The 106,975-nt window shown below is 32.2% G+C and carries 87 protein-coding genes and 1 pseudogene; 28 read left to right on the plus strand and 60 right to left on the minus strand.

The annotated features are described in order from the left end of the window. Positions 1-161: 161 nt before the first annotated feature. From ABJF52_RS00575 to gmd, 6 genes are all read right to left on the minus strand, one after another. The gene (locus ABJF52_RS00575; RefSeq protein WP_348144759.1) at positions 162-818 is read right to left on the minus strand and encodes an HAD family hydrolase; all 657 of its coding nucleotides are present in this window, start codon (positions 816-818) and stop codon (positions 162-164) included. Further along, the gene (locus ABJF52_RS00580; protein WP_348144762.1) at positions 802-1,770 is read right to left on the minus strand and encodes an ATP-grasp domain-containing protein; all 969 of its coding nucleotides are present in this window, start codon (positions 1,768-1,770) and stop codon (positions 802-804) included. Before ABJF52_RS00580 ends, ABJF52_RS00575 begins: the two co-directional genes overlap by 17 nt. Continuing rightward, positions 1,767-2,789: a glycosyltransferase gene (locus ABJF52_RS00585; protein ID WP_348144764.1), complete on the minus strand. Its 1,023-nt coding sequence runs from the start codon at positions 2,787-2,789 to the stop codon at positions 1,767-1,769. The genes ABJF52_RS00580 and ABJF52_RS00585 overlap by 4 nt, the downstream gene beginning before the upstream one ends. A gap of 83 nt (positions 2,790-2,872) precedes the next feature. Continuing rightward, on the minus strand, positions 2,873-3,475 hold the full coding sequence (locus ABJF52_RS00590) for a sugar transferase (RefSeq protein ID WP_348144766.1): 603 nt from the start codon (positions 3,473-3,475) through the stop codon (positions 2,873-2,875). A gap of 28 nt (positions 3,476-3,503) precedes the next feature. Continuing rightward, a complete protein-coding gene (locus ABJF52_RS00595) occupies positions 3,504-4,595 on the minus strand; it encodes a GDP-L-fucose synthase (RefSeq protein ID WP_348144769.1) in 1,092 nt (363 codons plus the stop codon). A gap of 2 nt (positions 4,596-4,597) precedes the next feature. Further along, complete coding sequence (gene gmd, locus ABJF52_RS00600; protein WP_348144771.1) at positions 4,598-5,713, minus strand: GDP-mannose 4,6-dehydratase; 1,116 nt, start codon at positions 5,711-5,713, stop codon at positions 4,598-4,600. A gap of 553 nt (positions 5,714-6,266) precedes the next feature. Here gmd and ABJF52_RS00605 point away from each other — a divergent pair. The 3 genes from ABJF52_RS00605 (at position 6,267) to ABJF52_RS00615 (ending at position 9,677) form a co-directional block, all read left to right on the plus strand. After that, entirely contained in the window at positions 6,267-7,379 is a 1,113-nt protein-coding gene (locus tag ABJF52_RS00605) for a sugar-transfer associated ATP-grasp domain-containing protein (protein WP_348144773.1), read from the plus strand. 11 nt (positions 7,380-7,390) lie between these two features. After that, positions 7,391-8,308 carry an ATP-grasp fold amidoligase family protein gene (locus tag ABJF52_RS00610; RefSeq protein ID WP_348144775.1) on the plus strand — a complete coding sequence of 306 codons (918 nt, stop codon included), beginning with the start codon at positions 7,391-7,393 and terminating at the stop codon, positions 8,306-8,308. Positions 8,309-8,582: 274 nt separating this feature from the next. Next, positions 8,583-9,677: a glycosyltransferase gene (locus ABJF52_RS00615; protein WP_348144777.1), complete on the plus strand. Its 1,095-nt coding sequence runs from the start codon at positions 8,583-8,585 to the stop codon at positions 9,675-9,677. 100 nt (positions 9,678-9,777) lie between these two features. On the opposite strand, the gene ABJF52_RS00620 is transcribed toward ABJF52_RS00615, so the two are convergent. Continuing rightward, positions 9,778-11,511, minus strand: coding sequence for a hypothetical protein (locus tag ABJF52_RS00620; RefSeq protein ID WP_348144779.1), 1,734 nt, complete (start codon positions 11,509-11,511; stop codon positions 9,778-9,780). A gap of 426 nt (positions 11,512-11,937) precedes the next feature. Here ABJF52_RS00620 and ABJF52_RS00625 point away from each other — a divergent pair, with 426 nt between their 5' ends. Beyond that, positions 11,938-13,074, plus strand: coding sequence for a glycosyltransferase family 4 protein (locus tag ABJF52_RS00625; RefSeq protein WP_348144781.1), 1,137 nt, complete (start codon positions 11,938-11,940; stop codon positions 13,072-13,074). Positions 13,075-13,145: 71 nt separating this feature from the next. On the opposite strand, the gene ABJF52_RS00630 is transcribed toward ABJF52_RS00625, so the two are convergent. The 7 genes from ABJF52_RS00630 to ABJF52_RS00660 form a co-directional block, all read right to left on the minus strand. Then, entirely contained in the window at positions 13,146-14,228 is a 1,083-nt protein-coding gene (locus ABJF52_RS00630; RefSeq protein ID WP_348144783.1) for a glycosyltransferase family 4 protein, read from the minus strand. 187 nt (positions 14,229-14,415) lie between these two features. After that, positions 14,416-15,600: a hypothetical protein gene (locus ABJF52_RS00635; RefSeq protein ID WP_348144785.1), complete on the minus strand. Its 1,185-nt coding sequence runs from the start codon at positions 15,598-15,600 to the stop codon at positions 14,416-14,418. Next, positions 15,597-16,682, minus strand: a complete 1,086-nt coding sequence (locus ABJF52_RS00640) for a glycosyltransferase family 4 protein (protein ID WP_348144787.1) — start codon at positions 16,680-16,682, stop codon at positions 15,597-15,599. The genes ABJF52_RS00635 and ABJF52_RS00640 overlap by 4 nt, the downstream gene beginning before the upstream one ends. Beyond that, on the minus strand, positions 16,679-18,016 hold the full coding sequence (locus tag ABJF52_RS00645) for a lipid II flippase MurJ (RefSeq protein WP_348144789.1): 1,338 nt from the start codon (positions 18,014-18,016) through the stop codon (positions 16,679-16,681). Before ABJF52_RS00645 ends, ABJF52_RS00640 begins: the two co-directional genes overlap by 4 nt. Before the next feature lie 236 nt (positions 18,017-18,252). Continuing rightward, positions 18,253-19,722 (minus strand): sialate O-acetylesterase, encoded by a 1,470-nt coding sequence (locus tag ABJF52_RS00650; RefSeq protein ID WP_348144791.1) that lies wholly within the window; start codon positions 19,720-19,722, stop codon positions 18,253-18,255. Between the two features lie 29 nt (positions 19,723-19,751). Continuing rightward, complete coding sequence (locus ABJF52_RS00655; RefSeq protein ID WP_348144793.1) at positions 19,752-20,291, minus strand: serine acetyltransferase; 540 nt, start codon at positions 20,289-20,291, stop codon at positions 19,752-19,754. Positions 20,292-20,377: 86 nt separating this feature from the next. Continuing rightward, positions 20,378-22,069 carry an Ig-like domain-containing protein gene (locus ABJF52_RS00660; RefSeq protein WP_348144796.1) on the minus strand — a complete coding sequence of 564 codons (1,692 nt, stop codon included), beginning with the start codon at positions 22,067-22,069 and terminating at the stop codon, positions 20,378-20,380. A 435-nt stretch (positions 22,070-22,504) separates the two neighbouring features. Here ABJF52_RS00660 and ABJF52_RS00665 point away from each other — a divergent pair, with 435 nt between their 5' ends. Continuing rightward, positions 22,505-23,755 (plus strand): right-handed parallel beta-helix repeat-containing protein, encoded by a 1,251-nt coding sequence (locus tag ABJF52_RS00665; RefSeq protein WP_348144799.1) that lies wholly within the window; start codon positions 22,505-22,507, stop codon positions 23,753-23,755. A gap of 12 nt (positions 23,756-23,767) precedes the next feature. Here the strand turns inward: ABJF52_RS00665 and ABJF52_RS00670 are convergent, their stop codons facing one another. From ABJF52_RS00670 to ABJF52_RS00740, 15 genes are all read right to left on the minus strand, one after another. Next, on the minus strand, positions 23,768-26,866 hold the full coding sequence (locus tag ABJF52_RS00670; RefSeq protein ID WP_348144802.1) for a PKD domain-containing protein: 3,099 nt from the start codon (positions 26,864-26,866) through the stop codon (positions 23,768-23,770). Between the two features lie 310 nt (positions 26,867-27,176). Then, a complete protein-coding gene (locus ABJF52_RS00675) occupies positions 27,177-28,082 on the minus strand; it encodes a hypothetical protein (protein WP_348144805.1) in 906 nt (301 codons plus the stop codon). Positions 28,083-28,085: 3 nt separating this feature from the next. Continuing rightward, positions 28,086-29,528 (minus strand): MBOAT family O-acyltransferase, encoded by a 1,443-nt coding sequence (locus tag ABJF52_RS00680; protein ID WP_348144806.1) that lies wholly within the window; start codon positions 29,526-29,528, stop codon positions 28,086-28,088. A 225-nt stretch (positions 29,529-29,753) separates the two neighbouring features. Continuing rightward, entirely contained in the window at positions 29,754-31,034 is a 1,281-nt protein-coding gene (locus tag ABJF52_RS00685; protein ID WP_348144809.1) for a nucleotide sugar dehydrogenase, read from the minus strand. Between the two features lie 126 nt (positions 31,035-31,160). Next, entirely contained in the window at positions 31,161-32,177 is a 1,017-nt protein-coding gene (locus ABJF52_RS00690) for a sulfotransferase (RefSeq protein ID WP_348144812.1), read from the minus strand. Next, positions 32,152-32,460, minus strand: coding sequence for a hypothetical protein (locus ABJF52_RS00695; protein ID WP_348144813.1), 309 nt, complete (start codon positions 32,458-32,460; stop codon positions 32,152-32,154). The genes ABJF52_RS00690 and ABJF52_RS00695 overlap by 26 nt, the downstream gene beginning before the upstream one ends. A 78-nt stretch (positions 32,461-32,538) precedes the next feature. Then, entirely contained in the window at positions 32,539-32,691 is a 153-nt protein-coding gene (locus tag ABJF52_RS00700; protein WP_348144815.1) for a hypothetical protein, read from the minus strand. An 11-nt stretch (positions 32,692-32,702) separates the two neighbouring features. After that, positions 32,703-34,034: an arylsulfotransferase family protein gene (locus ABJF52_RS00705; RefSeq protein WP_348144818.1), complete on the minus strand. Its 1,332-nt coding sequence runs from the start codon at positions 34,032-34,034 to the stop codon at positions 32,703-32,705. Between the two features lie 120 nt (positions 34,035-34,154). Then, on the minus strand, positions 34,155-35,411 hold the full coding sequence (locus ABJF52_RS00710) for a GTP-binding protein (protein ID WP_348144994.1): 1,257 nt from the start codon (positions 35,409-35,411) through the stop codon (positions 34,155-34,157). A 10-nt stretch (positions 35,412-35,421) separates the two neighbouring features. Continuing rightward, positions 35,422-36,327: a sulfate adenylyltransferase subunit CysD gene (gene cysD, locus ABJF52_RS00715; RefSeq protein ID WP_348144821.1), complete on the minus strand. Its 906-nt coding sequence runs from the start codon at positions 36,325-36,327 to the stop codon at positions 35,422-35,424. After that, positions 36,324-36,920: an adenylyl-sulfate kinase gene (cysC, locus tag ABJF52_RS00720; protein WP_348144824.1), complete on the minus strand. Its 597-nt coding sequence runs from the start codon at positions 36,918-36,920 to the stop codon at positions 36,324-36,326. The genes cysD and cysC overlap by 4 nt, the downstream gene beginning before the upstream one ends. Then, a complete protein-coding gene (locus ABJF52_RS00725) occupies positions 36,905-37,333 on the minus strand; it encodes a DUF2061 domain-containing protein (protein WP_348144827.1) in 429 nt (142 codons plus the stop codon). The genes cysC and ABJF52_RS00725 overlap by 16 nt, the downstream gene beginning before the upstream one ends. 2 nt (positions 37,334-37,335) lie before the next feature. Then, complete coding sequence (gene cysQ, locus ABJF52_RS00730; protein WP_348144830.1) at positions 37,336-38,139, minus strand: 3'(2'),5'-bisphosphate nucleotidase CysQ; 804 nt, start codon at positions 38,137-38,139, stop codon at positions 37,336-37,338. A gap of 33 nt (positions 38,140-38,172) precedes the next feature. After that, a complete protein-coding gene (locus tag ABJF52_RS00735; protein ID WP_348144833.1) occupies positions 38,173-39,189 on the minus strand; it encodes an NAD-dependent epimerase in 1,017 nt (338 codons plus the stop codon). Continuing rightward, positions 39,186-40,583, minus strand: a complete 1,398-nt coding sequence (locus tag ABJF52_RS00740; RefSeq protein WP_348144836.1) for a nucleotide sugar dehydrogenase — start codon at positions 40,581-40,583, stop codon at positions 39,186-39,188. The genes ABJF52_RS00735 and ABJF52_RS00740 overlap by 4 nt, the downstream gene beginning before the upstream one ends. Before the next feature lie 424 nt (positions 40,584-41,007). Between ABJF52_RS00740 and ABJF52_RS00745 the strand changes: the two genes are divergently transcribed. The 6 genes from ABJF52_RS00745 to ABJF52_RS00770 all read left to right on the plus strand — a co-directional run bounded on the left by ABJF52_RS00745 (position 41,008) and on the right by ABJF52_RS00770 (position 61,988). Next, positions 41,008-42,144 carry a DegT/DnrJ/EryC1/StrS family aminotransferase gene (locus ABJF52_RS00745; RefSeq protein ID WP_348144839.1) on the plus strand — a complete coding sequence of 379 codons (1,137 nt, stop codon included), beginning with the start codon at positions 41,008-41,010 and terminating at the stop codon, positions 42,142-42,144. Beyond that, positions 42,141-44,078 carry a nucleoside-diphosphate sugar epimerase/dehydratase gene (locus tag ABJF52_RS00750; protein WP_348144842.1) on the plus strand — a complete coding sequence of 646 codons (1,938 nt, stop codon included), beginning with the start codon at positions 42,141-42,143 and terminating at the stop codon, positions 44,076-44,078. Before ABJF52_RS00745 ends, ABJF52_RS00750 begins: the two co-directional genes overlap by 4 nt. Before the next feature lie 43 nt (positions 44,079-44,121). Continuing rightward, positions 44,122-44,913 (plus strand): polysaccharide biosynthesis/export family protein, encoded by a 792-nt coding sequence (locus tag ABJF52_RS00755; RefSeq protein ID WP_348144845.1) that lies wholly within the window; start codon positions 44,122-44,124, stop codon positions 44,911-44,913. A 41-nt stretch (positions 44,914-44,954) separates the two neighbouring features. Further along, the gene (locus ABJF52_RS00760) at positions 44,955-47,330 is read left to right on the plus strand and encodes a polysaccharide biosynthesis tyrosine autokinase (RefSeq protein WP_348144848.1); all 2,376 of its coding nucleotides are present in this window, start codon (positions 44,955-44,957) and stop codon (positions 47,328-47,330) included. Positions 47,331-47,662: 332 nt separating this feature from the next. Beyond that, positions 47,663-54,331 (plus strand): malectin domain-containing carbohydrate-binding protein, encoded by a 6,669-nt coding sequence (locus ABJF52_RS00765; RefSeq protein ID WP_348144850.1) that lies wholly within the window; start codon positions 47,663-47,665, stop codon positions 54,329-54,331. A gap of 286 nt (positions 54,332-54,617) precedes the next feature. After that, a complete protein-coding gene (locus ABJF52_RS00770) occupies positions 54,618-61,988 on the plus strand; it encodes a malectin domain-containing carbohydrate-binding protein (RefSeq protein ID WP_348144853.1) in 7,371 nt (2,456 codons plus the stop codon). Between the two features lie 26 nt (positions 61,989-62,014). Here the strand turns inward: ABJF52_RS00770 and ABJF52_RS00775 are convergent, their stop codons facing one another. The 6 genes from ABJF52_RS00775 to ABJF52_RS00800 all read right to left on the minus strand — a co-directional run bounded on the left by ABJF52_RS00775 (position 62,015) and on the right by ABJF52_RS00800 (position 67,233). Continuing rightward, positions 62,015-62,755, minus strand: a complete 741-nt coding sequence (locus ABJF52_RS00775) for a CpsB/CapC family capsule biosynthesis tyrosine phosphatase (protein ID WP_348144856.1) — start codon at positions 62,753-62,755, stop codon at positions 62,015-62,017. Positions 62,756-62,848: 93 nt separating this feature from the next. Beyond that, positions 62,849-64,033 carry an acetate kinase gene (locus ABJF52_RS00780; RefSeq protein ID WP_348144859.1) on the minus strand — a complete coding sequence of 395 codons (1,185 nt, stop codon included), beginning with the start codon at positions 64,031-64,033 and terminating at the stop codon, positions 62,849-62,851. A gap of 34 nt (positions 64,034-64,067) precedes the next feature. After that, positions 64,068-66,161, minus strand: a complete 2,094-nt coding sequence (pta, locus tag ABJF52_RS00785) for a phosphate acetyltransferase (RefSeq protein ID WP_348144862.1) — start codon at positions 66,159-66,161, stop codon at positions 64,068-64,070. 54 nt (positions 66,162-66,215) lie between these two features. Next, the gene (locus ABJF52_RS00790) at positions 66,216-66,581 is read right to left on the minus strand and encodes a hypothetical protein (RefSeq protein WP_348144865.1); all 366 of its coding nucleotides are present in this window, start codon (positions 66,579-66,581) and stop codon (positions 66,216-66,218) included. Between the two features lie 19 nt (positions 66,582-66,600). After that, positions 66,601-66,855 (minus strand): hypothetical protein, encoded by a 255-nt coding sequence (locus tag ABJF52_RS00795; protein ID WP_348144868.1) that lies wholly within the window; start codon positions 66,853-66,855, stop codon positions 66,601-66,603. Positions 66,856-67,098: 243 nt separating this feature from the next. After that, on the minus strand, positions 67,099-67,233 hold the full coding sequence (locus ABJF52_RS00800) for a hypothetical protein (RefSeq protein WP_348144871.1): 135 nt from the start codon (positions 67,231-67,233) through the stop codon (positions 67,099-67,101). A gap of 219 nt (positions 67,234-67,452) precedes the next feature. Between ABJF52_RS00800 and ABJF52_RS00805 the strand changes: the two genes are divergently transcribed. Then, the gene (locus ABJF52_RS00805) at positions 67,453-67,809 is read left to right on the plus strand and encodes a pyruvate kinase (RefSeq protein WP_348144874.1); all 357 of its coding nucleotides are present in this window, start codon (positions 67,453-67,455) and stop codon (positions 67,807-67,809) included. On the opposite strand, the gene ABJF52_RS00810 is transcribed toward ABJF52_RS00805, so the two are convergent. Then, positions 67,784-68,659, minus strand: a complete 876-nt coding sequence (locus ABJF52_RS00810; RefSeq protein WP_348144877.1) for an aminotransferase class IV — start codon at positions 68,657-68,659, stop codon at positions 67,784-67,786. The two genes, ABJF52_RS00805 and ABJF52_RS00810, sit on opposite strands and share 26 nt — an antisense overlap. A gap of 152 nt (positions 68,660-68,811) precedes the next feature. Here ABJF52_RS00810 and ABJF52_RS00815 point away from each other — a divergent pair, with 152 nt between their 5' ends. The 4 genes from ABJF52_RS00815 (at position 68,812) to ABJF52_RS00830 (ending at position 75,061) form a co-directional block, all read left to right on the plus strand. After that, the gene (locus ABJF52_RS00815) at positions 68,812-71,955 is read left to right on the plus strand and encodes a two-component regulator propeller domain-containing protein (RefSeq protein WP_348144880.1); all 3,144 of its coding nucleotides are present in this window, start codon (positions 68,812-68,814) and stop codon (positions 71,953-71,955) included. A 98-nt stretch (positions 71,956-72,053) separates the two neighbouring features. Beyond that, positions 72,054-72,737 carry a response regulator gene (locus ABJF52_RS00820; RefSeq protein ID WP_348144883.1) on the plus strand — a complete coding sequence of 228 codons (684 nt, stop codon included), beginning with the start codon at positions 72,054-72,056 and terminating at the stop codon, positions 72,735-72,737. A 178-nt stretch (positions 72,738-72,915) separates the two neighbouring features. Continuing rightward, entirely contained in the window at positions 72,916-74,205 is a 1,290-nt protein-coding gene (locus ABJF52_RS00825) for a Gfo/Idh/MocA family oxidoreductase (RefSeq protein ID WP_348144886.1), read from the plus strand. A gap of 58 nt (positions 74,206-74,263) precedes the next feature. Further along, positions 74,264-75,061 (plus strand): DUF4886 domain-containing protein, encoded by a 798-nt coding sequence (locus ABJF52_RS00830; RefSeq protein ID WP_348144888.1) that lies wholly within the window; start codon positions 74,264-74,266, stop codon positions 75,059-75,061. Between the two features lie 262 nt (positions 75,062-75,323). On the opposite strand, the gene ABJF52_RS00835 is transcribed toward ABJF52_RS00830, so the two are convergent. From ABJF52_RS00835 to ABJF52_RS00845, 3 genes are all read right to left on the minus strand, one after another. Beyond that, complete coding sequence (locus ABJF52_RS00835) at positions 75,324-76,325, minus strand: DNA topoisomerase IB (protein WP_348144891.1); 1,002 nt, start codon at positions 76,323-76,325, stop codon at positions 75,324-75,326. A 92-nt stretch (positions 76,326-76,417) separates the two neighbouring features. Continuing rightward, a complete protein-coding gene (gene raiA / locus ABJF52_RS00840) occupies positions 76,418-76,720 on the minus strand; it encodes a ribosome-associated translation inhibitor RaiA (protein WP_348144894.1) in 303 nt (100 codons plus the stop codon). 10 nt (positions 76,721-76,730) lie between these two features. Continuing rightward, the gene (locus ABJF52_RS00845; RefSeq protein WP_348144897.1) at positions 76,731-77,129 is read right to left on the minus strand and encodes a VOC family protein; all 399 of its coding nucleotides are present in this window, start codon (positions 77,127-77,129) and stop codon (positions 76,731-76,733) included. A 302-nt stretch (positions 77,130-77,431) separates the two neighbouring features. Here ABJF52_RS00845 and ABJF52_RS00850 point away from each other — a divergent pair, with 302 nt between their 5' ends. From ABJF52_RS00850 to ABJF52_RS00865, 4 genes are all read left to right on the plus strand, one after another. Continuing rightward, entirely contained in the window at positions 77,432-78,994 is a 1,563-nt protein-coding gene (locus ABJF52_RS00850) for a hypothetical protein (protein WP_348144900.1), read from the plus strand. Positions 78,995-79,010: 16 nt separating this feature from the next. Next, positions 79,011-80,102 (plus strand): DUF748 domain-containing protein, encoded by a 1,092-nt coding sequence (locus ABJF52_RS00855; protein ID WP_348144903.1) that lies wholly within the window; start codon positions 79,011-79,013, stop codon positions 80,100-80,102. Positions 80,103-80,226: 124 nt separating this feature from the next. Next, positions 80,227-80,601, plus strand: coding sequence for a hypothetical protein (locus ABJF52_RS00860; protein ID WP_348144906.1), 375 nt, complete (start codon positions 80,227-80,229; stop codon positions 80,599-80,601). Positions 80,602-80,638: 37 nt separating this feature from the next. Next, entirely contained in the window at positions 80,639-81,073 is a 435-nt protein-coding gene (locus ABJF52_RS00865; protein WP_348144909.1) for a response regulator, read from the plus strand. On the opposite strand, the gene ABJF52_RS00870 is transcribed toward ABJF52_RS00865, so the two are convergent. Beyond that, positions 81,074-81,439: a hypothetical protein gene (locus ABJF52_RS00870; RefSeq protein ID WP_348144912.1), complete on the minus strand. Its 366-nt coding sequence runs from the start codon at positions 81,437-81,439 to the stop codon at positions 81,074-81,076. A gap of 352 nt (positions 81,440-81,791) precedes the next feature. Here ABJF52_RS00870 and ABJF52_RS00875 point away from each other — a divergent pair, with 352 nt between their 5' ends. The 4 genes from ABJF52_RS00875 (at position 81,792) to ABJF52_RS00890 (ending at position 90,204) form a co-directional block, all read left to right on the plus strand. Further along, a complete protein-coding gene (locus tag ABJF52_RS00875; protein WP_348144915.1) occupies positions 81,792-81,932 on the plus strand; it encodes a hypothetical protein in 141 nt (46 codons plus the stop codon). 253 nt (positions 81,933-82,185) lie between these two features. Continuing rightward, entirely contained in the window at positions 82,186-82,689 is a 504-nt protein-coding gene (locus ABJF52_RS00880) for a pyridoxamine 5'-phosphate oxidase family protein (RefSeq protein WP_348144918.1), read from the plus strand. A gap of 136 nt (positions 82,690-82,825) precedes the next feature. Continuing rightward, complete coding sequence (locus ABJF52_RS00885; protein WP_348144921.1) at positions 82,826-87,823, plus strand: translocation/assembly module TamB domain-containing protein; 4,998 nt, start codon at positions 82,826-82,828, stop codon at positions 87,821-87,823. After that, positions 87,823-90,204, plus strand: coding sequence for a BamA/TamA family outer membrane protein (locus ABJF52_RS00890; RefSeq protein ID WP_348144923.1), 2,382 nt, complete (start codon positions 87,823-87,825; stop codon positions 90,202-90,204). The genes ABJF52_RS00885 and ABJF52_RS00890 overlap by 1 nt, the downstream gene beginning before the upstream one ends. A gap of 71 nt (positions 90,205-90,275) precedes the next feature. On the opposite strand, the gene ABJF52_RS00895 is transcribed toward ABJF52_RS00890, so the two are convergent. Next, complete coding sequence (locus ABJF52_RS00895; protein ID WP_348144926.1) at positions 90,276-90,713, minus strand: BLUF domain-containing protein; 438 nt, start codon at positions 90,711-90,713, stop codon at positions 90,276-90,278. 195 nt (positions 90,714-90,908) lie between these two features. Here ABJF52_RS00895 and ABJF52_RS00900 point away from each other — a divergent pair, with 195 nt between their 5' ends. Both ABJF52_RS00900 and ABJF52_RS00905 read left to right on the plus strand, forming a co-directional pair. Further along, on the plus strand, positions 90,909-91,400 hold the full coding sequence (locus ABJF52_RS00900) for a ferritin-like domain-containing protein (protein ID WP_348144928.1): 492 nt from the start codon (positions 90,909-90,911) through the stop codon (positions 91,398-91,400). Positions 91,401-91,456: 56 nt separating this feature from the next. Continuing rightward, the gene (locus ABJF52_RS00905; RefSeq protein WP_348144931.1) at positions 91,457-92,038 is read left to right on the plus strand and encodes a superoxide dismutase family protein; all 582 of its coding nucleotides are present in this window, start codon (positions 91,457-91,459) and stop codon (positions 92,036-92,038) included. Between the two features lie 455 nt (positions 92,039-92,493). Here the strand turns inward: ABJF52_RS00905 and ABJF52_RS00910 are convergent, their stop codons facing one another. Next, on the minus strand, positions 92,494-92,997 hold the full coding sequence (locus ABJF52_RS00910) for a DUF2867 domain-containing protein (protein ID WP_348144934.1): 504 nt from the start codon (positions 92,995-92,997) through the stop codon (positions 92,494-92,496). A 79-nt stretch (positions 92,998-93,076) separates the two neighbouring features. Between ABJF52_RS00910 and ABJF52_RS00915 the strand changes: the two genes are divergently transcribed. Next, entirely contained in the window at positions 93,077-93,730 is a 654-nt protein-coding gene (locus ABJF52_RS00915; RefSeq protein ID WP_348144937.1) for a TetR/AcrR family transcriptional regulator, read from the plus strand. Positions 93,731-93,829: 99 nt separating this feature from the next. Here the strand turns inward: ABJF52_RS00915 and ABJF52_RS00920 are convergent, their stop codons facing one another. From ABJF52_RS00920 to ABJF52_RS00930, 3 genes are all read right to left on the minus strand, one after another. After that, positions 93,830-94,489, minus strand: a complete 660-nt coding sequence (locus tag ABJF52_RS00920) for a hypothetical protein (protein WP_348144940.1) — start codon at positions 94,487-94,489, stop codon at positions 93,830-93,832. A gap of 4 nt (positions 94,490-94,493) precedes the next feature. Continuing rightward, entirely contained in the window at positions 94,494-95,003 is a 510-nt protein-coding gene (locus ABJF52_RS00925; protein WP_348144943.1) for an RNA polymerase sigma factor, read from the minus strand. A gap of 848 nt (positions 95,004-95,851) precedes the next feature. Next, the gene (locus ABJF52_RS00930; protein ID WP_348144946.1) at positions 95,852-96,232 is read right to left on the minus strand and encodes a DoxX family protein; all 381 of its coding nucleotides are present in this window, start codon (positions 96,230-96,232) and stop codon (positions 95,852-95,854) included. A 95-nt stretch (positions 96,233-96,327) separates the two neighbouring features. Here ABJF52_RS00930 and ABJF52_RS00935 point away from each other — a divergent pair, with 95 nt between their 5' ends. Beyond that, entirely contained in the window at positions 96,328-96,690 is a 363-nt protein-coding gene (locus ABJF52_RS00935) for a helix-turn-helix domain-containing protein (protein ID WP_348144949.1), read from the plus strand. A gap of 118 nt (positions 96,691-96,808) precedes the next feature. Here ABJF52_RS00935 and ABJF52_RS00940 read toward each other — a convergent pair whose 3' ends face one another. The 15 genes and pseudogenes from ABJF52_RS00940 to ABJF52_RS01010 all read right to left on the minus strand — a co-directional run bounded on the left by ABJF52_RS00940 (position 96,809) and on the right by ABJF52_RS01010 (position 106,645). Continuing rightward, entirely contained in the window at positions 96,809-97,696 is an 888-nt protein-coding gene (locus ABJF52_RS00940) for a PhzF family phenazine biosynthesis protein (RefSeq protein ID WP_348144952.1), read from the minus strand. 56 nt (positions 97,697-97,752) lie between these two features. Beyond that, positions 97,753-98,289 (minus strand): sigma-70 family RNA polymerase sigma factor, encoded by a 537-nt coding sequence (locus tag ABJF52_RS00945; RefSeq protein WP_348144955.1) that lies wholly within the window; start codon positions 98,287-98,289, stop codon positions 97,753-97,755. A gap of 150 nt (positions 98,290-98,439) precedes the next feature. Continuing rightward, on the minus strand, positions 98,440-99,267 hold the full coding sequence (locus ABJF52_RS00950) for an oxidoreductase (protein ID WP_348144958.1): 828 nt from the start codon (positions 99,265-99,267) through the stop codon (positions 98,440-98,442). A 5-nt stretch (positions 99,268-99,272) separates the two neighbouring features. Then, a complete protein-coding gene (locus tag ABJF52_RS00955; RefSeq protein WP_348144961.1) occupies positions 99,273-99,662 on the minus strand; it encodes a hypothetical protein in 390 nt (129 codons plus the stop codon). Between the two features lie 66 nt (positions 99,663-99,728). Further along, entirely contained in the window at positions 99,729-100,328 is a 600-nt protein-coding gene (locus ABJF52_RS00960; protein WP_348144964.1) for a Crp/Fnr family transcriptional regulator, read from the minus strand. Between the two features lie 240 nt (positions 100,329-100,568). Further along, the gene (locus ABJF52_RS00965) at positions 100,569-100,997 is read right to left on the minus strand and encodes a hypothetical protein (protein ID WP_348144967.1); all 429 of its coding nucleotides are present in this window, start codon (positions 100,995-100,997) and stop codon (positions 100,569-100,571) included. Between the two features lie 311 nt (positions 100,998-101,308). Then, positions 101,309-101,377 (minus strand): annotated as a pseudogene (locus ABJF52_RS00970) (DUF4269 domain-containing protein); the annotation flags it as partial. Between the two features lie 48 nt (positions 101,378-101,425). Next, a complete protein-coding gene (locus ABJF52_RS00975) occupies positions 101,426-102,160 on the minus strand; it encodes an SDR family oxidoreductase (protein WP_348144970.1) in 735 nt (244 codons plus the stop codon). Positions 102,161-102,171: 11 nt separating this feature from the next. After that, the gene (locus ABJF52_RS00980) at positions 102,172-102,567 is read right to left on the minus strand and encodes a DoxX family protein (RefSeq protein ID WP_348144973.1); all 396 of its coding nucleotides are present in this window, start codon (positions 102,565-102,567) and stop codon (positions 102,172-102,174) included. A gap of 16 nt (positions 102,568-102,583) precedes the next feature. Continuing rightward, positions 102,584-103,384, minus strand: coding sequence for a haloacid dehalogenase type II (locus ABJF52_RS00985; protein WP_348144976.1), 801 nt, complete (start codon positions 103,382-103,384; stop codon positions 102,584-102,586). Positions 103,385-103,432: 48 nt separating this feature from the next. Beyond that, the gene (locus ABJF52_RS00990) at positions 103,433-104,035 is read right to left on the minus strand and encodes a TetR/AcrR family transcriptional regulator (RefSeq protein WP_348144979.1); all 603 of its coding nucleotides are present in this window, start codon (positions 104,033-104,035) and stop codon (positions 103,433-103,435) included. 275 nt (positions 104,036-104,310) lie between these two features. After that, positions 104,311-104,433 (minus strand): hypothetical protein, encoded by a 123-nt coding sequence (locus tag ABJF52_RS00995; RefSeq protein ID WP_348144982.1) that lies wholly within the window; start codon positions 104,431-104,433, stop codon positions 104,311-104,313. A 106-nt stretch (positions 104,434-104,539) separates the two neighbouring features. Next, entirely contained in the window at positions 104,540-105,103 is a 564-nt protein-coding gene (locus tag ABJF52_RS01000; RefSeq protein WP_348144985.1) for a hypothetical protein, read from the minus strand. Between the two features lie 17 nt (positions 105,104-105,120). After that, on the minus strand, positions 105,121-106,020 hold the full coding sequence (locus tag ABJF52_RS01005; RefSeq protein ID WP_348144988.1) for a sterol desaturase family protein: 900 nt from the start codon (positions 106,018-106,020) through the stop codon (positions 105,121-105,123). Positions 106,021-106,069: 49 nt separating this feature from the next. Beyond that, positions 106,070-106,645, minus strand: coding sequence for a sigma-70 family RNA polymerase sigma factor (locus tag ABJF52_RS01010; protein WP_348144991.1), 576 nt, complete (start codon positions 106,643-106,645; stop codon positions 106,070-106,072). Positions 106,646-106,975 lie beyond the last annotated feature (330 nt).

Here is a 106,975-nt window from a genome sequence, read left to right on the forward strand (position 1 = left end):
AATTATTAAATAATTGTGATGATGAAGTACATTGTTCTGAAAAAGAGCATTTGGTAAATAGGAGGTCAGATTTTATGGTAAGTAAGTTTTAATTCTATATTCCTGATTTTCCTCAGAAACGAATGCGATTTCCAAATAGAATTATAATACTGTCGTTCTAGTTAGACAACATTTATTTCATTAAAATCAAAAATAAATTGTTCTGGCTTATGTTCATTAACCATAAAATTAGCAGCATTATAATGAATATTTAGACCAGTATCTACTAGTCCAATTGAATGCCAACCAAGTTTAATTGGGCTAACAAAGTCTTTTTTAAGGTTATCTGCGATATAGTAATACGTACAATTGGGAAATTCATTCTCGACACGTTTGAAATTCTGCTGCGCGGGTTTTTCACTACCAATTGCTTCGGAAATTACAGTGACATCAATAAATTCAGTTATTCCAAGCGCATCAATTTTTGATTTTTGAGTAGTTTCTCGTCCATCGGTAATAATGCCTATTTTACCATTATTTTTTTTAATTGCATTCATAAAATTTAGAATACCAGAAAATAATTTAATGTTTGGGTAGTGGTTTCTATACCAATTGATAAGTTGTTCTTTGGAAACCTCGTAATTTTCGGTAAGGAAATTAAATACGTTTTCTTTATTTCTATATAATGAAAACATACGAACATACAATTCTCGCCAATTGTCAGAATCAAGCTTTTTAGCGATTGCTAAATATGCAGATTTAAGGTAGTCTATTTCATTATATAGCGTATCGTCTAAATCAAAGACAATTACCGTGTTTTCATCAACCTTTATAGCCATGTACTAAAATTTCATCATCATAACGTATCATTAGTAAATCATCTTCCCAACAATCAAAATCGGCCTCAATTTCTTTATCGGACACATATTCTTCCAAAATCCATTTCGGATAATTTGCTCCAGCTAGGTAGGATAGGGGGTAACCGCCACCAAATCTTGGGTTTATTTCAATCCCATAAATTTTAGGTTCTGTATGATGCTTAAAAAATTGAGCTGTTAAGCAACCTGTTGCACCTTCTATTGTACTAAGATGTTCTTTAATGTAATCTACTAACTCATTTCTAGCAGTTACGCCTGTGTTAACTTCACCGTCGCGTACGACAATTCTTTTTCTAGGGACAACGCATTTTAAGTCACCTTTTTTGTCGTAATACAAATCGCAGGTAAACTCATCAAATTTATCATGATCGATATATTCTAAAAACATAAGTTTATCATTTTGAAAATGATAATCTGTAAGTTCTTCTTTAGAACGAATTAAATAAGTGTCTACACTTCTGCTTCCATCTGAGGGTTTAATAAACATTGGCAATTCAAAATTATCTTTTGAATATTCTTTGGCAATTGCAATTCCTTTCGATTCAAAAAAATCGTGAATTACACGTTTATCTCTGCATTTACCAATAAAATCAGTTGAAGCAATTACGGCCTGAATGTTATTTGCGGCAAGTAATTCTTTATTCTTTGCTAAAATGGCTAGTTCCGTATCAATAGTTGGAATAATTAGTCCAATTCCATTTTTCTTACATAAATCAATTAATACATCAATGTAAGTAGGGTCGCTTAAGCGTGGCACTTCAAAATATGCATCAGCTGTTTGACAAGCTGCAGATAAACTAGGATTCATATCTGAAGCAAATACTTGACTTTTGGGGTTTATTTTTTTAAGCTCTTTTTGAAAAGCTCTTAATAAGGAAACACGCCTACCGGCAGAAGTAATTAAAATATTCATTTAATAATTCTATAAAGGGGTCTAAACACTTTTATAAACGGTTTAATTGCACTTTTATGATTAAATATCCACACCATAAACGAATATTCTAAGCCGTGATAATCTTCACCAATGAAATTATCTAAAGGATAAGCATTTATTTTTTCAAAATCAACTAACATTTCCGGAATCTTATCAATAGAAATATCCGATTTCATTAAGCGGACCATTAGGAAAAAAACGAAAGACTGTTGTCGTGTTCTAAGTCTATTTATACACTGTTTCGATTCTTCGTGACTTGTAGGGATTGTCTTTATAAGGTCGTTATAAACGTGTGCAGCATTGGCATTGTCGAAAATTACTTTGTTGTAATGTTCTCGACTTTTATTACGCATTGCTGAGTTTGGTAATATTCTATATCGGTGCACATCTAAATCGAAATGCGCCATTTTCTTTGCTTTACAGAAAAGTTCTGCTGCCAGAATAGCATCCTCCATCCATCTACCTTCAATAAAACGTATGCCACTTTCAATTAAAAATTCTCGATTTGTTAAAAACCACCAAATTTCATTTTTAAATTTACGTTCAGCTATATAGGTAATACCATCAGTAATATTCAATTCATTAGCATCAATATCATTTAAATTTCTGGAGGTTTTTGGTCCATCGAATTTAAAATCGTGACTATGAAATGTAAGTATATCAAGGTCATTTGCTTCAATAACAGCCAATAATTTACCTACAACATTTTGCGCTAAAAAATCATCAGGATCAAGAAAGAATATGTATTTTCCGATAGCTTGATCTAATCCAGAGTTTCTTGCAGCACCAACACCGCCGTTTTTTTTGTCCAACACTTTGATACAAGGGTGCTTATTAGCATAGTCGTTGGCTATGTTTAAGGTATTATCTTTAGACTCATCATTAACTACAATTACCTCAAATTCATCTGTATTCAGATTTTGGTCTAAAAGACTATCTAAACATTCAGGTAAATACTTTTCCATGTTGTAACATGGTATGACAAAACTGAGTTTCATGCGGATAACAATTGGTTGTGGTAAAATCTTCTCATTGTAACGGAAATCAATTTAATATATTTGAAACTTTATATAGGTTTAAATTAATTTCCTTCAAAGGCCTCCATGGTTGCACTAGTTGCCGAAGAAATATCATCACTTTTGATGACTTTCATAACTGTGAGCCAGAGAATTTTAATGTCGAGAATAAAAGAACAATTATCAACGTACCACACGTCTAAATCGAACTTTTTTTCCCATGAAATGGCATTTCTACCATTTACTTGAGCCCAACCTGTAATTCCAGGTCGAACTAAATGCCTTCTTTTTTGTTTTTCGTTATAAAGTGGTAAATACTGAACAAGTAAAGGTCTCGGGCCAATTAAGCTCATATCCCCTTTTAATACATTTAATAACTGAGGTATTTCGTCCAAAGAAGTTTTTCTTATGATACTACCTACTCTTGTAAGTCTTTCAGCATCACTTAAAAGCTCTCCATTCGCATCTTTTTCATCCGTCATGGTTTTAAACTTGATTATTTTGAAGACCTTTTCATTTTTGCCAGGTCTAGCTTGAACAAAAAATGCTTTGCCTTTATTGGCAATAGTCAATAATAGAAAGGCTAAAATAAATACCGGACTCGCTATTATTAAAATGGAGAGTGCAGTAAAGAAATCAAGTAATCTTTTAAAAAACGCTTTATACATTTTAATGATTTAGTATTACAAGTTTAAATTAAACTCGTTTTTTATACCATTCGTATACGGTTGCAATACCTTCTTGTAAATTGATTTTATGTTTCCAACCTAATTTGTTGAGTTTACTAACATCCGTCAATTTTTTCATAGTACCATCTGGCTTGTCTGAATTGAAAATAAAATTTCCGTTAAACCCAATTACAGACTTTATATTTCCGGCTAAATCGGCAATTGAAATATCTGAACCTGTCCCAATATTTAAATGTGTATTTCTAACTTCATTTGTTTTATTGGTGATAGTATCTTTAAAATCAATGTTTTCCATTAAGAAAACACATGCATCCGCCATATCTTCTGACCATAAAAACTCGCGCATTGGTTTACCTGTACCCCATATTTCAACGGTAACCGTGCCATCATCAGCAATGTTAATTCCGTATTTTGACAGTATGTTAAGTATATCCTTCTTCGAACTACTCCCAGAAATACCTTCAATTGGCATTTTATTTAAGTCTTCGGAAATACCATTCCAATCATCAATTTCTAAGGCCTTACCCAAATGAACTTTTCGTATTAGTGCAGGAAGAACGTGTGATTTTTCTAAATCAAAATTATCATTAGGTCCATATAAATTAGTGGGCATTACCGAAATATAATTGGTATTGTATTGTAAGTTGTAACTCTCACACATTTTAATCCCAGCTATTTTTGCTATCGCATACGGTTCATTGGTATACTCCAGAACATCTGTAAGAAGGTAATCTTCTTTCATCGGTTGCGGACAATTTTTTGGGTAGATACAGGTGCTACCTAGAAAAAGTAGCTTTTTTACATTGTGTACAAAACTTTGATGAATTACATTGTTTTGAATCATTAAGTTATCATATAGAAAATCGGCTCTATAGGTGTTATTTGCAACTATACCACCAACTTTAGCTGCAGCCAAAAGAACATATTCCGGCTGTTCTTCTTTAAAGAAAAGTCGAACTTGCTCGGAATTTGTTAAATCTAACTCTGAATGCGTTCTTGTAATAAAGTTAGAATAGCCCTTTGACTTAAGGTTTTTTAGTATTGCACTACCTACTAACCCTCGGTGTCCCGCAATATAAATTTTAGAATCCTTATTCATTCCTATTCAAAGTAATTTAAAGTACGGTAACCGCCTTGTTGCAGGTATCTGTCTTTTTTCATCAGTTTAATATCACTTTCCATCATATCACTGACGAGGTCTTTCAATTCATATTCTGGTGTCCATCCTAATTTGTTGTTTGCCTTTGAAGCGTCACCAATTAGTAGTTCAACTTCGGTTGGTCTGAAATATGCTGGATCTACGGCCAAAATTTCCTTTCCTATTTCTATTTGAAATTCTGGATTGTTACAAGCCTTTACAAATGCTTTTTCATCAACGCCTTCACCTTTGAATTCTAATTCAATTCCTACTTCGTCAAAACTCATTCTTACGAAATCGCGAACCGGTGTTGTTTTTCCAGTAGCAATTACCCAATCTTCGGCCTCGTCAGCTTGTAATATCATCCACATCATGCGAACGTAATCTTTTGCATGACCCCAGTCTCTTTGTGCATCTAAATTTCCCAAGTAAAATTTATCTTGAAGGCCAAGTGCAATTCGTGATGTAGCTCTTGTAATTTTACGAGTGACAAAAGTTTCGCCTCGAATTGGTGATTCATGATTAAAAAGAATACCATTACATGCGTACATGTTGTATGCTTCGCGGTAATTTACAGTAATCCAATATGCATACATTTTAGCTACAGCGTAAGGACTTCTAGGGTAGAAGGGGGTAGTTTCACTTTGTGGAACCTCCTGTACCTTACCATAGAGTTCTGATGTTGAAGCTTGGTATATTCTTGTTTTCGCGGTAAGTCCTAATAAACGTACTGCATCTAAAATCCTAAGAGTACCCAAACCATCGGCATTTCCTGTATACTCGGGAATTTCGAATGAAACATGCACGTGGCTCATTGCTGCCAGGTTATATATTTCATCAGGTTGAATTTCCTTAATTAAGCGTATTAGATTGGTACTATCGGTCATATCACCGTAGTGTAATATGAAATTTCGATTTTCTATGTGAGGATCTTGATACAAATGATCAATACGATCCGTATTGAATAAAGAAGATCTTCTTTTTAGACCATGAACTTGGTAGCCTTTTTTTAATAAAAATTCGCTTAAATAAGCTCCATCTTGACCCGTTACGCCCGTTATTAGTGCAACCTTTTCCATTTATTTTACTTAAGGGGGTTAATTTGATATTTTAAATAGCCAATTGGCTAGAACTATTTGAATGTAGATTTGAGACCGCAAATATCGTGTTTAAGATGGCAACCTTAAAATATATTGGAATAATTGTAGGAAATGGTGGATGAAGTGCTTATTTAAATATCGTGGAATTTATGTATCAGAATTATTTTTTAGAAAACAACTATCAAATTTTAGGTGAAAGATTGATACTCAGATAGCATAGCAGACAATAATATTTTGGATTTTATTTTAATAGTTTGATAATTGCATTCAGTAAGGTAGAAGTATTAATGACCAGGCATTTGAACAATAATAATAGCGATTTAGACGTTTTTTGATAATTAGTTTATAACATTATTATTAATTTTATATACTGTAATTAACCAAATTCGTATTTATTAATGCGATTTAACTTAAAATTGATAATTAAAATTGTTTGTGTTAACCTTAAACATTTTTAGTTATTAATAAATTATATGTTTTCCTCCAACATATAGAATTAACTAGTATTAACTGGTATTAATTTATATATAGAATGAGGAGATTATTTAGAAAAATTAAAAATTGGTTTGATAGCACAAAATATAAGTTTGTTATCCTAGCAAACTACCTTAAGCATGGTGCTTTTATCAAAAAAGAACTGCGATTAAATCCCCAGCCAAAGCTTTCAAAAGAACATAAAAGAGAAATTAAAGACTATTTTAAATCGTATGGATTTGGAGGAATAAGGCTTTTTTGGCATCAATTCTATGGTGGATATAAGAACAATTACTCAAAGAATTATATACCCCAAGATTTGTTTTTTTCACATATAGAGGTAGCCTTAAATAGATATGATTATTCTAAACTACAGGATAAGAATATTTTGGATAAAATATTTGAAGGTGTTAGCCAACCAAATACTATCATTAAAAATATTAATGGTTTTTATCAAAAAAACAATATAATAATTTCTCGACAGCAAGCAGTAGAAATAATTGCTCAATACGATTCAATCATAATAAAACCTACAATAGATACCAGCGGTGGAAAGAATGTTCAAAAACTTGATTTTAGTTCTTCTGAATTAATAAATATCAGAAAAAATAAGATTGAGAAAGTATTAAATATTTATAATAAAGAATTTGTTATACAAGAGATTGTAAATCAGAGTGAAGAAATGAGAAGTCTAAATCCGACTTCTCTCAATACTATTAGAATTTGTACTTATTTAAATAATTCTGGTGTGAATGTTTTGTTTTCCATAGTTCGTTTTGGAGGTAAGGGTGTTAGTATAGATAATGTTTCGCAAGGCGGATATTATTGTGTTATAGATGAAAATGGCTCATTAGATGAGAGGGCATATGACACTTGGAAGAAGACTATTAAAATTACACCAGGTGGTGCTGTGCTCAAAAATTTTGAAATCCCTAATTATATAAAAGTCATAGAAACTGTTAACAAATTACATCAACAGGTCCCATACTTTAGAATGATTTCTTGGGATATAGCCCTTGATGCCTCTAACACCCCAATTTTAATAGAGAGCAATATATTTAGTCAATCTATAGATTTTCAATCTGTAACAGGACCTTTGTTTAAAGAATTTACAGACGAAGTATTGTTAATTACGCAAAATTTTAAACAGCAGTTAAATTATACTAATTAAAGACTTTTGATATGAGAAATTTTTTAAAAGATGCCTATTTAAAGTATTCTTGGATTCGTTCTTTAATAAATCCTATGTTAAAATTTAGAAATTTAATCCTACCTGAGAAATTTCGTTTAAAGAAAAGATTTAAACGTAGGCTTGGATATTCCTTAAACCTTAAAAATCCAACTACGTTTAATGAGAAAATACAATGGTTAAAAATTAATAATCGTACTACATTACATCCAATATGTGCTGATAAGTATACGGTTAGGAACTATATTAAAGAAGTAATTGGTGAAGAATATTTGATTCCACTTGTATTTAGTTCTGAAAACTTAAATGATGTGCAGCCAGAAGTACTCCCAAATTTCCCTTTTATTTTAAAAACTAATCATGATAGTTCTGGAGGTGAATTTGTTTGGGATAAATCAAAGGTTGATTGGGATAAATTGAGAAATTCTTTATCCAATAGATTAAATCTAAATTATTCAATTTTTGGCAAAGGAGAATGGCAATATGCCTCAATAAAACCAATGATTTTAGGAGAAAGATTGCTAATTACCGAGGAAGGTGATATCCCCGCTGATTTTAAAATGCATTGTTTCAATGGAAAGCTTAAATTTACGCAAGTTGATTCAGATCGCCAAACCAATCATACCAGAAATTTGTATGACAAAGATTGGAATTTAATGCCCGTTAGATGGTTATATAAAAATGGAGGTTTAACTGAAAAACCGATTGTATATGAAAAAATGATTTCGATTGCTGAGACTATTGCCCAAAAATTTGTTTATATCAGAGTTGATTTATATGTCGTTCGTAGTAAAATATATTTCGGAGAATTAACATTTCATTCTGATTCAGGTAATGGTAAATTCATTCCAAAAGAATGGGATGCCAAGTTTGGGCAAATGCTTGAGTTAACTGAATTAGGATTGAATTAATATTTGAAAATAGCAATTTTATCAACACTTAAGAATTTATACATTGATTCTTTAATACTTTGTGAATTATAATTAGTTAAATTCTATATGTTCTGTATTTGGTTCCAAAAAATGTAATGATTTGCAATTTGCAATATAACTTTAATTATAAAAGTAATTAATCACTCTTTATATTGTTCTTAGATTATTTAATTACTGGTTTTTAAGCTATATCTCATAGATAAAATTTACTTTAGCGGTTTTAATTTTTTCATATAATTAATAATCCTCACCAATGGGTACTGGTTCTAAGAAATGGCTTTTTGTTTTACCAACGGATAGTGTTCAAGGCTCTGAACATATTGTAAAAAGTGTAGCTACCTATTTATATGAAAAACAAAATGATTGCACAGTCATTATTTTGACTCGCAAGGAAAGTTTAGGTTGGGCATCTTTAGAAAATAAAATGAATGTAATTTATTTGCCTTTCAATTCATATGTTGTTGGAGTGCTAATTCTTCCATTTTATTTAATGTTTAATAAGATTCACATCGATTATACATTCTCATCTCAAACGATTATAAATGGTATGTTAGGATTTTCTAAGCGCTTAGGGATAATTGAATCTGGTAAAGTTATCCTCAGAGAATCTAATTCTATTTTTGATTTACTAAGTGGTTATAAATTAAAATTTTATTCCCTTTTTTATAAATTGGGCTATAAAGGGTCTTCAATGGTTATTTGTCAGACACGCTATATGAAAGCACAATTAGAAAAATCATTGCCTAAACTTAGTCAAAAGCTCAATTTAAAAACTATTCCCAATCCTTTCAATTTTGATGATATATGTAAAAAGTCTGGAGAATTAAGTGAAGAACTACAAAAAAAATCTTTTATTGTTGCAGCAGGTAGACTTGCTCCTGCCAAAGGATTTGATTTATTATTAGAGGCTTTTAAATTGGTTAGAATCGATTTCCCTGAGCTTCACCTTGTAATTTTAGGTGAGGGTGCCGATAGGGAGATGTTGACTAAAAAAGCAAAAGATTTAGGAATGGAAAATTCTGTTATAATGCCTGGGTACGTAAATAATGTTTATAGTTATTTTAAAGAAGCAAAAGCCTGTGTGCTTTCGTCACGTATTGAAGGGTTTCCTAATGTGTTATTGCAAATGATGTCTCAAAATAATTCGGTTGTTTCAACTTTAAGTGCAGGAGGCATTGATGAGATACCCGGCATTTATACATGTGCACCTAAGGATGTGGGTGGGCTGAGAAATACAATCACCAAAGCACTTAATGCGGACAACGATAAGAATAAAATTCTATTTAAGCAATACTTGGAAGTTCGGACTTTAAACTCTTTTATAAATCAAATACTTATTTCTATATAAGTTATTTGCTGACCTTTAATATTTTATTATTATAAAAATGTGAATTGATGATAGTTGTGTTAAACAATAATTTTTCAAAAAAATAGTATTATAATAGCTTTTAAGCTAGACTTTGTACATTTTCAACACTTGACAATACACGAGCATTTGAATTATACATTTCATTAATCTTAATTGCCATTAACGATCTTGTAGCCAACCAATGAACACTCATTGGATCGATACCAATATTAGCTCTAACAAAATTTTCAAGACTTTTAGGTAAATAGGCCTTCACTAGTCTTCTTACTCTTCTTCTTAAATCTTCCTTTGTCTCATTTTTAGTATAATTTTCGACTAAAAATTCAATATATTCGGGAGGAAAGATTTCATTCTCTTTCATTGATTCTAAACTTTTACATATATACTTTGTAACATCATCAAGCATAAGTATTTGATGAACTTCTTGAACTGCTTCGCGATTTGCAAAGGGAACTCCTGGAAAAGTTTCATTAACTATATTAAACCAAACTTTTTTGTTATTTCGTAATTCCAATGGCAAGTTTTGCACCGTTCGAACAACTTGTTCCGACAATAATGGATTAATAACCTCCACATAAGCTAATTTAATATCTTCCAGTGAAGCTGTAGTAACCGGAGTTCTATGTTGTAACCACAACCTATCTCTCCAATCCCCTAAATTTTCACCTTCTTTTTGACGTAGACGTTCAGGAATATCGTCTCTTGTAATGTAATATTTCTGAGGTAAACCTTCTACATCGTCAAAATTAGATATGGAAAGATTACAAGTACGTCGTACTTGGTATTCATTTGTAACAGGCGGCTTCCGTCCGAAAGCATCATAACCTCTAATTACACCTCTTCCTGAAGCAGATAAATCTCCCCATAGATTTAAAGCATCAAAATAAGCTGCTAAGTGATCTATTCTACCTTCACTAGCTTTTAGAAATCTATCAATTAAAATTGGGAAACTATCTTCTTGATAATCCATTTCAGCATAATGATGATCCATTGAACAAATTGCCGCCAACTTTTTACCAATAGTTGCATCACTATCACTATAATTCATTGACTTTTTTAAACCCCATGTAACGGCTTTTAATTTTTCATCTTTTAAATGATGAAGAATTCCTCTACTGTCCATCCCACCTGATAGCGCTAATGTCCATTCAGAAGGATCTATATTTAATTCTTCAACTGCAGATGTTACATCATTCTCTAACTGAATTTTATATTCTTCAGCAGTTTTAATATTACTAGTTCCATCTTCAAAGTTATAATTATCATTATGCTTTAAAGATACCTTCCAAGCTTTTCTATCTACACTAATAGCAGTTCTAGGTAAAACCATTTTAAGCCGCTTATCCCATGAATGACCTGGCCCTAAAGTTCCTGAACTTAAAAACCAACCACATGCTTTTTCATTAAATTGAAAATCACCTAATAAAGAAATAATTAACCTTTGCGAAGTTGAAGCCATAAATACATTTTCATCTTCATAATACCACATCGTTCTTGACGAGGCATAATCAGTGGCAATTTCAACTTCATCCGGCGTTACTCTAAAAAGTGCAAAACTACCTTTTGGCAGCGCTGTACCTGGCACAAATAAATCATCCTTGTCTTTACACAAACCAAGTCGAAAACTATGACCTTCGGTTTTTAAAGTTGATGAAGGATTATAAATAAGTGTAAATGTCTTATCATCATAACTTATATAAGGATCTGAAACTGCTGCGTTGTCCGGTGCAAGTTCTTTTGACACCATTAGTCCAAATTTTTCAAAATCAATAAATTGTGATTTTTTGTAACATGCAAAAATTGCTTTAGCCATATTGTATTCGCTTTTTTAGTAAAAATGATATTTTAATGTAATTCTATTATTATTAAAATTCATTTAAATAACCAGAAATGCTTGCAACAGCTAAACATAATTGCTACTTACAAGCCTTCTTTAAATAACTAGGGGAAGTAAAAAATATAATTAAAAATATTAATTATTTAGAATCTATGGTATGAAATTCGTTTATTAACGCATACATTAGTTGAAAAGTACATGCAAGTATAATTACTTACATATAATATAATGTTCTTTCATTAATCATAGCTTTGTATAATTCTTTAAATAAAATACTTTATTTATAACTGAATATTGAAATAATCTTTAAAAGATAGAGTTTCACATATATAGGATTATACCTAGTCAATCATATATTACTTAATTGATTCGAAACTAAAAAGGTTAACATTAATACAAAGAATGAATCAGCCAAAAAAAATACTACTCTTATGTTCCGCTTCACATTCTCTAAAAAATTTTAGAGGCGACCTTATTAAACATTTTATTGCAAATAATTATGAGGTGTATTGTGGAGGCCCTGATTTCGATGAAATTAGCCTACAAGATGTGAAGGACTTAGGAGGCACGCCTGTTTCTTTTAACTTACAAAGAACAGGGGTTAACCCACTTAAAGATTATAGAAGTATTGACGAACTTAAAAATATACTTGAAAAACACAAAATTGATTTACTATTCCCTTACACCATTAAACCCGTCATCTATGGTTCTTTTGCTGCAAAAAAAATAAATATTCCTGTCGTTTCATTAATAACAGGTTTAGGGTTTACCTTTAGTAAAGTTACTTTCAAGGCGCAATTATTGCAATTGATAACGCAGATTCTATATAGAAGAGCACTTAAAAAGAATAAAGCAATAGTTTTTCAAAATAAAGATGATCTTCAACTATTTCTTGATAATAAAATAGTTACTAACAATCAATCATTACATGTAGTAAATGGTTCGGGAATTAATCTTGATCGTTTTTCATTTACGCCAAAGACAAAAAGTAATCAAGATGGTGTTAAATTTGTTATTGTTGGCAGACTATTGAAAGAAAAGGGATTTCAATACTTTATGAATGCCGCTAAACAATTAAAATCCGCATACCCTAAGGCAGAATTTCACATTATAGGAGGTGTACCTGGGAACAATAGTTCAGCAATATCTAAAAGTGAATTAAATGATTTGAATACACAAGGAATAATAATATATCATGGTGTAACACATAATGTGCCTGAATTAATATCGCAAATGGACGTTTTTGTACTTCCTACATATTATCGTGAAGGGGTGCCTAGATCTATTTTAGAAGCTTTATCAACAGGATTGCCAGTAATTACAACGAACACTCCTGGTTGTAAAGAAACGGTAATTGAAAATGTAAACGGATTTTTAATCCCGCCAAAAGACGAAGAGAATCTTGTAAAAGCTTTAAAGAAATTTTTAGATAATCCAAAAGTAATAAATAAGATGTCTATTGAAAGTAGAAAATTGGCGGAAGTAAAGTTTGACGTCAATATTATTAATAGGGAGTTACTTAAGATTATTGAAACGTAAATAAAGTATATTTAATTTCTATAGAATTATTGACCTTTCAATTTAAGTGGAATATATATAATCATATATATCTAATCGTTCTTCACTATTTCATTAAAAAGTGAAATCCATTTATTACCGACATTTTCTATAGAAAATTTATTTAATGCTTCAGGTGCATTCTGCTTAAATTTTTGTCGTAATTCAGGGTTGTTAATTAATCGATTTAAACCATTTGCCATTGCTTCTAAATTTTGATCTTCAATTAGTAAGCCATTTAATTCATTGGTAATCACATCTGAAGGCCCTGAAACACAGTTAAACGCAATACAGCAAGAACCTTGTGACATTGCTTCTAATAAAGTCATAGGCAAGCCTTCAAACCTTGATGATAAGACATAAATTTCACTATCTATAAGTAATTCTTTTATATCTTTTCTGAATCCAGTAAATATTATTTGGTCCTTAACAGTTGTGTTATTAGCAAGGTTTTTCAAATGAGCAATTCCAGTATCACCACCCCCAACAATTTTCAAAGTCCATTCCGGGTTCTTAGTCAATACTTTTTCAGCAATAGTTATAAGGTTATCAAATCCTTTATGATGGTATCTATTTAAATCTCCAATTGTTATAATTTCTTTTTTGGTGTCTACGCTAGTATCTGTATTACTTCTAGTCTCGAATGAACAAGGGTTAGGCATAAGGATTACATTAAGTCCTTTGCTTTTAAAAAAATCAATATCATATTCAGTTAAAACGGTAACTGCATTAGCAAATGGATATATCAAATTCCATAATATTTTTCTGGAGAGATCATTTCTTGTACTATGATTCATATGTTCAGAAACAATAATTTTTATTCCAAGTAGTTTGGCTACGGGAATAGTCATATATCCTAGTAAATCTATATGTGAACTTATAATATCAGGTCTATTTTCTTTTTTTTTGTAAAATGATATTAATTTAAAAAAGCCATGAAAAACTACGGAGTGGAATAGGGGATGTTCATGTAATTTAACTCGTTCAATAGCCTTGTTGAGTTCATAACTATCACTACCTGTAAAAGTGATAATACGAATGTTGTGACCTTTATTTACGAGATAATCAGAAATAATACTAACCACCCGTTCAGCACCACCACCGCTCATTTTATTAATTAAAATATCAACTTTCATTAGTAAATTATAAATTTAATTTAATGTTACCCTTAATAAATAATACCAAACCTTAATATTCTTTCTTTTCTATAAATTAAATATCGATAATTGTTATTAATAACCGTTGAACTGCAATTATATTGTTGAAAGATTATTTAAAATAAATTGTCTTTTGAAGAAGTTCACTATAAAAAATGTACAATCATTATTTATTGTTAACAAAAGGCTTTTTTTGATACAAAAGGTAACCAAGCATTACGAATACAACCATTAAATAACCTTGATTTCTAACTGTTTGTAAAGTCATCATGAAAATGAATAAAGTGGTTAGAATTGAAAGTGCAAAAAATCGCATCTCATATTTTGAATCAAATGACTTTTTGAAATATACTATCAAGATATAAAGGAACAGTAAAAATACTAGTATTCCTGCATCTGCCCAAACGCCAAAAATTGTATTATGCCCTCGTATTAAATTCGAAAAATCAATTCCATTTCCTAAAATTGGCCTTTCATAAACATGCAACATCATATTTTGAAATAAAACATCTCGATCAGACAATCCAACTTCCTTAGTATTTAGCGTAAATATATTGGCAATTGTTTTTACTCTTTCTTTTTGTGGTTCAGATAAACTATCTGTGGACTCTGCCCAGCTGAATGCAGTATAAATTAATATGGGAACAAAAATTAATGCAAGCAGTAATTTTTTAGGAGCAAATAATTTATGAAATATAAGGCCTAAAACTAATAAAAAAATAACTAAGCCAGTTTTTGAAAAAGTTATAAAAACTGCATATGCTGAGATTACAAGTGCAAACAACTTTAATAACTTTTCTAAGTTACTGTTAGCTTTCAAACAATAATATACAAATATAAAAGACATAACAGCAGCCAAGGAGGCGTTATTAGCATCTCCATAAACTCCACCTGCCCGTTCCAAGGTGTACTCATATACTCCATCATGGTCAAGAGAGAAGTTATAATACTTTAATACTAATAAAAGAATACAACTAGCAAAAAAGGATACCGCTAGTACTTTCGAAGTTATGACAATTTCTTTTGAATCACTTAATAAGAAGGCAAAAGCTAAGAAATATACAACTGAAACGAGTGTGTTTAAAAATGATATTGATGTCCCTAAACCTATATTAGCAAATACAGCGAACATGTAATATAGAATATAAAAGGCTATCCATAACTTTATAATAGGTGTGAATTTTTGAGATTTTTTAATTAAAACAGCTATTCCAACTAAAAGCAGTGCCATATTGGTGTACGCAAAAAGTTGTGCTATTGCTGGAGAAATAAATTTAGAAATAAATGCTTGGACATTAAGTAGGTTGGCAACTAATGGGTAATAAAATAATAAATTAACAATAAATCTCATGAATGTACATTATTGAGTAATATCTTCCATTTATTAGATATGGTTTCTAAAGAAAATCTTTCTAATGAATTAATAGCATTGTTTGATAATGTCTTTCTCAATTCTTGATTTTCAATAAGAATTTTCAATTCTTTTTGCATTTGTTTTGAATTTTGATCCTCAACCAGGACTCCGTTTATTCTATTATGTATAATATCAGAAGGTCCAGTTTTACAATCATATGATATACATGCCATTCCTTGAGACATTGCTTCCAAAAGTACCATTGGTAATCCCTCAAACCGCGATGGTAAAATAAAGATAGATGCATCTAACATATGTTCACTCACATTTGACTGAAAACCGGCTAAAATTATTTGATTGGTTAAACCTTCTTTAACAATAAGTTCATTTAAATAAGCTTCTCCTTTATCACCACCTCCTAAAATTTTCAACTTCCAGTCTGGATTTCCTTTTAGAAGAGGAGCAATTAAAGGAATTAAATTATCAAAACCTTTATGATGATAACGGTTTAAATTTCCGACAGCTAAAATTACATTTGATTTTTCAACAATTAATGCATTCCTGTTTGGTGTAAATGTACAAGGGTTGGGCATTATCATTACATTGGCCTTATATTTTTCATAAAATTCAACATCAAAAGCGGTTAAAACAGTAATCTGAGTTGCTTTTCTATAAATATATTTCCAAGTAAAATTAGTTAAAAATTTAGGTTCTGTGGCTTGTAAATGATTATTATGTTCTGATGCAATTATTTTAATATTATAAATTTTAGCCGAAATTATGGCTACCATATTTATTAATGAAAGAAAAGAAATAATTACATCAGGTCTATTCTTTGTTTTCATAAAATGTTTTATGAGATTTGATAACCATCTTAATTTGTGATTTTTAATATTACCACCATGTAGTCTAATTCTTTTTATAGACTTGTTTAAATTGTAGGCATCTCCACCTTCTATCTCATTTAATGTAATTATAGATATATCATGGCCCTTCTTAGCAAATTCATTTGCTAAAATAACCATAACACGTTGTGCACCACCTCCACTTAATTCACCAATAATAAAATTTATAGTCAAAGTTTAATAGATTTAAGATTATTAAAATGTTTTTTAGTGAATTTAAAGTAGATTAAACTACTTATAACATATACAACAGTTGTACTTAATACTAGGCCATAAACGCCATATTTTTGAATTAAAAAGTAATTTAAAATAAGATTTGCAATAAAGTTCCATAAAGAAACATAAGCCATAAACCTAATTTTATTTATACTAGTCAAAAAATTAACCATGACCATTGTGCACAAAAAAAATGGAACATATACTAGAACAATTTGTTGAATTTTTGAAACGATTACGGTATCGTCATGAGTAAATTCATTTCTTTCAAAAAGAAGACTTATAATATTCTCTGATAAAAGGGAAACTATTATAGCCAAGATTGCACTACTAACAAATATCAGCTTTAAAATTTTAAATAATTGTTGGTAAGCTTTATTTATGTCTTCTACAACTAGTTTTGAGAAATGTGGTAAAAAAACATTGCCTATGGCTAACATTAAAATCCCAATAACAAATTGTGGAACCTTTACACCATAATTGATTGATGCAATCGATCCTACCACTAATTGGGCAGCGAAAAATTGATCAACGAATGGGTTTATTCCCGTAAGAAGCCCCGAGGTGATTTTTGGAGGTAACTGATTAATCATATTTTTAATATTATTATTAATCTTTGGTTTTTTTAATAATAATAATTTATTCTTTAAAGTGAAATATAATAAGAAAACGAAGCTAATTATTGATCCGAAGAGTATGCCAAAAGCCAAGACTCTTTCTTGTAAGAAATCATTAAGAAAGAACAGACAAAATATTGTAGATAAGGCCATAAAGATAGGACTAATAGAACTAATTAAAAATTTATTTCCAATTTCTAATAAGCCACTAATTATTGACCCCATACTCCAAAAAATTAGTGCAGGTAAAATTACGTAAAACTGAATTTTTATAAGATTGTAATATGCTTCAGAATGATTTGGAAAGACATATTCTAAAAAGTAATTGACAAAGATAAAACTCAATAAAGATAGGCCAAGTACGATTGCTATAATTATTAAAAAGCTAATTGATTGAAACTCCCCAGTATTTTCGCCTTTTTTTAATTCAATGATATAATTAGGAATGAAAAGTTGTTTCAAAGCACCAACGAAAACATTTTGCACAAAGCTGGGAATTAAAAAAGCAATAAAAAATGTATCCAATTGCTCAGAAAGACCAAAGGTTGAGACTACAAGTGTTTCTTTATAAAATGATAAACCTTTAACCAATAATGTAATCCCAGCAACTAAAACCATATTGGCAAATAATGGTTTCGCAAGGATACTTTTTATACCCGAACTTAATTTTCTCATAAGTTCCAAGTGTATTTTAATTTAATTTTATTTATCAAAATTTAAAGATATGAAAGGTGAATACATTTAGTGAGCACTATTTTCAAATTATAAACGAACATCAATTAAAAATAGTGTTTTAATTCACTATAGTATTTCCAAGCAAAGTATAGGCTTTATAGAATTAATACAAGGTAAAATCTAAAATAATAGAAAAAAATTCTCGAAATTTTGAAAAAAAGAAGTAAGACTTAAAATCAATTTATTATTTGAAGATAATTTTCAAAATATCTTTTTCCCATTTCTCTTTGTCCTTCTGCATCAAAATGTATTTCATCATCAGTATTGACAGCTTTGTTTATAACGGTAGGTAAAGAAGGGTCTGCATATCCGGTATTTGAAATTCTATTAGGAGTATTTTGAATTATTTGTTGTTGTTCAATTCTTGTTTGATCTTGTTCTACCCAATATGGAACCATACCTCCTAAAATAAAGGGAACACTTGGTGAGTTTAAATCTTGACGAATATTATTTATAAATATATCAATATCTTTTTGGTAGTTATCATTATAAACATCATTTTCACCTTGATGCCATAAGATTGTTTTTAAACTACTACCTGGATAATTATTAATAATATATTTTACCCGCTCAACTGCATCTTCATACAATTCATCACCTTTGTTCCAATTATTATCTTTAAAACTGGTGCTATTCTTACCACAAGGAATAATTAATATTTTTTTTGCAATATCTTGTTGAGACTTATATAATTTAGCAAATGTTAGTCCAAATCCTATTTTACCAGTACTTTTAGTGTAATGATCTAAAGGTTCTACTCCATCTATAATATTATAATTTTCAGAGTTACTACGTCCTAATTGTTTTATACTCTCGTCTGATGCATCCAAGATGGAATTATACCCTCTCCCACCATGGGTATTGGATTGACCAGCTATTAAAATTATATCGTATCCATTATTATTTTCATTCTCAACAATTTCATTTTCAGATGAGGTAGTTTCTTCTTCCTCTACTACAACTTCTTCCTCTTCTTCTACAACTTCTTCTTCTTTTATATCTGTCAGTTCTCCTTGATAATATACTATTAAGGAGGCACCAATTTCATTTTTATGTTCTTTAGAAGAAATAACTTGTGTGTTGTCTTTTTCTGTTGAAAGAATAAGTGAATTTTTTCCTATGAGTAAATTTGAGGCTGTAATGTTTAATGATTTTATGAGCTCGGAATTATCATTCCAATATACTTTACCCAAAATAGTATCAATTTCCGGTGCGTTACTAGAGGTAAGTGTTTCTTCAGTCCAATTGTTAGCATTACTCTTAGATACTGTAATTTCAGCCTCATCGATATTATTTGATAATTTTAATTCAATATACGCCTTCTCTATAAGACCATCTATCCTACTTAAATCAAACATTAAATACCCTCTTCCATTTATAGGTTCAATACGTATAAGTGTGTCGTTTATTACCTTTCCATTATCAATATATGCATCATCTATTGGTGAGAATTTAAACATATTAATTTCTAATTGATCCGTTTCAGAAACTATCAGTTCATTATTTGAATTAGTGAGAATAGCATTTTCTAAGACGTCATAATCTCTTGAGCACGAACTGATAAGGGATAACATAAAAATACCAACAAAAAGACTTATAATGTTAATAGGTCTAATTGGTTGTAATGATTTAAAGATTGAAATCATATGTTAATGGCATTTTAAGTTAAGATTATTTAATCTATAAAGAAATTTATATAATCTTCTGTTGCATTTTCTCGTGGTATTACTACAAATGGGTTTCCTGTAACAATTGAATTATCAGGAATATTTGAATTTATATATGTGTTAGGAGCTATTAAAACATTTGATCCAATACTTATATTCCCTACGATTACTGAACCGGTACCAATCCATACTTTATTGCCAATTGTCGGACAACCTTTGCGCTTTCCTCTATTTGTTTGACCAATAGTTACAGAATGTGCAATGTTACAGTTTTTACCAATTTTAGCTCTTTCATTAATAACAATCATACCAAAATGTCCAATAAATAACCCTTCTCCGATATCTGTTTTTATCGGAATTTGAATACTATACTTATACCTCAATTTTTTTAAAATGAATCTATAATAAGCACCTTTAAAAGAGATTCGTTTAGAAGCAGACGACATTCTTAAATAGTAAGTATATTTAAATCCATCTATTTTCAATCCCTTTCTAATAGAAGTTTGGCCATTATATCTGAATAAATCTTTTTTTATAGTCCTTTTCATATATTTATAGGTTTATCATCCAAAAATTGTATAGAGTCCTACAATATAAGTAAACATTCAATTTAGCTATTAAATTGCATTAAAGTTTAATTTTCACTTTGTGTTAAATATTCCAAGAAAGCGTCTAAGTTAGAATAACCATCGCTATTGTGGTCTAGTTTAGCATCTGAAGAGTTTGTCGGGTTCAAGCCAACAGCAAGCTCCCAAGCATCGTCTATTCCATCTTTATCTTCATCTTCATACGCTTCTCCATTAGATATATTTGGATAACCACCAACATTAGAAACGTTAGATATTAAATTACCACTACCAGTCTTAACATCGTTAATTATTCGATTGTCTACGGCATCTCTTAGTGGTAAACTTGTACCTACTTTATTTAAGACAAAATCTTCAATTTCATTTACATCCATAACTGAAGAGCCTGAGCTAGTTGTTGGGGAATTCTTTAGATATGATTTTAATGTCGATCCAATTGGTGCGTCATTACCGTTATAAATATTGTCATTTACAAATGCTTTTGTATAGTTAATAATCCCATTTGGGCAATTATTTAATGAAGCGACAACATCAATTATATTTTCAGGTGTAAGACTATTACTCGATTTATAAGTGTTTCCAATAATGTCGAATTGATTTTCATAAGTTGCTAGAGTACCCGCTCTAAATCCGTACACGACATTATTAATCATTTCAAAAGTTGATGTACAAGTTGACGATCTAATATTTCTTTCTTTATTATGTGCAAACAAATTTTTAATTATTGATATATTGGTCGCTCTATTCCATAGAATTAATCCGTACTGTTTTCCAATATTTTCACTAATTATACTATTTTGAATAGTTACATTTTCAACACGACTTCCATCGCTAATTCCGCCAATTTCAACATTCTCGTCTTTACCCCAAGAAATACTACAATGATCAATTATTACATCACTAGTTTTTGTGCCACTATATGCTATTATTCGTAATCCATCTTCATTAGTTCCCGTCGTTTCGTTACCTGCTCGAATTCTTACATATCTAACTATTACATTTGAAGCCTGTATACGCAATTCAGCTCCCTTTATAGTAATACCACCTCCTGGAGCTGTTTGTCCAGCTATGGTTACATTACCATTACCATTTAATATAGATAAATAAGACTTACATTCAATTGTACCTCCTACCTTGAAGATAATAATCCTTTTGCCTTCAGCTTCTAAGGCATTTCTAAGACTACCACTTCCACTATCGTTTAGATTGGTAACTTCAATGATTCGTCCACCGCGACCACCAGTTGTGTTTTTTCCGAAACCCTCGGCTGTCGGGAAAGCTTTCAATTGTCCATAATCGTAATCAACGGAAATAATCACTTTTCCTTCTTCATTTTTTACAATTCCATCTTCCTCAACTTCTACCGTGTAATTAAAAGTTTCTTCTTCATTCGTATCATCTATTTGAGAATCAGAATTATTTTCATTCGGCGTGTAGGTTAAAGTGTTGTTTTCATTTATTGTTACTATGCCATTTTCTGGTTGCGTAGTTTCAATAATTTTCACTTCGTCTATACTATTAATTAAATCGTTGTTAAGTACATCTAAAATAATAGGTTCATTGTTGTTGGTTAATAAATAATTATCACTTACTAAAAGATTCGATAATGCGTAATCAGATTCAATGTTAGATACGACATAATCTGTAAGTATATCAGAATCTTTATTACAGGAAGTGAGAAAAATTATGGATAGTACGGAAATTAATGGACTTTTAAATCCTGACAATTGAAATTTCATAAGTAGGTAGGCTTAATTTTAATACTATAAATTTGGGTCTCGATTTTGGGCTCGTAATTAAAAAAAATCATAGGTTAAATCATGATTGTATCAGATACTTTGTTTTTACGCGAAAATACGTGGTGTAGACGTTTAACGGTTCAATTATTCGACGAACTACACATTTTATTAACATTTTTAACAATGATTAGCATTTCTATACTTAATCTTTAAACAGTCTTTATCTTGTTTTGTTGTGAGGTGTATCATTTAATAGATGAACAGTAATCTTATCTACAAAAAACATCGATAAAATGTTGTTTTATCCGTTTAACGAATTTTACCATTCGACAAAAGACATCTTTATTTTAATTTTTAGTAAGTTTTAATTTTTGAGTTAAAATAAACGCCAACTTTGCATAAGTTGGTATAACCTTTTTTAAACATAAGTACAAAATGAACAAAGTCAGATTTTTATTTTTCGCTTTTTTTATTGTAGTAGCATCAAATCTTTTTAGTCAATCTGTCGTAGTATCATCTCTAAATAACCGTAATCCAGAAAGTGATATTAGGGAAGCCTTATTATCAATTAATGATACTATAATTGTCGATAAGTTAGGAAGCCCATGGATATTGCCGCCTATGAAGTTTAACAAACTAAAAAATAAAGTAATTGTTTTTGAAGAGGGGGTAGAAATACTTGCAAAGTCTTCTGTGTTTTTAAAAACGTCAGATGCGCTCTTTAGTTTTGTTGATAGCCAAAACATTCAAATTTTTGGGAACGCTGCTAAAATATGTATGAATAAAGAGGAATATACAACAGGAGAGTGGAGGCATGTCATTAGCTTACGCGGTTGTGTGAATTTCAAAATAAAGGATTTAACGCTACGAGATAGTGGGGGGGATGGAATTTATATTGCAGGAAGCAAGTCTAGAATTTTCTGTGAAGATATAATTATAGATAATATAAAATCTCTTAATAATAAACGTCAGGGCTTAAGTATTATTAGTGGTAAAAACATTCAAATAAATAATTCTATTTTTTCAGAAACAATTGGTACACTTCCTGGTGCCGGTTTAGACATTGAACCAAATAGGCCAGAAGATATTATTGATAATATTAAAATAAGTAATTCTCGTTTTATAAATAATTATGGCCCAGGAATTAAACTTGCACTTCATAAATTAACAGCGAAATCTGAAGATATTTCAATATTTGTTGATAATTGTGTGTTAGTCAATAATCAATCGGCTGATAATCCAAGAGTACCGGCTGAGTTAGTCATTGATGCGAACAAATCTAGTCCGGTAAAAGGTGCGGTAAAATTTAAAGATTGTATGATTCAAAATTCCAAATGGGGGCTACTGTATAGTAGAAAGAGGGCTGATGCATTTTCCGTTGAATTAGTTGATTGTACAGCAAATAATATGAGTCAAAATGAATCGATGCCAATAATTTATTTGGAGGTTACTGATTATTATAAGAATCAAGGACCGTTGGGCGGGTTTATATTTAAAAAGCTAAATGTTTCAAGTCAAAATAAGGTACCCTTAATATCTGTACGAGGTTCAAGATTGGGTACACTTACACTAAAGGATATCTATGCAGATATAACATATAAAGGGGATTTGAATCAGCTTGAATATATAAAATATGACCCGAAAATAAATGAAAATGTCATATTAAAACTAAATAAAATAGATTGATATAATTTCTATTTAATTTATATGTTTAGCGCTAATATTGACATTCACATTTTTAGAAGCATTATAGCCGTTGGTGTATCTTATCGAATTATCATAAGGTTCCTTTATTGTAAAGCTACCACTAATGTTTTTTACAGTAAAACCAGAGCTAGGTGCTAAAATTTCCAAAAAGGGCTCATTTTTATTATATTCCAAATAGAAATTACTAAACTCATAATTTCCTACTGTATTAGATCCTGATTGCCTCTGCAATTCTATTGGAGCATTACCACCACTCTTGATAACATCGTAGGCAGAACAATTTCTAAATACTACCTTGTATTCATTAGATCTTTTCTTACTAAATAGTACTCTATGCTGACTACCATTAAATTTAACATTTTCAAAAGTAACTGTTCCTTGTACTGGATTAGTTTGGTCTCCGGGATTTAAATAAATTTCGGTATTTGGTTTACCATTGGTGGATTTCGAATTATAACTAAAACTACTATTACTAACTTTTACACTCATCGATGGTGAAGAGCCATTAAGTTTATGAGGTGAAATTTGAAATCCAGCACTGTCATTGCTTGAGAATTTGCATCCATTAAAATTGATATTCACCAATTCTTCATTATTTGTATTAGGCTCAAGGTCAACACCTGTCTCAGGATTGGTACCGTTACTTTGGGAAAAATCTGAATTATTAACCCATACATTACGAGCACTTATAATACTCATACCATTTCTGCGGTTATTTAAGCAGGATACATTGTTAATTGTAATGTTTTTTGAATAGTTCAAACTATTACCACCAGCAATGTATAAACCGTCGCCACCACTATCCCGTAGAGTTAAATTATTTACTTTTACGTTATCACCTTGTCGAATCGAAAGTGCGTGGCGTGATTCACCACTATTATATTCCGATTTATTCATCCTAAAAATAGCTCCGTTACCTTCTATGGTAACATTTTTGGATCTAAACATTTCAAATAATACCGCATCTGATGCAGAAAACGCGCCTGATTTAGCTCTTAATGTTACTCCAGATTCAAATACGATCGTCATATTTGATAAGTCAAAAATTCGCGTTGGTCTAATTACCCAATCACTACTTTGTTTATCTATAACTACATAAGATTTACCAGAAGTTAAAGCTGCTTCAAAAGCTGAGGTTGCATCACCAGATTTAAAACCATAATTTGATGCAAATACTGCATGCGATGGATAATTACCATTGCTGCCACCATTATCTCCTCCACTGCTAATTTCATTTGCGGTAATAGTAATGGTTTTTGTACTAGTTAAACCTTCAGCATCTTTTACGGTAAGTTTCACACTATAAGAACCCGCATTGTTAAATGTATGCGACGGATTGGAACTTGTAGAAGATGAACCATCTTTAAAATCCCAATGATAACTGGTTATTTTAGTGTCATCCGTAGAATTACTTCCTTTAAATTGGACTTCTAACGGAGCATCACCTGAAGTTGGAGTAGCTGAAGCTACCGCATTAGGAGCTTCGTTCTCAGCTGGTTCAGAAACTTTAATAGTTACTGTTTTATTACTTGAGAGCCCCTCTTCATCTTTAATGGTTAATAATACATTGTATTCACCAGCTTTTATAAAGGTATGTGATGGATTAGAACTAGTAGCTGTTGAACCATCTTTAAAGTCCCATTTAAAACTAGTAATTTTATTATCATCTGTAGAATTACTTCCTTTAAATTGCACTTCTAATGGGGCTAAGCCAGAAGTTGGTGTTGCACTCGCTACTGCTTTTGGAGCTTCATTCTCCTCAGGTTTGGATACCTTTATGGTAACTGTTTTAGTACTAGAAAGGCCATTTTCATCGGTAACTGTAAGTGATACTTTATAGTCACCTACTTCATCAAAAGTATGCTCTGGATTCGCGTTCGTCGCTTTTTTACCATCATTAAAGTCCCATGCATAACTTTTTACACCATTATCATCTGTAGAATTACTTCCTTTAAATTGCACTTTCAAGGGAGCTACGCCGGAATTAGGAGTTGCAGAAGCAACAGCCTTTGGTGCTTCATTATCTTCATCATTCACTGTGATTGTTACTGTATCTGTATTGGAATTTCCTTCATTATCGGTGACAGTCAATTCAACTTCGTACTCACCAGCTTTTTCAAAAGTATGCTCGGGATTTACATCAGTTGAAGATGTACCGTCATTAAAAATCCATTTGTAGGTTTCAATTTTTGTGTTGTCTGTAGAGTTACTTCCCTTGAAAGTAACCTTTAAAGGAGCAGTACCTGTAGAAGGATTGCCATCTGCAATAGCAATAGGACTCTCATTATCATCTGTAGAGATTTCTTCATTAATTTCTTCTTCAACAATATTCTCTTCTTCCGTTGAGAGTATTTCACTAACCACAATTTGTTCTGAATCTATTGGTGCGTCATAAGTCACAATTAATTTTGGGCCGTCTACAGTCGGGTGCTCTTTTGATGCAAAAGCCAAATCGTTACCATCTTCATGATCTAATATTAAAGTTGATAATTTGGGTTCTAATTGTTCAGCTTCTAATTCAATTTCCTCAGTAGCTCCAATTTTATATTGTTTTATAATACTACCAATTTCAATTTCAGCTTCCGGAATTGATGTTAGATTATGTTCTGTCCAATCCTCAGTATTACCTTTGTGAACATTTATAGTTCCATCACCATCATCACTATTTATAGTAAATTGAAGTTTTGCCGCAGTAATTTGGCCTCCAATTGAATCTATTTGACTCAAATCAAACATTAAATAACTTGTTCTATTGCCTTCTTCTAAGCGAACTATATGTTGATTGTAACTTTTACCAGTTTGATAATGCGCATCATATTTTGCTGGAAAAGTTGTTGTTCTACTTTCTAAATCTATTTCAATATCATTAATTCCTTCTTCAATTACCAATTCTTCTTCTTCAATTATTGGTTCTTCTTCTACAGGAGTTTCTTCGGTTACAGTTTGGCGATCTTCAATAGACTGAGAAGCGTTGTTGAACAATGCATCATCAATTAAATCACTGTCTTTACTGCAAGAAATTACAAGTCCTAATGAAAGTAAAAATGAAACAATAAGTTGCCTATTAAGGCGTGTGGGATGGAAATTCATTTAGTGTGTTAAACTTTATTTAGTTGGCAATTTTGCAATGCTAAGCAAATAGCTTAAATAATCGATGAAAAACTTCATTTTTTCGATGAAATACACGATTCGAACACAATAAACGTGAAATGTTAAATATTATTGTTACCAGAATCTTGATTATATACCTAATTTATAGGATGAACGGATGCTAATATTTTTTTATTTAACATTTTATTTAGAAAATTTTCGATGAAACGCAGCTTGGGTATTATATTTCTTACGATTACAAGAGAAGACTACTGTTTTTTGTAAGGAAGATTAATATATAAGGATTGAATTAGTCGATAAATATATTAGAATCTGCAATCTGTTGGGCCACTTTTTCATGTCCATAACAGGTCCAATGAGCATCAAAATCAAAACTCCAAGAAGAATCATTTGATGAATCTAATACCAAATAATTATAATTTAATTGTTGTAATAGACTTGTAATATACTTAGGTGTCTTAGGTTTAATAATATATATAACCTTTGTTGTATTATAATTTCTTTTGATATAGTCCAATAATTTATGATACAACTTTATGTCGTTTTTAGGTATATCTTTTTTAGGTATAGCTATGGCCTTTGAGTGAGTATTTTTCGCTGATATTTTATTGAAAAGATAGTAGGCAAATTTAAAATTATAAAGTATTTTTTTGAGAAAAGATCCTTTTATTAATCCTTTAATAACTTTTTCCTTTTTTATATCCAATTGGGTTATATCAGAGTGCTTTTTTATTTGTAATATACTTTGTTTAAAATCTGATTCACCTAAATAAATTAATTGTTGAATTGGATTTAAGGAATCTAGTTCTCTGGTTATTTCCATTGCTTCAATTAGAGAAACACCCGAGCGACTGGCTTCAAAGAAATTGTATTCAGGCAGTTTGTCTTTTAATAATACCCCTTGATGGCAACTATCCGGATTCATAAAATTTTCAATATATGAATCTCCTACTATGGTTATTAGATTTTTATATTCTTTAGGTAATGGACCTGGCCAACCTGTTTTATTAATTTGCCAACTATGTTCCCCACCGATCCATTGACCATTTTGATTAGGAATATACTTTTGTATTCCATTTTGATCTATATACCGTTCTGGAATATCAGATGTTAAAACAAAAATCCGAGTAATTAATTCTCCAATAAGAATTCCAATACTAATGAAGAATAATATTTTTTTTATAAACTTCGTCATTTTTTAAAATTGAAAATATATAAATTCTTGTTGGGAACCTCCTAAAGAAAAGATTGATATAATTATCGCAAAATATATTCCCCAACGAACTGGTTGAATTAAAAATTCATCTGATTTAAAAAGTTCTAATGCATGTTCCCTTTCTCTTTGAATCCACTCTATCATAGTGAAAACTATAATTGTAATTAGAATAGTTTTAGGTAGTACCTCTGGAACATTAAATAATTTATATGTAAAAATATCGGCAATATAATTAAAGGCGTGTGCAATGTTTTCGGCTCTAAAGAAAATCCAAGCTAAAATAGTTAAAAGAAAAGTTGATATAATATTTATTAAGTCAGTTAAGCGAGGAAATATTTTTCCTTGGGCTACAATACCTATGTTTTGTCTATTTTTATTTAATAATAGAAGTGGAAGAAAATAAATTGCATTTAAAGCTCCCCACACAATGAATGTCCAATTAGCACCGTGCCAAAATCCACTGACTATAAAAATAATAAACGTATTTCTAATTTTCATCAAAGTACCGCCTCTACTTCCTCCAAGTGGTATATATAAATAATCTCTGAACCAAGTAGATAATGACATATGCCAGCGCCGCCAAAATTCTGCAATATCTCTGGAGAAATAGGGGAAAGCAAAATTTCGTTTTAAATTAAAGCCAAAAAGACGAGAAGTACCGATAGCTATGTCAGAATAACCAGAAAAATCACCATATATTTGAAAAGTAAAAAATAGTGCACCTAGTAATAAGGTACTACCAGAATAGTTATCTGAGTTGTTAAATATTATATTAGCAAATTCAGCACAATTATCGGCAATCACAATTTTTTTAAAAAGTCCCCAAAGAATTTGTCGCATTCCATCTACTGCTTTCGCATAATCGAATTTTCTTTTCTCATAAAATTGAGGTAGTAAGTTAGTCGCTCTTTCTATTGGTCCAGCAACCAATTGCGGGAAAAAGCTAACAAATGCTGCAAAAGCAATAAAATCCTTAGTAGGTTCTAGTTGTTTACGATAAACATCTATGGTATAGCTTAAAGTTTGAAATGTATAAAAGCTAATCCCGACAGGTAAAATAATATTTAATGAATTGGCATTTATTTCTTTACCAAAAAATGCGAAAGCCTCTAAAAAATTATCTAAAAAGAAATTGTAATATTTAAAAAAACCTAGAAACCCCAAGTTTACTAATATACTAATCCATAATAGAGTCTTCCTAATTCTAATATTTTCATTTCTTCTTAATGCAACCCCAATAGAATAATCTACTAATGTGCTAAATAAAATTAGAGATAAAAACCTCCAATCCCACCAGCCATAAAAAAAATAGCTCGCTGCGGCAATTAAGAAATTCTGAAGTTTTAAATTTTTTTGAGTAGCGAACCAGTATAGCAAAAATACTACTGGTAAGAAAATGGCAAAATCCAAAGAATTAAATAACATATATTATAATTTGGAGAATATGTTTTTATATATAAAGAATTAATTATAATTAAATCTTTGTATGTTATTTTAGATATAAAATAATAAGGTATTAGCACCTAATGTAATAATGCTATAGAAGAACGCATTTATAATAATAATATTATTCAAAATGAAAGTGAAATATTTGATTATCAACTTTAATAATTAAGAGTCAACAAATTTTTTTTTTGAAAATTGTATTTCCTACAGTCCGCCTTCAACTTCACAATCGAGTACACCTTTAACATCATAAAGTATTCCATTTGGAGAAAGCATAGCTCTTATATCAATGGCTAAAAATTCTTTATGCGCTACTGCCAAAATAATTGAATCATAAGTCCCATTTGGGCACATATTAGTGGTATGTAGGTTGTACTCTTCAAATACTTCTGCCGGAGAAGCCCAAGGATCATATATTGTAATTTCACTATTATAGCTTGAGAGGCTATTAATTAAATCAACTGCTTTAGTATTCCTAACATCAGGACAATTTTCTTTAAAAGTTATTCCTAATACCAATATTTTACATCCTTTTATAATTATATCGCGCTCTAACATCAACTTTACTACTTCTGATGCCACATATTTGCCCATGCCGTCGTTCATACGTCGTCCAGCCAAAATAATTTCTGGGTGATAACCATATTCTTGAGCTTTTTGGGCAAGATAATAGGGGTCAACACCAATACAATGTCCACCTACTAGACCTGGTTTAAAAGGTAAAAAATTCCATTTAGTACCCGCAGCTTTTAAAACCTCATTAGTATCGATATTCATTAGGTTGAAAATCTTTGCAAGCTCATTGACAAACGCAATATTTATATCACGTTGAGAGTTTTCAATAACCTTTGCCGCCTCTGCAACTTTTATACTAGGAGCTAAATGTGTGCCAGCAGTAATTACTGAAGCATATAAACTATCTATTTTTTTTGCAGATTCTTTAGTGGACCCTGAAGTAACTTTAAGAATCTTATCGATAGTATGTTTTTTATCTCCAGGATTTACTCTTTCTGGTGAATATCCTACAAAAAAATCTTCATTAAAAACTAAACCACTACAACGTTCTAATATTGGGACGCACATTTCTTCAGTAGCACCTGGGAAGACTGTAGACTCAAATATAATTATATCGTTTTTCTTGATGTATTTACCAACAGTTTCACTTGCAGTTAAAAGTGATGTTAGGTCGGGTTTGTTTGAACTATCAACAGGTGTTGGTACAGTAATAATAAAATAATTACAATCTTGTAAATCTTGCGGATTATAAGTTGGATAAAACCCTTTGGTTTTTTGTCTATCAATTATAAGCAGACTAAGCAAAGTTGTATGTTCTATTTCAAGGGTGTCATCAATACCCGATTTTAGATTATTTACGCGATTTTGATTAATGTCGAAACCAATTACTTTATATTTTGTTGATAATAAGGTTGCTAAAGGAAGTCCTACATAACCAAGCCCAATAATTGCTATTTTAGGATTATTCATTGTTGTTTTTAATTACCCTATTTATTTATTATCAAGTGCTATATTATTTGAACACTTTAATGCGCATAAGCTAAAAAGAAGTAATTTTTTTACGACAATTATGCACAACACAAAACTAGTTTAAATTTACTGTTCAGTGTGCATTTTTAAAGAATTATAAACGTTCATACATTCTTCCAATAATTCTTTATCGCATAGTGGTTCCGGATATACTGAAGGTGTATGTTTTTTGTTATTGCCTAAAGAATCAATTTTTAACTTTTCAGCCAATTTTGTGAATACAATATCCGGTTCAGAAATTAAATCTTCAAAGCATATGAAAATATCATTAGGTTGATGATTTTCTTTAAGATAACTATAATAATTTAACCAAATTGCCAACCAATAATTGAGATCTTCTTTATCAAATTTATTTCTATAGGTTTCGAACTCTTTTGTTAATAAAAAAGGTTTATGATTTAAGCCAAATTCGTGATGACCCAAATAATTAAAGTAATCTAAGGCAAATGAATCATCTTCTTGATCTTTTGAAAAACTTTTATGAAGTTTCATTAACGAAGCTGCATGAGATAATGGATTTCGAAAAAGCAAAATTATTTTTGCATTATCAATTTTTCTCAAGGTATCCAACCTTAAAACATTATTATTGTTTTTTGAAACATAATTTGTCTTTCCTTTTGCAAGACAAATTAAATTTATATACGATTTATACTTCTCTTGGATATTATTATCAATCACATTAATACTTAAGCCATTCTCTTGGATATAAGCATCTTTTAGAAAAGCTTTCCAGAAATATTCATCAAATTCTTCTGGGGAATTTCCATCTATAATAATTCCGTCTTTATGGGCTCTTTCATGTGCTTCAATCTTCGATTTTTTGTTCCATAGATTTGGACTTAAAAGAAAAGGCATATTAGAATATTGCAGTGAGGCATAATTGCCAGTTTGGAAAATTTTGCGCATTACAGCTGTAGTTCCCGACCTTGCCAGACCAGTAACAAAAACATACTGATTTACTTCCAGTTTTTTAGCATTAGTGCCATGAAGTATTTCTTCCATTTCTAAAGTTGCCTTAGAAATGCTGTAATTGTCTAAATAAAATTTATGTAAGAATTTATCGGTTGCTGAATAGCCTGCCATAATTTTTTTTAATAAAAAGATAGATGATTACGGTAATGATAGGTATTAAAAGTCCCCACCAAGTAATTAGAATATCTGGATTTAATCTTGCGCTTATTTTTTGAAGAAAGAATAAGCTTAAAAATGGGGCCACAAACAATAGTATGCCAAATATTAGTTTACCAAGCAATTTTATTTGTTCAGATACTAGTTGCATTAATTGTTTTTGTTTCTCTTCGTCACTAAGGGTTTTATCACTCATCAATTTGAATTGTCCCTTATAAGAAGCTATAAGAGTTTTCATTGTCGCAGTTAACCCAGAATATTCGAAAAGAATACATGAGACTATTGTTAATAGTACTAGTACGGCATATTCCACAATTTATCCTTTTTTAAATTTATTTTTGATAAATCCGAAAAAACGCTTAATCGGAAGCCAAAACACTGCAACTAAAAATGCAAAAAATGTTAGAAAAATTCCTGTAATTACTGCTACAATTCCGCCACCCAATCCGGGTCCTAAATATAAAAACATAATAATTTATTTTAATTAATAATGCGACTCCAAAACAAACTTGAAATATGTCCTTCATCCAAGCGCTTAACATATTCTACTTTTTTGTTTATTGAATCACCAATAATAATTCTACCATTATTAGTCTCTTCAATAATAACATCACCATTCTCAAGAATGTCACAACGACCTGATGTGTAGGTAGTTATTTTTTCTTTGCTCATTAATCTTGAATATGGTGTTGATGTAGAGTCATTCACGAAGTTATAAACATAAATTTCGTTATGTTGTTTCTCTTTTGTAAAAGATAAGTTTGAATGTGTTAGTCTTTCATCAACAATACTCTCTTCGCGAATAACATCATTTCCGAAAACTACTATTTTATCATTCTCATAAAAATCGGCATCATGTTGATTTGTCCATGGGCCATGTTGTAACCATAATATTTTATTGGTACTTGGTCTATAAAGAAAAACGGCACTTAAATTTCTACATGAAATTAATAAGTCATCTTTTTTCCAAAATTCAGAATCAGTTAAAGCAGGTTGAATATCATTTAAGTGAATTTGATCGCTAATAATTTGACCTTTATAAAGCAACAACTTTTTGTAGCCATTTTCTACTAATATTTCAATTACGGACTTTGAAAAAATCTCGTCTCCAGTATTTTCTTCAATAATTGAAATTGTGTCATCTAATAATGTATGCTTATATTCATCATATTCACCAGGAAGAAAATCATACTTGCCAGAAATAAATGGTCTAGTGCAAGTGTAAATTTTACCGTTATTATTACTCTCAAGTGTATGGTGATATGTTTTGTCATTTTTAAGCCATAGCAATTCGCCTTTTTTATCAATCTTAGCAAGCAAACTAGTAAGTTGTGAGGTGAACATTAAAGAACTGTCTGAACTCATTAAAGGGTGCATAAAATATAGGTCACTACCTTTACTTGGTTTTCTAGGATTGTCTTCGTTAAATGCTTGTTCATATAACGAGGCATTATCGGGACTCCACTTTTTTATTGACTTACCGTTTTTTAAATCAAGCAATTCAAATTCTTGACCAAATTCCTTCTGCTTATAGGATACTAACAATTTAGGATATGATTTAGTATCAACACCATTAGAATAATCTAAACCACCTTTTGCTTCTGAATTTGTAACAATAAATTCAGGAGCGGATAAAATAGTCTTAATAATCGATGGAGTTTCTGCCATAAATTTAATGGGTTGAGCTAGAAAACCTAACCTAGATTTGCCATTATCACCAGCCATATATATATTACGAACACTTGAGGCTAATAAAATAGAAAAGAAAAATAATCCAACAATCCCAATAAATGCAATACGCAATTTTTTCATGATACAAAGTAAATGAGATATTTTATAAAATTTATACCCTCAGATTAAAAATTGGTTAAATAAGATATTTTTTCGTCATAATACCTTTCTAAAAAACATAACGTACTTTTTACCTGTAAATTACATAATCATGCCGGCAGCGACAGTCTCGTTCGTTGTGTCATCAACTAAAATCAAACTACCGGTTTCTCTATTTTCTCGATAGGAATCAATCATAAGAGGTTTAGTTGTTCGAATTCTAACTTTACATATGTCGTTCATGGTCATTTCTTTATCATCAAAATTACGACCTAGAGTTTCAATGTTAATTTTGTAAATAACCTCTTTAATTAATGCAGTTTGTACATTACTTGTATGTCTAACAGAATATTTTGCACGAGGTTTGGCGGGAGAATTGTTCATCCAGCAGAGCATCACTTCCAAATCTTGAGTAGCTTCAGGTTTATTGTTTGACCTTACAATCATATCCCCACGACCAATATCGATATCGTCTTCTAAAGTCATAGAAATAGACATCGGTGCATAAGCCTCATCAAGTTCACCATTTGGACCTTCAACAGTTTTGATTCTGGAGGTAAAACCTGAAGGCATTACTGTGATTTCATCACCCGGTCTAAAAATACCACTTGAAATTCTTCCAGCATAGCCGCGATAATCAATAAAACCATCTCGTTGTGGTCTTAATACAGTTTGAACGGGAAACCTAGAATCAATACTATTAAAGTCACTACTAATGTGTATTGTTTCTAAAGTATGTAAAAGGGGAGCTCCATTATACCAATTCATGTTTTCAGATCGGTTAACTACATTATCTCCCAATAAGGCACTTATAGGAATAAATCGAACATCTTTAACTAACAATTTAGAAGAAAAGTCTTGAAATTGTTTAACAATATTATCGTAAACATCTTCCTTGAAGTCTACTAAATCCATTTTATTAATACAAACAACAAGATGTGGAATTTGTAAAAGGGAAGCGATAAAAGAGTGTCGCTTCGTTTGTTCTATTACGCCATGTCTAGCATCTATTAAGATAATGGCCGCATTTGCAGTAGAGGCACCGGTTACCATATTTCGTGTATATTGAATATGACCTGGGGTATCTGCTATAATGAATTTTCTTTTTGGCGTAGTGAAATAACGATAGGCAACATCGATAGTAATACCTTGTTCACGTTCATCTTTTAATCCATCGGTAAAAAGAGCAAGATCTACACCCTTATGACCTTTTTTTTGACTTGTATTTTCTATGGCCTCTAGTTGGTCTTCGAAAATTGATTTTGAATCATACAAGAGCCTTCCAATTAATGTGCTTTTGCCATCATCCACACTGCCAGCAGTTGTAAATCTTAATAGTTGATTATTATTTAATTCCATTATATTTTCTTTAAAAGTAACCTTGTCTTTTTCTGTCTTCCATTGCGCTCTCAGAACGTTTGTCATCCGTTCTATTTCCTCTTTCCGTTTGTCGCATTCCAGAGACTTCTTCAGCGATTTTTTCAAGGGTATCAGCGTCGGATTCAATACCTCCCGTAATTGTTATGTCACCTAAGGTGCGGAATCTAACTTTTTTAATTACAATTTCCTCACCTTCTTCTAATTTCAAAAATTCAGAATTAGGAATCCAGGAATCACTTCGCCAAACAACTTCTCTTTCATGTGCAAAATATAAAGATGGAATAGCTATTTTTTCTCTACAGATGTAATTCCAAACATCCATTTCCGTCCAGTTACTTATTGGGAAAGCACGAAAGTGTTCACCTTCAAAATGTTTTCCATTGAAAAGATTCCATAGTTCAGGACGTTGATTTTTAGGATCCCATTGACCGAAATCATCGCGATGTGAAAAAAAGCGTTCTTTTGCTCTTGCTTTTTCTTCATCTCGTCTTCCACCACCAATTGCGCAATCCACTTTGTTTAACTCAATAGCATCAAGTAATGTGGTAATTTGTAAAGAATTTCTAGTGGCATTTTTTCCTTTTTCCTCGGCAACTCTACCTTGGTCAATTGATTCTTGGACGGAACCAAGAATTAAATTTACACCTAATTCTTTTAGTGTATCATCTCTAAACTGAATGGTTTCAGGAAAATTATGACCTGTATCTACATGCATCAAAGGAAATGGAATTTTCGCAGGATAAAATGCTTTTTTCGCCAAATGTGCAACTAAAATAGAATCTTTACCGCCTGAGAAAAGTATAACTGGGTTTTGGAATTGTGCCCAAACTTCTCTTAGAATGTAAATAGCTTCCGATTCTAATTCATCAAGGTAATTTAAATAGTATTTACTCATTTTTTGAGTCTTAATTGGTTTCTAATTTTACTATAAATAATTTCGACAGATTCTTCAATGGAGTTTTCTTCGGTCACCTCAACATCAGGTGATTTTGGGGATTCGTACGGAGCGGAAATACCTGTCATATTAGAGATTTCCCCCTTTCTAGCTTTTGCGTAAAGTCCTTTAACATCTCGTTCTTCGCATACTTCTAAACTAGTGTTTACAAAAACCTCAACATAATTTTCAGCACTTACTGTCTGTTTAATTCTATTCCGATCTTCTTCGTAAGGGGCGACAAATGCAGCCAAAACTACAATACCCGCATCTATAAATAATTTAGATATTTCACCGATTCTACGAATATTTTCGGAACGATCATCGGGACTAAAAGAAAGGTCACTGTTAATACCTTTTCTCATATTATCTCCATCTAAAACATATGTTTTTATTTTATTTGCATGCAATTTTTCTTCCAGTATATTGGCAATGGTAGATTTTCCGGACCCTGAGAGTCCCGTGAGAAAAATAAGAAAAGAATTATGTCCATTTCCGGCTCTTCTTTCAACAGCACTAAGTTTGTAATTGTGGGAAATTATATTTTTTTCCATTTTTTCTTTTTATGACGATTGTCCAATCCAAAATTGATCTTATACCATGCCCTTTCATGTACATAATACAAAATCATCTTAGTAACAACTTCTACACCTCCAATTTTTAAACCTGTCGTTGGACTTCCTGTAATAAACCATGAAAGTAAAATAGTATCTAAAGTACCAATAATTCGCCAAGTAATTGTCTTAATTAAATGCCGTTTTTTACTGTCGTCAATATTCATTTTTAACCAAGCACGTTCATGTAAATAGTACAAAACCATTTTGGTTAAAACTTCAGACAAGCCTATTTTAAGTCCAGTAAATGGATTTCCGGTAATAAGCCAAGACAGTAAAATAGTGTCTAAAGTTCCTACTAACCTCCATGTTACTGTTTTTGCAATATGTCTTTTATGAGATATTTTACCCATTTTTATCGTACTTCGAAATATGGATTTAATAAGTTCTTTTTATTATAAGAAAGATTCTCACCCGTTTCTTTAGAAATAACATTGAACCCCGCTGCCATACATATTGCTTGTCCAGCAGCTGTATCCCATTCCATAGTTGGTGCAAATCTAGGGTATATATCTGCTTTACCCTCAGCAACCAAGCAAAATTTTAAAGAACTACCCTTAGAAACAATTTCAATTGTCTCAAAATCTTCCTTCTTTTTTTCTATGAAATCTAGAGTATCTTGATTCATATGTGATCGGCTACCAACAATACGAAGCTTATTTTTAACTTTTTGGTTTGGATTGATTCTGTCACTTGCATTAAACAAATTTCCATTAATATTATGAAGTGGATCTAGTTGAGTTTTATAAGCTTTTTTATTTGTTACAGATGCATAATAAAGTTCTCGTGTAACGGGTACATAAATAACGCCTATTTCTGGAATTCCATTTATTACAAGAGCTATATTTACAGTAAACTCACCATTTTTCTTAATAAACTCCTTTGTTCCATCTAAAGGGTCAACAATCCAACAATATTCCCAATTTTTTCTTATGGTAAAATCTTCATTTTTGTTTTCTTCACTGATAATAGGATAGATTGTTTTTTCTAGAAAGGAGTTGATGATAGAATTAGCGGTCAAATCTGCTTCTGTAAGTGGAGATTTATCCTCCTTAAGTTCTTTGTTAAAATCAGGCCGATTATATACATCCAAGATAGCTATTCCGGCATCTATTGACGCTTCTATTGCAATGCGTAAATTTTCGGATAAATCGAACATGTAGAGGGCTAATATATTAATTTGGTAGGAGTATTATACATTGTAGTAGTTCTTGTACCAATCTACAAATTCTTTTACTCCATTTTTTATTTTAGTATCTGGGTGATAATTATAATCACGAATAAGACTTTCAACATCTGCCCATGTGCGCTTAACATCTCCGGGTTGCATTGGTAACATTTCTTTTTCTGCATTTTTACCAACTTGTTCTTCTATGGCCTCAATAAAGTCATTTAACTTAACACAATTATTGTTACCTATGTTATAAACCTTGTAAAGGTCTCTATCATTAGTTGATTTAGTTAAGATTCTAACTACACCTTCTACGATATCATCAACATATGTAAAATCACGTTCCATTTTACCATGATTAAATACTTTTATAGGTCGATTATTTAAAATTGCATCGGTGAATAGAAAAAGCGCCATGTCGGGTCGACCCCATGGGCCATAAACGGTAAAAAAGCGTAAACCAGTTGTTGCCATACCGAACAAATGACTATAGGTATGTGCCATTAGTTCGTTGCTTTTTTTACTAGCGGCATATATACTTATTGGGTTATCAACACTATCCTCAGTAGAGAAAGGTATTTTTTCATTTAATCCATAAACGCTCGAACTACTAGCGTAGACTAAATGTTCAACTTTGTTATGCCTACAGCATTCTAGTAAATTTAGAAATCCTACTATATTGCTGTCAATATAACTTTCAGGATTCTCTAGACTATATCGAACTCCAGCCTGAGCTGCTAAGTTGCATACAGCAACTATATTGGTGTTTTTAAAAATATTAGGTAATTCCTCTCTATCTTCAAGTTTAAGGCGGACAAAAGTGAATTTATTACCATGAATATCACTAATAGATTTTTTATTCCATTTTTCTGCTGATTCACGGTCAATGCCAAGCTCATTTAATCTAGCATATTTTAAGTTGACATCATAATAATCATTTATATTATCTAAACCAATGACTTCTATGTTTCTTCTTAAAAGTGCTTCGCATAAATGATAGCCTATAAAACCAGCTGCGCCAGTTACTAATATTTTCATGATTGACCTATTTTGTAGTATTGAAATCCTTTTGACTCCATAGTATCTTTATCTAAGATTCTACGGCCATCAAAAAGGAAAGCAGGTTTTAGCATTTTGGTGAAAATTGTGTCCCAATTATACGACTTAAACTCATCCCATTCCGTTAATATACCAATTGCATGTGCATCTTCGGCAGCCTCCATTGGCTCAGTAACAACTGTGAGTAATTTTCTATTCTCTTCTGGAGATCTTGTACCTAAGTAGTCCAAGTCAGCATAAATTTGTTCTTTAGATACTTTTGGGTCATAAACAACAATTTGGGCTTGTTCATCTAATAATGCATCGGCAACATATATTGCGGCTGATTCTCGCGTGTCATTAGTATCTTTTTTAAATGCCCATCCATAAAATGCGATTTTCTTGCCTGAAACTGTATTGTAAAGCGTAGAAATAATATGTTCTGCAAATCGTCTCTTTTGGTAATCATTCATAATAATTACTTGTTCCCAATAATCAGCAACTTCTTGCAATCCGTAACTTCTAGCAATATAAACAAGATTTAATATGTCTTTTTGAAAACAAGATCCACCAAAACCAACTGATGCATTTAAGAATTTCGGACCAATTCGACTGTCAGTGCCAATGGCACGAGAAACTTCAGCGACATTAGCATCTGTTTTCTCACACAATGCGGAAATTGCATTAATTGATGAAACACGTTGAGCTAAAAATGCATTTGCAACCAATTTTGAAAGTTCTGACGACCAAACATTTGTCTGTAAAATTCTTTCTTTAGGTAGCCAATGTTCATAAACTGAACTTAAAATGTTTTTAGCATCTTTTCCTGATTCAGTATCATCACCTCCAATAAGAATCCGATCTGCATTTAAAAGATCCTCAATTGCAGTCCCTTCTGCTAAAAATTCGGGATTTGACAAAATTTCAAATCTGACATCATTGCCAGTATTGTCAAGTATGCTTTTAATTGCGCTTGCCGTACGTACTGGTAAAGTGGATTTTTCAACTATAATTTTATCATCTTTCGCAACCTTAGCTATATTTCTAGCACAAAGTTCTACAAATTTTAAATCTGCGGCTTGCCCTTTTCCTTTTCCATATGTCTTAGTAGGAGTATTTACTGAGATGAAAATCATTTCAGCTTCGTCAATAGCTTTGTCCACTTGGGTAGAAAAGAAAAGGTTTTTGCCACGGCTTTTTGAAACAATTTCTTTAAGGCCTGGTTCATATACCGGTAAATTGTCTAAATTGTCAGAATTCCAATCATCTATTCGCTTTTGATTAATATCTACGACAGTGACTTTAATATCCGGGCATTGACTTGCAATAACTGACATTGTAGGACCGCCTACATAACCAGCACCGATACAACATATTTTTGTAACTTTTTTCATTCAGATTTTATTTAAAAGGGATGCAAAGATTGTAAATAATTTTAGAAAAATTCTTCTAATCTGACAAACGAGTATATTTTAACGGTATTGTGATAAATCTTAATAATTATAATTATTCTATAGTCATTTCATGTATTTTAACGAAAAAACCAATATTATTTACGAACTAATTTAATCTAGGTTAAATTGCTATAATTAAAGATATCCAGCGCATCTATGTAGTAGTTAACAATAAATTATAACTTTTAATCGAATTAAGGACATGAGGTAACTAAGGATTGTGAGTAATTCATAATTTTGCTTGATATAAAAGTTTTAGTGTACGTTTTTTAATTATGAACCGTTTGTAGTTTTAAATCGTATTTAATATAGTTTGTACGATAATTATAAAAAACTTAGGTAAATTTATTCTTTATATAATACTATGAGTATAATTACATCAAGTAAAATATGGCTTTCTTCACCTCATATGGGTGACAAAGAACAAATTTATGTAAAAGAAGCATTTGACACGAATTGGGTAGCCCCACTTGGGCCCAATGTCAATTTGTTTGAAAAGTCTATTGAAAATTATATTAATAGTGGAGTTAATGTTGCTGCTCTGAGTACGGGCACGGCAGCTATACATTTAGCCCTAGAGCTTCTTGGAGTTACCGATGGAGATGAAGTGATTTGTCAAAGTTTTACATTTTCAGCATCAGCAAACCCTATATTGTATCTTGGAGCAAACCCAGTATTTGTGGATAGTGAAAAAGATACTTGGAATATTTCTCCTACACTTTTAGAAGAGGCAATTTTAGATAGAATTGCGAATGGTAAAAAGCCCAAGGCAATTGTAGCTGTTCATTTATACGGTATGCCATATAATGTTTCAGAATTAAAGCGTATTTCAGATAAATATGAGGTGCCTGTAGTTGAAGATAGTGCGGAAGCCTTAGGCAGTTCAGTAAATGATATTAAATGTGGTAGTTTTGGAGATATTGGTATTTTATCATTTAACGGAAATAAAATAATAACAACATCTGGTGGTGGTGCCTTAGTAGCTAAAAACAAAAAATATAAAGAAAAAGCTATTTTTCTTGCAACACAAGCAAGAGACGACGCTCCACATTACCAGCATTCCAATATTGGATACAATTACAGGATGAGTAATGTTTTGGCGGGAATAGGACGTGGTCAAATGGAAGTTTTAGATGAGCGAGTAGCTGCACGTAGAAGTAATTTTGAGTATTATAAGACCAAACTGAATCATTTAGATGAAATTGAATTTTTAGATGAGCCAGAGGGTTATTTTTCCAATAGATGGTTAACTTGCATATTAACGTCTTCATTTGAGATTCGAGAAAAAATTCGTTTGGCTCTTTTAGAAGAGGACATAGAATCGCGCCCACTATGGAAGCCAATGCATTTACAACCAATTTTTGAAAAGTATCCTAGTTATTCTGACGGAACATCTTCAGATTTATTTGAAAGAGGATTATGTTTACCGAGTGGTTCAAATCTTACCGAGAATGATTTAGGCAGAATTACCGACTTAATTATAAAGAATTTTAAATCATGATTCAAAATTATTTATCTAATAACGTGAATCGTTATGCATCAAAATGGTTAGTCCTATTAATTGATGTAATCACGGTAAGTTTTTCTTTCTTTTTAGCGTATTGCATTCGATTCGATTTGTCATTAGATTTTGATGTTAATCAACTATATACACAGTTGCCGTTTGTTGCATTGGTGTCATTAGTGTCATTTTTGATAGTTGGGTCTTATAAGGGAGTTGTTAGACATACTGGAGTTCGAGATGTATATAATCTTTTTAATGCGATTTGTACCTGTAGCATATTAATGATTGTAATGATTCTCATTAACACTAAATTAGATTTTATTGAAAACTTTACAATTCCTAGAAGTATAATTATATTTCATAGTCTTTTAAGTTTTATTGGGTTAACCGCTTCTAGGTATGTTTTTAAATCGCTTTATAATAATTATCTAGCGAAGGACATGAAGGTTAATAAAAATGTATTAATCTATGGTGCTGGAGAATCTGGTATTTTAACACATAATGCACTTACAAATCATTCCAAAAGTAGAGCTAGAGTAGTCGGTTATATTGATAATGATAATCAAAAAGTCGGTAAACAGATTAATGGTGTCAATGTTTTTGATAAAAAAGTTTTGACTGAAGATTTCTTAACTAAAAAGGATATATCAGAGGTTATTTTTTCTATCCAGAATATTGATCCTAAAAAACTAAGAAAATTAGTTGAGAGTTTGGTCGAATATCCTGTACAGGTGAAAATTGTTCCTCCGGTTGAAGATTGGATAAATGGAGAGTTACGTGCTTCTCAAATAAAGCAAGTACAAATAGAGGATTTATTGGATAGGGCACCTATTAGTATTAAAAATCAAAAGATTGACAATCAATTGAACGGAAAAGTGATTCTTGTAACAGGAGGAGCTGGTTCAATTGGTAGTGAAATTGTTCGTCAAATATGTGATTATAATTACAAATCATTAATTATTATAGATCAGGCAGAATCCGCTTTGTATGACCTACAACAAGATTTAAAGCAAAATGGGTTTCATAATTTTATACCAATAGTAGGAGATATACGAGATAAAAATAGAATGAATGCTATTTTCCAAGAGTATAAGCCAAATATGGTTTTTCATGCGGCAGCATATAAACATGTTCCCTTAATGGAATATAATTCCTATGAAGCCATTAAAATTAATGTAGCCGGAACAAAAACTGTTGCAGATTTATCTCTAAATCATAAAGTTGAAAAATTTGTTTTTGTTTCTACAGATAAAGCAGTAAACCCAACCAATGTAATGGGAGCCTGTAAAAGAATTGCTGAAATGTATATTAGTTGTATGGAGCAGGAAAAGAAAACCAAATTTATTACAACAAGGTTTGGTAATGTTTTAGGTTCTAATGGTTCTGTTATTCCTTTATTTAGAAAACAAATAGAAAAAGGTGGTCCTTTGACTCTGACACATAAAGATGTTACTCGTTATTTTATGACCATTCCAGAAGCCTCTCAATTAGTGTTAGAAGCGGGGTCTATGGGTGAAGGTGGTGAGATTTTTATATTTGATATGGGCGAATCTGTTAAAATATTTGATTTGGCTAAAAATATGATAAAACTATCAGGTTTAAATTATCCTGAGGATATTGATATTAAAATTACAGGTTTGAGACCAGGTGAAAAGTTATATGAAGAGCTATTAGCAAATGGAGAAAATACTTTACCAACTTATCACAAGAAAATCAAAATAAGCAAAGTGCGAGATTTGGATTATGCTGAAGTTCGGTCAAAAATAGATGAGTTGTGCATTACTAATATGTTCTTTAGTGGTAATACGGTAAGATTGATGAAAAATATTGTGCCAGAATATGTTTCGAATAATTCTGAATTATGTGATTTAGATGATGAGAAGAAAAAGTCAGATTCTGATAAACCAACATTAAAGGTAGTACAATCTTAATTTTTTCACTAATCTTGTATTTGAAAACCCTAATAAAATCATAATGTTTGAAAAATTGAATTCACAAGGCTTTAAATTTTTAACTTTTAGTTTAATAGCGTTAATTTTAGGTTCTTGCGCCTCTAAAAAAGATATTGTTTACTTTCAAAATGCAGGTGATTATGAGACAATCGTAAGTGATAATTCACATACTAACAAATTTAAAGTCGATGATGTTTTAAGTATATATGTTTCAACATTTGATCCGCAAGCAAGTATACCGTTTAATCTTTTTAAAGGTGTAGCTTCGGAAGAGGGTGGTATGCGAGCAACTGAGCAAGTAGATTATATAATTGATAAAAATGGTGAAATTGATTTCCCGGTACTAGGAGCTATTAAATTAGTTGGTCTTTCACCTGAAGAAGCCAAAAATCATTTAAAGGAGAAGTTGAGCCCATATCTTAAAGATGCAATTATTAATATCAGATTAAAGAATTTTACTGTAACAGTTTTAGGAGAAGTTAACAGACCAGGGACATATGCAGTTGGTGGTGAGCAAATTACTGTTTTGGAGGCAATAGGATTAGCAAATGATTTAACCATTAAGGGGTTAAGAGAAAATGTTATGGTGATAAGGGATTTTAACGGTACAAAGGTTTATACGCGTATTGATTTAACACGCAAGGAATCGTTGAATTCCCCAGTTTATTATCTAACACAGAACGACGTTGTTTATGTTGAACCCAATGATTCTGCGGTGAATGCATCGGCATTTGATAGTAGAGTTTCTGTTTGGGTATCAGTAGCGTCATTACTAATTACATCTACAGTATTGATAATAACACGGACGAATTAAATATAATTCTTCTTTGATAATAAATAATTTAAAGTACTTTAATGGCCATTGATTCAGAAAAATTTTCTAACGATAATGTTGATTTAAAGGAGATTTTAAACTCCTATTTAAAACATTGGAAATGGTTTGTCTTATCAGCTATTGTCACCTTAATTATGGCTTCGCTTTATATAAGATATGCTACTCCAGAATATTCAGCAAAAGCTAAAATTCAGATTATTGAGGATAAAAATTCTTCATCCGAATTATCTGCATTTCAAGATTTGGATCTTTTAGGTGGAGGTAAAAATAAAGTTGAGGATGAAATTGAAATTTTAAATTCAAGATCGAACTTTATTGAGGTTGTCCAGTCTTTAAATCTGAACTTAAAAATGCATTCATTGGGGAATGTAAAAGACTCTGAGATATATAAAGACCGACCTTTCAATGTAAATTTTATTGAAAATGATTCTATAATTGATAACTCTGAATTTGTCTTTTTTATAGAGTTATCATCTGATACAGATTTTGGATATAGTTTGGAACGAGATAGTCCTGTAAAAATGTTTTCGTTTGGTAAAACTATTCCGTCCGAGATTGGGGGCATAGTTATAACACCAAACATTCCATATTTTAAAAAATTTAAAGGTAGCAAAATAAAAGTTTCATTAAGTCCAATATATAGTGTTGCGGAAGGATACCAAAAAAAGATAGTAGTTGCTGTTGCTGATGAAATGTCTAATATTATTAATATTAACTTAAACAATCCAGTAAAACAGAAAGCAATAGATGTTATTAATAATTTAATTTATAATTATAATAGAAATGCTATTGAAGACAAACAAGCAGTTGCTAATAAAACAGAACAGTTTATTAATGATCGAATTACAAATATTTCATCGAGTTTAACAGCAGTTGATAAGGATGCTGAAGAGTTGTTGACTGAAAAGGGAATTACAGGAAGTGGTTTAGAAGTTGGTGCAGCTGTACAAGTAAGTACAGCGAGTAGACAACAACTAGATGATGCACGTAATCAATTACAGATGGTTTCTAGTCTTAAAAATTATGTAGCTGGTGAAGAAGGTTATGAGGCTATGCCTGCTTTTGATGTGGGAAGTGGTGCAATTTCTGGGACACAAGCGAAATATAATGAATTGGTTGCTGAAAGAAAGCGATTATTAAAAAGTGCAGACGAAAAAAACCCAATCATTGTTAACTTAAATGAACAACTAGATCAATTAAAGTCAACAATGCAATCTAGTTTAGCTTCTATGGAACGAAATGTGGGAATGACAGTGGGTACTCTTCAAAATCAGGTTGGTAGAATACAAAGTACGATATATTCAGCTCCTAAAAATCAGCGTGAATTAACTAATATAACTAGACAACAGCAAACAACGGCTAATTTATATCTGTATTTATTACAAAAAAGAGAAGAGTCTCAAATTGCTGCAGCATCCAGTCCGGAGAAATCAAAAATAATTGATCATGCTCATTTAACAAGTGGCTTACCAGTATCACCTAAGATTCCTGTTATTTATTTGGCCTCTCTTATTTTAGGGCTTTTAATTCCATTTTCGGTTATATATGCCAACGGATTGCTCGATAATAAGATTCATAGTAAAACAGGTTTGGAGAAATTAGCAGCCAATATACCTGTACTTGCTGAATTACCACGTTTATCTAAGAAAGATGAAATTTTAGTAAAAAAAGAGGATAGGTCTGTTTTAGGGGAATCTTTGAGAATTTTAAGAACCAATTTAGATTATATAATTAATTCAAAGAAGGTTGGAAAAAACAATCTTATTTTTGTTACATCAAGTGTGCCGGGAGAAGGTAAAACCTTTTTATCTTCCAATCTTTCAATGATATTTGCCAATACTAATAAGAAAGTTTTATTAATCGGTGCCGACATTCGAAATCCAAAATTATATACTTTTTTTACAAGTAAAGATGTTGATAAGTTGGGAATGAAGCCAACACGTAATAAAGATGCAGGTTTAACTGAATTTCTATACGATGAGTCGTTAACTTCCAGAGATATAATAAATCCGATGTTAGTCCATAATAACACTATTGATGTAATATATTCTGGTAAAATACCACCAAATCCATCTGAGTTATTGATGAGTGACAGATTAAAAGAATTATTTGAAGAAGTGTCAGAAAAGTACGATTATGTGATAGTTGATACCGCACCTTTAATGGTGGTGACTGATACACTACTTATCAGTAAGTATGCAAATCACATTATTTATGTTACAAGGGCTGGGGTTACAGAAAACAGAGTGATTGAATTTCCGTTGAAATTGCAATCTGAAGGTAAATTACCTGGTTTGGCCTTCGTGGTAAATGATGTAAAAGATTCGAATTTAGGCTATGGTGGAAAATATGGTTATGGTTATGGCAAAACCACCAAAAAATGGTGGAAATTCTAATAGAATAGTATTCTTCAAGCATAACAAATCCTAAACAAATAGTTTAGGATTTTTATTTAAATATAGATTATATCCAAAAGTTAGATAAAGTATGGTCGTATAGAAATAATCAGTATCAGAAGTCGCTTAATAATTAAACATAAATTACTAAGGTAAATATGATTAATTACTAATTTTACAGGTGTTTGTACTTAGACGGCAAATGCCTGATTTTAAACGAAAATCAGGTAGGGTTTTTCGCTATTCAGTTGTTATTAAGTTATCTTTGTAAGTCGTTGGTATTACATGTTTTGCTTGCAATGTTATCGAACACAGCTAACATTAATTTGATTATGGAAAAATTTTACTCTTGCTATATGCGTACTTTTAATTTCATTTCACTAAGAAAAAATCAGCAATTTAATTTAATTAAAACAATTCTACTTGTTTTAATATTTGCTAGTTCAGGGGTTTTAAAAGCCCAATTGCCGACGGATTTTCAGAAAATAGATTTAGTAACTAATTTGGTAAATGCTACTTCTTTTAAATTTGCACCTGATGGTCGAATTTTCATCGCTGATAGATTTGGTGAATTAATAATTTATAATCCGACGACTCAAACTACAAGTTCTGCTGGTACGATTCCAGTTTTTCATGACTACGAAGAGGGGTTTCTTGCTTTTGCGTTCGATCCTAATTATGCAAACAATGAGGTGATTTATGTTTTATATTCTCGTTTAGGAGAATCTAAAAACCGTTTATCTCAGTTTACAATGAACGGTAATACATTGGATTTAAATTCTGAAATAAAACTATTAGACTATGATACCCAAAGAGTTGATTTACAAACCTTCCATGCAGGGGCTGATATGGACTGGGATTCTCAAGGAAATCTTTACATAGCGATAGGCGATAATACGAATCATAGCAATTATGGAGCCATGGATGAATCCGATTCAGCTAATAGTGCTGAAAAAAGTTCTTCAAACACTAATGATTATAGAGGTAAAATATTAAGAATTAAACCACTGGCTAACGGCACCTATACAATACCATCTGGCAACTTATTTCCGGTTGGTACGGCAAATACGTTGCCAGAAATATATGTTATGGGGGCAAGAAACCCATATAGAATATTTGTAGATAAGGATAATACAGATTGGCTTTTATGGGGTGAAGTTGGACCAGATGCGCAGGCAGCTAGTTCTTTAGGACCATTTGGATATGATGAAATTAATTTAACAAAATCAGCAGGGAACTACGGCTGGCCATATTTTACAGGGAATAATGAAGCACATGACGTAACTTATAGAATTCCAGGACCAGAATCAAGTACTCCTTTTTATAATGTCGCATCAGCTCCTGAAAATATTTCTTCATTAAATACAGGTCTAACTACTTTGCCAGCTGCGCAACCTGCATTAATAACTTCAACTGAAAATTATAAGTGTTATATGTCTGGCCCAAGATATTATTATACTGCCGGACTACCTGATTTACAAAGACTTCCTGTAGAATATGATGGCATTTATCTATATTATGATTTTAATAGAAGTACTGTAAATGCTGTAGATTTTGATAATCAAGGTAATATTGTTAGCAATACACCTTTCGCTTCAAATGTTTTTCGTGAAACTAGTGAGGATGGATTTTTGGATATGAAAATTGGTCCAGATGATCATTTATATGTCTTAATATATGGAAAAGGATGTTGTGATACATTTGGTAATGGGTCGGGAAAATTAATGCGCTATGATTATACAGGCATTTCAACAAATAGATTGCCGGATGTAGTGGTTAATGTAGATACCAATAACGGGTCTTTACCACTTACTGTAAACTTTTCTAGTGCGGGAACTTCTGATCCTGATGGTGATTCACCTTTGAGTTATGAATGGGATTTCCAAAGTGATGGAACTCCAGATTCAATTGCTGAAAACCCAAGTTTTACTTATACAACTGCCGGTACCTTTAATGCACAATTGAAGGTTGATGATGGTAATGGTGGTATTGGAGTAGCTAATGTTACAATTTATGCTGGAAATAATATAGCGGACATAACTTATAATTCACCAATAGATGGTGGTCTTTTTGAGTGGGGTGATGATGTTACTATAGAAGTGACAGCTACGGACGTTGAAGATGGAGTAATTGATTGTAGTGATATAGTTTTAACACCTAGTCTTGGTCATGGTACACACAACCATGATTTGGCAACTAGAAATGGTTGTACTCAAACTTTTACCATTGAAGATGATGATAGTCATGATCCAGAGGGTGGCATGCACATTTGGTCAATTCTTCTTTCAAGCTATGAGGATCAAGGTGGTTTAAGTTCTTTTAAAAGAATTGATTTACATCCAAAACGAAAAGAAGCTGAATTTTTTGATACGGAAAGTGGCACTGAAGTAGTTACTAATACCGATAACCTTGAAGGGGGAAATAGTTCGTTACGCGTAGATGATAATGCCTATTTTTCCTTTACAGGAAGAAATCTTCAAGGTATTGATGCCGTAAAGTATAAAGTGGCATCTACTGTAGCTGGCGGTACTATAGAGTTAAGATTAGGAAGTTCAACGGGAACGTTAGTTTCTACGACAAATGTTCCAAATACGGGAAGTTTAGATACGTGGGCCTCGGTGGAAACACCAATTACTAATCCAGGAGGAAAAAATGATTTATTTTTTGTTTTTAATGGAGCAAATGGAGCGCAAGATATTTTTGATATAAATTATGTTGAGTTTCTAGGTGCTGGTGTCTCTATCGATAATTCACCACCGTATGTATACACAGTGGAATCCATTGGTTCAACCCAAGTAGAAGTAAGTTTTTCAGAGTATATAACAGAGGCTACTGCTGAGCAAATATCGAATTATAGCATAGATAATGGAATCGCAGTTTCTGCTGCAGAACTACAATCAGATAATTCAACGGTAATTCTTACTGTATCTCAATTACAAGCTGATACAACTTATAATCTGACGGTAAGTAATGTTCAGAATCTAGCAGGTTTACCAATGGTTACTGAATCTGTTCAATTTGCAATCATCAATGCAGTACGTATCAATGTTGGTGGGGAGCAAATTACATATGGAACTGATGCTTATAGTGCTGACCAGTATTTTATGAGTGGTAGTCTTTACGATACCACTTCACCAATTGCAGGTACAACAAGTGATGAAATTTATCAAACAGAACGGTTTGGTAATTTTTCTTATGAAATTCCAATACCAGTAGCAGGAGAATATGATATTCGACTACATTTTGCAGAACTTTATTTTGGAGCTGGTAGTCAAGGTGGCGGAGAAGGTTCGAGAGTGTTTAATGTAACTATTGAGGGAAATCCTGTTCTAACCAATTTTGACATATCCTCAGAAGTTTCGGCACTTACGGCACTACAAAAAGAATTTGACGATATAAATATTACTGATGGCTTTGCATCTATTCAATTCTCATCGGTTACGCAGAGTCCAAAACTTTCTGCCATAGAAATTTTAGCGCCAGATGCATTTGCAGTTGCTCCGGATATAATGATTACTTCACCTGGAAATAATTGGGATGTTAATCAACCTTTTGATGTTGCCTTTTTAGTAGAAAATTGGACTATTCAAGTTGGCGACACACACATGCATTACTTTGTTGATGGAGATATGATTAGTATGCACTACAGTCATGAACCTATTACATTTGATGATTTAAGTTTAGGTAGCCATACAATTAGATTAGAATTGTATAATGCGGATCATTCCCCAACTGGAATTTTTGATGAAGTTACTGTTAATGTTACAGACCAATTGTCTTGTAATGAAACCGAATTTCCAAGTTCATGGGAAGTTCATGAATTGGATGAAAATCCCTATACAGCTGTATATACTTTCGCTGCAAATGATTTAGATGGTGATGGTTTAAAGGATATTGTCACTGGTGGTTGGTGGTATAAGAATCCAGGTTCAGCTTCTGGTAATTGGCAAAAATCAGATATTGGAGGAAATTTTGGAAACGTAGCACATGTATACGATTTTGACGGTGATGGTTTTATGGATTTACTGGGTACTACTGTAGGTGTTTCTCCAGATAATGAATATGAAAGTATTCAATTAGTTTGGGCAAAAAATGATGGTACTGGTAATTTCACTATTTATAATAATATACCTGCAGGAGATTCAACCTATTACGAGCCATTTTTGGCTGGAATTGCAGGTGGAGATTTTGGTACAGGAACTTCTTATCAAATGGCTATAAATTGGAATGGTGCAGAATCAACAGGTTCACCTGTTCAATTGTTGACTCCATCCACTGATCCAACAACTGGAAATTGGACTTTAGTCGATATTAGCAATGATTCTTCAGGCGAAGATATACAACCAGGAGATATAGATGGTGATGGTGATTTAGATTTATTTCAAGGTATAAATTGGTTGGAAAACGATGGTTCAGGTAATTTTACGACTCATGCTACAGGCATTACTTACGATACTACTGTAGATAGAGGTCAATTAGCAGATTTCGACCGAGATGGCGACTTGGATGCAATTGTTGGACAGCTTGGAGTGGGTGGTAGTGGAACAAATAAATATGAATTTGCATGGTTTGCTGCTCCTGCAGATCCAACACAACCTTGGGTAAGAAATGTTTTAGCTACAGACATTCAAGGTAGTTTAAGTGTATTTGCAATTGATTTTGATTTTGATGGAGATAAGGATGTTGTAGTAGGTGAGTGGCTTGGTAATAGAAGACTAATTGCTTTTGAAAATGATTTGTGTAATACTGGAACTTGGGTAACTCAGGTTATTGATGATGGAGCACTTGATTTAGAACATCATGATGGTGCTCGAGTCGTAGATATTGATAATGATGGAGATTTAGATGTAATTTCGAATGGATGGCTGAATCATCTCATTCCTAGAATTTATGAAAATACAACACCACTTCCAATAGATGGAGATCCAATAGTTGAAGCTGGAGGCAATCAAACTGTGCTTCCTTCCTCTACAAGTATAACTTTGACTGGAACGGCCTCGGATCCTGATGGTGGAACAATTGCCACAACTCAATGGACTCAAGTAAGTGGTCCTAATACGGCAACTCTGTCAGGTGATACAACTTTAGAATTAATTGTTACTGATTTTGTACTTGGTGAATATGTCTTTAGACTTACAGCAACAGATGATGAAGGTGATACTGGATTTGATGAGGTTACTATTAGTGTATCTAATGACTCTCCATCGATACGTATTAATTCAGGAGGACCTGCTTTTACATTTAACGATTTAGATTGGTCAGAAGACCAATACAATTTGGGTGGTGGAGATGACAGTAACCCCATTGCAATAGCTAATACTACTAATGATGAACTATATCAGACTGAAAGATATCATACTTCAGGGACATTAGTTTACGAAATACCGGTTACCGCCGGCAACTATGATGTAAACCTTCACTTTGCTGAAATTTATTATGGAGTTGCGGGAGCAGGATCAAGTGGTGGAGTTGGATCTCGTGTATTTAATATAGATGTTGAGGGTCAGGAACAAATAGCTAATTACGATATTATAGAACAAGCTGGTGGTAGTGCTACAGCTGTAATAGAAAGCTTATCGGGAATTGTTGTAAACGACGGTTCTTTAACAATAACGTTAACATCGGTAGTTGAGAATCCAAAGATATCTGGAATTGAAGTTCTAATTGAAGGTGCTAATTCAGATTTACCTGTTGCCGATGCCGGGGAAGACAAGACTATTACCATTCCGAGTGATAGTGTAGAATTGGATGGCTCGGGAACAGATCCTGATGGTGGCACAATATCCGAATATCTTTGGACACAAGTAAGTGGCCCAAATACTGCCACATTAGATGGAGTTAATACCGATGATTTAAGTGCCAGCGGCTTAGCTGAAGGTGAATATGTTTTTAGATTAACAGTTACTGATGATGATGGTCAAACTGGAACTGATGAAGTTTCTGTATTTGTTTTAGGTGAACCTGAAACATTCAGAATTAATTCAGGTGGTCCAGAATTAGATTTCGACGGAGTGATTTGGGATGCTGACCAACATTTTGTTGGTGGGAACGAATTTACAAACGCCATTGAAATTGCAAATACTGAAAATGATGCCTTATATCAAACCGAGCGTTTCCGCTCAGGTAACCAACCTTTGATTTATGAAATACCTGTTACTAATGGTAATCATAATGTTAATCTTCATTTTGCTGAAATATACTATGGAGTTTCTTCTGGAGGAGCTGCAGGTGGTGCAGGTTCTAGAGTTTTTAATATTGATGTTGAGGGGCAGGAACAAATAGACAATTATGACATTGTAGTGGCTGCTGGAGGCAGTGCCACAGCAGTTGTTGAGAATTTTACTGCTATAAATGTAACAGATGGCAATTTGACCATTACGCTTACAGCTGTGACTGATTCACCTAAAATATCTGGAATTGAAGTATTGGAGACGAGACCGCCAAGTGTTAATGCTGGTGAAGATATAAGTATTGAGCTTCCAATTAATAATGCAACTTTAACTGGTACAGCTATTGATCCAGATGGAGGAGAGGTAACATATCTTTGGACACAAGAAGATGGACCAAGTTCTGCATCTATTGTTGGTGAAACTACTTTGGAATTAGCAATATCAGAATTAATAGAAGGAGATTACATTTTTAGATTAACAGTTATTGATGATGAAAATGAAACTTCATTTGATGAAATTACAGTTAGTGTATATCCTGAAGGAGGAATACCTGATTCTGATGAAATGAAAGTTATTTTAACTGAAAACCCTGCTAAAGACGGATTGGCTAAAATAAGTGTACTGAATGCACCTGAAGATATGGAGGTTCTCAATATATATTTACACGATGTAGGAGGGAGATATATTGAGGGTTATATTGCGGATGATGTTCTTTCGACTGATGGAACTTACAATATTCCTATTGAAACATTAAGAGATGGGCTATATTTTATTGGCGTAGGTATGAATCAAGGTAAACCGCGATTAATAAAATTACTGGTAGACAATTAATCAAATAAAGTATTAATACTTTAAAAAGCTCTGAATCTTTTCAGAGCTTTTTGCTTTATTATATAATAGTATTACAACGAAATTCATTGTAATTAATCGTAAATTCCAAGGTAAATTGTTTTCTGCACAGAAAACCTCTTATTTTTATAGTAACTCCCCTCATTACGTTTATTGACATCACTAAAGGAACTCCTTGTTTTTGGAGCACATACTTTAGTAATTATTCTATTTGAGTAATTCACGATATCATTAAACTGAAAATACTAAGTCTTAATGATTATTATCCATGGGAGAAAATTACAAATCTATCTTAAAGTTTCTTTATCTAGTGGTATTACTTTTATGTAGTATTCCAGTTAGCGCTCAATTACCAACCTCATTTCAGCAAGTAGAATTGTTAACTGGTTTGTCCAATACAACAACAATGCGTTTTGCTCCTGATGGGCGAATATTTATATTAGACAGATATGGTGAAGTACTAATTTACAAACCAAATTCGCAACTATCTGTATCTGCTGGAACAATTCCGGTTTTTCATGAATTTGAAGATGGACTTTTAGGAATTGCCTTTGATCCAAATTTCAATTCAAATAGTTATATCTATTTACATTACTCTGTAATGTCAGTATCAAAAAATAGAGTTTCAAGATTTACTATGAATGGAGATCAAATTGATATCAATTCAGAAATTACCCTTTTGGAATGGGATACGCAACGAACAATCAGTTTTCATTCCGGGGGGGACATGCAATTTGATTCTCAAGGAAATCTTTACATTGCCACTGGTGATAATACTGACCATGGCAATTACGCAGCCCTTCATGAATCTGATTTAACTAAAAGTGCTGAAAAAAGTTCTTCTAACACCAATGATTTAAGAGGAAAAATTTTAAGGATTAAACCATTGGCCAATGGCAGCTATACTATTCCAAATGGTAATCTTTTTCCTGTAGGTACAGCAAATACTAGACCTGAAATTTATGTGATGGGTGTTAGAAATGCATATCGAATATTTGTTGACAATAGTAATACTGACTGGTTGTTTTGGGGAGAAGTAGGACCTGATGCAAATGTTCAATCTTCTCTAGGTCCAGAAGGTTTGGATGAAATGAATTTGGTTAAATCCGCAGGAAATTTTGGTTGGCCTTATTTTTCTGGTGCTGATAACGATCCATATTTGATGTCTTATGCAAATCCAACTTATTATAATAATCCAGCAGCTCCACAAAATAATTCAACTTGGAATACAGGTCTTGTCAATTTGCCTCCTGCGCAACCCGCATGGATAGAGTTTTTTCATAAAAGTTATTTTGCAGGAACGCGATATTACCATGATGGCACACTTTCAGACCAACAAAGACTACCTGTAGAATTTAATGAAGCATTTTTTTACTATGATTTTAATACGAGTAAGATTTGGGTTATAAAAATGGATGTTAATGGGGCCATCATAAGTAATGAACAGTTAGCACCAACAGTATTTCCAAGCTCATCTAACGGATTTATAGATATGGAAATTGGTCCTGATGGACATATGTATTTACTTGCTTATGGAACTGGTTGTTGTCCGTCGAATGTTGGTACAGGTAAACTTATACGTGTAGATTATACAGGTGTAGTTTCAAATACACCTCCAATAGTCACAATTGATAGTGATGTTACCAGTGGATCATTGCCATTAACGGTTAATTTTTCGAGTGTAGGAACTTATGACCAAGACGGAGATTCGTCTTTAATATATTCATGGGATTTTCAATCAGATGGTACGGTTGATACTACAAGTGAAAATCCAAGTTTCACTTTTACCTCGGCAGGAACATATATAACACAATTAAAAGTAAACGATGGAAATGGAGGAGTTGGTGTTCAAAATATCAGTATTCATGCCGGCAATAATTCAGCTACATTTAGTTTCAATTCTCCAGTGGATGGAGGGTTTATGAATTGGGATGATAATGTTATTTTAGATTTGAATGTAACTGATATTGAAGACGGAAGTACTTCCAATGGAATTGATTGCAATACTATAAATGTAATACCATCTTTAGGGCATTTAAATCATTTTCATGATGGGGCAACAATGAATACTTGTGTGGAGGTTTTGTCACTAGATCCCGGAGCGCATGATATAGATGGAGAAATGGATATATTTTATGTGTTGAATGCTAATTACACTGATCAAGGTGGATTAACTGCATTTGATCAAATAATATTACATCCTAAACGGAAGGAAGCTGAATTTTATACAATTAGTACAGGAGTTGATAAAATCGCTAATACAGACCTTGCTGGTGGTGGAAGTGAAGCTATACGTGTGGATAATGATGATTTTATATCTTTTGAAGGAAGAAACCTTCTAAATATAAATTCAGTTAAATATAGGGTCGCTTCAACTCTTCAAGGTGGAACTATTGAATTCAGAATTGATAGTCCAACAGGTCAACTTTTAGCAACAACCAATATTCCTGATACTGGAAGTAATAGTACCTGGCTAGATATAGTGTCAACCTTTACGGACCCTGGAGGCAAACACGATTTGTATTTTGTTTTTAAGAGTTCTTCGGGGCAACAAGATATTTTTGACCTTAATTATATTGAGTTTATAGGCACTGGTGTTTCAACTGATAATTCGCCACCAGAAGTAAACGAATTAACGTCTATCAATAGCACTTCAACCAGTATTAAATTCTCGGAATATGTAAGTGAATCAACAGCAGAGCAAACCGCAAATTACAGTATAAATAATAGTATATCAGTATCTTCAGCAGATTTGCTGCCAGACAATAGAACAGTTGTTTTAACGCATTCCATAATTAATACAGATGCAAGTTATGAAGTAAGTATTAGTAATGTAAAAAACTTGGCAGGGCTTTCAGTGGTACAAAATAGTTATCAGCTATCAGTATTTACTCCTATAAGAATTAATGTTGGTGGTGGTGAAGTAACAGCAAACAGTACAACTTACGCAGCAGATTCATATACTACTGGGGGCAGCTTATATAATAGGAGTATAGCTATTGGAAATACAAGTGATGACCTACTATATCAAACAGAACGATATGGTAATTTTACCTATGAAATTCCTATTCCAATTGCGGGTGAATATGATATTCGTTTGCATTTCGCAGAATTATATTTCGGAGTTGGTAATACAGCAGGTGGTGAAGGATCAAGAATATTTAATGTGAGCATAGAAGGTAATCCGGTTTTAATTGATTTCGATATTTCAACTGAGGTTGCTCCGGCAACAGCTTTAATTAAAGATTTTGATAATGTTTCGGTAACAGATGGTTTTGCTACAGTACAATTCTCATCAGTAGTTGAAAATCCGAAGGTCTCGGCAATTGAGATATTGTCTGTAGATGCATATAATGTAGCACCTACGATAGCTGTTAATTCACCTGTAAATGGAGCAGATGTCAATTTACCTTTTAATGTGTCTTTTACAACTCAAAATTGGGAAATTCAAGAAGGTAGTACCCACATGCATTATTATATTGATGGCGTTATGGTTGGCCCTCATTATAGCTATAACCCTATAATTTTTGATGATTTAAGTTTAGGTACACATTCCATACGCTTAGAACTATATGAAGCAGGGCATGTACCTACTGGTATTTACGATGAAGTTTCGGTAAATGTTACATCACAAAGTGTCTGTAATTCTGGAATATTTCCAGAAAATTGGCAAGTCCATGAAATTGATAACGAAGAACTTCCATATCGGCATGTATATATTATACCAAATGAGGATATTGATGGAGATGGTTTAAAAGATATTATTACGGGAGCTTGGTGGTATAAAAATCCTGGTTCTGCATCAGGCGATTGGGTTAAAAAAACAGTGGGAGCCCCATTGAATAATATTGCGTTTGCACATGATTTTGATGGAGATGGAGATATAGATTTGTTTGGAACTCAAGGTACCTATGAAGGTGTTGATATGGCTTGGGCAGAAAATGATGGTTCTGGAAGTTTTACAATTCACACGAACATCCCTTCAGAAAATGTACAAACGACATATTGGGAACCTCTTATATCCGGAATTGCTGGAGGTATTTTTCAGTCTAATGGACCATATCAGTTGGTGATTACATGGAATGGTGCTGAAAGTGATAATTCGCCAGTACAAGTATTAAGTGTGCCAACGGATCCCGTTAATATGCCTTGGACACTAACTGATCTTAGTCCAGATTCTCTTGGTGAAGATATTATTAAAGGAGATATTGATAGAGATGGAGATTTAGATTTGTTTCAGTCGAGTAATTGGTTACGAAATGAAGGGAATGGTACTTTTACAACTATTGAGACGGGAATTTCATATGTCTCAACACCAGATAGAGCTCAATTAGCTGATTTTGATGGTGATGGGGACTTAGATGCTGTTGTAGGTCAATTAGGTTTAGAATCAGACGATTCCGCTAAAACTGAATTTTCATGGTTTGAGGCTCCAGCTAATCCCACCCAAAACTGGACCAAACATATATTAGCCACAGATATTAATGGAAGTTTGAGTGTTTTTGCTTCTGATATCGATTTTGACGGCGATAAAGATATAATTGTTGGTGAATGGAGAGGGGGGCATCGATTAATAGTTTTCCAAAACGATTTATGTAACTCTGGAACGTGGATAAGAAAAACAATTGAAGAGAGTGGCAATGAATTTGATCATCATAATGGCGCACAAGTTATAGATATTGATAATGATGGAGATTTAGATATAGTTTCTATAGGGTGGAGCAATATTACTCCTCGAATTTTTGAGAACACTAGTATTATAATGAATAGTGGTCCAATTGTGGATCTAATGGAAGATCAGATCATTACTTCACCAACATCAAGTATTTCTTTAATAGGTTCCGGAACTGATCCAGATGGTGGAGCAGTCAGTTTTTTATGGACTCAAGAAAACGGACCAAGTACTGCAACTCTTAGTGGCAATATTTCATCAAATCTTGAGGTATCTAATCTAATAGAAGGTAATTATGTATTTCGATTAACTATTACCGATGATGAAGAAGACACAGCATATGCAGAAATCTCTATCACTGTTTTACCTGAACCTAATTTGGGCGATTTTATATTACGAATAAACACAGGAGGTTCTGAAGAAACGTATAATGGTAATAATTTCGAGGCTGATAATTATTTTGATGAAGGCAAAGTTTTATATCGCCCACAAACAGGATTGGTTCAACCTTTTAGCAGTATGCGGTATGGTCCATCACAACAAATGTCGTACAATATTCCATTAACTGATGGAGAATATACTGTAAAGCTTTATTTCTCAGAATTATGGTTTGGTGCAACAGGTGGAGGTTCTGGAGGCGTAGGAAGTAGAGTTTTTGATGTAAATATGGAAGGTCAAATAGTGGCCGATGATCTTGATGTCTTTGATGAAGTTGGTGCAGATGCCATATTGGAAAAGACATTTATAGTAACAGTTTCAGATGGTATTCTTGATATCGACTTCTCCTCATTAGAATCGGACGGAGGTACTCGACATCCTATTATCAATGCTATTGAAATTTTTGGTCAATCTACTAATAATGCACATCCAACTGTGGATCTTATAGAAGATCAGATCATTACTTTGCCAACATCAAGCATAACTTTAAATGGATCAGGTAGTGATCCAGATGGTGGTACAGTATCTTTTTTGTGGACACAAATAAGCGGACCAAATACAGCTAATTTGTTAGGTAATTTAACAACAGACCTTACAGTATCGGGACTTATTGAAGGTGATTACGTATTTCGTTTTACCGTTACGGATGACGAGGAAGATTCATCTTATAAAGAAGTCCACATAACTGTTTTTCCAGAAGTAATAAACACACAACAACCTATAATAGATCTTATAGAAGATCAGATTATTACTTTACCAACATCAAGTATTTCTTTAACTGGTTCAGGTAGTGATCCCGATGGCGGTAATGTAACCTTTTTGTGGACACAACTTAGTGGACCAACAACTGCGGTTTTATCGGGTAGTACATCAACCAATCTTTTGGCAGCAAATCTAGATAAAGGTGAATACGTTTTTCGTTTAACAGTTACCGATGATGAAGATGATACAGCTTATGATGAAGTAATGGTAACCGTATGGCCAGAACCTTCAACTCCTAATTTTGCATTGCGTATAAATACTGGAGGTTCAGAAATAACATATAATGGAAATATTTATCAAGCAGATAATTTTTATAATACAGGAAACACTTTAAATAGGCCGCAAACAGGATTGACACAACCCCTTAGTAGTATTCGTTATAGTCCGTCACAACAATTGTCATATGATATTCCTTTGTCAAATGGCGATTATACTATTAAACTCTATTTTGCAGAAGTATGGTTTGGTGCAACAGGAGGAGGTTCGGGTGGAGTAGGAAGTAGAGTTTTTGATGTTACTATGGAAGGTCAATTGGTGGAAGATAATCTTGATGTATATCGCGAGGTCGGTGCTGATGCTATTTTAGTAAAAAGCCATACTGTAAATGTTACAGATGGAATATTAAACCTCTATTTTTCATCGTTGTCATCTAACGGAGGTGTTCGTCATCCTATTATCAATGCAATTGAAATTTTAGGTGATAACTCTAATAACACAAGTCCCATTATGGATCTTGTAGAAGATCAGATCATTACTTTGCCGACATCAAGTATAAGTTTAAGCGGCACCGGTAGTGATCCGGATGGCGGACTTGTTTCATTTTTATGGTCGCAAACTAGGGGTCCTTCTATTGCTAACTTATCAGGCAGTACAACATCAAATCTATCAGCCTCAAATCTTTTAGAAGGCGATTACATATTTCGTTTAACCGTTAGCGATGATGAGTCTGAATCAGTTTACGATGAAGTTTCAGTGACTGTTTTGGCCGAACCCGTTTCAAATAATTATGCCTTGCGAATAAATACAGGAGGTTCAGAAGTAATTTACAATGGAGAAGTATTTGTTGCTGATTCGTATTTTGATACAGGTACCACTTTAAATAGGCCGCAAACAGGATTATCACAGCCGCACAGTAGTATTCGTTATAGTAAATCACAGCAGATGAGTTATAATATTCCATTGTCAAATGGTTCATATACTGTGAGGTTGCATTTTGCAGAAGTCTGGTTTGGAGCAACTGGAGGAGGCTCAGGTGGAGTGGGTAGTAGGGTTTTTGATGTGCGATTAGAAGGTGATTTAGCTGAAGATAATCTAGATGTATATGATATTGTTGGTGCAGAGACCATGTTAATAAAAGCACATCTGGTTACAGTTACTGATGGTGAATTAGATATAGATTTTTCATCTCTAGCAGCTGATGGCGGTGCTCGACATCCTATTGTAAATGCGATTGAAATAATAGAAATGAACGGAGGATCTGCATTAAAATCTATTAATGAGCAAAATCAAGTTAATGAGATGCTTTTATTCCCAAATCAAGCAAATACAATTGTTACGCTCAGTTTTGAAAAACCAATAGAAATTAAACAGATACTCGTTTTTGATATGATTGGTAGACTCGTAAACTCCTATAATGCTTACAATGTTCGAGCAGGGGACGATTATATTTTAGCTGTTGATAATTACCAACAGGGTGCGTATATAGTTAAAACCGTTGATGTAAAAGGAGCATACTTAGAAAAACGATTAGTAGTTAAGCACGAATAAACAAATATTAAAAATGAATATGCTGTTTAAGAAAAATTTGCAATTGTTTTTTCAATAATCGGCTCTAAAATTTCTAATGTTTTATTTGAAAGTCGCATAGCTTTAAGTGAATTAATCTGGTTCATGTTATGAACATCAGTAGCAATAAAGTCTATAAGGTCTTCTTCTAGTAATTTATGAGCAGATTTTTGCACTTCCTTGCCATAAAAATCAGAAAGTGATAAAAGGTTTAATTGAAATAAGATTCCTTGATCTTTATATTTTCGATACTTTTTTCTTCTACCATGAAGAAAAACATAGCGTTCTGGATGTGCTAATATAGGAAACAATCGATTTTCAGAAATTAATTGTACTGAATTATCAAAGTTAATAGAAGCTTGTAAATATGACATCTCTATCAAAATGTAAAACTTAGACAGAGGCATCACTTGTTTATTTTGCAAAATGGATTCAAAATTGGAATCAATCATATGCTCAGCAGCTGCTTCCAAGTGCACATCTTGCATATTTGACATGGTTAAAGCATTCTTTAATAAATCTAAAGCTGTTGTAATTGAAACAATATTATTTGGATAATAGTTGTGCATTATATGCGGTGTAGCAATAAATGAATTGCAACCAAAATCAGAAAAAGACTTAATTAACTCCAAAGAATCGTCAACCGTTTTTGCTCCATCATCAATACCTGGTAAAATATGATTATGTATGTCTACGAAACCTTCGAGACTATCGATTAAAAATTTCTTCTTACTAAAAAAATGGAGCATGAAATTAGTTTGTTTGCAAAAATAGTACTTCAAAATTAAACTTAAATAAGCTGCTTTTAGTATACCGCTAAAACAATGAGAAATAATTTTACATTAACTGAGTTTTTCGAAAACTTGTATAGCGATCTCTAATTCTTCATTAGTTGGAATTACTAAAATTTTGATTTTGGAATCATTTACATTTATCTCCCGAAGCGAATTCGATATAATTTTATTTTTTTTGTCATCCAGGCGGATGTCAAGATAATCCATGTCAGAGCAAACAAGTTTTCTTAATACTTGTGAGTTTTCACCAATTCCTGCAGTGAATATAATTGCGTCTAACCCGTTCATGGCGGCTGTATAAGCACCAATATATTTTTTGATTCGATATGCATTCATCTCAAGGGCTAAGATGCATTCTATATTACCTTTTTCAGCTTCCAACTGAATGTCGCGTAAATCATTATAACCAGTTAACCCAAGCATACCACTCTCTTTTGTAAGTAGTTTATTTACATCATCTAAATTATAGCCTAGTTTATTTACTAGGTAGAAAATGATTGAATGATCAATATCGCCACTTCTAGATCCCATAATTAACCCATTAGCCGGAGCAAAACCTAAAGAATGATCTATACTTTTTCCTTCAACTATTGCGGTAGCACTGCAACCGTTGCCTAAATGAATAGAAATAATTTTACTATCGTCTTTATTTAAATAAGAAATTGCTTTTTCTGAAACATATTTATGGCTTGTACCATGAAATCCGTAAAGTTGAAGTCCATGTTTATCATAGAATGTACTCGGAATAGCATACTTGCTGGCTATTTCCGGAATGGTACGATGAAAGGCAGTATCAAAAATTGCAATCTGTTTTGCCTCCGAAAACAATTCTTCTGCAATTAGAATTCCTTCTAAATTATGGGGATTATGTAGGGGAGCTAATGGTGCAAGTTCATTAATTTTTTCTTTAACTTCATTGGTTATCAAGGTGGTTCCAACAAAATATTTACCACCATGTACCACGCGATGACCAACAGCGGCAATTTGATTAGTGTTTTTTATTGCCCCCACGGTTTTATCTAATAAAATATCTACAATATTCTGTAAGCCATTTTTGTGTGTTAATATGCTTTTAGTTTCTTTGATATTCGTTTTATCAGACTTGTATGTAAGTACCGAATTATTGCTGCCAATTCGCTCAACCATTCCTGAGCAAATTACCTTTTCAGAAGGCATTAGAATTAATTGGAACTTTATGGAAGAACTACCAGCGTTAATGATTAGTATATGCATACAGAATTGTGTTTTTTATTATTAATAAAAATTCTTATAAACCTTCTGCTTGTATGGCAGTGATTACTACAGTATTGAAAATATCGTCCACCGTACAACCTCGACTTAAGTCGTTTACAGGTTTATTTAGTCCTTGAAGCATAGGTCCAATGGCTAAGGCATTGGTTTCACGTTGTACTGCTTTATAGGTGTTGTTACCTGTGTTTAGGTCTGGAAAGATAAATACCGTTGCCTTACCTGCAACCTGAGAATCTGGTAGTTTACTTAAGCCTACTTTTAAATCTACAGCGGCATCGTATTGTATTGGACCTTCAATTTTTAATTCAGGTCTTTTCTGTTTTACCAGTTCAGTTGCTTTTCGAACACGATCTACATCTTCTCCAATTCCTGAAGCACCAGAAGAATAAGAAAGCATTGCAATCCGCGGTTCAATTCCGAATGCTGAACTAGTATCAGCAGACGAAATTGCAATCTCCGCTAATTGTTCTGCAGTTGGATTTGGGTTAATCGCACAATCACCAAAAACTACGACTCTATCTGGTAAGCACATAAAGAATACTGAAGATACTAATGAAACATCTGGTTTGGTTTTAACAAATTGTAAGGCAGGTAAAATGGTATGCTGTGTAGTATGTACTGCACCGGAAACCATTCCGTCTGCATGTCCTTTTTGTACCATCATAGTTCCAAAATATGAAACGTCTTCCATTAGGTCTCGAGCCATTATCATATCCACATTTTTATGTTTACGAATCTCGAATAGGGTAGTAGCGTAATCTTCAAAATTTGGTGATGTTACTGGATTTATAATTTCGACTTTATTTAGGTCTAGGTCTAATTCTAAGTTTTTTAATTGTTCTTTAATCTTATTTTCATCACCAAGTAGCGTAATCTTAACTGCATCTATTTCAGTTAATTTTTTTGCAGCTGCTAAAATGCGCTCGTCTGTACCTTCAGGTAGTACAATGTGTTTTTTATGTGTTTTAGCCCTTTTAAGAAGATTGTACTGAAACATTCTTGGTGTTATACCTTCAGCATTAAATGTAATTAAACTTTCTGCAAGCTTATCTGTAGAAACATATTTTTCAAAATCGCTTATTGAAATTTTAATTTTTTCTATATTTTCAGCATACATTTTCGATTTAATTCCACCTATTTTATTGGCAATTGCAAAAGTGCCGCCGGCTACAGAAATTATAGGTACCACATCAGATAGTCCTTCAATAAGCTTACATATAGTATCTTCTGGCGTAATACCTCCTGTTAGAACTATACCAGAAACTGCTGGATAATTAGCAGATATATTGGCCTGTAAAGCACCTAAAATGATGTCAGCTCGATCACCAGGAGTTATTACTAATCCATTTTCTTTTAAATGAACTAGGTAATTTCTAAGTTGCATTGCACCCACACTAAATCCATCAACTTGATTGTTTATATAAGACTCGCCAAAAAGAACTTTTCCCTGTAAAGCATCTTTAATTTCTTTTACCGATGGATTTGATAAAATAGTATTTAACGGAATAGCATTAACTAAGACTGTATCCGGTAATTGTTTTTTAAGTCCATCGATTACCAATTCTAAATTTTCAGGCAATACTTTGTTCCCAATTACTGCTAGAACATTAACTCCTTTATCTCTAAAAGAATCGTAAGCTATCTGCAAATTCCCAATTAAACCTTCCAAAGTTTTATCTACTCCACTTGCAAGTAAAATCGCTGGTATGCCTAAATTTTTTGCAACAACCACATTAATATCAAATTCGATTATATTCCCTTCTCCGGTAAAACTTGTTCCTTCAACTAAAACAAAATCAAATCGCTCTTCTATTGCTTTATATTTTTCAATAATTTTGCTTATAATTTCCTCATCACGGTTCTCATTCTTCATTTTAATAACTTCAGAACGCATAAAGGCATAAGCATCTTCAGATTTTATATCTAAATTAAAATAGGAGGATATTGTTCTTGTATGTCCATCAATTTTACCCGCTTTAAGATCATCAATTATTGGTCTGAAGTAACCTACTTTTGCAGCCTTACCTAATAAAAGTTGCATTAATCCTAATGATACTATCGATTTACCACTGTCAGGTTCGGTTGTGGCAATATAAATTGCTTTACTCATGTTATTTTTTTTGAATCTATTTTCAAAGATAAAGGGGGATGCCTATAACGATGATTATATTTTAATAATGTCAGTTGGGGTTTCAATAAGAATGGTTTTATTTCCTCGAATTGCAATTGGCTGTTTCATAATATCAGGATTATGTCGAATCATTTTAATCCAATCATCGGAAGAAAAATCATGATGTTCAAAATGTTTTGCATATGATGGGTGTTCTTGGTTTACTAAATCTTCAATTTTGATATTTAAACGGTCTGCCAATTCTGCTATTTGGGTTCCTGTTAATTCAGTTTTTAAAATATCAACTTCATTAATTGGCAAACCTTCACTTTTGGCATAAGCTAATGTTTGTTTTGCTCGTATAGACTTAGAACTGTAATATAAAGTTATTAGTGAATCTGCTGTGCCGATAACGCCCATAAATCAGAATATTTAAGTATTAACTATTACTTTTATGTTCATCTAAATAATGCTCCAAGAGTTGTTTTAAACTCTCAAGATATTCTTGCATTACTATTTTATCCATATACGGATGTTGGCTTATTGGTAAGGTCATTGGATTTTCATCTAACGAGCGATATAGTTCTGGGTAGTTAGTTTCTATATCGGTCGTAAGTAGGGTTATTTCATTAAGTATTTTATGTAATCCTTGCATTTTATTTTTTTGATATTCATTTATGCTTTTTGCAAACATGAATTAAGGTGATTTTTAATGTAATCATTTTCAACAGCATATGAAAAAATAATTATTAGTTTACCCAGCCTAATCTCGAAATATTTTAACTTCTAAAATGAAAATTAACGTTATTGAACTTGTTTATTACGCTTAATCTTTCTGAGAATTTTGAATTTACTCAAAGTTATTCTACCCATTGAAATTTATAAATTATTAATTCAATACAATTAAAAATATAAAGATAGGTAGGCTATTTAGCAATTACTCATTTTTCTTTTTGTCATTTTTCATCAAGTTCAACACGATTAGAACAAGTGCTAAACATACTACTCCGAAAATGGCTATTAAAATAACTCCATAACCGTAGTTAACAAGTGGTAAAGTTTGTGAAATCATAAGTCAGTAATTTATTTTGTACAAATTTATGATGAAGTTAAATTTCAAAATATGATAATTGTCACAATCAAAATGTGTTGTTGACTACTCTTAATCTTTTAAAAATCAATGTCCATTGGTTCTAGGTTTAATGTGCTATTTCGTTATTGTTAATAACTAGTAAAATTCTTCTTTTTTTTAAGAAAAAACTACTATTATTTTTACATGCTTTACTAATTTATGAGAGAGCTAGAAATAGGAGACAAATTATATAATGTAAAGCAAAATGGCTTTACTGATTTTGCGAGATACTCTTTTTCTGAAGTTGTAGCGCTCACAAAAACACTTGCTATTTTAAAGAATGGTGTGCGTCTTTATAATCGACCGAGAATATCGTATATAATGGAAAATGTAGGTTATTCCGTGGCACGAAAAAAAGGAGTGCATTGGCATTTGGTTTCACTTAAAGCCATCCGTAATGCTCAAATAGAAAATCAAAAAATTGCAGTACATGACTGGTTTGAAGCTAAGGAGTTTAGTTTAAAAGAGAAACAGATGATATATAATCAGTTTAAGAAACTTGGGGAAGTCTCTTAGTTTGACTGTTTTTAAGATTTAAAAAAAGTTGTTGTATTTTTTTTGTTATCGGGCCAATCTTATTGTTTTTAATATATACATGATCATCTATCATATTTATGGCAGCTATTTGCGTTGAGGTACCGGTTAGAAAAGCTTCATTCACCATAGGTAAATCACTTTGCATAATAGCTTCTTCTTGCACCTCAATATTATTTTTTTTGCATAGATTGATTACAATTGCCCGCGTAATTCCATTTAGAATATTTTCGTCTGCTGGATGTGTGTATACTACATCATTTTTCACGAAAAAGATGTTAGAATGGGAGGCTTCGGTAATTTTATCATCTCTATAAAAAACGGTTTCAAAATGTCCATTTTTAATTGCCCAGTCGTTTGCCATTACATTGCCTAAGAGTGAAGTCATTTTAATGTCGCATCGATGCCAGCGAAAATCTTTCTGTGTAATTACAGAAATAGGTTTGTCATTTATTTCGGGTAGCAAAAAGGGTAGGGCATAGGCCATTACCGTTGGCTCAATATCTAAAGGAAAAGCATGTTTTCTAGGGGCAATACCTCTGGTAACTTGTATATAGATTAAACAGTCTTTATGCTCCAAGTTTGAAACTGATACTAATTTTTTTAAAATTTCGGGAAGTACAGTTACATCATATTCAATATTAATTTTATGTAGACATTCTGAAAGACGATTTAAATGTTCTTGGCCGAAGAAATAGCTACCATTTATTTGTAACATTACTTCGTAAATACCATCACCAAATAAAAACCCTCGATCAAAAACTGATACTTTAGCCTCTGTGGATGGAATTATTTCGCCATTTAAAAATACTTTATCAGGATAGTTAGCCATGGTTTATTGAGTTTTGTAAGTAATTGCTCAAAGTTAAAAAATTAGTAACAAGCGTTTATTAAAGTCACTAGACGTATTCTTTTTTTTTATATCTGGGCAATTTAATTATTGTAAGATTTATCTGTTATTTTATCTTTGTTTTTTAACATTCTATGAAAATAAAGTACCTATTCATATTTCTTTTGTGCACCTTTTTTAGTACAAAAATTATAAATGCGCAACATATAGATTATGACAATCTAAGTTTTATTGATATCAATAAAAAGATAACAAAAAAGCCCATTTCTAGCATTATAGAAGATGATTCAGGTTTTATTTGGATAGCAACACAGGGCGATGGAATATTTCGTTTTGATGGTCTAAATTATGAAAATTTCACCTACCACTTTGAATACCAAAATTCGCTTGAATCAAATATTGTTTATTGCCTGTACATAGATTCTAAAGGTCAGCTTTGGGCGGGAACTAATAGAGGGATTAGTTTATATAATAAAGATTTGAATAGATTCGAACGCATCAATTTTAAAGAAATTGGAGGTGTAGAAGATAGTGTTGATGTTATAAGCTTAGTAGAAGATAATAATAGCAATTTAATTATTGGAACCCATTATAATGGTGCTTTTAAAATGCCACTTTTTGCTACTAAAGTTTCAAAAATTAAAACAGATGCTAAAGACATCAAGGAATTAATTTTCAGAAGATTAACTAAAAGTGTTGATGGTACCATTTATGCAGGTACAACGGAAGGGCTTTTTGTTCTGGATACTAGAAGTGAAATATTTAAAGATAAATTTCCTAATGAATTTGATGAATACATTACTGGCATGGACATAGACCAAGAGAATAACCTTTGGTTTGGAACGATAAATGGCGGTATTTATAAGTTAGATAAGAATAGAAACAAAATTATTTCAAAAATAGAATCTTCGAATCGAAGAATTTTTTCTCTTTTATTTATTGATAATCAGTTATTAGTAGGTACTGAATTAGATGGACTTTGGTCGTACAATCGCGACACTCAAATTTTGCATAAATATACTGCCGATAGGCTAATCGAAAATAGTTTAGGATCACTTTCGATATGGCAAATTTATGGGGACAGCTACAATAGATTGTGGATAGGTAGTTTTGATCAAGGTATACAAGTTATTGATCGTTTTAATAGTAAATTCAATACTATTAAACATACCCCTGGTAATCCACTTTCATTACAAGGTTCTTCCGTGGCAGGTATTCAACAAAGTGTTGATGGTAAAGTTTGGATTGGTGTGCCCGGAGGGATTGACATTTACAATCCTAAAACAAAGAAGATAGAACATGTAAATAGTAAACATAGCTCTAAAATTAAAGGATTGACCAGTACCGCTATCTTAAGTGTATTTTTAGATAGTCATGAAAATCTCTGGGTTGGCACCTGGGATAAGGGTTTGTATTACTTGGAAAAAGGTTCAAAGAAATTTATTAATTACAATACAAATACGGCTAATAATACTATTAAATCTAACGCCATATTTGGTTTTTCCGAAGATTCTAAAGGAAATATTTATTTGGCTTCTTTTCTAAAAGGAATTCATTATTACGACTCGCAAAGAAAAAGGATTTTTTATTGTGATTCGCCACCATTTGTTGAAAACGGAATAGTAAATGTCGATACAAGAGTTGTTTTCGTAGACACTGAAGATAACATTTGGGTTGGTACAAAAACAGATTTATTTAAGTTAACGCTGAAACCAGATAATAGCTTTGTCATTAATCGAATGACAAAGCTAATGAAGAAAAATGGTAAAAGTCTCAATGTAAATCCTATTCTTTCAATATATCAGTCTGAAGATAATACCCTTTGGATAGGAACTAATGGGAACGGTTTATTTTCTTATGACCTTAATTTAAAAACTTTTAAAGATTACACGAATTTTGATGGTTTTAGTCAGACGGTTATCAACGCCATTACAGAATCTGAAAATCACAATATTTGGGTGAATGGAAAATCTGGATTAAGCAAATTGGATTTTACTTCCAATTCCACAGACAATTATACCATTGATGACGGTTTGCTAAGTAATTATTCTCATGACAACACTTTGTTAACAACTAATGATGGCACCATTTATGTTGGAAGTTTTGAGGGTGTTAATTACTTTAAACCGCAACAATTAGTAAAGAATTATATTCCACCAAAGGTATATATATCCAATTTAAAACTATTTAATGAAGATGTTATTCCACTTGCAAAAGACTCTCCATTAAAAAAAGAGATCTCACAAACAGCTGCTATTGAATTTAATTATAACCAATCTGTTTTCACAATTAATTATGCTAGTATAAACTTTACTAGACCCGAGAAAACCACCTATGCTTATAGGTTACAAGGTTTTGATCAAAATTGGAATTATGTAGGTAATACTACAAGTGCAACCTATACAAATCTTAATTCTGGCGACTATGAATTTCAGGTGAAAGCTGCAAATAATGATGGGGTTTGGAGTATTATGCCAACAACGCTAGCTATTAAAATAATTCCTGCTTGGTGGAAAACTATATGGGCTCAAATTTTTTATTTAATGTTGGGGTTATCTGCCATTTGGCTGTTTATTGACTATCGAATAGAGACTGTTAAACAGAGAACAGAAACTATTTATCAGAATAAACTTCTAAAACAAATAAATTTAGAAGAAGGCCGTCGCATAGCAAAAGAGAGCATTGCTAAAGAATTACACGATAGTTTATTAGGTACCATTTTCGGGATTCGTTTGGGTTTAGACAATAGCAGCCAAAAAGATTATGAGCAACAGGCAAAAGACCGAAAAAAGTATGTGAATAAACTTTCAGATCTTGAGCAAGAAGTCAGAAGTATTTCACACGGACTAAGTCCAAATTTGTCTTTTTCTACACATGCTTTTACAGCGGTTATAGAACAATTGTTAGCAGAACAATGCACCAGTAATAATATTGAATATTCGCTAAAAAGTGACGCTAAAATAAAATGGTCAACGATTCATGATGATATAAAGTTTAACCTATATCGTATAATTCAAGAATCAATATTTAATATATTAAAACATTCGAAGGCCTCAATAGTAAGTATTACTTTCGAAAAAATAAACAACGCACTGGAGCTAAATATTTTAGATAATGGTGTTGGTTTTAAAAAAGGATATCTCAACAAAGGTATTGGACTGAAAAATATTAAATCAAGAGCTGAAAGTATAGGAGGTCAAGCACATTTTGAAAATGAAAATGGTAATGGAGCTTCCATTTTTATTAAGATACCACTCAATTTAGATAAACGAGATTAGCTTTTCTTAAACCCAATAACCAACATATTTACGGTAAAACCGTACTTAGTCTTAAAAATTATTATTTAATTTTCTAACCTCTTTTAAATAGTAGAAACTTGCAGTCTCTAAAAAAAATAAAAATTCTACATATTGATGACCATCCGGTAGTTATTGAAGCTTGTAGGGAAATTTTCAAGAATTTAAATTCTGATTTAAAAACTTTGGAAATTGACGATGCCCGTAATTGTGATACCGCTATAGCTAAGATAGAATTAGCAGCTGAATCAACACCATATGATATTGTCATTGTAGATCTTCAAATTCCAGAAAGTTTGAAAGGTAAAATAATAGACGGCGAAGATTTGGCTATGTTTGCCACAATGAAATTGCCTAATGTGAAAATTATGGTACTTACTGCAGTCAATGATAATTTCAGAATAATTAATATTTTAAAAACTATAAATCCTAGTGGTTTATTGATAAAGACAGATATAAATTCAAATGAGCTTCTAATGGCAATTACCAAAGTAATCTATAATCCCCCTTATTATAGCTCTACTGTGATGCAATTGTTAAGAAACCAAGTTAGCCTTGATAACCTTGAACAACTAGATTCAATTGACCGAAAAATTATTCTACAGTTGTCAAAAGGGGTAAAGACAAAAAATTTAGTGGATTTTATACCGCTTTCTTTGAGTGCTATTGAGAAAAGAAAATCTATTATTAAACAAATCTTAGGAATAGAAAAGGGTGATGATGCAGCTATTATAGAAAGGGCTAAAGAAATGGGTATTATTTAAAATTTGAAATATTACCAATGAAAGGCATAGATTTAATGGCAAGTAAGGGAGTAATCTTGCATAAGAACATTAAAACTAGAGATTCTTTTTACCCTCAATTTATAGTTCTCTTAATAACTTAAAGTTGGCTTTTGTTAATTGGAATACTTATTTTTAGTTGGAATCGAAAATCAGCCACATGCCGACAAAAAATCAATCGCGTAGAAAATTTATTAAACAAAGTAGCTTAGGGCTTATGGGGCTTACAGTTTTACCATATGCATATACTAAGGTGGTGCCAAGTGATCGACTGCGAGTAGCGCATATTGGCGTTGGGGGCATGGGTAATAATCATATGAAATGGTTTGCTAATCTACCTGAAGTGGATGTTGTGGCACTTTGTGATGTTGATGAATCTCATTTAGCAAGTAGTTTAAAAACGATGGATACGCTGCAACCAGGAAAAAACGTAAAAGGATACGCTGATTTTAGACATATTTTAGACCGATCAGATATTGATGCAATTACTTGTGCCACACCCGATCATTGGCATGCGCAAATTGCAACGCTGGCATTTCAGGCTGGGAAAGATGTATATGGCGAAAAACCGCTTTCATATAATGTAGATGAGGGGCAAATGATGCTTAAAAATCTCGAGAAACATAATAGTATTTTTCAAATGGGTAATCAGATTCATGCGACTGATAACTACCATCGTGTTGTTGAGATTATTAAGTCAGGTGCCATCGGTACGGTTAAGACCGTACGATTGTGGAAAAGTGGTGACACACCCGATATGGGCCAACCAAAACCAGTTGCAGTACCCAAAGGTTTGAATTGGGATATGTGGCTCGGTCCCGCTCCGTTTGTTGATTATATTCCTGAGAAATGTCACTTTACTTATAGATATTTTTTAGATTATTCAGGAGGTGTATTTGCTGATTTCTGGTGTCATATAGCTGATGTGGCTTTTTGGGCATTAGAACCTATAGGATTAAAAAGTATAGATGCGCGTGGTGAAGAAGCCGATGGTATTGCTAATACCCCAAAGTGGATTGATATTGATTACGAATTTGAGAATTTGAAAATCCATTGGACAAGTGAACCACCAAATGTTCCAGGAGCTGCTGACCGAAGTATTGGTGCCTATTTTGAAGGAGATAAGGGTACTCTAATTTGTGATTACAATAGCAGAGAAATTACTATTAATGGTGAAACGGTTACTGATATTGCTGAAGTACCAAAAACCTTGGTACGCTCACCAGGGCACCAACAAAATTTTGTTGATTCGGTAAAATCACGAACGCAGCCTGAGTCAAATTTGGCCTATGCGCGAAATATGACCTTACCCATGCATTTAGGCTTAATTTCGTATCGCTTGAAAAGAAAACTACAGTGGGATTCTGAAAAAGAAAAATGTATAGGAGATTCAGAGGCCAATAAACTATTAGCGCGCAAGCCAAGAAAGAAATGGCGTTTGGTCAAGTAATCGTTATTTTAATTTGATAGTTAACCCATATTTAATATAAAAATAAATAAGATAAACAATGAGAAAAAATACTTTTAAATACTGTACTTTAATATTCGCAGTGTTCTTTTTCTTATCAGGTAAAGTATTTTCAAATGGGTTTGATAGTAAAGTAACAGACACTGTACGAATTTTAACTATTGGCAATAGCTTTGCCAATAATGCAAGTAAATATTTAAAAGAAATTACCGCATCCGTTAAAGGTGTAGAAATCATTATTGGGAAAGCTAATATTGGAGGTTGTAACTTGGAAAAGCATGCAAATCTTATTAAACAATGCGAGCAAGATTCAACACTGAAGCCCTATAAGGGCAAATCGTTAAAGGAATGGTTATTAAGCGATGATTGGAATGTTGTTACCATGCAACAGGTTAGTCACCTTAGTTTTAAAGCTGAATCGTACCAACCTTTTGCCGATGAAATTAGAGACTTTATTAGTAAGCATGCACCGCAGGCAAAAATTTATATCCATCAGACTTGGGCTTATGCCCCCGACAGTCCCCGTTTGGTGGAGTTTGGAATTACGATGGATCAAATGTACATAGGGTTGGAAAAGAATTATGAAGTCTTATCTAAACATTTTAATTCACCAATTTTAACTTCGGGTAATGCCTTTTATCGTTCAATTAAGAAACGGGAACATATCGACCTTTGGAACCCAAAAGATCGGTTTCATGCCAATGAAAACGGTTGTTATCTAGCAGCTTGTATTTGGTTTAAGGAGCTATTTGGAAAATCACCAAAAAAAATAAAATATGGGCCAGATGAGCTATCTAAGAAAACTGCGCGATATTTAAGAAGGATAGCCGCAAAGTAGATAGCACTTCTATAGTAGAATTTTTAGTTGTGTTAGAAATTATTCGAGTTTGTACTTGCATAATATGATGATAAACTTATAGAAAAAATTATGCTTGATTTATTCTTTCTATTTGCCGATACAGTATGTAACAAAGCTAATGAGTACAAAGGGTAAGGAAGTTTAAAGTACACGTAAGATACACCCCAAAAGCTGCATTTAGATATATTTTGATTGACAAGACTTGTTGATAACCTTTTGAGAGAAATCATTCCTTTAGTTATTAATAACTATCTCCTATAATTTTCTGTGCCAATTTTTCATCTGAAGTAAGTCCAAATTCATTTTTAGAATCTTTGAATGGGTTAGGATGAGGTACGTTTTTTTTATCGATCACATCAAATATTGCCGGATGCACATAATAATTTCGACATACAGTAGGAGTATTGCCCAATTCTTCGGCAACCATTTTAATAACTATATTACTGAATTTTCTTCTAGATTTTTTCTTTTGATTTGTAAGTGCTTTAGGATAAAATTCAATAGCTAGTCGGCTTCCGGCCCAGGTTCTAAAGTCTTTACTTGAAAATTCTGGAGCCATGTATTTTGAAATATAGTTATTTACATCATCGCTATCCACGTCTTGATAGGTGCCATGATCATTACGATATCTAAAAATTTCATAGCCAGGCATATCAGCTGCTTTTTTTATAAAAGGAATTAACTCATCATCATCAATATGTACTTCTCTTATTTTATTGCTTTTGCCTTTAAAAGTAAATACTAATTCTTCTTTTTCGATTGAAAGATGCTTTCGCCGTAATGTAGAAAGGCCAAAAGTCTCGTTTCTATTTCGGTACTGTTTATTGCCAATTCGTATACCATATTCATCTAATATCATTATTATAAGCGCTAAAACTTTTTTTTTATTCCATACATTCGAATTCAAATCTTTTCTAGCTTTCTTACGAATTTTAGGTAATTTATCAACAAAATCTAGCATCCGTTTAAATTTTTCTTCTTGACGAACTTTTCCATAAACGGAATGATAGATGTATTGTTTGCGCCCTTTTAAATCGCGACCTACCGCTTGAACATGACCATCGTCGAATCTGCAAATTAGCACATTAGTCCACATCGGTGGAATGACTAATTTTCGTAACCTTTTTAATACTTCTTTATTCTTGATTTTTTTTCCATTTTCGTAATAATATGCAAATCCTCTCCCATATTTTCGCCGCGTAATGGCCATAGCACTATCATCTACTTCCTGTATTTTTACCATAATAGCTATAATTTATGTCCACTAGAAATAGAAGTAGTTAATAACCTAATCTAATTTTTAGGGTATTTGAAATAGTTATTAATTATATTATATTAATACGCTTTGTTTTTTTCTTTACGCTTTCGAAGTTGTCGCTCCAATTCGTTAATCGATTCATTGATAGAATTAGCAAAATTGTCGTGACTAGCTTCTGAAAAAAGCCTTGGACCAGGTAAACTTAAACGGATATTGCATATTTTGCCTGTCTCGTCTGAAGACGTATTTTCTTGTTTAAAAAATACATCAGCTCGTATTACACTTTTAAATTTTTCGCCTAGTTTTTGTAATTTCTCATTGGCATGTTGTTCCAAAGTATTGCTTTGTGCCACGTCGTGGTATTCAAATATTATTTGCATGTTATTCAATTTATTTTTCACTATTAATCATCCAGTTTATACCATATCTATCACTACATCTTCCGAAGTGACCCCATTCACGTTCTCGAAAATCATGATGAATTTGACCTCCTTCAGAAAGTTTCTTGAAAACTTCATTGGCTTTGTCTTTATCTTCCATATTTATACTCATATGTATTTGATTTCCATTGTTAATCGGGGTGTCGGGGGAGGCATCGTATGCCATTAAACTAATTCCTTTACCATTTAATTCGGCATGTTGTATGTTTTTTCGATAGCTTTCTGGAACATCAATTGTTTTGTCTTCATAGGTTTGCCGGTTTTTAATTTGCGCATTAAATAAGTCGCCATAAAAACTGAGCGCCTCTTGACAATTGCCATTAAAGGCTAAATAAGCTTGTACTTTCATAATATTTTTATTTACTCAAAACTATTTTTAGTAATTGATTTGCCTTTGTTCTAAAAATTAAAATTTTAATCCATTGCAATTTCACCCTTTAACAAAGTATTTTTTTTATTGATGCTTTGATTAGTGAGTATTCCTAATTTCTACTAGACTAAGAGCCACGCAAAAAGCCAGACTAATTTTAAATATAAATTGCGATTGAATTAATTTAATATGTAATAAAGTGCACTTGTATCGAGCTAAAATTGGATTTTATGCCCAGTGAAATATTCATCAATTTCATTGCGAAAATAAAAGTGCACTTCATGCAAATTAATAAGAGGTCTAGAGGAATAATTACTTTTTTAATAGGAGCAATCTTGCTGCTCATTATCGCTGTATTTTCTATTCAATTTTATTTGGAGTCTAGAATTAAAAATCATTTAGCAAGAAAAATTCCCAATCATATAGCAGTTGCTCACAAAGAATTAAATGTAAATGTTTTGAGTGGAGCTGTTTCTATAAAAAATATTTCTGGTAGTGTAAAACATCAAAATGATAGCGTTTATGCCCGCTTTAGTGCAGACATGTTAGGTTTAAGTGGTTTTAGTATTTGGCAATTTTTTATCAATGATAAAATTAAGATTTCACAAATCACTTTAGATAAACCAATATTGAGAATCTCGAATAATCGGACAACTGACAATAATTCTTCAGCGAAAAAAAGTTTTGAGCTTAATAGGAATATTTCAATAGGGGAATTGCAAATTGATGATGGCAATATTGAGCTTATAAATAATGCGAGTGATAACGTTCAGCTTCGATTGAATAATATGGATTTAAAAATGTACGATGTAAGGTTAGATTCCACCATAATTAATAATAAAATACCTTTTACATATGAAGACTATACGCTGGATGTAAACGATGTTTTTTTTAAGTTAAATAAATATGAATCCCTAAGAATTGATGCATTAAACATAGCAAATCGCAACTTAGAAATAAGTCATTTGGCTATTGATTCTAATTACAGTAAAAAAGAATTGTCAACTATAATTGAAAAAGAGCGTGATCATATTTCATTAGCTATTAATGAGGTGTTAATTGGAGATTTAAATTTTGGAGTCAATGATAATCGCATTTTTGTTACAGCAAGTTCAGGTGTATTAAAGCATCCCATTTCAACTATCTATCGCGACAAATTAGTGGCAGATGATTTATCAAAAAAGAGGTTGTATAGTCAAACATTACGGGAGCTTCCAATAGCTATTTCGATAAAACAATTAATGATAAAAAATGGACAGTTAGCTTACGAAGAATTGGTTGATGCAGATACAGATGCGGGTCGAATTTATTTTGACCAAATAAATGCAGACATTCTGGGTATATCCAATTTAGATTCAGCTGGCAATATTTCTATTAATGCTGAAGCAATGTTTATGAAAAGTTCTCCTATGACTTTAGAATGGAGCTTTGATGTAAATGATAGAAACGACAGTTTTACAGCTATGGGTACTTTCAAAGATTTTAACGCAGAAAGTATTAACCCGTTTCTAGAATCTAATATGCGTTCTCGCGCTACAGGTATGGCCGAAGAAATTTATTATACCATAAGTGGTAATGGAGTTCAGTCAAAAGGAGATATAAAGATGAAATATCGAAACTTTGAGTTTGTGATATTAAAGAAAAATAGATTAGGAATAAATAAAGTGCTTACGGCCATTGGAAATATTTTTATTAAAGAAAATTCTAAAACGGATGCTAATGGCTATAGACATGGTAGAATTGAAGTTGAGCGCGACCAAACAAAATCATTTTTTAATTACCTCTGGTTAAATTTAAAAAATGGAATTGGTAGCACATTAATAGGTAATGGAGAAAAAGAATAAGATAAACCGAAAATATATGGAAGAGTCAAAAAGTAGCATAGGTTTACGCAAAAAAAGATATTTAATTCCTATACTAATAATATCAGTATTAGTAATTTTTAGATTGTTATTACCCTTCGCTGTAAAAAAATATGTGAACGGTGTACTAGCAAATATTCCAGGTTTTCATGGACACATAGAGGATATTGATATTTCATTAATTCGTGGCGCTTACGTAATTAATCAACTGTATTTAAATAAGATTGATGCGGAATCTGAAGTGCCTTTTATTGATATTGAAAAGGCAGATATCTCTGTAGAATGGAGTGCTCTTTTTGATGGAAAAGTGGTTAGTGAAATTGAACTGACTAGGCCAACATTAATTTATGTTTTTGAAGACCAACAAGAAACTGGCAATGAAAATACAGATATCGATGATTGGACTGCGGCACTCACCGATTTGGTTCCTATAGAGATTAATAACTTAAAAGTTAATGAAGGCAAAGCTGCTTTTGTGCAATTAGCGGCAGATCCAAATATTGATTTGAACTTTAACAAAATCAATTTAAGTGCTTCAAATCTTCGAAATGTTGTGCGTGTTGAAAAGGAATTACCTTCCAAAATTAGTGCTACTGCTGTTTCAATCGGAAATGGTGATGTGAAGTTGGAGGGAAAGATGGATTTAGTAAAAGAGATTCCAGATATGGATGTTTCTTTTTCACTCGAAAAAGCTCAAATTACTGCATTTAATGATTTTACAAATCACTATGCTGGAATAGATTTTTCTTCAGGCAATTTTAATTTATATAGCGAAGTAGCCATTGCAGATGGATTCCTTACCGGATACCTAAAACCACTTTTAAAAAATTCGAAACTAATTGAGAAGGAAGATAAATTCTTTGAGAAATTATGGGAAGGTTTTGTAGGCTTTTTCAAATTTATTCTTAAAAACCAGAAGAACAACACCTTGGCTACTAAAGTGCCTATTGAAGGAGATTTAAATAAGGTAGAAGGAAAGATTTGGCCCACTATATTTAATGTTTTTAAGAACGCATGGGTTACTGCTTATAAGGGCACTGTGGACGATGAAGTTGATTTTGAAGATGCAGAGGTGGGTGCAAATAAATAATAAGAGAGATTAATTGAAATTAACGCATGTTAATCAGCGTTTTTTAAATCAATAAAATTTTCGATTAAGTTAAAGCGATGTTGAGGAAGCATGTATTTTGGTGGTATATAATTTAAAAAACGATATGAAAGCACCAAGATATATTTTAATAGTTTCTAGTTTAACGTTTGCCTTAACTAGCTGTAAAAGCTCTAAAACAGTAAATGCGAATAAGCTAGAAGATTCAGAAAAAGTTGAAACAACAACAAATAATCAAACAGCTAATGTGGATACGATGTCTGATTACGGTTCCGAAAAATTGTTTGCAGATTTAAATATGACCGATAATCAAATTCTTATGTTCAGAAAAGGTATGAAGGAATTTAAACAACTTCAAGTAAGCACTCCAAATGGTGAAATGATGGGAAGTTTAGAAGATGAACAAGGGAGACAATTGAAAAGTATTTTATCTGAAGAACAATTTGAGATATATCAAAAATTACAAGACACTTCAAAATAGTATTATAGTTTTAGTTGAACATCTTATTTAAATACCTATGAACACTACAAACCCATTAATTTTTTTGGTCGATGATGACCAAGATGATCAACAATTATTTTCCGAAGCATTGGAAGCTACAAAATTAGAGAGCAGTATACTTACTTTTAATAATGGAGTGGATTTAATGGCAAATTTGCACAATCCCACAACAGAATTACCTGATTTAATTTTTCTAGATTTAAATATGCCCTTAATGAATGGGGTAGAATGTTTAGATGATATAAAAAGAGAGCCACGTTTTTCTGATATACATGTAGTAATTTATTCTGGTTATTTTGATGAAGCAGAAGTGAAATTACTACAAAGTAAGGGTGCTGCATTTTATTTACAGAAGCCTCAATCATTCAAAGAACTAATATTTAAAATAGAAAATTGTTTTTCTTCTTTAAAAAATGAAGCAACAAATATTGAGGATTTTGTGATTGAATAATTATCGTGTACAATTTGCACCCCACACTTCCTCATCGTAGCTATAAGCAATAATCAATGTACCTTCATCGATACTTACCGTTCCATCTTCACTGATTAAAGTACTTTGGTTTTTATCCATTTTTATACCTTTAAGACTAGGAATTCCATCAGAGAAATCAAAGGTGTACGTATCTCCAACTTTAACAAGAGTAACGCGCCCATCATCTGTTGAAATTTCAGTATTAGTATTTACATCAGAATAACTTATAGTCCCATTGTATGTACCCACAAAAAGATTATCGTCAGCGGGGTCATTGTCTTTACTACAAGAGGCAAAAAAAAGGGAAGATATAAATAATAGACATAATATAATTGATTTTTTCATAGGTCATTTTTTTAATTATTTTTCAAATGTAGAGTGCATCTTCTTGTGTAGTTAATGACATCCATTCTAAAATTGCCTTGAAAAAATTATGGGGTATACATGGTATTAAAGTCTTCTCTTAATTTAATGCGTAAATGCGATAGAATTTTGTGAAGCTCGTACAATATCATTTGAGGAAAGTGGTTGAGGCATAAAAATCTTAAACAATGACCATACTACAATAGCGTTAAATCTATTTTTTATCAAGTCAATATTTGGCGTAATAATCTATTAAGTTATCGGTGTATCATTAAGCTACTACTAAAAACTAGTAGTAGTTAATTTAAAATTGAACTATAAAATAATAAAGATTATGAGCATTAAGGATAAAAGAAAATTTAAGAGAAAAGTAAAACAAACTAACCCGACAAATCCAACAGGCAATACGAATATCGAAACGAACGAATTTGATATTGATAAGAAAACCATTAAAGAACAACAGAATAAAAAGTAATTTTTGTTGAAGAATATATTATGATATAAAGCTCCTTTTTAAGGAGCTTTTTTTATTCAAAAGAAAATAGTGCCGATTGAATTATCGATATTAATTCGGATTTGACGTAACCTGTAGGTTTAAAATTAAATATAGCAATTTAAAGCTTTTTTTAGTCAAATTAAATATTCAAATTTTATCGCATTAATAACTTTATTTTTTGAAGCATCGTAGTCGACTTCTGATCGGTATTTTAGCATTAAAGTCAGAAATTATGAGCACAAAAAATGTATTTAAAGAAGATGCGAAGAGCAAAATAAAAGAATTAGCCGAGTCAATTGGCATGGTGATGTTAGGTACAAATTTTTCACATCAACCAATTCATGTGGTATCTATGAGTACCAAAAAAGTAGACGATATGGGTGCAATTTGGTTTTTGAGTGGCAAAGATAGTTCGCACAACATGCATATAGAAGATGAAGCACGCGCACAACTTTTTTATTCCGACCCAAATTCTATGGAATTTATGACAGTTTATGGAGATGCCTTTATTAGAACGGATGCCCACATATTAAAAGATTTATATAAAAAAGCTGACGATATTTGGTTTAATGGCCCGGATGATGCAAATTTAACTGCAATCCAAATAAAACCAACTGAAGGTTATTATTGGGATACTAAGAGTAATTCTTTGGTTGCTTTATTTGAAGCAGGAATGACTTTATTGTCAGGTGATAAACCAGATTTAGGTCAAGAGGGAGCAATTGATGTCGGATAATAGATAGCCTTATTGAAGGGATAAGTCTCAATCAAAAGAATAAACTTCCTTAAATATTTATGTGTTTTTACTGAGTTATTAGATATAACTTTGCTGATGTCTTCAAACTATATATCGTAGTCACTTACACTATCATGTGAAAAAAAGAAATAAAAAATACAAATGGCCTAAGCGTCTTACTATCTTCTTCGCATTGGTACTATTGGTATTTATTGCTATTGTGCTTTTTATTCGAAGTCCATGGGGGCAGAACATTATTGTTTCTAAAGTAACCGAATATGTTTCTGAAAAAACAAATACCAAAATACAAATAGACCGCCTTTTTATTACTTTTTCTGGAAATGTTGCTTTGGAAGGGTTGTACCTCGAGGATAAAAAAGGCGATACGCTACTTTATTCAGAATCTTTAGAAGCCAATCTTGCTATTTCACCATTACTATTTGGCAATAAACTTAATTTAAAATCAGCAGAATGGTCTGGACTTAAAGCCAATGTCTTTCGCGAGAATACTTCAGAACAATATAATTTTAATTTTTTACTAGATGCATTGACATCAGCTGATTCAACCGCTAACACCAGTGAAGCTGAAACGATGCAGGTTGAAATTGGTCACTTAGATTTCAAGGATTTTGAACTCAACTATCAGGATGACTTCTTGGGCATTGATAGTAAATTACAGTTGGGAGCATTGCTATTAGATGCAGAAGAAACCAACCTCGATAGTCTACATTTTAAACTTGATAATTTAGAGCTTTCAGATACACAATTAGATTATAGTCAAAGCAAAGCATTTCTACAAGAAGATACCACCCAGGCACAACTTCCATATATTGCAGTAAATAATTTTTCCTTAAGTAATGTAAAAGCAAACTATAATTCGGTTGTAGACAGTATTTTATTTAACGTAAATATTAATGATTTTCTTTTACAAGAAGCAAAGGCCGATTTATCAAATAATGATGTCGCATTTAATTTTCTAAACCTTAAAAATTCTACAGTTAATTTACACGTACCCAATTCAGAAAAAGTGCAAGATAGTGTGGTAGCATCTTCAAAGGAAGTTACTTTTACATGGCCTGAATTTTTCGTTAAAGCGAATACGATAGCTCTGACTAATAACACTATTGCCTATAAGTCTGGGCGTGCTGTTTCTAAAGAAGGTGTATTTAACCCAAATGAGGTCCTGCTTAAAAATGTTGCTTTTAACGCTTCGCATTTGGAGTATATACCTAAAGAAATAAGTTTTGACCTAAATGAGTTTTCTTTTTTGGAACGAAGCGGATTTATATTAAATGATTTAGCATTTTCTACAAGTATAAATAGCAATACAGCTGCTCTAACTGGGTTTAGGGCAATCACGAATTCCAGTAAGGTAGCGGGAGATTTTAAATTGGAATATAATTCTGTACAACAACTGATTACTACTCCACAATCAACAGCAATAAATCTGCAATTACCAACTATAGCATTAGGGGTTAATGATGCGCTTTTTTTTCAACCACAATTAATTGAAAATGAATATTTAAAAAAAGCACTTCAACACCCTATTAATGGAAATGTAAATATTGATGGCACTCTTGCTGATTTCGAAATAGATAATGTGCAATTCAAATGGGGGGAGACTTCGCTTGTTACAACAGGTAAAATTCAGCATGTAATGCAAGAAGACTCACTAAGGTATGCTTTTAATACCATCAATATTTCAACTGAACGCAAAGATATTTTAAATTTTGTATCAGAAGAAGATCTTGGAATTTCTATACCGCAATCTGTTATTTTAGAAGCTTCTGCGGTGGGTAGTTTGGATGATGTCACAACCCTCGTAACATTGAAAATTCCGGAGGGTAAAGCACAACTTACAGGTAGTATTCGTAAAGAAAATCAAATTCATTTTAATGGCGATTTACAAGTCGATAGTCTTCAACTGAACACGCTCTTAAAAAATGAAGCCTTCGGCGATATTTCTTTTAAGACTAGTTTTTTTGGTGAAGGCAGTAGTATAAACAATCTTAATGCTGAAATTATTTCTGATTTCAGCCAGTTAGTAATCAAAGATTATGACTTCTCAGCCCTTGACATAAAAGGTAAAATAACCAATGGAAAAGGAAACGTAGCAATGGCTTTTAAAGACGACAATTTAAATTTATTGGCCAATACTGAAATCGTGCTTGATTCCATAAACTCAAACATTGGATTCGACCTCAATGTTATCGGTGCTGACTTGTATGCACTTGAAGTTTCTAGAGAGAATATTAAAGCAGCATTAGAGCTGCAGGCAGATTATTCTGGTAATCCCCAAGATTTTAAATTAAATGCCACTATATTAAATGGCACAGCTGTCTATGATAATCAACAATACCAATCAGGAAATATCAACATTCGTTCTGCAATAGATTCTATTAATACAGAAGTTACAATTGATAGTGATTTTATAAATGGATTTTTAAAATCGAATGCTAGTCCCGAAGGAATAACTAATGCACTTAACAATCAGTTGAAAAATTATTTTGGAGATGAGGCGGATACGATGGTATTAGAAGATTCGGTCCAAGTTCAGATGAAATTAAAATTAAATTCAACACCTATATTAACTGAAGTATTTTACAGGAATGTTGAGCGGTTAGATTCAATATTAATTCAAGCTGATTTTGACGCTTTAACCAAAAACCTAAATGCTGAAGTTAAAGTTCCTTCTGTACAATATGGTGGAAGTACAATTGATAGTTTAAATGTTTTAGTAACAGGAAATGCCACAAACCTTAAGTTTACCGCTGGTTTAGCTGGATTAGTTTCAAATCCTATCCACATGGGGCATACATTTTTTGAGGGTAATCTAAAAGACAAGGAACTCCGTCTCGACTTTAGTTCTTTTAATGGCGAAGAAAAAATTGCTCACATTGGTTCTGAAATGACTTTAAAAAAAGATACACTTCAATTTCATATCGAGCCTAAGGAATTAATCCTAAATAGAGAATTATGGACTATTCCTCAAAGCAATGAAATTTTAATTGCTAAAAACTTCTTAGCGTTTAAGGATGTAGCAATGAGTCTTAATGATCAGCAGCTTTCTATTTCTAATACCATGGAGGGTGTGGAAAAGGAACATGTGGGATTACATTTCGAAAATTTTGGACTACAGACATTCTTAGGTTTATTAAATCCTGATGAAAAATTGGCATCAGGTTTATTAAAAGGAGACTTTATTTTAGAAAACCCATTTGGTGCAACAGGATTGGTGGCCAATTTTGATATTAACAATTTAGAAATAATAGAGAATCCACTAGGTACGCTTTCATTAGATGCTTCCTCTTCTAGATATGCAACGTATGATTTTAATTTAAAATTAAAAGAAGCAGGTGCTGATTTAGATTTAGTAGGAAACTATGCGGCAAATGAAACTGGTGCTCAGCTCAATTTAGATCTCAATTTAAATCAAATAGAATTGAAAACCATTGAGGGATTTACCAGTGGCATTATAAAAGATTCCCAAGGTGCAATTTCGGGTAAAATTAATGTGTCCGGCACGCCCACTTCTCCTTCTTATTTTGGAGATATCAATTTTAATAATACGCAGTTTAATATTTCCAGTCTAAATTCAGTTTTTAAAATATCGGAAGAAACCCTTAAAATAAATACTGAGGGCGTATATTTCGATAGATTTAGTATTGCAGATTCGGATGATAGCAATCTTTCAATTGATGGTTCATTATCGACAGAGTCCTTAATAAATCCAGCATTTGATTTAAAAATTGAAACTGAGCAATTCAAGGTTTTAAATGCTACGAAAGAAGATAATGAGCTATTTTATGGAATGGCCAGTATGGATGCAGCTATCGGTATTAATGGAGATTTGGAATTGCCAAGAATAACTGGAAAACTCCGAATAAGAAAAGTTACTGATGTTACTTATGTTGTACCAGAATCGCAATTAGATATTGAAGAGCGCGATGGTGTAGTGGTCTTTGTAAATCGTGAGCAACCAGATGCTATACTTACTAGAAATGATCAGGAAGAAACTCTTCCCTTTTTTCAAGGTATGGATGTAGAAGCAGTTTTAGAAATTGCCGAAGATGCAGATTTTCATATTATTATCGATGAACGTACTGGTGATAATTTAGAAGTATCGGGCGATGCCGCGCTCAACCTAAATATTGAACCCAATGGTAGAATTAATCTTACGGGTAGGTATGAATTAAAATCAGGACATTATGAGACAAATTTATACAATTTTGTAAAGCGGAGATTTGTTATAAATCCAGGTAGTACTATTACTTGGCAGGGAGACCCTACCGATGCCAAATTAGATGTTATAGCTATTTATGAATTAGAAACTTCGGCATCACCTTTAATGTCTTCTGTTACTTCAAGTGAAGATGTAAGTGCGTTAAGCAAGTATCAACAAGTACTTCCATTTTATGTTTATCTAAATGTAGATGGAGAACTTTTAGAACCTGAATTATCGTTTGGTCTTGATATGCCAGAAGATGATCAAGGCGCTATTGGTGGCGCAGTTTATACGCGTGTTCAGCAATTAAACTTACAAGAATCAGAACTCAATAAACAGGTGTTTTCGTTATTAGCATTAAATAGATTTTATGCTGATTCTGGAAGTGATGGTAGTTCTGGTGGTACTGCCGCAATTGCGCGTGATAATGTAAATAGAGTTCTTTCTGGTCAACTAAACACATTTTCTGATAAGGTTTTTGGAAGTTCTGGATTTGAGGTTGATTTTGATTTGGATAGTTTTACAGATTACCAAGGCGATAGTCCCCAAGACCGTACCCAACTTAATATCAATGCAAAGAAAAAACTTTTTGATGATCGTGTAATAGTAACAGCTGGTAGCGCAGTTGATGTAGAGGGTAGCGCACAAGAGGGGCAGGAGGAAACTCCCATAATTGGTAATGTTAGCTTAGAATATTTGTTGACAAAAGATGGACGATATCGACTAAAAGGTTTCCGTAAAAGCGAATATGAAAATATAATTGACGGGCAATTAATAGTAACGGGAATTGCTTTAATTTTTAACCGCGAATTCAATAAATTCAGTCAGTTATTCAATCCTATAAAAGATGCTGAGGAATCGGAACAAAAGAATACGGAGAATAAAGCTAAAGCATCAAACAAAAATTAATGAAGCTACGAATTGGCAATAAAATAATACAATGCAATCGACTGAATAAGTGCGATAGCAGTCCAATTGATATGGGCCTTGGTAGCGGTTATTACCTTATACTATTACTAACCTTATTAATTTCTTCCTGTGGCATTAAAAAGTATGTACCCGAGAATGAAATACTTTACTCAGGTGCAAAAATATACACTTCTACAGACCAAGATATTAAGGATGTTAAAAATGTGGAACAAGAATTAGAGACACTTTTACAACCCAAACCAAACTCAAAACTGTTGGGAATGCGATTAGGGTTATTATATCATTACAAATCGCAAAAAGTAAAACCGGGTTTTATCAATAAATGGTTGAATAAAAAATTTGGAGAAGAACCTGTGTATCTTTCCGATGTTAATCCGCAAAGGGTGGAAGAACTCATGTTTAATAGATTGGACAATCGCGGGTTCTTTTATAGTAAGGTGAATTCTGAAATTGATACCACAAATAATAATGCAGAAATAAATTATTCAGCGGAACTCTCTCAACCATATACGCTAGAAAATTTTAAACTTGATAAAGACTCGCTTGCTATTTATAATGATATCGAAAAAGCTTTAGCACAAACGCAAATAGAGCAGGGGAGTCGCTTTAATCTTGCTTTATTGAAATTCGAACGTGAAAGGATTGATAATGAATTAAAACAGAAAGGATATTATAATTTTAATCCTGATTTTCTAATTTTTGAAATCGATACAAATCGATATAAAAATAAAAAGTTCGATTTATTTCTGCGTTTGAAAAAGGGTGCGCCAAAAAAATCTGTTATTCCCTACGAAATAGATTCAATTACAGTGTATCCCAACTATGCAATAGAAAATGACACCAGTAACTTAGCAGTAACAAAAAAAGTAAATGATATTTATTTTGTTCAAAAGGAAGACTTTTTTAAACCTAAAAAATTAGAACCCTATTTACTATTTGAAGAAGGACAGAAATACAATGCTCAGACAGCGCGATTAACGAGTAATCGACTTTCAGATTTAGGAAGTTACAAGTTTGTGAATATTCGATTTAATGAAAAGGATACTACTGCTGTAGACGGTGCCGGATCGTTAGATGCTGATATTTTTCTTTCTCCATTAACCAAAAGATCTATACGAACAGAATTACAAGCGGTTACAAAATCAAACGGATTTACAGGTCCAGGAATTGCAGTTACCTACAACAATCGAAACCTTTTTAAAGGCGGTGAAACATTAAGTATTACGGGTGATTTTAGTTATGAAGCCCAAATATTGGGAGGTAATGATGGCGGATTAAGTAGTATTGCAGGAGGATTACAAGCAAACTTAATTATTCCGCAATTGGTTCCTTTTTCTCCCAGTCAATTTAATGATGCTGTGCCCAAAACTAAAATTAGTTTAGGGGGCGATATTCTCAATCGAAGCAAATTATATACGCTTACGTCATTCAATACTTCTTTTGGCTATACCTGGAATGAAAACCGATTTGTTTATCATGAATTGAATCCAATAAGTATTAATTACGTTAATCTTTCTAATACCACTACAGAATTTGAAGAAATTTTAGAAAATAATTCGTATTTGGCAGAAAGCTTTGAACAGCAATTTATTGCGGGTCTCAACTATACTTTCACCTATAATGAATTAGTGGACGCTAACAAAACACGTCCTTTATATGCATCCACAAGTTTTGAAATTGCTGGCAATTCGCTTAGCCTATTTGATGGTGGAAAGGGAACAGTCTTGGGTTTGGAATATGCTCAATTTGTAAAAGCAGATATAGATTTTAGATATTACTTTAAATGGGGAAAAGAGCAAGCATTAGTAAGTCGTATGTATGCCGGGTGGGGTATTCCTTACGGTAACTCAACGACACTTCCTTTTGTAAAACAATTTTTTTCTGGTGGACCATACAGCGTTCGTTCTTTTCAGATACGGTCATTAGGTCCTGGTTCTTTTATTTCTGATGAAGATGATACTTCGTCATTTTTTGACCAATCAGGTAATCTTCGACTGGAAGCAAATTTGGAATATAGATTTCCAATTTTTTCATATTTAAAAGGGGCCTTATTTATAGATGCCGGAAATGTGTGGTTGACAGATCAAATAAAAATTCCAGAAGACGAATCAGCGGAAAACAATGCATTTAACGAACAGTTATTAGCAGAAGGACAATTTGGTTCTGATTGGATAAAAGAATTGGGTGTAGGTGTGGGATTTGGTTTGCGGGTAGATATTCAAAGTTTTGTTATTCGATTTGACTTCGCATCACCATGGCGCGTACCTTATTGGTCAGAAGGTGAGCGTAGTAGAGTGCCTTTTTTTGATGGCGGTAGTGACAATGTAGTTTTTAATTTCGCTATTGGATATCCATTTTAGCACCTATTCTACGTTGTCGCTATTGGAGTTTAATACATTAGAATAGTAATCACGAATAAATCGCATAAAGGTTAACTTATCTTTACAGGGTCGTTATTCAAAAGGTTTCTAACAGTACTCCAGAACATTAATAATGAACTTGTTGAAGTTGATGAAAACTCAGAAAGCAATTGCATATTTTTTAGGAACATTTTTTCTTCCTCACCATTCAAATCCGATGTGCCATGGTAATATGCCATATTCCAATCATTAAAATATCTTCCTGAAACATCACCATCCCATAATTTTTTTACATTATGATGTCTATTGTCTTTTTTAATCTTACCATATATTTTAATCACATCGCTTCGCTTTCCTTCTAGAATTTGCACGAACTCCTGATTATAATAAACCAAGCAACCTGTCACATTTTTTTGCGAATTGGTAAGTCTTGCTTCTGATAAAATATCCTTTATGTTTTGAGTATTTATAGTGGGAGAAGCAACTGAAATATAGGTTAGTTGGAACATGAGTCTATTTCTTTTGTGAAAGATAATAATTCCAATCATTTATTTAGATAAATGTTAGCTTTTATACTTCGGTCCTATTTTAAACGAATTTCAATTGGTATGAGGTTTTGCGATACAATTTTGATTCATCTGGTTAAGATGTACTATTATTTCTATTTACATTGTTTTGATTATTAGGAATTAAAAAAAGATAATATGAAAACTTTAGAAGACTTATTTGAACATCAAATAAAAGATTTATATAGCGCTGAAACACAATTGGTTAAAGTGCTTCCAAAAATGATTGATAAAGCTAGTGATAGTAAGCTTAAAGAAACTTTTGAGGGTCATCTTGCAGAAACTAAGATGCAAAAAAGCAGGTTGGAAACTATATGTAGGGAAATGAATATTACACCTGCTGGAGAAACCTGCAAAGCTATGAAGGGCCTTATTAAAGAAACGAAACATTTTATATCTGAAGCAGCTACGGATGATGTTATGGATGCAGGATTAATAGCTGAAGCTCAGCGTGTAGAACATTATGAAATATCGGGTTACGGCACAGCAGTTCGATTTGCGAAAGAATTAGGACATCGAAATATTGCCAAAACACTTCAAGAAACACTGGATGAAGAGTACGATACAGATAATAAACTTGACAAATTAGCTGAAGGTAGGTTAAATAAAAAAGCTATTGATCAGAATTAAAATTGGTATGGCTATAAAAATTACATCAAGTTTTAAATAATCAAAAAAGAAACAAAATGAAGTATATAACAATAATAACGTTAGCCCTCGTTTTAATTGGGAGTTATGGTTGCAAAGAAGCCAAAAATAAAACTGAAAGTACAACCGATGGCCCTATGGAAGTTATTAGTGGAACTAAAAATACAGAATCACTAACAATTTTAATGGAACCTAAGAGCGAAAGCGAGGTGCGGGGAGAGGTAACCTTTACAGAGGATGATAATACCGTAAAAATGTTGGCTGTTTTCACAGGACTCTCAGAAGGGGAACATGCAATTCATTTACACGAAAAAGCAGATTGCTCATCAGATGATGGAAAGTCAAGTGGAGGACATTGGAATCCGACGAGAGAACCCCATGGCAAGTGGAACGATGAGGGTGGTTATCATAAAGGTGATATAGGTAATTTTACTGCCGATGCTAATGGTGATGCCACAGTAGAATTTTCTGCGGGAGACGAATGGTGTATAGGTTGTGAAGATGAAAGAAAGAATATATTAAATAAAGCAGTAATTGTTCATCAGGGTAAAGACGATTTTATGTCGCAACCCAGTGGTGATGCCGGTGCACGAGTTAGTTGTAGTGGTATTATAAAATAAAAATGATAAAATAAAAAAGGCTGCACTTAAGCAGCCTTTTTTATTTATGTGTGACCTGTTGTTATTTTAGTTTCCAAATAGTAATAAAATACTAATTACTAAAAGTACAATCCAACCAAGATGTTTTCCTTTAGTTCCGATTAAAACTATTAGACTAGAGATGACCATTGTTATTATTGTTGAATTAACCATAAAATTGACTAATTCAGAATTCAACAAATTTGGTTTTAACGATATTTTCATTAAAAACGCTCCAATACACCAACCAAAAAATGAAGATAAGTGCCAAGTTGCCCAAATTATGCGTAAATGCCTTTCTTTTAGTCCACTTTTAACTTTTGTTGGGACCAAATTTCCAGAACTTCTTTTCGAATTAAAGATAAGATATTCACCAAAAATTGAATGAACTATTCCTAATAGGATGCATTAAATACCCGCACTGAAAAAATAGACATTCATAGATTAATTTTGTTTTCGCTAAAAGCATTTCTAACCATTCTTTTCACAATTTTTCGATGGAATGGTTTTATAATCCCCATATATATTTTACCCTTTAGATTATTGTATTCCACTAGTGTAGTGACTTTTATGTTGTGTAAATCGGTTTTTTTGTTTGTAACAATTGCTCTAAAATTTAGATGAGCGTCATCTGCTCCTAAAATTATTTCATCCTCATTTATACCGTAAATTTTAAAGTACTTCACATAACCGCCAACTTCATAATTTTCATTATAATCCACTGGTTTTTCAGTTTTCAATCCAAATATTCCAACAATTTTATTCCTAATAATAAACAATACTTTAATCCAAGTGGGAGTTGTGTTAAAAACAAGATTTGTTATCTCTTCTATGTTGTTCGTATGGTTTGTTGTAGTATATGTATCAATAAAATCAATCTTTTTGAGTAGTTTACTTAGGCTATCAGTTAATCTAGTTTTTTCTTCTTTGACTTTTTGCATGGGTTCCTAAATTTAGGTCAAAGTTACTAATAATTTTATATTTAGGTCAATTGTACTAATTATTTTTATCTTTGAAGTAATGAATAAAACAAAACAAACAATATTAGAAACGGCTTTATTGCTTTTTAATTCTGATGGATTATCTGTTGTAACACTCAGAACAATTGCTAACAAAATGAAAATTAGTCAAGGGAACTTAAATTATCATTTCAAGAAACGAGATGATATTATTGAAGCCTTGTATTTTGAATTGGTTGAACATATTAATAAAAGTATGGAAGACTTAAAGTTGCAGGACTCTAAAAATAATTTAAAGACTTTGGCGGACATTTTACATACTATGATGACTATTTTTTATGAATATCGATTTTTTTTTCTTGATTTTGTTCAAATAATGCGAGGAAACAAAAAAATCGAAAAACATTATACTATACTATCTAAACAAAGGGAAGAACAGTTTTCTGTTCTTTTTAAACTATTAGTGAAAAACCGTTTAATGAGGAATGAAGCTCTACAAGACGAGTATAATTATTTGTATAAACGATTTTCAATTCTTGGTAATTTTTGGATTTCTGAAGCAGAGATTCAAAATTCTAAATTGACAAAAAAAATGATTGCTACATATGCTGTAATATTGTTTCAGGCTATATATCCTTACCTTACTTTAGAAGGACAAAAAGAGTATAATTCTATAAATTTCGAGTGTTTTAACTTGCTCCTAAGAGGGGTTTAGAGTTAGTTACATGTTCAAGCGACTACTTTAGTCTTGTCTTAAAGTCCATATTGTCAACATATTCAAAAACCATTTTTACTACTGCAATGGCGGAATTATTTACTGTTCAAACTTCTCAATAACATTTAAGAACGCTAAAGCTTTCATCGTTTTTGAGCCTGTAAAAAGACCTATCGTTTTTCTTACCCATGCAATGTGAAGATTTTTATAGGTTAATTTATTTAAAAACCAGACTAACGGAATAATTAATAAGAAATTAACCATGAGGTATTGTAATACAAAATCGACATCCATATTTGCATAGATGTCTATGTTGAATAAATAGTCGCTAGCAACTACTACATACGACCACCATATTGGGGTGGATAACAACATTAATTTTACAAATAACAATCCGTGAGTATTAACTAATTCTATCTTTTTTCTAATTTCAACTATTGGTTTTGCAAAGTCAATTTGATTTAATAAGGTAACTTGTCCAATACTTCCAGCTAAGGCAATTAGCGTGAAAAGACCAACAATAATTCCACTAATCGCTAAGTGTGTTTGGTGCCAATTACTTGCAATATAATTTCCTATAAACAGTGCTAATAAAGAAAAAACTACAATTTCTATAATTCTGTATTTAAGAATACTTAGTGTTCTCTTTTCTGATTTCTCTAAGTTGATACTCTTAAATGAGTCTACATTTAAACTTAATTTTTCATCTAGTTTAGTATTGTAAGCTGCTAAAATTATTTTTAACTCTCCTGCTTCCATAATGTTATATATTTTTAAATTCTTTTTTTAATTTTAATTTGATCCTACTAATTTTTGTGGCGACATTTGTTTTAGTAATGCCAAGTATTTCTGAAATTTCCTCGTAACTTTTCTCTTCTAAATATAGTAGCATTAATGCCTTATTTAGTTCGTTTAAATTATGAATGAATTCTTGTAATAACTTTAGATGATAATTTAATTCTGTTTGCTTTTCACTAGTATCTTCTTCTATTTTAAAAATAGATTCCTCATTGAAAAAATCATTTTTCAAAGACCATTTTTTTTCTTTTCTATAAAAAGAGATTGCAACGTTTAGCGCTATTCGATACATCCAAGTAGTGTATTTGTAATTGCTATTATAATTATCATAAGAATTCCATAACTGGATAATAATTTCTTGTTCTAAATCTTTTCTATCTTCTTTGTTTTGGCAATAAGAGTTCACAATTTTATAGATGATTTTTTTATGTTCATCTAAAGTTTTTATGAATTGCTCTTTTTTATTTACCATCATTAGTAAGTGATTGCACTAGTGTAATTTATAATTATTTATTTTGAAACTATAGCTACTGTTTTTATATGTTATTCGAAAAGGTGCATGAATAATCACACTTTTTAAAATTTATAAGAAATTGGAGAACATGTTAATTGAAGTTCCGAGAATTAAACTGGATAGCCCTTCTTTACAAGATAAACGTCTCAAATTAATCTTATTAGAGTATGCAATCCATAGCGCAAGTAATGAGCAGCAAAAAAATATAGCGATAAGATAAACTGGGAAATTAACTGTACTTATGCCCAACCAACTAAACATAATTACCTCTAGTACTGTAAATCCGAATAAAGCTAAAATAGGGTTTGATTTTCTTGGTTTTAGTAGTAACAATATACCGCCATAAAACAGAATTAGGCAAATAAATAGTGGCAAAATTTGATTTAAATAGGACAAGCTGAAATAACTTTTAAAAGAAAAATCAAAATATTCTTTTAAGTTAGTATTTATGTCAGATTGTATTAGGAATATTATGCTAAATAAAATTCCTATAAACGAAAATGCAATTCCGATAATTTTTCTAGTTGCCATACTATAATGAGTTTGTTTACTTATTATTCGCAGACTTTAAAAAAAAATCACACTTTTTATATTTTTTTTAATCTTTAAAATGAAATGGCATTTAAATGAATGCTACACCAGCAGTCGAGTATTTAAATAGATACTGGTTTTATATGCTTTTATTTCAACCTATTATACTATAAAGAAGCCATTGGTGAATAATTAATTCAGTTATGGCTTCTTTGCAATGTTGGTAGCAATGTTTTAATTACTTCCTATTCACAGGATAGAACTTTTTTATAAATTTTCTATTCGCCTTTTATGATTGGCTCGTATTTATTCCAATTAGCTATAATTGCCCAAATATTAATTGCGAATAATACAACTGCGATTCCAATACTTGATAGGTCGTGTACGAAATGGTGAATAAATATTCCAACCATAACAGGAAGAATTACCAACGCTCCAAGTGCTCTTGTTTTTGGGATTGCAATTAAAGCTCCTCCAATGATTTCAACAATTGCTACAAGCGGAAAAATCCATTTTATTGTCATAAAACCGCCCATAATTTTCATCATTTCTTCAGACATTTCAGGCATGGGCATATAATTGAGGAATTTGTTTAATCCTGAATTAATCATCATTAAACCAAATAGAATACATAAAACTGTAAGAATCTTGTTTTTCATTTTTCAATTGTTATTATTAGTAGTAGCACAAAATTAATTAATTTTGATTACCATTAGTAATCAGTTACCTAAAGGTAACCATCAAATTAATAAAGATGAAAAAGAAAGAGCATAAAGAGTGCATGTCCGCTTTGTTACCTGTAAGAGACACTTTAGATGTTATAGGTGGAAAATGGAAACTATTAATTTTAATTTCAGTTTGGGAAGGAAACAAGCACTTTAGGGAAATAGAACGTAGTATTCCAAAGTTAAGTACTAAAGTTTTGTCAAAGGAGTTGAAAGATATGGAAGAAAATCACTTGATCACTAGAACTGTTTTAAATGGTTCTCCTGTACGAACAGAATATGCACCTACAGAACATTCCAAAACGCTTGAAAAAGTCATTTTTGAATTACATAATTGGGGTATCAACCATAGAAAAAAAATCTTTGGTGAAAAGTCCGATACAGTTAGTTAAAATCGTTTTTAATATGAATTAGGACTATGTTATTATGTTGGTATAGCTATGAAAAGTACGGGAGTTAATTAAGGTTTACTTTCCCTTACCCACGTAGGGCTTTGTAATGTGCAGGCTTTTATGCGTTTAATTGAATTTCTAATTTTTTAGCCAAAATCCCTATTCCACCAGCCATTAGATTTTTGATTTTTCCATGCGCAATTTGCAATTTAACAACAATCAAACTGGGTGATGGTTCATTCATAAATTTTCCTTGTTGAATTTTAAAACTCTCTTTCTTTATATTTAATACATCAAATAAATAACAGGCAAGTGGTCCACCTGCCATCCCAGTTCCTGCTTCTTCTAGTATTCCATATCTAGGACCAAACATTCTAGTAGTAGCATCATAGTTTTGCTTATCTACGTCCGTAGAAAAGACATAATAACCTATTAAATCATACACTTCACTAATTTCAGCTATTAGGTCAAAATTTGGAGTAATTTCTTTTAAAACTTCTTTGCTTTTAACGGGAATAAGAATAAATGAATTACCTGTGTTGACCAATTTAATTGGTGTATCGGGAATAAGGTCGTTTTTAGTTAATCCTAGGGATTTTAGAATCATACTTTCTTTTTCACTTACGTGAACATATTTGGGCGCTAGCTGTTCCATAAATGCTAAATCTCCTATCATTGCTATTCTTCGCTTTCCATCGATTGTTTCTTTTGAAGAATTATCATTTTTTAGAGAACCTATTTGTTTTAAGTATGAAAATGTAGCTACTGTGGCGTGACCACAATGTGCTATTTGTTTTGTAGGTGTAAAAAAGTCTAGCTTATAATCCTCAGTTTTTGATTTGGATACAAAAGCAGTTTCTGACAACCCTACTTTTTTTGAGATTTCTAACTTTTCTGAATTAGATAAATTGTCGGCATCTAAAACTACACCTGCTGGATTACCACCTTTGCCATCAATCGCAAATGCGTTTAAAATTTGTACTGTCACTAGTTTTGAATTGTCCATTTTTGATATTTTATACGTTATATCAGATAGACGTGATTAATTAGAAAAAGACGTAATTATTCAGAATTATTTTCAAAATCTAATAGTTTACCTGTAGTATCCGATTCAACATTTGGACAGTCCAAAATGTTTTCTTTTAAAATTTCTCTAGCTTTTTGAACTCTAGATTTTGTGCCTGAATAAGATATATTTAGATGATGAGCTAGTTCTTTTTGTGTATAATCTTTGAATGAGGTTAAGATAATAGCCTCTTTATGATTAGAAGAAAGACTTTCTATTTTTTGATTTATACAGTTTGTAAGTTTTGAGTAATCAAAATTTTGTTCCTGCCTTTCGGGAATATCTAAGTCTGTAATCGGAATGCTATTTTCTTTGGCCTTTCGGAAATAATCAATAATAGTGTTTCGTGTAATTTGGTAAACCCAAGATGTGAGTTTAGAAGTATGCTTTAATTGATTGACTTTAGATTGTACTTTTAGGAAAACCTCTTGATGAATATCTTTTGAAACTTGTTCATCTTTTACTTTTCCTAAAATGAACTTAAAAAGTTCATCATTAAGGTCCGTCCAGATGGCATTAATTTCTGTATTCACAATATTATTTTTTCATTTTTTGTCTAATGCTGAATTTGAACATATCCCTGATAGGTAATTTTCAAATTAGCGACATTATAAATATATACAAACCTTTCGGAATTACACATTAGTCCGCATTACGTTTAAGTTTTTTGTTGTGGCTCGTTATTATCCGTATACCACATTTTCAGCGGTTTCCTTGTGCATTTCCAAATCCGATTTTACGCTGTCCAATTTCATTCGGATTGTCATTAACGCAACTTTTCCGAGTGGTAAACGAAGCGTTGGATTTTTGGAATACACCAAGTCGATAATCGCCTTAGATGCTTTTATTGGGTCGCCTTCTTGCTTCCCGTCAACACCTTTTAATTTTGTTCGGAACGCTCCGGCGGTTTCGGAATAATCATCAATTTCGATTGTAGCAAGACCAAGTCCGTTACTTGCGAATTTTGTTCGGAATGGTCCAGGCTCAACTATTGAAACTTTAATTCCGAGTGGTGCAACTTCTTGAGCTAATGCCTCGCTAAAACCTTCAACAGCGAATTTACTTGCATTGTAAATTCCAAATCCCGCAAATGCTTTAATACCTCCGTGTGATGAAATTTGGACAATATGTCCACTTTTTACTTTTCGCATGAAGGGCAAAACTGTTTGTGTTATTTTTAGTGTACCGAAAAAATTGGCATCGAATACGTCTTTGACTTCTTTTATAGAAGTTTCTTCGACTGCACCTACAAATCCAATTCCTGCGTTATTGACCAAAACATCAATTTTGCCGAATTGCGAAATTAGTTGCGAAACACAGGTTTCAATATTTTTTTCGTTTGTAATATCCAATAAAATGGAATGGGCTTTAGCCTTATGTTTGGTGTTAAAGTCCTCTACTTGTGATTTATTTCTAAATGTACCAATCACAAAATCTCCTTTTTCGATTACGGATTCGGCAAGTGCCTTACCCAATCCGCTCGAAATACCTGTTATAAACCAGTTTTTCATAGAACCTATTTTACGATTAATTTATAATGTGGTGTTGGGTTTAGTGGGCAAGAATATAAATAATTACCTTCTTTAAGCTCTACAACTCCAGTATATTGAGTTTCGCCCTTTTTTACATTAGCTGTTGTAAAAGAATTCTCTACTGCTGTTTTTATTACATCAGCATCTTTGTCTTCTTCTTTTTGGATTACAAAACCTAATTCTTTATCAACATTCTTATTTACCACTCTGAATTGATACTTGCCTGAAGTAAGGTTTAGTTCTTGGGTCTCAAATTGACCTTCTGTTTGAATGAGTTCAATAATTGTTACATCTTTTTCCATTGTTTGTGCTTTTAATATTTGATTAGTAAATAGTGCACAAATAATTGTAAGCACCGATACGACTTTTTTCATTTTATAAAGTTTTAAAATTAACTCTACAAAAGTCCTACGAATTCGGTACTTAAAAAATGAACTAGATTAAGTTTTTGAGCTAAGTTTTTTTCTCAGTTTTGACATAAATTCAGGTGTAATGCCTAAATAAGAAGCAATTACTTTTTGCGGAACACGATAAACAATATTTGGGTAGCGTTTTTCTAATTCTAAAAATCGCTCTTCTGCGGTCATACTTAAATTAGACAATGCTCTTTTTCGGGAAAAGGCAAAGGCTCTTTCAGTTGTAATTCTAAAGTATTCGCTTAATGCGTGGATTTCTTTACAAAGCCCTTCAATATCGTTATAAGACATTTGTAGAATTATGGAATCTTCGAGTGCCTCAACAAATAAAGTGGCAGGTGTTTGGGTTATGTAGCTGTAAAAATCGCTGGTAAAGTGGTCTTCCACTGCAATTTGAACGGTATGTTCTTTTCCTTCATTGTCTATAAAATAAGAACGGAAAGCTCCTTTTTGAATATAATTTCTGTAGTTGCAAACGTTACTTGGTTGATCTAATAACTCACGCTTCTTAATTTTTTTTACTCGAATTATAGCAATAAGTTTTTCCGTTTCCTCCTTTGTCAGAGTAACGTATTTTTCAATATTTCCGAGTATGTTTTCGTATAGTTCCAATGTTTTGTACATGTGCCACAAGGGTTGAGTTATGAACCGTACCGGAGCAAACTAGCGTTTGCTTACCAGCTATGCGCTAAGCAAAAGCTTTTTGCCCGCCCGAACGTGCCTTTTCGGTACGGGCGGGTTTTGTTTTATTTTTTGTTCTAAGCAACCCCGACGCTTCGGGGCCAAAGATTTAGCGACATTATAAATATAAACAGAACTTTACTTTAAATCCTTAGCCCGCATTAAGTATAGCCATTGATGGCATTAGTTATTTTCGCTCTGATATTTATAGCTGCAACCTTCAATACAAATCGGTCCGCTAGTTGGGGTAAGGATAAAATGATTTGAGAACAATTCTAAATCATATGTGATAAAGCCATCATTATTTTCCGATTGAGTTTCAAATTCATCACAATCATACTCAAGGGATAATTTAATTTCTTCGAGTGAAAATGTTCCAGTTGTACATTCAGTAAACCTATTCGAAGAAAAAGTTCCATTACTATAAAATTCAAGTTCTTCTCCATTTTCTACATCAACCCAATATTGGGGTCCACCCGCACTTATAAATGCCTCGTTTAGTTTCCATTGTCCTTCTATCAAATTTGCATTTGGAAGTATAGGTTTATCCGCCACTTTATCACAGGAGGTTAATAAAAATAAAAACAACATTAAAGAACATAGATTTTTCATTTTCAGGAGTATTATTTATTAGATGCTTTTAATTATAAATGGTTGCTTATGATAAATGCCAACATAATGTAAGATATGACAGCTGCAAAGCAGTGTGCGAGTAGGAGCGGGGAGAAAACGAGATGAAGGGATTTTGGTCGACGCAGGCGTTCCAAGCGCAGCGAACACATGAATACCTTTAAAAAAGAATAAAAACGATATGAATAATGCTAAATCATCGTCACGGCTATGGCAAATAGGGCAGGCACGGTAACTTTTCGTTTCCGTTTGGTCTGCAAGCCAGCCCCGATGCTTCGCGGTTTGTTTTGTAATTATTTTTTCAGTTTTAATAATTCAGAATATGGATTTCCATTCAACCCTAATAGTTTAGCAAAAGCAGGTTCCGTTTATATTCCGTTAGATTTTAATTGTTTCGCTTTTTTATTGCTTTATACCATAGCACCATTTGCACCGATAACTTGACCCGAAATCCATTTAGAATCATCGCTTGCTAAAAATAAAACGACTCTTGCAATATCAATAGGTTCCGCAAGTCTATTAAAGGCATTCATAGCACTTATTTTATCTATTGTTTCTTGCGATTTACCATTAAGAAATAAATCCGTTGCTGTAGCTCCTGGTGCAATAGCATTTACCGAAATTCCTCTACCTATTTCTTTAGCAAAAACTCTAGTCATTTGCTCTACGGCTGCTTTTGAGGCGGAGTATAGTGCATAGGTAGGAAACATCAATTTAGCTGTGCTAGATGAAAAATTTATAATTATACCATTATCTGCTAATTTGCTATCAGCTTCTTGCATTGTATTGAAAACGCCTCTGACGTTGACGTCAAAGAGTTTGGTGAAATCTTCCTGAGTATTATCTTTTAATAATTTGGAAAACATAATTCCTGCATTATTAACTAACACATCAATTCTGCCAAATGCTTTTAAGGTTTCATCAAATAAATGTCTGACTTCTTCTTTTTTGCTAACATCTGCTTTTACGGCTAGAGCAGTTCCACCATTTATTTTAATAGATTCAACGGTATTACGGGCTTCTTTTTCACTACTGGAGTGATTCACTATTATTTTTGCTCCATTTTTAGCCAAAAGAATAGCAACCTCTTTCCCAATTCCTTTAGAGGAACCGGTGACTATGATTACTTTGTTCTCGAGTCTCATTGTGTGTATTTTTAGTTTTGAATTGATTTTTGGTGGTCATTCGTAAAGTATAAAAGCAAAAACAGAAACCCGATGTAGGTAGATTGCAGACCTACCAAATCCCATTTTTGGGCAAAAGAACTCCCAATAACTAATATGTTCATGAGTAGAAAAGTGGCTATTAGAGTTTCTCGAGTAAATTTATTGAGCAAAAAAAGAATACCAATAATAAGTTCCGCAAATGGTATACAATAGGCTAAAGGTGTTACCATAAATTCAGGTAACAAGGTGCCTTGAAAGGTATTCTGCATTCCCGTAACAAACTTTTCTAAATCAGGCATCCTTACTATTCCGTGAAATAAAAAGTTTATTCCAAAGGATATGCGAAATAGTAATACTGCGAGTGCTTTGTTATCTAATTTTTTCATTACAATTCTAGGTTTACTATTTTAATTCTATTAGTTTTTTGGCGGTTAAAGCAAGGTCACTTTCATGTATTTCTGGCTTTGGTGAAAGCGGATATAATTGTGCTCCAGGACGGCTGATAAAAGCACCTCTCCAGCCTGCCCAAATTGCACCAGCTATATCCCAACCGTGAGCTGCTACAAGCATACATTCATTAGCTTGGATTCCCATTTTTCTTGCTGCCCAATCATATGCATCAGTATGTGGTTTAAATTTACCAATGTCCTCAATACTTAATCTTTCTTCAAAATAATCTAATAGCCCCGCATTTTTAAATTGCGTTTCTACACCAATATTAGAGGAGTTCGTAAAGGAAACTAATTTGTAACCAGCATCTTTTAATTTTTTTAAAGATTCTTTTACTTCTGGATGCGGAGGAATGGAGCGTAAAGGCGGCAGTATGGCTTCTTTTGCTTCTTCTTCACTAAGGTTAATTCCATTATTTGCAGCAACCATTTTTAATGCTGCTGCACCTATAACACCAAAAGCTTCATATTGTCTGCCAACTGTTGTAACTAAAGAATATTGTAACATGGTAGTAAACCATAATGGTAACAAATCACTCCTGCCACCTAAAGCGTCTCCTACGCTTTTTTTCATAGCGGTGAGGTCTAACAAAGTTTCGTTGACATCAAAAAATAATACTTTTGGTCTTTTTAATTCTGTTTTCATTATAATGTTTTTTTGAGTATTCTGCGATAATACCATTTGAGGTAATCCAAGGCCAGTCACACTTAAAAGTGTAGCGTTTTTAATAAAATTCCTTCTATCTTTTTTCATCATTTTGATTTTAAAACATTCTGAGTGGTATGTTAGTGGGTAAAAAAATTATGATTTTATTAGCTGTAAATAACTAGAAATACCTTTTATGTAATCATTGATAATTTGGTCCCCGTTGTAAAGCTTTCTAATTCCTCTGATTCCCTCGAAAGAACTAATCAAAAATGTTGCAACTGCCATATTATTGGTGCTTTTCTTGATTGATCCTTCAGTCTTACCTTTTTCAATTAGTGCAATGAGGGAAGACTTCCATTTTTCAATAATATTTTTTAGAGCTAACTGGTAACTTTTTTCATAGTTGCCAATTTCGTTTATAAAGTTATTCATTGGGCAACCATTACTTTTATCGTATATAGAAAAAAAGTTTATGCGATTTATAAAAGTATTTTCTAAAATTTCTATGGCACTGCCTTCTTCTTTTAAAGGTGCAATCATACCATCGTATACTCTCTTTTGAATTTTAAGTTTTATAACTTCTAGTGCCAGCTGCTCTTTGTTTTTATAATGATAATAAAAGGCGCCTTTTGTCATTTTTGTAGCCTTCATTACATCATTAATGCTAGTAGCTTTAAACCCATTTTCATAGAACAATTTAAAAGCTTCGTGCACAATGTGCTGTTTGGTTATTTCAGATTTTAATTCCTGTTGCATATTACAAATTTACATAAAAACATTCTATATGGTATTTTTTGTTTCTAAAATCGTTAATTACCGATTAAAACGAAAAAATGGCTCTGCAATTTTGTAGTCTAATTAATCTAGAAGTATTGAAATTGATAAAACTATTGAAAGGACGTAGTAACTTTTTAATTTAATGTTAACCCAGACGAATGATACATCATCGGTTAGTATTTGAAAAGTAGCGGATTAAAAGCACTAACTTTTGGATTAACTATTTGCTTTCAATTTACAATACTCACCTCGATTTAAGCACTTAAATCGCTATTTTTTATATACATTTTTAGGTGGCGTTTTTCTATTCCTGATAGATTCATCACAATAAAGTCAGTTAAAATCTCTTGATAATCTTTTACTGAAATTATGTCCATCCCCAAATTTTTAATTTGTTCAAAATCACTTTAATTTGCCTTCTACATCTGAGTTGATATGAAAAAAGCCCCTTAAAGAGGCTTATATAAATCAGTTTTCGATTAGTTAGTGGCTTGTGCAACGGTTACCATTGTTGTGTGTAGTTTTTGTTTCCAATGGAATATCTGAGAATTCTACTTCTGTTAGGTGAGTGTAAGCGGTATTAATATGTGAGGTTATCCAGCCAATCTTGAAATTATTTTTTTTCATAAATTCTTTTTTGCTTTTGTTAGTTAACCTATGCCATGATAAATTGTAGTTTAAAACAACGGCGAGACTAGAATTTTCAGATGCTAACCAGTTTAGTTTTTTTATTCCTTTTCCTCTGAATGCCTTATGTTTTAACCCAACTACATATTTGTTTGCCAAAATAGGTTTATTCTCAAAATCTAGTAATATAATATTGATTGACTTAAGATATTTTGCTTCAGCTAATTTGGCAACATCATGACTAACTTTTTTAGCATACTTGGCGCTCCATTTATCAGTATTTTTGGAAATATTTATTAAATCATTTTTAAAACCCACGAAAGACTTTTCCAGATTTATATTTTCCTTAATAGAACTAGATTGAGCATAGTTGTTATAGGATATTATGCCCATTATAATTATTACTATATAATGTTTCATTTTATAAATTTTTAGTTTTACTTACAGCAATCCTTTGAAGCTGTTATTGGAAATAGTAGTTGCTTAAAATATGCGGTAGTTTTCGGGTAATTAGTGGTGCTATTTTCTATAACTCCGACTTCTTCAACTGCACCTTTTCTATTGTAATACGTGCCAAATACCAAATCCCAAAAGGGAAAAATGTTGCCGAAATTTTTTGCCTCTTCCATTTTCATGCTGTGATGAAAATGATGTAATTGGGGTGTTACAACCAAGTAGTCTAAAAAACTTTTTTTTGATTGAATGTTTGCGTGTGAGATGTAAGCAATAACTACATGTGTAACTCCTACCAAAAAAATAATTTCTAGGCTAAATCCTAGTAATAATATAGGTGTCATTTTCAAAAAGGTATTTAAGAAAATATTGATTGGGTGAATCCAATTTGTTTTGAACCAATTTAAGCTTGTTGGTAAATGATGAATGGAATGAATTTTCCATAAAAGAATACTTAAATACGAATTGGTGTTGCCTTTGTGACTAATTCTATGATAAAAATATGGAAGAAGTTCTCCAGCCAGATTTGCAATAATATATACTGTAAAAAACGGTATAGAATCCCATAAATTAGATGTTGTAAAGAAGTTTTTCTGAATATAGACAACGAATGATAGTGCAAGCGTTTTTCCTAATGCATCAAATATGGCTGTCGAAAAAATGAAATGTTTAATATCTGTCCAAAAGGTTTGTTTATTTACTTTCCAATCTTGTTTTAAAGGAATAATTCGTTCTAAAATAAGAATATAGAATAATGTAAATAAGAAAATAGAGTAGGCTGCGATTTCAAAATTCCAGTTATTTAGAAGAGTTAAATAACTAAAAATGCCCATTGAGATTAATAAAAATGGTACAACTACCGAGGGTGCAATTTTATGTTTCATTTATTTACTTTCTCTTGTAGTCGTAAGATGAAAGTAAAAAGATGCAGGATTATGGCAATAAATTCATTCTTTCCATTTCTGTTTTTAATTCTTGCGGAAGCTCGCAACTGGTTTTTAACTGAAAGTCAGACACTTGACCTCTATTGTTGTAAGATATATCAATGCAGTCACTAACTAATTCTTTTAGTTTTTTTCTACCTCTTTGTATTCTTGATTTTGTCGCAGTTAAACTCAAATTAAGTATTTCGGCAATCTCCTGCTGCGGTTTTTGCTCAATATCACTCATGTAAAGAGGGGTGCTATATTTTTCAGGTAGATATGTTTGAATAACAAAGCCTGATAAATCACAAACACAAGCACTTGATTCAATATTATTTTCAGGTTGATTTATTAGTAATTCAGAATGTTTATTATTTTTTCTATAATAATCTGCAATCGTATTTCTAGCTACTTGAAAAAGCCAAGTTTTATAGTTCTTAATTTCTGTTTTTCGTTTTAGATTGTCAACTAGTTTTATGCTAACTTCTTGCAAAATATCTTCTGCAATATGTTCATTATTAATTTTAGTTTTAATAAAATTTATTAGATAACTTTTATGTTTATTCCAGATAATGTTAAATGTCATTATTTTTTTTTCAAAATTTTACACAACGCAGCGCTATGGGCAGTTGGTCTTTTTTTTATGGAAATATAGTAAAATCCAACAACGATGTAACGGGAATAGTACTAATTATGAATTTGGATCCCGATTTCATTGTTTATCAAGTAGCCCCGTTTTTTTTACGGGGCGTGACTTGTGGATTTTGCGCCCGCCTGAACGGAACGGGCAGGGTATTGAGAATAAAAAAACGACAACCGTCCCGAAGCTTCGGGAGCATACCCGCCAGAATAACTTGTCGGGCTGGTTGCGACTTGATATGTTAGTGCCTCCGACGAGCGCAGGGAGAGGAAGGCA

It is taken from the genome of Aurantibacter sp. (genome assembly GCF_039941195.1).
In the GTDB taxonomy this organism is placed as follows: Bacteria; Bacteroidota; Bacteroidia; order Flavobacteriales; family Flavobacteriaceae; genus Aurantibacter_A.

Coding starts and splice junctions, on each gene's coding strand:
- ABJF52_RS00980 (WP_348144973.1), bottom strand. CDS start 102,567: ATGAAAAAATTAGATAACAAAGCACTCGCAGTATTACTATTTCGCATA.
- ABJF52_RS00910 (WP_348144934.1), bottom strand. CDS start 92,997: ATGCAAAAAGTCAAAGAAGAAAAAACTAGATTAACTGATAGCCTAAGT.
- ABJF52_RS00805 (WP_348144874.1), top strand. CDS start 67,453: ATGAGAGAGCTAGAAATAGGAGACAAATTATATAATGTAAAGCAAAAT.
- ABJF52_RS00770 (WP_348144853.1), top strand. CDS start 54,618: ATGGGAGAAAATTACAAATCTATCTTAAAGTTTCTTTATCTAGTGGTA.
- ABJF52_RS00800 (WP_348144871.1), bottom strand. CDS start 67,233: ATGATTTCACAAACTTTACCACTTGTTAACTACGGTTATGGAGTTATT.
- ABJF52_RS00765 (WP_348144850.1), top strand. CDS start 47,663: ATGGAAAAATTTTACTCTTGCTATATGCGTACTTTTAATTTCATTTCA.
- ABJF52_RS00695 (WP_348144813.1), bottom strand. CDS start 32,460: ATGAAAACTCTTATAGCTTCTTATAAGGGACAATTCAAATTGATGAGT.
- cysQ (WP_348144830.1), bottom strand. CDS start 38,139: ATGTTCGATTTATCCGAAAATTTACGCATTGCAATAGAAGCGTCAATA.
- ABJF52_RS00825 (WP_348144886.1), top strand. CDS start 72,916: ATGCCGACAAAAAATCAATCGCGTAGAAAATTTATTAAACAAAGTAGC.
- ABJF52_RS00685 (WP_348144809.1), bottom strand. CDS start 31,034: ATGAATAATCCTAAAATAGCAATTATTGGGCTTGGTTATGTAGGACTT.
- ABJF52_RS00925 (WP_348144943.1), bottom strand. CDS start 95,003: ATGATGGTAAATAAAAAAGAGCAATTCATAAAAACTTTAGATGAACAT.
- ABJF52_RS00965 (WP_348144967.1), bottom strand. CDS start 100,997: ATGAAAAATCTATGTTCTTTAATGTTGTTTTTATTTTTATTAACCTCC.
- ABJF52_RS00815 (WP_348144880.1), top strand. CDS start 68,812: ATGAAAATAAAGTACCTATTCATATTTCTTTTGTGCACCTTTTTTAGT.
- ABJF52_RS00860 (WP_348144906.1), top strand. CDS start 80,227: ATGAAAGCACCAAGATATATTTTAATAGTTTCTAGTTTAACGTTTGCC.
- ABJF52_RS00575 (WP_348144759.1), bottom strand. CDS start 818: ATGGCTATAAAGGTTGATGAAAACACGGTAATTGTCTTTGATTTAGAC.
- ABJF52_RS00790 (WP_348144865.1), bottom strand. CDS start 66,581: ATGGGCGTTATCGGCACAGCAGATTCACTAATAACTTTATATTACAGT.
- ABJF52_RS00675 (WP_348144805.1), bottom strand. CDS start 28,082: ATGACGAAGTTTATAAAAAAAATATTATTCTTCATTAGTATTGGAATT.
- ABJF52_RS00690 (WP_348144812.1), bottom strand. CDS start 32,177: ATGGCAGGCTATTCAGCAACCGATAAATTCTTACATAAATTTTATTTA.
- ABJF52_RS00795 (WP_348144868.1), bottom strand. CDS start 66,855: ATGTTTGCAAAAAGCATAAATGAATATCAAAAAAATAAAATGCAAGGA.
- cysD (WP_348144821.1), bottom strand. CDS start 36,327: ATGAGTAAATACTATTTAAATTACCTTGATGAATTAGAATCGGAAGCT.
- ABJF52_RS00760 (WP_348144848.1), top strand. CDS start 44,955: ATGGCCATTGATTCAGAAAAATTTTCTAACGATAATGTTGATTTAAAG.
- ABJF52_RS00875 (WP_348144915.1), top strand. CDS start 81,792: ATGAGCATTAAGGATAAAAGAAAATTTAAGAGAAAAGTAAAACAAACT.
- ABJF52_RS00900 (WP_348144928.1), top strand. CDS start 90,909: ATGAAAACTTTAGAAGACTTATTTGAACATCAAATAAAAGATTTATAT.
- ABJF52_RS00975 (WP_348144970.1), bottom strand. CDS start 102,160: ATGAGACTCGAGAACAAAGTAATCATAGTCACCGGTTCCTCTAAAGGA.
- ABJF52_RS00590 (WP_348144766.1), bottom strand. CDS start 3,475: ATGTATAAAGCGTTTTTTAAAAGATTACTTGATTTCTTTACTGCACTC.
- ABJF52_RS00710 (WP_348144994.1), bottom strand. CDS start 35,411: ATGGAATTAAATAATAATCAACTATTAAGATTTACAACTGCTGGCAGT.
- ABJF52_RS00645 (WP_348144789.1), bottom strand. CDS start 18,016: ATGAGAAAATTAAGTTCGGGTATAAAAAGTATCCTTGCGAAACCATTA.
- ABJF52_RS01005 (WP_348144988.1), bottom strand. CDS start 106,020: ATGAAACATAAAATTGCACCCTCGGTAGTTGTACCATTTTTATTAATC.
- ABJF52_RS00740 (WP_348144836.1), bottom strand. CDS start 40,583: ATGAAAAAAGTTACAAAAATATGTTGTATCGGTGCTGGTTATGTAGGC.
- ABJF52_RS00585 (WP_348144764.1), bottom strand. CDS start 2,789: ATGAAACTCAGTTTTGTCATACCATGTTACAACATGGAAAAGTATTTA.
- ABJF52_RS00960 (WP_348144964.1), bottom strand. CDS start 100,328: ATGTACAAAACATTGGAACTATACGAAAACATACTCGGAAATATTGAA.
- ABJF52_RS00625 (WP_348144781.1), top strand. CDS start 11,938: ATGAATCAGCCAAAAAAAATACTACTCTTATGTTCCGCTTCACATTCT.
- ABJF52_RS00630 (WP_348144783.1), bottom strand. CDS start 14,228: ATGAAAGTTGATATTTTAATTAATAAAATGAGCGGTGGTGGTGCTGAA.
- ABJF52_RS00850 (WP_348144900.1), top strand. CDS start 77,432: ATGCAAATTAATAAGAGGTCTAGAGGAATAATTACTTTTTTAATAGGA.
- ABJF52_RS00845 (WP_348144897.1), bottom strand. CDS start 77,129: ATGAAAGTACAAGCTTATTTAGCCTTTAATGGCAATTGTCAAGAGGCG.
- ABJF52_RS00855 (WP_348144903.1), top strand. CDS start 79,011: ATGGAAGAGTCAAAAAGTAGCATAGGTTTACGCAAAAAAAGATATTTA.
- ABJF52_RS00865 (WP_348144909.1), top strand. CDS start 80,639: ATGAACACTACAAACCCATTAATTTTTTTGGTCGATGATGACCAAGAT.
- ABJF52_RS00810 (WP_348144877.1), bottom strand. CDS start 68,659: ATGGCTAACTATCCTGATAAAGTATTTTTAAATGGCGAAATAATTCCA.
- ABJF52_RS00705 (WP_348144818.1), bottom strand. CDS start 34,034: ATGAAAAAATTGCGTATTGCATTTATTGGGATTGTTGGATTATTTTTC.
- ABJF52_RS00680 (WP_348144806.1), bottom strand. CDS start 29,528: ATGTTATTTAATTCTTTGGATTTTGCCATTTTCTTACCAGTAGTATTT.
- ABJF52_RS00650 (WP_348144791.1), bottom strand. CDS start 19,722: ATGATTTCAATCTTTAAATCATTACAACCAATTAGACCTATTAACATT.
- ABJF52_RS00905 (WP_348144931.1), top strand. CDS start 91,457: ATGAAGTATATAACAATAATAACGTTAGCCCTCGTTTTAATTGGGAGT.
- ABJF52_RS00930 (WP_348144946.1), bottom strand. CDS start 96,232: ATGAAAAACAAGATTCTTACAGTTTTATGTATTCTATTTGGTTTAATG.
- ABJF52_RS00995 (WP_348144982.1), bottom strand. CDS start 104,433: ATGGACATAATTTCAGTAAAAGATTATCAAGAGATTTTAACTGACTTT.
- ABJF52_RS00950 (WP_348144958.1), bottom strand. CDS start 99,267: ATGAAAAACTGGTTTATAACAGGTATTTCGAGCGGATTGGGTAAGGCA.
- ABJF52_RS00700 (WP_348144815.1), bottom strand. CDS start 32,691: ATGTTTTTATATTTAGGACCCGGATTGGGTGGCGGAATTGTAGCAGTA.
- ABJF52_RS01010 (WP_348144991.1), bottom strand. CDS start 106,645: ATGACATTTAACATTATCTGGAATAAACATAAAAGTTATCTAATAAAT.
- ABJF52_RS00610 (WP_348144775.1), top strand. CDS start 7,391: ATGAGAAATTTTTTAAAAGATGCCTATTTAAAGTATTCTTGGATTCGT.
- ABJF52_RS00775 (WP_348144856.1), bottom strand. CDS start 62,755: ATGCTCCATTTTTTTAGTAAGAAGAAATTTTTAATCGATAGTCTCGAA.
- ABJF52_RS00745 (WP_348144839.1), top strand. CDS start 41,008: ATGAGTATAATTACATCAAGTAAAATATGGCTTTCTTCACCTCATATG.
- ABJF52_RS00940 (WP_348144952.1), bottom strand. CDS start 97,696: ATGGACAATTCAAAACTAGTGACAGTACAAATTTTAAACGCATTTGCG.
- ABJF52_RS00935 (WP_348144949.1), top strand. CDS start 96,328: ATGAAAAAGAAAGAGCATAAAGAGTGCATGTCCGCTTTGTTACCTGTA.
- ABJF52_RS00735 (WP_348144833.1), bottom strand. CDS start 39,189: ATGAAAATATTAGTAACTGGCGCAGCTGGTTTTATAGGCTATCATTTA.
- ABJF52_RS00870 (WP_348144912.1), bottom strand. CDS start 81,439: ATGAAAAAATCAATTATATTATGTCTATTATTTATATCTTCCCTTTTT.
- ABJF52_RS00595 (WP_348144769.1), bottom strand. CDS start 4,595: ATGAATAAGGATTCTAAAATTTATATTGCGGGACACCGAGGGTTAGTA.
- ABJF52_RS00620 (WP_348144779.1), bottom strand. CDS start 11,511: ATGGCTAAAGCAATTTTTGCATGTTACAAAAAATCACAATTTATTGAT.
- raiA (WP_348144894.1), bottom strand. CDS start 76,720: ATGCAAATAATATTTGAATACCACGACGTGGCACAAAGCAATACTTTG.
- ABJF52_RS00915 (WP_348144937.1), top strand. CDS start 93,077: ATGAATAAAACAAAACAAACAATATTAGAAACGGCTTTATTGCTTTTT.
- ABJF52_RS00670 (WP_348144802.1), bottom strand. CDS start 26,866: ATGAATTTCCATCCCACACGCCTTAATAGGCAACTTATTGTTTCATTT.
- ABJF52_RS00725 (WP_348144827.1), bottom strand. CDS start 37,333: ATGGGTAAAATATCTCATAAAAGACATATTGCAAAAACAGTAACATGG.
- ABJF52_RS00895 (WP_348144926.1), bottom strand. CDS start 90,713: ATGTTCCAACTAACCTATATTTCAGTTGCTTCTCCCACTATAAATACT.
- ABJF52_RS01000 (WP_348144985.1), bottom strand. CDS start 105,103: ATGAAACATTATATAGTAATAATTATAATGGGCATAATATCCTATAAC.
- gmd (WP_348144771.1), bottom strand. CDS start 5,713: ATGGAAAAGGTTGCACTAATAACGGGCGTAACGGGTCAAGATGGAGCT.
- ABJF52_RS00665 (WP_348144799.1), top strand. CDS start 22,505: ATGAACAAAGTCAGATTTTTATTTTTCGCTTTTTTTATTGTAGTAGCA.
- ABJF52_RS00750 (WP_348144842.1), top strand. CDS start 42,141: ATGATTCAAAATTATTTATCTAATAACGTGAATCGTTATGCATCAAAA.
- ABJF52_RS00755 (WP_348144845.1), top strand. CDS start 44,122: ATGTTTGAAAAATTGAATTCACAAGGCTTTAAATTTTTAACTTTTAGT.
- ABJF52_RS00635 (WP_348144785.1), bottom strand. CDS start 15,600: ATGAGATTTATTGTTAATTTATTATTTTATTACCCATTAGTTGCCAAC.
- ABJF52_RS00880 (WP_348144918.1), top strand. CDS start 82,186: ATGAGCACAAAAAATGTATTTAAAGAAGATGCGAAGAGCAAAATAAAA.
- ABJF52_RS00660 (WP_348144796.1), bottom strand. CDS start 22,069: ATGAAATTTCAATTGTCAGGATTTAAAAGTCCATTAATTTCCGTACTA.
- ABJF52_RS00835 (WP_348144891.1), bottom strand. CDS start 76,325: ATGGTAAAAATACAGGAAGTAGATGATAGTGCTATGGCCATTACGCGG.
- ABJF52_RS00655 (WP_348144793.1), bottom strand. CDS start 20,291: ATGAAAAGGACTATAAAAAAAGATTTATTCAGATATAATGGCCAAACT.
- ABJF52_RS00990 (WP_348144979.1), bottom strand. CDS start 104,035: ATGCAACAGGAATTAAAATCTGAAATAACCAAACAGCACATTGTGCAC.
- ABJF52_RS00985 (WP_348144976.1), bottom strand. CDS start 103,384: ATGAAAAAAGATAGAAGGAATTTTATTAAAAACGCTACACTTTTAAGT.
- pta (WP_348144862.1), bottom strand. CDS start 66,161: ATGAGTAAAGCAATTTATATTGCCACAACCGAACCTGACAGTGGTAAA.
- ABJF52_RS00955 (WP_348144961.1), bottom strand. CDS start 99,662: ATGAAAAAAGTCGTATCGGTGCTTACAATTATTTGTGCACTATTTACT.
- ABJF52_RS00920 (WP_348144940.1), bottom strand. CDS start 94,489: ATGGAAGCAGGAGAGTTAAAAATAATTTTAGCAGCTTACAATACTAAA.
- ABJF52_RS00615 (WP_348144777.1), top strand. CDS start 8,583: ATGGGTACTGGTTCTAAGAAATGGCTTTTTGTTTTACCAACGGATAGT.
- cysC (WP_348144824.1), bottom strand. CDS start 36,920: ATGGAAAAAAATATAATTTCCCACAATTACAAACTTAGTGCTGTTGAA.
- ABJF52_RS00830 (WP_348144888.1), top strand. CDS start 74,264: ATGAGAAAAAATACTTTTAAATACTGTACTTTAATATTCGCAGTGTTC.
- ABJF52_RS00890 (WP_348144923.1), top strand. CDS start 87,823: ATGAAGCTACGAATTGGCAATAAAATAATACAATGCAATCGACTGAAT.
- ABJF52_RS00580 (WP_348144762.1), bottom strand. CDS start 1,770: ATGAATATTTTAATTACTTCTGCCGGTAGGCGTGTTTCCTTATTAAGA.
- ABJF52_RS00605 (WP_348144773.1), top strand. CDS start 6,267: ATGAGGAGATTATTTAGAAAAATTAAAAATTGGTTTGATAGCACAAAA.
- ABJF52_RS00780 (WP_348144859.1), bottom strand. CDS start 64,033: ATGCATATACTAATCATTAACGCTGGTAGTTCTTCCATAAAGTTCCAA.